95 protein-coding genes and 1 tRNA gene (1 of these 96 cut by a window edge) are annotated in these 113,368 nt (G+C 73.0%); 46 read left to right on the plus strand and 50 right to left on the minus strand.

What is annotated here, in order from left to right; all coding sequences use genetic code 11:
- Positions 1-117 precede the first annotated feature (117 nt).
- Positions 118-3,513, minus strand: a complete 3,396-nt coding sequence (locus ACZ7LE_RS27390; RefSeq protein WP_470406370.1) for a galactose-binding domain-containing protein — start codon at positions 3,511-3,513, stop codon at positions 118-120.
- Positions 3,514-3,693: 180 nt separating this feature from the next.
- Here ACZ7LE_RS27390 and ACZ7LE_RS27395 point away from each other — a divergent pair, with 180 nt between their 5' ends.
- On the plus strand, positions 3,694-4,977 hold the full coding sequence (locus ACZ7LE_RS27395) for a kynureninase (protein ID WP_470406371.1): 1,284 nt from the start codon (positions 3,694-3,696) through the stop codon (positions 4,975-4,977).
- Between the two features lie 30 nt (positions 4,978-5,007).
- Here ACZ7LE_RS27395 and ACZ7LE_RS27400 read toward each other — a convergent pair whose 3' ends face one another.
- From ACZ7LE_RS27400 to ACZ7LE_RS27460, 13 genes are all read right to left on the minus strand, one after another.
- On the minus strand, positions 5,008-5,853 hold the full coding sequence (locus ACZ7LE_RS27400) for a nucleotidyl transferase AbiEii/AbiGii toxin family protein (RefSeq protein ID WP_470406372.1): 846 nt from the start codon (positions 5,851-5,853) through the stop codon (positions 5,008-5,010).
- Between the two features lie 8 nt (positions 5,854-5,861).
- The gene (locus ACZ7LE_RS27405) at positions 5,862-6,422 is read right to left on the minus strand and encodes a type IV toxin-antitoxin system AbiEi family antitoxin domain-containing protein (protein WP_470406373.1); all 561 of its coding nucleotides are present in this window, start codon (positions 6,420-6,422) and stop codon (positions 5,862-5,864) included.
- Between the two features lie 83 nt (positions 6,423-6,505).
- Positions 6,506-8,143, minus strand: coding sequence for an AMP-binding protein (locus tag ACZ7LE_RS27410; protein ID WP_470406374.1), 1,638 nt, complete (start codon positions 8,141-8,143; stop codon positions 6,506-6,508).
- A gap of 202 nt (positions 8,144-8,345) precedes the next feature.
- The gene (locus ACZ7LE_RS27415; RefSeq protein ID WP_470406375.1) at positions 8,346-9,149 is read right to left on the minus strand and encodes a serine hydrolase; all 804 of its coding nucleotides are present in this window, start codon (positions 9,147-9,149) and stop codon (positions 8,346-8,348) included.
- A gap of 22 nt (positions 9,150-9,171) precedes the next feature.
- The gene (locus ACZ7LE_RS27420; protein ID WP_470406376.1) at positions 9,172-9,885 is read right to left on the minus strand and encodes a type 1 glutamine amidotransferase; all 714 of its coding nucleotides are present in this window, start codon (positions 9,883-9,885) and stop codon (positions 9,172-9,174) included.
- Entirely contained in the window at positions 9,882-11,138 is a 1,257-nt protein-coding gene (locus ACZ7LE_RS27425; RefSeq protein WP_470406377.1) for an ABC transporter ATP-binding protein, read from the minus strand. The genes ACZ7LE_RS27420 and ACZ7LE_RS27425 overlap by 4 nt, the downstream gene beginning before the upstream one ends.
- A complete protein-coding gene (locus ACZ7LE_RS27430) occupies positions 11,131-12,216 on the minus strand; it encodes an ABC transporter ATP-binding protein (protein ID WP_470406378.1) in 1,086 nt (361 codons plus the stop codon). Before ACZ7LE_RS27430 ends, ACZ7LE_RS27425 begins: the two co-directional genes overlap by 8 nt.
- Entirely contained in the window at positions 12,213-13,145 is a 933-nt protein-coding gene (locus ACZ7LE_RS27435) for an ABC transporter permease (protein ID WP_470406379.1), read from the minus strand. Before ACZ7LE_RS27435 ends, ACZ7LE_RS27430 begins: the two co-directional genes overlap by 4 nt.
- Positions 13,138-14,142: an ABC transporter permease gene (locus tag ACZ7LE_RS27440; protein ID WP_470406380.1), complete on the minus strand. Its 1,005-nt coding sequence runs from the start codon at positions 14,140-14,142 to the stop codon at positions 13,138-13,140. Before ACZ7LE_RS27440 ends, ACZ7LE_RS27435 begins: the two co-directional genes overlap by 8 nt.
- A 119-nt stretch (positions 14,143-14,261) precedes the next feature.
- Complete coding sequence (locus tag ACZ7LE_RS27445) at positions 14,262-15,899, minus strand: peptide ABC transporter substrate-binding protein (RefSeq protein ID WP_470406381.1); 1,638 nt, start codon at positions 15,897-15,899, stop codon at positions 14,262-14,264.
- Between the two features lie 174 nt (positions 15,900-16,073).
- Positions 16,074-20,279 carry an endo-1,4-beta-xylanase gene (locus tag ACZ7LE_RS27450; RefSeq protein ID WP_470406382.1) on the minus strand — a complete coding sequence of 1,402 codons (4,206 nt, stop codon included), beginning with the start codon at positions 20,277-20,279 and terminating at the stop codon, positions 16,074-16,076.
- A gap of 322 nt (positions 20,280-20,601) precedes the next feature.
- Positions 20,602-21,279, minus strand: coding sequence for an ABC transporter ATP-binding protein (locus ACZ7LE_RS27455; protein WP_470406383.1), 678 nt, complete (start codon positions 21,277-21,279; stop codon positions 20,602-20,604).
- 31 nt (positions 21,280-21,310) lie between these two features.
- The gene (locus ACZ7LE_RS27460) at positions 21,311-22,840 is read right to left on the minus strand and encodes an ABC transporter permease (RefSeq protein WP_470406384.1); all 1,530 of its coding nucleotides are present in this window, start codon (positions 22,838-22,840) and stop codon (positions 21,311-21,313) included.
- 289 nt (positions 22,841-23,129) lie between these two features.
- On the opposite strand from ACZ7LE_RS27460, the gene eno reads away from it, so the two are divergent.
- The 6 genes from eno (at position 23,130) to ACZ7LE_RS27490 (ending at position 29,170) form a co-directional block, all read left to right on the plus strand.
- Positions 23,130-24,410 (plus strand): phosphopyruvate hydratase, encoded by a 1,281-nt coding sequence (eno, locus tag ACZ7LE_RS27465; protein ID WP_470406385.1) that lies wholly within the window; start codon positions 23,130-23,132, stop codon positions 24,408-24,410.
- 248 nt (positions 24,411-24,658) lie between these two features.
- A complete protein-coding gene (locus ACZ7LE_RS27470) occupies positions 24,659-25,639 on the plus strand; it encodes an FtsB family cell division protein (RefSeq protein WP_470406386.1) in 981 nt (326 codons plus the stop codon).
- A gap of 75 nt (positions 25,640-25,714) precedes the next feature.
- The gene (locus ACZ7LE_RS27475) at positions 25,715-26,215 is read left to right on the plus strand and encodes a DUF501 domain-containing protein (protein WP_377234733.1); all 501 of its coding nucleotides are present in this window, start codon (positions 25,715-25,717) and stop codon (positions 26,213-26,215) included.
- A 90-nt stretch (positions 26,216-26,305) separates the two neighbouring features.
- Positions 26,306-27,256 (plus strand): Ppx/GppA phosphatase family protein, encoded by a 951-nt coding sequence (locus ACZ7LE_RS27480; protein ID WP_470406387.1) that lies wholly within the window; start codon positions 26,306-26,308, stop codon positions 27,254-27,256.
- A 168-nt stretch (positions 27,257-27,424) separates the two neighbouring features.
- Entirely contained in the window at positions 27,425-28,879 is a 1,455-nt protein-coding gene (locus tag ACZ7LE_RS27485) for an NAD(P)/FAD-dependent oxidoreductase (RefSeq protein ID WP_470406388.1), read from the plus strand.
- A 217-nt stretch (positions 28,880-29,096) separates the two neighbouring features.
- Positions 29,097-29,170, plus strand: a tRNA-Leu gene (locus ACZ7LE_RS27490).
- A 91-nt stretch (positions 29,171-29,261) separates the two neighbouring features.
- On the opposite strand, the gene ACZ7LE_RS27495 is transcribed toward ACZ7LE_RS27490, so the two are convergent.
- A complete protein-coding gene (locus tag ACZ7LE_RS27495) occupies positions 29,262-31,511 on the minus strand; it encodes an ATP-binding cassette domain-containing protein (RefSeq protein ID WP_470406389.1) in 2,250 nt (749 codons plus the stop codon).
- Positions 31,512-31,636: 125 nt separating this feature from the next.
- On the opposite strand from ACZ7LE_RS27495, the gene ACZ7LE_RS27500 reads away from it, so the two are divergent.
- Complete coding sequence (locus ACZ7LE_RS27500; RefSeq protein ID WP_470406390.1) at positions 31,637-32,161, plus strand: helix-turn-helix domain-containing protein; 525 nt, start codon at positions 31,637-31,639, stop codon at positions 32,159-32,161.
- Between the two features lie 39 nt (positions 32,162-32,200).
- Here the strand turns inward: ACZ7LE_RS27500 and ACZ7LE_RS27505 are convergent, their stop codons facing one another.
- From ACZ7LE_RS27505 to ACZ7LE_RS27520, 4 genes are all read right to left on the minus strand, one after another.
- Positions 32,201-32,803: a ClpP family protease gene (locus ACZ7LE_RS27505; RefSeq protein WP_470406391.1), complete on the minus strand. Its 603-nt coding sequence runs from the start codon at positions 32,801-32,803 to the stop codon at positions 32,201-32,203.
- 92 nt (positions 32,804-32,895) lie between these two features.
- Positions 32,896-33,618 (minus strand): ArsR/SmtB family transcription factor, encoded by a 723-nt coding sequence (locus tag ACZ7LE_RS27510; protein ID WP_470406392.1) that lies wholly within the window; start codon positions 33,616-33,618, stop codon positions 32,896-32,898.
- Between the two features lie 30 nt (positions 33,619-33,648).
- Positions 33,649-33,861, minus strand: coding sequence for a hypothetical protein (locus ACZ7LE_RS27515; RefSeq protein ID WP_470406393.1), 213 nt, complete (start codon positions 33,859-33,861; stop codon positions 33,649-33,651).
- 121 nt (positions 33,862-33,982) lie between these two features.
- On the minus strand, positions 33,983-34,474 hold the full coding sequence (locus ACZ7LE_RS27520; RefSeq protein WP_470406394.1) for a MarR family winged helix-turn-helix transcriptional regulator: 492 nt from the start codon (positions 34,472-34,474) through the stop codon (positions 33,983-33,985).
- 56 nt (positions 34,475-34,530) lie between these two features.
- On the opposite strand from ACZ7LE_RS27520, the gene ACZ7LE_RS27525 reads away from it, so the two are divergent.
- Together ACZ7LE_RS27525 and ACZ7LE_RS27530 are read left to right on the plus strand one after the other, a co-directional pair.
- Positions 34,531-35,766, plus strand: coding sequence for an MFS transporter (locus tag ACZ7LE_RS27525; protein ID WP_470406395.1), 1,236 nt, complete (start codon positions 34,531-34,533; stop codon positions 35,764-35,766).
- 177 nt (positions 35,767-35,943) lie between these two features.
- Positions 35,944-39,765, plus strand: coding sequence for an efflux RND transporter permease subunit (locus ACZ7LE_RS27530; RefSeq protein WP_470406396.1), 3,822 nt, complete (start codon positions 35,944-35,946; stop codon positions 39,763-39,765).
- Between the two features lie 161 nt (positions 39,766-39,926).
- On the opposite strand, the gene ACZ7LE_RS27535 is transcribed toward ACZ7LE_RS27530, so the two are convergent.
- The gene (locus tag ACZ7LE_RS27535; protein ID WP_470406397.1) at positions 39,927-40,814 is read right to left on the minus strand and encodes an ABC transporter permease; all 888 of its coding nucleotides are present in this window, start codon (positions 40,812-40,814) and stop codon (positions 39,927-39,929) included.
- A complete protein-coding gene (locus ACZ7LE_RS27540) occupies positions 40,811-41,764 on the minus strand; it encodes an ABC transporter ATP-binding protein (protein WP_470406398.1) in 954 nt (317 codons plus the stop codon). The genes ACZ7LE_RS27535 and ACZ7LE_RS27540 overlap by 4 nt, the downstream gene beginning before the upstream one ends.
- A gap of 177 nt (positions 41,765-41,941) precedes the next feature.
- On the opposite strand from ACZ7LE_RS27540, the gene ACZ7LE_RS27545 reads away from it, so the two are divergent.
- Positions 41,942-42,823 carry a Bax inhibitor-1/YccA family protein gene (locus ACZ7LE_RS27545; protein WP_377234723.1) on the plus strand — a complete coding sequence of 294 codons (882 nt, stop codon included), beginning with the start codon at positions 41,942-41,944 and terminating at the stop codon, positions 42,821-42,823.
- A gap of 75 nt (positions 42,824-42,898) precedes the next feature.
- Here the strand turns inward: ACZ7LE_RS27545 and ACZ7LE_RS27550 are convergent, their stop codons facing one another.
- The 4 genes from ACZ7LE_RS27550 to ACZ7LE_RS27565 form a co-directional block, all read right to left on the minus strand.
- Entirely contained in the window at positions 42,899-43,708 is an 810-nt protein-coding gene (locus ACZ7LE_RS27550; protein WP_470406399.1) for a hypothetical protein, read from the minus strand.
- Complete coding sequence (locus ACZ7LE_RS27555; RefSeq protein ID WP_470406400.1) at positions 43,705-44,352, minus strand: TetR/AcrR family transcriptional regulator; 648 nt, start codon at positions 44,350-44,352, stop codon at positions 43,705-43,707. Before ACZ7LE_RS27555 ends, ACZ7LE_RS27550 begins: the two co-directional genes overlap by 4 nt.
- Entirely contained in the window at positions 44,345-45,247 is a 903-nt protein-coding gene (locus ACZ7LE_RS27560) for an alpha/beta fold hydrolase (RefSeq protein WP_470406401.1), read from the minus strand. The genes ACZ7LE_RS27555 and ACZ7LE_RS27560 overlap by 8 nt, the downstream gene beginning before the upstream one ends.
- A 128-nt stretch (positions 45,248-45,375) precedes the next feature.
- Entirely contained in the window at positions 45,376-47,403 is a 2,028-nt protein-coding gene (locus ACZ7LE_RS27565; protein ID WP_470406402.1) for a glycoside hydrolase family 15 protein, read from the minus strand.
- Between the two features lie 180 nt (positions 47,404-47,583).
- On the opposite strand from ACZ7LE_RS27565, the gene ACZ7LE_RS27570 reads away from it, so the two are divergent.
- Positions 47,584-48,006, plus strand: coding sequence for a YciI family protein (locus tag ACZ7LE_RS27570; protein WP_470406403.1), 423 nt, complete (start codon positions 47,584-47,586; stop codon positions 48,004-48,006).
- A gap of 38 nt (positions 48,007-48,044) precedes the next feature.
- The gene (locus ACZ7LE_RS27575; protein WP_470406404.1) at positions 48,045-49,343 is read left to right on the plus strand and encodes an RNA polymerase sigma factor; all 1,299 of its coding nucleotides are present in this window, start codon (positions 48,045-48,047) and stop codon (positions 49,341-49,343) included.
- An 88-nt stretch (positions 49,344-49,431) separates the two neighbouring features.
- Here the strand turns inward: ACZ7LE_RS27575 and ACZ7LE_RS27580 are convergent, their stop codons facing one another.
- Entirely contained in the window at positions 49,432-50,214 is a 783-nt protein-coding gene (locus tag ACZ7LE_RS27580) for a hydroxypyruvate isomerase family protein (RefSeq protein ID WP_470406405.1), read from the minus strand.
- Between the two features lie 129 nt (positions 50,215-50,343).
- Between ACZ7LE_RS27580 and ACZ7LE_RS27585 the strand changes: the two genes are divergently transcribed.
- The 7 genes from ACZ7LE_RS27585 to ACZ7LE_RS27615 are packed head-to-tail and all read left to right on the plus strand — an operon-like array spanning position 50,344 to position 59,620.
- Positions 50,344-51,228, plus strand: coding sequence for an NAD(P)-dependent oxidoreductase (locus tag ACZ7LE_RS27585; protein ID WP_470406406.1), 885 nt, complete (start codon positions 50,344-50,346; stop codon positions 51,226-51,228).
- Positions 51,225-53,336 carry an alpha-amylase family protein gene (locus ACZ7LE_RS27590; protein ID WP_470406407.1) on the plus strand — a complete coding sequence of 704 codons (2,112 nt, stop codon included), beginning with the start codon at positions 51,225-51,227 and terminating at the stop codon, positions 53,334-53,336. The genes ACZ7LE_RS27585 and ACZ7LE_RS27590 overlap by 4 nt, the downstream gene beginning before the upstream one ends.
- Positions 53,329-54,297 carry a D-2-hydroxyacid dehydrogenase gene (locus ACZ7LE_RS27595; RefSeq protein WP_470406408.1) on the plus strand — a complete coding sequence of 323 codons (969 nt, stop codon included), beginning with the start codon at positions 53,329-53,331 and terminating at the stop codon, positions 54,295-54,297. Before ACZ7LE_RS27590 ends, ACZ7LE_RS27595 begins: the two co-directional genes overlap by 8 nt.
- A gap of 55 nt (positions 54,298-54,352) precedes the next feature.
- Complete coding sequence (locus tag ACZ7LE_RS27600) at positions 54,353-55,642, plus strand: ABC transporter substrate-binding protein (RefSeq protein ID WP_470406409.1); 1,290 nt, start codon at positions 54,353-54,355, stop codon at positions 55,640-55,642.
- Entirely contained in the window at positions 55,642-56,637 is a 996-nt protein-coding gene (locus tag ACZ7LE_RS27605; protein WP_470406460.1) for a carbohydrate ABC transporter permease, read from the plus strand. The genes ACZ7LE_RS27600 and ACZ7LE_RS27605 overlap by 1 nt, the downstream gene beginning before the upstream one ends.
- Entirely contained in the window at positions 56,637-57,482 is an 846-nt protein-coding gene (locus tag ACZ7LE_RS27610) for a carbohydrate ABC transporter permease (RefSeq protein ID WP_470406410.1), read from the plus strand. The genes ACZ7LE_RS27605 and ACZ7LE_RS27610 overlap by 1 nt, the downstream gene beginning before the upstream one ends.
- Positions 57,479-59,620 carry an alpha-amylase family protein gene (locus ACZ7LE_RS27615; RefSeq protein ID WP_470406411.1) on the plus strand — a complete coding sequence of 714 codons (2,142 nt, stop codon included), beginning with the start codon at positions 57,479-57,481 and terminating at the stop codon, positions 59,618-59,620. The genes ACZ7LE_RS27610 and ACZ7LE_RS27615 overlap by 4 nt, the downstream gene beginning before the upstream one ends.
- Positions 59,621-59,707: 87 nt before the next feature.
- Here the strand turns inward: ACZ7LE_RS27615 and ACZ7LE_RS27620 are convergent, their stop codons facing one another.
- Positions 59,708-60,721, minus strand: coding sequence for a LacI family DNA-binding transcriptional regulator (locus tag ACZ7LE_RS27620; protein ID WP_470406412.1), 1,014 nt, complete (start codon positions 60,719-60,721; stop codon positions 59,708-59,710).
- Positions 60,722-60,832: 111 nt separating this feature from the next.
- On the minus strand, positions 60,833-61,801 hold the full coding sequence (locus ACZ7LE_RS27625; RefSeq protein WP_470406413.1) for a DMT family transporter: 969 nt from the start codon (positions 61,799-61,801) through the stop codon (positions 60,833-60,835).
- A gap of 82 nt (positions 61,802-61,883) precedes the next feature.
- On the opposite strand from ACZ7LE_RS27625, the gene ACZ7LE_RS27630 reads away from it, so the two are divergent.
- Positions 61,884-62,795 carry a LysR family transcriptional regulator gene (locus ACZ7LE_RS27630; RefSeq protein ID WP_400544172.1) on the plus strand — a complete coding sequence of 304 codons (912 nt, stop codon included), beginning with the start codon at positions 61,884-61,886 and terminating at the stop codon, positions 62,793-62,795.
- 58 nt (positions 62,796-62,853) lie between these two features.
- Positions 62,854-63,255 carry an FKBP-type peptidyl-prolyl cis-trans isomerase gene (locus ACZ7LE_RS27635; RefSeq protein WP_182619247.1) on the plus strand — a complete coding sequence of 134 codons (402 nt, stop codon included), beginning with the start codon at positions 62,854-62,856 and terminating at the stop codon, positions 63,253-63,255.
- A 95-nt stretch (positions 63,256-63,350) separates the two neighbouring features.
- Here the strand turns inward: ACZ7LE_RS27635 and ACZ7LE_RS27640 are convergent, their stop codons facing one another.
- The 3 genes from ACZ7LE_RS27640 to ACZ7LE_RS27650 all read right to left on the minus strand — a co-directional run bounded on the left by ACZ7LE_RS27640 (position 63,351) and on the right by ACZ7LE_RS27650 (position 67,241).
- Complete coding sequence (locus ACZ7LE_RS27640; RefSeq protein WP_470406414.1) at positions 63,351-65,345, minus strand: adenylyl cyclase; 1,995 nt, start codon at positions 65,343-65,345, stop codon at positions 63,351-63,353.
- An 85-nt stretch (positions 65,346-65,430) separates the two neighbouring features.
- Positions 65,431-66,843, minus strand: coding sequence for a class I SAM-dependent methyltransferase (locus ACZ7LE_RS27645; protein ID WP_470406415.1), 1,413 nt, complete (start codon positions 66,841-66,843; stop codon positions 65,431-65,433).
- Positions 66,840-67,241 (minus strand): DUF5997 family protein, encoded by a 402-nt coding sequence (locus ACZ7LE_RS27650; protein WP_285105820.1) that lies wholly within the window; start codon positions 67,239-67,241, stop codon positions 66,840-66,842. The genes ACZ7LE_RS27645 and ACZ7LE_RS27650 overlap by 4 nt, the downstream gene beginning before the upstream one ends.
- 87 nt (positions 67,242-67,328) lie before the next feature.
- Between ACZ7LE_RS27650 and ACZ7LE_RS27655 the strand changes: the two genes are divergently transcribed.
- Both ACZ7LE_RS27655 and ACZ7LE_RS27660 read left to right on the plus strand, forming a co-directional pair.
- Positions 67,329-68,273: a LysR family substrate-binding domain-containing protein gene (locus ACZ7LE_RS27655; RefSeq protein ID WP_470406416.1), complete on the plus strand. Its 945-nt coding sequence runs from the start codon at positions 67,329-67,331 to the stop codon at positions 68,271-68,273.
- Positions 68,274-68,407: 134 nt separating this feature from the next.
- Complete coding sequence (locus ACZ7LE_RS27660; protein WP_470406417.1) at positions 68,408-69,076, plus strand: hypothetical protein; 669 nt, start codon at positions 68,408-68,410, stop codon at positions 69,074-69,076.
- An 89-nt stretch (positions 69,077-69,165) separates the two neighbouring features.
- Here the strand turns inward: ACZ7LE_RS27660 and ACZ7LE_RS27665 are convergent, their stop codons facing one another.
- From ACZ7LE_RS27665 to msrA, 4 genes are all read right to left on the minus strand, one after another.
- Positions 69,166-71,334: an alpha-galactosidase gene (locus tag ACZ7LE_RS27665; protein WP_470406418.1), complete on the minus strand. Its 2,169-nt coding sequence runs from the start codon at positions 71,332-71,334 to the stop codon at positions 69,166-69,168.
- A 92-nt stretch (positions 71,335-71,426) separates the two neighbouring features.
- Complete coding sequence (locus ACZ7LE_RS27670) at positions 71,427-73,982, minus strand: glycoside hydrolase family 2 protein (protein WP_470406419.1); 2,556 nt, start codon at positions 73,980-73,982, stop codon at positions 71,427-71,429.
- 120 nt (positions 73,983-74,102) lie between these two features.
- Positions 74,103-74,705: a pentapeptide repeat-containing protein gene (locus ACZ7LE_RS27675; RefSeq protein ID WP_470406420.1), complete on the minus strand. Its 603-nt coding sequence runs from the start codon at positions 74,703-74,705 to the stop codon at positions 74,103-74,105.
- Positions 74,706-74,794: 89 nt separating this feature from the next.
- Positions 74,795-75,481 carry a peptide-methionine (S)-S-oxide reductase MsrA gene (msrA, locus tag ACZ7LE_RS27680; protein WP_470406421.1) on the minus strand — a complete coding sequence of 229 codons (687 nt, stop codon included), beginning with the start codon at positions 75,479-75,481 and terminating at the stop codon, positions 74,795-74,797.
- A gap of 145 nt (positions 75,482-75,626) precedes the next feature.
- On the opposite strand from msrA, the gene ACZ7LE_RS27685 reads away from it, so the two are divergent.
- Positions 75,627-76,400: a metallophosphoesterase family protein gene (locus tag ACZ7LE_RS27685; RefSeq protein WP_470406422.1), complete on the plus strand. Its 774-nt coding sequence runs from the start codon at positions 75,627-75,629 to the stop codon at positions 76,398-76,400.
- Here the strand turns inward: ACZ7LE_RS27685 and ACZ7LE_RS27690 are convergent.
- Positions 76,391-76,954: a hypothetical protein gene (locus ACZ7LE_RS27690; protein WP_470406423.1), complete on the minus strand. Its 564-nt coding sequence runs from the start codon at positions 76,952-76,954 to the stop codon at positions 76,391-76,393. The two genes, ACZ7LE_RS27685 and ACZ7LE_RS27690, sit on opposite strands and share 10 nt — an antisense overlap.
- Positions 76,955-77,067: 113 nt before the next feature.
- Here ACZ7LE_RS27690 and ACZ7LE_RS27695 point away from each other — a divergent pair, with 113 nt between their 5' ends.
- Together ACZ7LE_RS27695 and ACZ7LE_RS27700 are read left to right on the plus strand one after the other, a co-directional pair.
- Positions 77,068-77,667: a YdeI/OmpD-associated family protein gene (locus ACZ7LE_RS27695; protein WP_470406424.1), complete on the plus strand. Its 600-nt coding sequence runs from the start codon at positions 77,068-77,070 to the stop codon at positions 77,665-77,667.
- Between the two features lie 132 nt (positions 77,668-77,799).
- The gene (locus tag ACZ7LE_RS27700; protein WP_470406425.1) at positions 77,800-78,252 is read left to right on the plus strand and encodes a helix-turn-helix domain-containing protein; all 453 of its coding nucleotides are present in this window, start codon (positions 77,800-77,802) and stop codon (positions 78,250-78,252) included.
- 28 nt (positions 78,253-78,280) lie between these two features.
- Here ACZ7LE_RS27700 and ACZ7LE_RS27705 read toward each other — a convergent pair whose 3' ends face one another.
- From ACZ7LE_RS27705 to ACZ7LE_RS27715, 3 genes are all read right to left on the minus strand, one after another.
- The gene (locus ACZ7LE_RS27705; protein WP_470406426.1) at positions 78,281-78,829 is read right to left on the minus strand and encodes a TlpA family protein disulfide reductase; all 549 of its coding nucleotides are present in this window, start codon (positions 78,827-78,829) and stop codon (positions 78,281-78,283) included.
- Positions 78,826-79,305, minus strand: coding sequence for a hypothetical protein (locus ACZ7LE_RS27710; protein WP_470406427.1), 480 nt, complete (start codon positions 79,303-79,305; stop codon positions 78,826-78,828). The genes ACZ7LE_RS27705 and ACZ7LE_RS27710 overlap by 4 nt, the downstream gene beginning before the upstream one ends.
- An 89-nt stretch (positions 79,306-79,394) precedes the next feature.
- The gene (locus tag ACZ7LE_RS27715; protein ID WP_470406428.1) at positions 79,395-81,764 is read right to left on the minus strand and encodes a M6 family metalloprotease domain-containing protein; all 2,370 of its coding nucleotides are present in this window, start codon (positions 81,762-81,764) and stop codon (positions 79,395-79,397) included.
- 224 nt (positions 81,765-81,988) lie between these two features.
- Here ACZ7LE_RS27715 and ACZ7LE_RS27720 point away from each other — a divergent pair, with 224 nt between their 5' ends.
- The 5 genes from ACZ7LE_RS27720 (at position 81,989) to ACZ7LE_RS27740 (ending at position 86,742) form a co-directional block, all read left to right on the plus strand.
- Positions 81,989-83,245, plus strand: a complete 1,257-nt coding sequence (locus ACZ7LE_RS27720; RefSeq protein WP_470406429.1) for an AI-2E family transporter — start codon at positions 81,989-81,991, stop codon at positions 83,243-83,245.
- Between the two features lie 29 nt (positions 83,246-83,274).
- On the plus strand, positions 83,275-84,534 hold the full coding sequence (gene ilvA / locus ACZ7LE_RS27725) for a threonine ammonia-lyase (protein WP_470406430.1): 1,260 nt from the start codon (positions 83,275-83,277) through the stop codon (positions 84,532-84,534).
- 117 nt (positions 84,535-84,651) lie between these two features.
- The gene (locus ACZ7LE_RS27730) at positions 84,652-84,996 is read left to right on the plus strand and encodes a YciI family protein (RefSeq protein WP_470406431.1); all 345 of its coding nucleotides are present in this window, start codon (positions 84,652-84,654) and stop codon (positions 84,994-84,996) included.
- Between the two features lie 10 nt (positions 84,997-85,006).
- Entirely contained in the window at positions 85,007-85,351 is a 345-nt protein-coding gene (locus ACZ7LE_RS27735; protein ID WP_470406432.1) for a YciI family protein, read from the plus strand.
- The gene (locus ACZ7LE_RS27740) at positions 85,348-86,742 is read left to right on the plus strand and encodes an RNA polymerase sigma factor (protein ID WP_470406433.1); all 1,395 of its coding nucleotides are present in this window, start codon (positions 85,348-85,350) and stop codon (positions 86,740-86,742) included. Before ACZ7LE_RS27735 ends, ACZ7LE_RS27740 begins: the two co-directional genes overlap by 4 nt.
- A gap of 21 nt (positions 86,743-86,763) precedes the next feature.
- On the opposite strand, the gene greA is transcribed toward ACZ7LE_RS27740, so the two are convergent.
- Together greA and ACZ7LE_RS27750 are read right to left on the minus strand one after the other, a co-directional pair.
- Complete coding sequence (gene greA / locus ACZ7LE_RS27745) at positions 86,764-87,246, minus strand: transcription elongation factor GreA (RefSeq protein ID WP_108495916.1); 483 nt, start codon at positions 87,244-87,246, stop codon at positions 86,764-86,766.
- A 205-nt stretch (positions 87,247-87,451) separates the two neighbouring features.
- A complete protein-coding gene (locus ACZ7LE_RS27750; RefSeq protein ID WP_470406434.1) occupies positions 87,452-87,961 on the minus strand; it encodes a DUF4307 domain-containing protein in 510 nt (169 codons plus the stop codon).
- A 171-nt stretch (positions 87,962-88,132) separates the two neighbouring features.
- On the opposite strand from ACZ7LE_RS27750, the gene mca reads away from it, so the two are divergent.
- From mca to ACZ7LE_RS27770, 4 genes are all read left to right on the plus strand, one after another.
- Positions 88,133-89,020 (plus strand): mycothiol conjugate amidase Mca, encoded by an 888-nt coding sequence (gene mca, locus ACZ7LE_RS27755; RefSeq protein WP_470406461.1) that lies wholly within the window; start codon positions 88,133-88,135, stop codon positions 89,018-89,020.
- Positions 89,017-89,415 carry a hypothetical protein gene (locus ACZ7LE_RS27760; protein WP_470406435.1) on the plus strand — a complete coding sequence of 133 codons (399 nt, stop codon included), beginning with the start codon at positions 89,017-89,019 and terminating at the stop codon, positions 89,413-89,415. Before mca ends, ACZ7LE_RS27760 begins: the two co-directional genes overlap by 4 nt.
- The gene (locus ACZ7LE_RS27765) at positions 89,408-90,238 is read left to right on the plus strand and encodes a carbon-nitrogen hydrolase family protein (RefSeq protein WP_470406436.1); all 831 of its coding nucleotides are present in this window, start codon (positions 89,408-89,410) and stop codon (positions 90,236-90,238) included. Before ACZ7LE_RS27760 ends, ACZ7LE_RS27765 begins: the two co-directional genes overlap by 8 nt.
- Before the next feature lie 85 nt (positions 90,239-90,323).
- Positions 90,324-91,454: a nucleoside hydrolase gene (locus ACZ7LE_RS27770; protein WP_470406437.1), complete on the plus strand. Its 1,131-nt coding sequence runs from the start codon at positions 90,324-90,326 to the stop codon at positions 91,452-91,454.
- Here the strand turns inward: ACZ7LE_RS27770 and trhA are convergent.
- Positions 91,430-92,188: a PAQR family membrane homeostasis protein TrhA gene (gene trhA / locus ACZ7LE_RS27775; RefSeq protein WP_470406438.1), complete on the minus strand. Its 759-nt coding sequence runs from the start codon at positions 92,186-92,188 to the stop codon at positions 91,430-91,432. The genes ACZ7LE_RS27770 and trhA overlap by 25 nt on opposite strands.
- 296 nt (positions 92,189-92,484) lie before the next feature.
- Here trhA and ACZ7LE_RS27780 point away from each other — a divergent pair, with 296 nt between their 5' ends.
- Both ACZ7LE_RS27780 and ACZ7LE_RS27785 read left to right on the plus strand, forming a co-directional pair.
- Positions 92,485-93,246 (plus strand): isoprenyl transferase, encoded by a 762-nt coding sequence (locus ACZ7LE_RS27780; protein ID WP_275006590.1) that lies wholly within the window; start codon positions 92,485-92,487, stop codon positions 93,244-93,246.
- Between the two features lie 137 nt (positions 93,247-93,383).
- A complete protein-coding gene (locus ACZ7LE_RS27785; protein WP_377234691.1) occupies positions 93,384-93,851 on the plus strand; it encodes a MarR family winged helix-turn-helix transcriptional regulator in 468 nt (155 codons plus the stop codon).
- A gap of 55 nt (positions 93,852-93,906) precedes the next feature.
- On the opposite strand, the gene ACZ7LE_RS27790 is transcribed toward ACZ7LE_RS27785, so the two are convergent.
- Positions 93,907-94,806 (minus strand): LysR substrate-binding domain-containing protein, encoded by a 900-nt coding sequence (locus ACZ7LE_RS27790; RefSeq protein WP_470406439.1) that lies wholly within the window; start codon positions 94,804-94,806, stop codon positions 93,907-93,909.
- A gap of 86 nt (positions 94,807-94,892) precedes the next feature.
- On the opposite strand from ACZ7LE_RS27790, the gene ald reads away from it, so the two are divergent.
- Complete coding sequence (ald, locus tag ACZ7LE_RS27795) at positions 94,893-96,011, plus strand: alanine dehydrogenase (RefSeq protein ID WP_470406440.1); 1,119 nt, start codon at positions 94,893-94,895, stop codon at positions 96,009-96,011.
- Positions 96,012-96,037: 26 nt separating this feature from the next.
- Entirely contained in the window at positions 96,038-97,186 is a 1,149-nt protein-coding gene (locus ACZ7LE_RS27800) for a glycerate kinase (protein WP_470406441.1), read from the plus strand.
- Between the two features lie 208 nt (positions 97,187-97,394).
- Here the strand turns inward: ACZ7LE_RS27800 and ACZ7LE_RS27805 are convergent, their stop codons facing one another.
- Positions 97,395-98,693, minus strand: coding sequence for an MFS transporter (locus tag ACZ7LE_RS27805; RefSeq protein ID WP_470406442.1), 1,299 nt, complete (start codon positions 98,691-98,693; stop codon positions 97,395-97,397).
- Positions 98,694-98,765: 72 nt separating this feature from the next.
- Here ACZ7LE_RS27805 and ACZ7LE_RS27810 point away from each other — a divergent pair, with 72 nt between their 5' ends.
- The 3 genes from ACZ7LE_RS27810 to hemQ all read left to right on the plus strand — a co-directional run bounded on the left by ACZ7LE_RS27810 (position 98,766) and on the right by hemQ (position 101,728).
- The gene (locus tag ACZ7LE_RS27810) at positions 98,766-99,644 is read left to right on the plus strand and encodes a LysR family transcriptional regulator (protein ID WP_470406443.1); all 879 of its coding nucleotides are present in this window, start codon (positions 98,766-98,768) and stop codon (positions 99,642-99,644) included.
- A gap of 136 nt (positions 99,645-99,780) precedes the next feature.
- A complete protein-coding gene (locus ACZ7LE_RS27815; protein ID WP_470406444.1) occupies positions 99,781-100,935 on the plus strand; it encodes a ferrochelatase in 1,155 nt (384 codons plus the stop codon).
- A 43-nt stretch (positions 100,936-100,978) separates the two neighbouring features.
- Positions 100,979-101,728, plus strand: a complete 750-nt coding sequence (hemQ, locus tag ACZ7LE_RS27820; RefSeq protein WP_397398415.1) for a hydrogen peroxide-dependent heme synthase — start codon at positions 100,979-100,981, stop codon at positions 101,726-101,728.
- A gap of 172 nt (positions 101,729-101,900) precedes the next feature.
- Here the strand turns inward: hemQ and ACZ7LE_RS27825 are convergent, their stop codons facing one another.
- The 3 genes from ACZ7LE_RS27825 to ACZ7LE_RS27835 form a co-directional block, all read right to left on the minus strand.
- Positions 101,901-102,914 (minus strand): class I SAM-dependent methyltransferase, encoded by a 1,014-nt coding sequence (locus ACZ7LE_RS27825; protein WP_470406445.1) that lies wholly within the window; start codon positions 102,912-102,914, stop codon positions 101,901-101,903.
- 84 nt (positions 102,915-102,998) lie between these two features.
- Entirely contained in the window at positions 102,999-104,306 is a 1,308-nt protein-coding gene (locus ACZ7LE_RS27830; RefSeq protein WP_470406446.1) for a Glu/Leu/Phe/Val family dehydrogenase, read from the minus strand.
- A gap of 275 nt (positions 104,307-104,581) precedes the next feature.
- Positions 104,582-105,346, minus strand: coding sequence for a TetR/AcrR family transcriptional regulator (locus ACZ7LE_RS27835; protein WP_470406447.1), 765 nt, complete (start codon positions 105,344-105,346; stop codon positions 104,582-104,584).
- A gap of 90 nt (positions 105,347-105,436) precedes the next feature.
- On the opposite strand from ACZ7LE_RS27835, the gene ACZ7LE_RS27840 reads away from it, so the two are divergent.
- Both ACZ7LE_RS27840 and ACZ7LE_RS27845 read left to right on the plus strand, forming a co-directional pair.
- A complete protein-coding gene (locus ACZ7LE_RS27840) occupies positions 105,437-106,420 on the plus strand; it encodes an ATP-binding cassette domain-containing protein (RefSeq protein ID WP_470406448.1) in 984 nt (327 codons plus the stop codon).
- On the plus strand, positions 106,417-107,208 hold the full coding sequence (locus tag ACZ7LE_RS27845) for an ABC transporter permease (protein ID WP_470406449.1): 792 nt from the start codon (positions 106,417-106,419) through the stop codon (positions 107,206-107,208). Before ACZ7LE_RS27840 ends, ACZ7LE_RS27845 begins: the two co-directional genes overlap by 4 nt.
- Here the strand turns inward: ACZ7LE_RS27845 and ACZ7LE_RS27850 are convergent.
- On the minus strand, positions 107,187-107,969 hold the full coding sequence (locus ACZ7LE_RS27850) for an AraC family transcriptional regulator (RefSeq protein ID WP_470406450.1): 783 nt from the start codon (positions 107,967-107,969) through the stop codon (positions 107,187-107,189). The two genes, ACZ7LE_RS27845 and ACZ7LE_RS27850, sit on opposite strands and share 22 nt — an antisense overlap.
- A gap of 109 nt (positions 107,970-108,078) precedes the next feature.
- On the opposite strand from ACZ7LE_RS27850, the gene ACZ7LE_RS27855 reads away from it, so the two are divergent.
- Entirely contained in the window at positions 108,079-111,663 is a 3,585-nt protein-coding gene (locus tag ACZ7LE_RS27855) for a bifunctional proline dehydrogenase/L-glutamate gamma-semialdehyde dehydrogenase (protein WP_470406451.1), read from the plus strand.
- A 75-nt stretch (positions 111,664-111,738) separates the two neighbouring features.
- On the opposite strand, the gene ACZ7LE_RS27860 is transcribed toward ACZ7LE_RS27855, so the two are convergent.
- Both ACZ7LE_RS27860 and ACZ7LE_RS27865 read right to left on the minus strand, forming a co-directional pair.
- Positions 111,739-112,731 carry a LacI family DNA-binding transcriptional regulator gene (locus ACZ7LE_RS27860; protein ID WP_470406452.1) on the minus strand — a complete coding sequence of 331 codons (993 nt, stop codon included), beginning with the start codon at positions 112,729-112,731 and terminating at the stop codon, positions 111,739-111,741.
- 29 nt (positions 112,732-112,760) lie between these two features.
- Positions 112,761-113,368: the end of a GH1 family beta-glucosidase gene (locus tag ACZ7LE_RS27865; protein WP_470406462.1), read on the minus strand. It continues 991 nt past the right edge of the window; the window shows 608 of its 1,599 coding nt (coding positions 992-1,599); its start codon lies off the right edge, out of view; its stop codon occupies positions 112,761-112,763.

Genomic DNA, 113,368 nt, shown 5'->3' on the forward strand with positions numbered 1-113,368 from the left:
CGTCCGACCTGATCGCCTGGCTCCGGGCCTCCACCCGGCTCTGAGCTCTGCCGCCCACCGCCGGTCGAGCTTGTCGAGACCCCATCGCTGGTCGACCAGCGGCTACCGCCTCCTACCTCAGTTGCGGTTGATCGTGAACGTCGACGTCGGGTTCTCGATGTCGCGGAAGTTGTTCCCGAACGTCAGCCCGTTGAACGTCGCCGACCCGACCGCCGGACCCTGGCCCGCCTCCGGAAGCGGGTTGGCCCAGATGCCGTAGCCCGACTTGGCGTCGTACGCGTCACCGCTGCGCTGGGCGCCGGTGATCGACACGTCGGCGAACACCGTGTCCTGCACGGGGTTGACCGGCTGCCCGCCGACGTACTGGGTCTGGAACATGATCCCCGAGTACGTCGGGTCCACGATGTCGAGGTCGTTCACCCGGATCGCGGTGAACGTCTTCGACGCCGAGAACAGCCACACCGCCGGGAACACCTGCGCGCCCCAGAAGTGCCCGCCGGAGCGCACCACGGAGATGCCCTCGAAGGTGGTCGGCGCGGGGCCGAACCCCTCCATCGGGTACCCGAAGTCCAGCGAGCTGATCGTCACGCCCGAGTAGACGAGGGTGTCGGCGATGTAGATGTTGCGGAACGTGTTGTCCTGCCCGCCGTAGACGGCCAGGCCCGCGGCTCGCCAGGTGTTCGTCGACGTCAGGTTCTCGAACACGTTGCCCCGCTGGCCACTGCCGCCGGCGTCGGTCGCCGCGAACAGGGCGAACGAGTCGTCGCCGGTTCCGCGCGCCTGGTTGTTGTGCACGTGGTTGTTCGCGCTGCCGTTGGTCATGTTCAGCGCGTCGGCGAACGTGTTCCGGATCCGCGAGTCCTTGATCTCCGAGTCGTCCATGTTGGCCGCCCAGAACATGCAGATCATGTGCTCGACCCAGATGTTGTCGATCGTCATGTCGCGCACGTTGGCGAAGTCGAAGACCTTGCCCGGCCCGTCGATCCGCGACGTGTAGTTGCCGAAGTAGGCGAAGTCGCGGAACGTCGAGCCGTTCGCCGTCCCCTCGGCGCGGAAGCCGATGTCCGTGTTCTCCTGTCCGGCCGGCGCGTGGAACCGGGTGAACCAGGGCCCGGCGCCCACGATGTCGACGGCCTTGCCGTAGACCTGGAACTTGCTGGCGGTCTGGTAGTCGCCCGCGGGCAGGTAGACGCCGGCCAGGTTGCCGGTCGTGTCCATCCGGAACCGGTCGAGCGCGTTCTGCACGTCCTGGTGCGTGAACCCGGCGGGCTGCACGTACCGGGCCGGGTCCGGGTTGGCCTGCGCCGTCGCCTGCTCCAGGTCCACGAAGTCGACGGTGTACGGCCCGGGGTTGCTCGCCGTCTTCTGCAGGCGGATCGTCGAGCCGGCCGGGACGGTCCGCCCGAGCAGTGCGTTCGCCTCGTCGTAGATGTGCCGCGGGGCGCCCTGCCCCGGCTGGTTGCCCGGGCTGGCCTCGTTGCCGTACAGCCAGGCGTAGCGGGAGGTCAGGTCGATGTTCTTGACGAACTGCCCGTCCACGTAGACGCCCAGCGAGCCGCTGGTGCCGCCGCCGCCCGCGGCGTCCGGCATGGAGAAGCGCACCACCAGGGAGTTGGCGGTCGCCCGCGTGGTCCACTCGACGTAGGAGCCGGTCTGGCCGAGCGTGACCGCCTTGCGGCCGGACGCCTCGCCGGCCAGGTCGCCGACCACCCGGTTCGGTCCGATCGCGGTGGCCCCGCCGCCGGCGACGCCGTCCTCCGCCTCGTATGTGTCGAACGGCAGGTTCGCGCCGCGGCCGATGAACAGCGACCGCGTCACCTCGTTGTTCGCGCGCTTCGCCGCGACCTCGTTCGCGTCGGGTGCCGCCGTGACGGTGACGTCGAACGAGCCGTCGGCCGCCGTCCAGGTCCCGAGGTTCACGCTCTGGCTGGTGGCGCCCGGCGCGATGGCACCCGACACGGAGCCCGTCAGGGTGCGCACCACCGCGCCGGAACCGTTCCGCAGCACGACGGTGAGGCCGTGCGCGCCGGACGACGCCGCGACGGTGCCGCGGTTCGCGATCGTCGCCGAGAACGTGACGGTCTCGCCCGCCGCCGGCGTGGTCGGCGTCCACGACACGGTCGGGACCAGGTCGGAGCTGGCGATCTCGGTGACCACCAGCGGGTCCGGCCGCGTGTAGCCGTTGTCGGTCTCCGACTGCTCGGCCACGGCACCCGACGCGTCCGCCTCCGCGCCGATCTCGTACGACCCGGCCGTCAACGTGCCGACGTCGGCCGTGACCGCGGCCTGCGCGCCCGCGGCGAGCGCGCCTACCTGGCCGGTCGCCACCTCGTCGTCGTCCACGGTGAACGACACGTCCGTGGCCGTCGAGGCCCGGGTACCGATGTTCTTCACGACGGCGGACAGTTTCACGTCGTCCGACTCCGTGGGCGACGCCGGGGTGGCCGTGACGCCCGTGACCGTGAGGTTCGGGTTGGCCGCCGGCGTGCCGAACGCCTGCAGCTCCGCCACCTGACCGTTGCCCGAGCCCGTGTTCGCCGTGAACCGGAGGCGCACCTCCCGCGCGGTACCCGTGACCGGGACCGTCACCGTGTTGCCCGTCGCGGGGGAGAAGGCGCGCGCGGCCGACGGCGCGAGCGTGCTCCACGCGTCACCCGACCCGGTCCGGCCCTGCACCTCGAAGGTCTGGGTGCGCGGCCCCCACGCCGTGGCCGGCGGCAGCTTCACGACGACGGCGCTCAGCTCGGCCGCGGACTCCAGCGTCACCGCCAGGGTGCTCGGGTACTGCCCGCCCGCACCCTCCCAGTAGGTGCTGGTGTTGCCGTCGGTGGCGTTCGCCGCGACGTACGTCCACTCGGTCGAGGACGCCGCGGCGGGGCGACCCGCCGCGAGATCCGTGCCGCCCGGCTCCTGCGGTTCCTCCGGGTCCGGGGCGTCCCGCGTGCCGCGCACCTCGAGCTCCGAGAGCTGCCCGGCCGGCCAGCCCGTGTTCGCCGTGATCGCGACCCGCACGTAGCGGGCCTCCGTGTTGGGCACGTCGATGGTCACCGTGTTGCCCGACGCCGGGTCGAACCGGCGGGCGGCGCTCGCGGACAGGGTGGTGAACGTGGAGCCGTCGGCGCCGGCCTGGACCGACAGGGTCTGCGTGCGGGCCTCCCAGCCGGCGGGCAGCTTGAGCACGACCTCCTCGACCGTGGCGCCGGAGCCGAGGTCGACCTGGGCCCACTGCGGCAGGCTGTTGTTGGTGGACTCCCAGTACGTGGCCTGGTTGCCGTCGGTGAGGTTGTCGGCGAGGTAGGGCGCGTTGGCGCTGCTGGCCGCGGCGGACGCGCCTGCGGACAGGACGGCGGGCGCGGCGGCGGCCGGCGTCGGGACGAGGACCACCGCGGCGAGGGCCGCGGCGGTGAGTGCTGACAGGAGCCCGGGGGCGAGCCCCTGTCTCGGTGCATGGCGCGTGGCGGAGCGGAACATCAGTGTCCCCGATCTCCCGTCGTCGTCGACGGGCGTCGTCACCAGGATTGACCTTGGGTACTTGCCATGGTTCTGTTCGTAAAAACGCATACTCTTGTCGAGTTCTTGCGTTTGATTGGCACGGACATTACTGATGCCGGGGCTGGGGCGTCAAGGGGTCCGCGGGGTCGGCGGCGCACAGGACGTACGCTCGGGCCGGAACCGATCGACCTGGAGCCCTCCGTGACCGACACCGCACCCTCCGCCGACCTGCCCGCGCTGCCGTCCGCCTCGGCGGCCGCGCCGCCGGCCGTAGTCCTGCCCGGCGCGCTGCGCGAGCGCGCGGCCGCCCTCGACGCCGCCGACCCGCTGGCCGCCTACCGCGACCTCTTCGCCCCGAGCGAGGGCCTGATCGCCTACCTCGACGGCAACTCGCTGGGCCGGCCGCTGACGGCTACCCGCGAGCGGCTGGCGTCGTTCGTGGACGGCCCCTGGGCCGCGCGCCTGATCCGGTCCTGGGACGAGGGCTGGATGGACGCGCCGACGGAGCTCGGTGACACGCTCGGCCGGGTCGCGCTGGGCGCGGCGCCGGGGCAGACCGTCGTCGCGGACTCCACGACCGTGCTGCTCTACAAGCTGGCCCGCGCCGCCGTCGACGCGCGGCCCGGCCGCAGCGTGATCGTCGCCGACACCGAGAACTTCCCCACGGACCGGTTCGTGCTGCAGGGCATCGCGGCCGAGCGCGGCCTCGAGCTCCGCTGGATCACGCCGGACGCGGAGGCGGGGGTGACGCCCGACGAGGTGGCCGCCGCCGTCGGCCCGGACACGGCACTCGTGCTGCTCAGCCACGTCGCCTACAAGTCCGGCTACGTCGCCGACCTGCCCGCGATCACGCGCATCGTGCACGACGCCGGGGCGCTGGTCCTGTGGGACCTGTGCCACTCGGCCGGCTCGGTCCCGCTCGACCTGGACGCCGACGGAGTGGACATCGCCGTCGGCTGCACCTACAAGTACCTGAACGGCGGGCCCGGCTCGCCGGCCTTCGCCTACCTGGCCGCCGGCCTGCAGGGCGAGGTGCGGCAGCCGGTCCAGGGCTGGATGGGGGCCGCCGATCCCTTCGCGATGGGCCCCGAGTACGAGCCCGCCACCGGGATCCGGCAGCTCATCAGCGGCACGCCGCCCGTGATCGGCATGCTGCCGATGCGTGACATGCTCGCCCTCATCGAGGAGGCCGGCATGCCGGCCGTGCGCGAGAAGTCGCTGGCGGTGACCACGTTCGCGATCGAGGTCGCCGACGAGCACCTGCCCGGCGTCCGCGTGGCCTCACCGCGCGACCCGGAGCGCCGGGGCAGCCACGTCATGCTCGACCACCCGGACTTCAAGCGTGTGGTCGCGCAGGCCTGGGAGCGGGGCGTGATCCCGGACTTCCGCCCGCCGCAGGGCCTCCGCGTGGGTCTCAGCCCGCTGAGCACGAGCTTCACGGAGGTCGCGGAGGGCCTCTGGACGATCCGCGCGCTCCTGGGCTGACCGCTCGCGCGTGCGATTAGCCGATCGCGGTCATCTGCCGAACACGGGGTCGAGGACAGCGGCGACCAGAGCCATCTGTTCATCCAGCTTCTCCTTGCTGATCTCCTCCAGCTGTTCCTTGCGCCGCCACGCTGCCCACCTGTCCTGCCCGACGTCGCCGTAGCCGGCCACGAGCGGGCTGATCGGTCCGAGTTCGACGCCTCGGTAGCGGGCGACCGACTCGGCGGCGCGTCGGAGCTCGGCACCGTCGATCGTGTGCCGGGCCGGCAGCTGCACGATGTCGACGTAGTCGCGCCATCGAGTGCTGGTCGTCCCGCGCTCCAGGATCGTCACGCCCTTCTCCGCGATCACGGTCTCCGGGCGGTACCCGACGACTTCGATCGGATCGCCGATCACTCGCGGGATGCGGACGATCTGGGGCGCGGGCACGATCGGGTCGCCGGTCGAGATGTCCCAGGCGACCTTGCCCTGCCACGTGGCGAGCGTGACCGTGGTCCGCATCCGAAGGCCGGGGTACTCGGCGTCGTCCCGGATCTCCTGGATGGAGATCGAGTCGAGGTCGAAGGTGATTCCGTCGCCGGCGTCGACGGCCGCGGCGTCGTGCACCACCCGGGAGATGTGTGCCGGAGTGACCGACGCGCTGATCGCCTCGGCGTCCAGGTCCTTCGTCGGCCGACGTACGTCATACGCCGTCAGCAGGATGCCGCCCTTCAGGACGAACGCCTCGGCGTGCGCCGTCTGCGTGACACGGAAGAGGAACGACTCGAGCGCATGCCGGGTCAGGTATTCGCCGGTCGCCACAGGCTTGCCCGTGCGGGCGGCGTCGCTGCGCGCCCTGGCCTGGATGGCACGGTAGATCTCTGCGCTCCTTGTCATGGCCGCGGTCATGTCAGCGACTCCAGGGCGCGCTCCAGCGGCCCACGGCTCCGCGGCAGCTGCGTCGCGATCGCCATGAGCCGTCCCGGTTTGCCGCCGCGTCGGAGCCACTCGCGCAGGGCGTCGCGTCCTAGCTCGTAGCCGAGGGCGCCGCGGAGGCGGAACACGTCGGCGATGGTGCGCTCCGCGGAGTAGAGGCCGATGCGTAGGCCTGAACCTGGGATCTCGATCTCGTCGCGGTCCAGTCCGAAGGTCGCCCTGTCGAAAAGGTGCCAGGCGATGGCCGAGTCCGTGGCCGGCCGTCGCGAGCCGCGGGGGACGGCCACGTCAAGCAGCGCGGGAATCGCATCGGTCAGGTCGTAGTAGGCGAGCGCGGACGTGAGGCAGACCGTCGCGTCCGGACGCCTGGCTGCCGCCTCGACCCACTCCCACTCGGCGGGTTCGGCGTCCGCCGCGCGATAGATGCCGCGGGCGATGCGATCGAACCGTCCGTCCCGAGCGGCGCGGTAGAGGCTGGCCCGAGACACACCAAGACTTTCGGCCTGCGATGCCCTGGCTGCGTCGGTCATGCTGTACCTCCGGCGTGGAACGAAACGTATACAGATAACGCTATCTGTATACGTTTTGTTTCGCGCGCTGACCGGCTCAGAGGTCAGGGGAGGTCGCGGCGGACGACCTTGCCCGTCGGGTTGCGGGGGAGCTCCGGCAGGAAGTGGACGTCGCGCGGCAGCGAGAAGCGCGGGACCGTGTCCCGGAGGCGGTCGACCAGGGCCTCTGCGGTGAGCGCCGCGCCCTCGCGCAGCACCACGTAGGCGGCGAACCGGTGGCCGAACCGCTCGTCGGGCACGCCGAACACCGCGACGTCCGCGACCTCGGGCAGGGCCGTGATCGCGTCCTCCACGGGGCGGGGGTAGACGTTCTCGCCGCCCGAGACGATCATGTCGTCGGCGCGGCCCACCACGTAGAGCCGGCCCTCGGCGTCGAGGCGGCCACGGTCGCCCGTGGCCATCAGGTCGCCGAACATCGGCTTGCCCGTGCCGTTCGTGTACCCCTCGAACAGCATGCCGTTGCCCACGCAGATCTGGCCGACGTCGCCCTGCGGGACGGGCCGGCCGACGTCGTCCAGGATGCCGATGCGGGTGCCGAGCGGGGGCCGCCCCGCCGTCGTCGGTTGCGCGGCCAGGTCCGCCGGTGTGGAGATCGAGGCCCAGGAGGCCTCGGTCGAGCCGTACAAGCCGTAGAGCACGGGGCCGAACTCGTCGAGGAACTGGGTGATCCGGTCGGCGGGCATGGCCGAGCCGGAGTAGGCGACGACACGCAGGGACGACGTGTCGTACCGGGCCTTCACCTCGGCGGGCAGGTCGAGGATGCGCTGCAGCATGACCGGCACCGCGATCAAAGCCGTCACCTGGTGCTCGGCGATCATCCGGAGCGTCTGCTCGGCGTCGAACCGGCGCGGCAGCACCAGCTCGGCGTGCAGCGCCATGCCGAGCTGCAGGGCGGCGAGCCCCCACGTGTGGAAGATCGGCGTGGCGATCATCATCCGGTCGCCGGCGCGCAGCGGGATGACGGACAGCAGCGACGCCGCCTCGCTCAGGCCGTGCGGCTGCGGGCGGCGGGCGCCCTTCGGGGTGCTCGTGGTGCCCGACGTCATGACGACGGTCCGGCCCGGCCGCTCGGGGATCGGCGCGCGCGCCGGGCTGCCGTTCGCGACGAGCTCCGCGAGGCCGGAGGCGCCGTCGTCGGCCCACGTGGTGACGACCGGCAGGCCGGCGGACAGGTCGGGCTCCTGGTCCAGGAACTCCTGGTCGGCGAGGAGCAGGGCGGGCCCCTGTTCGGCGACGACGGCGGAGACCTGCGCGGGGGAGAGCCCGGAGTTGAGCAGCAGCGTGGTCGCGCCGAGCTTGGCCAGCGCCACCATGGTCTCGACGAGGCCGCCGTGGTTGCGGCACAGCACCGCGACGGGCGTGCGCAGGCCGACGCCGAGGCCGCGCAGGGCGTTGGCCAGCCGGTTCGCGCGCTCGTCGAGCTCTCGGAAGGTCACGCTGCGCTGCTCGTCGGCGAACGCCGTCTGGTGCGGGGTGCGGACCGCGCTGGCGCGGTAGCCGCCGGCGATCGACGGGCCCCACGTGACGAGCTGCCAGATCGCGCCGACGTCGCGATGCACGCGCAGGCCCGGGGCGAGGACGCCCGACCTGACGAGGTGGAAGCCCTGGTTGAGCAGGTTCTCCTTGCGGTCGACCTGCGCGAGGCCGCCGGCGCGGACCTCCGCGGCACTGGTGGTCAGCACGTCGCCCCCCTTGGCTCGCCACTATTGCACCCGCATTCAATAGCAACCGGCCGCGCGAGGCAAGCCTCTCCCTGCCGGGGAGGGGCAGGTGCACTCCGCCTTGAGGCCCGGGTTCCTTCGCTTTGAGCCAGCTCAAAGCGAAGAAACCCGGGCCTCAAAGGGTAGTGCGCGGCGGGGGTCCAGGGTCCCGGCCGGGGACCCGTCAGGCCAGCGCGACCGCCAGGGCGCCCAGGGCCTTGAGCGTCTCCTCGGCGGCCTGTTCGTCGTAGCCGCGGGTGCACGCCGCGATCACCAGGGCGTCCGGGCCGGGCTCGCCCACGAAGGCGACGTCGTGCCGGATACCGTCCACCCAGCCGGACTTGGAGCCGAACGGGACGGCGCCCGGCTCGCCCGGGCCGGGGACGGCGGCCGTGAGCTGCCGGTCGGTCTGGCGGCCGAGCAGCTCGCACATCCAGGCGGTCCGCTCCGGGCTCGCGAGCGCGCCCGTGACCACGCCGGACATGAGCAGGCACAGGTCGGCCGCCGTCGTGCGGTGCGAGGCGCCGGCCTTCTCGGCGGCCAGGTCCGAGTACTTGCGGCCGAAGGTCGACCGCGTGGCACCGGCGTCGGCCAGCACCTTGTTCACCGCGGGCAGGCCCACGCGCTCGGCCACCATGTTGGTCGCCTCGTTGGAGGAGACCGTGACCATCCGGTCGATCACGTCGCCGAGCGGCATCGGCGTGCCGTCGGGCGGCAGGCCCTCGTCGACGTCGTCGGGCTCGATCGTGTACTCACCCGCACCGGGCACCTGCGACGTGAAGGTCCGGGTCGCGGTGCAGGTCTCGTCGAGGCGCGCCGTCCCGGCGTCGAGCTCGCGCGCGGCCGCGACCAGCACCGCGAGCTTCACGGTGGAGGCGGCGTAGAAGTCCAGGTCGTCCTGGCGTGCGGCCAGCACCTCGCCCGTGGCCCGGGCGATCCGGTAGGCCACCACCGGCACCCCGTCGCTGTGCGTCCCTGTCGACACCATGTGCGTGCTCGTCCTCTCGTCGTCACTTCGCCGTCGCGTGCACGACGTCGGCCCAGGCGCGCACCAGCGCACCCGACTGGGCCTCGTTCTCCGCCGCGTGGACCAGCGCCGCCTCGGCCAGCGCCGCGCGGTCGATGCCCTGCTCCGAGAGCGCGGCCTCGTCCCAGGTCGCGACCCGTTCCGGCCGTGCCTCGGGATGGAACTGCAGACCCCAGGCGACCTCGCCCACGCGGAACGCCTGGTTGCGGCAGGTCTCGCTCGTCACCAGCAGCGTGGCCGACGGCGGCAGCGTGGTCACCGAGTCCTCGTGGTTCTCGATCATCCACAGCGGGCCGCCCGGCACGCCGGGCAGCTCGCCCAAGACCGGGTCGTCGGCCGCGGCCGGCAGCACCGTGAGCGCGCACATGCCGCGCTCCGTCTCGCCGGACCGCGCCGTCACGCCGCCGCCCGTGACGTGCGCCAGGAGCTGCCCGCCGAGGCACAGCCCGAGCAGCGGCACGCCGTCGGCCAGGGCCTGGAGCGTCAGCGCCCGCTCGCGGGCCAGGAACGGGTGGGCGGCGTCGTCGTCCGGCAGGAAGCCGCCGCCCAGCAGGACCACGCCGCCGAAGCCGTCGAGCGTCCCGGGCAGCTCGGCACCCGGGACGAGGACCGGGTCGAGCCCGGCCTCGGGGAGCCACTGCTCCAGCCGGCCCATGGAGCTGGTCGACGAGTTCAGGACCACCAGGACGCGTGTCATGCGCCGCTCCCGGGTGCGGTCAGCTCGCGCGCGAAGTGACAGGCGGCGACGTGCGCCGCGGCGCCGTCAGCGCCGTCGGCACCGGAGATCTCGGCTCGCGCGCCCGTCGTACCCCGGGCGACCAGCGCGGGCACGTCCGCCTCGCACGCGTGCGGGACCAGCCGCAGGCCGGCGTCCGCCGCGCCCTGCGCGTCCGCCGCGTGCCGCGCCTCCGGCAGCGTCGGCGCGAGCCAGCAGCGCGTGTGGAACGGGCAGCCTGACGGCGGGTCCACCGGGGAGGGCGGGTCGCCCTCCAGCACGATCCCGCCGATGCCGGGGCGCCTTTCGCCGGTCGGGCCGTCGCCGGTCGAGCCTGTCGAGACCCGGGTCTCGACAGGCTCGACCAGCGAGGGCGTGACGAGCCGCACCGAGGGGTCGGGCACCGGCACCGCGGATAGCAGTGCCTGCGTGTACGGGTGCTGCGCGGCGTCGTACACCTCGGCCTCTGGCCCCTGCTCGACGATGCGGCCCAGGTACATGACGGCGACGTCGTGGGCGATGTGCCGCACCACGCCGAGGTCGTGCGCCACGAACAGGTAGGACAGGCCCAGCTCGTCCTGGAGGTCCTCCAGCAGGTTGATCACCTGGCCCTGCACGGACACGTCGAGCGCCGAGACCGGCTCGTCGCAGACCAGGATCTTGGGCCGCAGGGCGAGCGCGCGGGCGATCCCGACACGCTGCCGCTGCCCGCCCGAGAACTGGTGCGGGTACCGGTTCGCGTGGTCCGGGTCCAGGCCGACGAGCTCCAGCAGCTCGCCGACCGCGGCCCGCCGTCCGCCCGCCGGGTCGATGCCGTGGATCGCGAACGGCTCGCCCACGATCTCGCTCACCGACATCCGCGGGTTCAGCGACGTGTACGGGTCCTGGAACACCATCTGCACGTCCCGGCGGAGCTGCTTGCGGCCCGCCCGGGACCGGCCCGTGACGTCCTCGCCGTCCACCAGCACCTGCCCGCTGGTCGGTGTCTCGACGCCGACCAGCACGCGGGCGAGCGTCGACTTGCCCGACCCGGACTCGCCGACCAGGCCCAGGGTGCGCCCCCGGTCCAGGGTGAGCGAGACGCCGTCGACCGCCTTGACCGCGGCCGCCGAACGGCGCAGCAGCCCGGAGCGCACCGGGTAGTGCTTGACGAGGTCGCGCACCTCGAGCACGGACTCGCCGCGCGTGGGCAGCTCGTCGACGAGCCCGGCTCCCGCCGGTCGCGACTCAGTCATCGGAGTCTCCCTTCGGCCCGGGCACCGAGGTGCCGGACGCCGACGTCGTGACGCCGGCCTCGGGGGCCGGCTCCCGTCCGGCCATGATGTCCGACGCGAAGTGGCACGCCGACATCCGGCCGGGCGCCGGGGTCGCCCGCGGCGGCACGTCGGTGCGGCAGACGTCGCGCACCGCGTCGCAGCGCGGGTGGAACGGGCAGCCCGCCGGCATCGCGGCTGGGCTGGGCGGGCGCCCCGGGATCACGGGCAGGCGGCCCGTCCCGGCCGCGGACGGGATCGACCGCAACAGCGCCCGCGTGTACGGGTGCGCGGGCGTCGTGTAGACGGGCACCACGGGCGCCTGCTCGACGGCGCGGCCCGCGTACATCACCGTGACGTCGTCGGCGACTCCCGCGACCACGCCCAGGTCGTGCGTGATCAGCACGAGGCCCATGTGCCGCTCCGCCTGGATCTCGGCGAGCAGCCGCAGCACCTGCGCCTGGACCGTCACGTCGAGGGCGGTGGTGGGCTCGTCCGCGATGAGCACGTCGGGGTCCATGGCCAGCGCCGACGCGATCATCACGCGCTGGCGCATCCCGCCCGAGAACTGGTGCGGGTACTCCTTCACGCGGGCCTTCGCGTTCGGCACCTTGACCAGGTCGAGCAGCTCGACCGCCCGCCTGCGGGCGTCGGCGCGGGAGAGCCCGCGCCGGGCCCGGAGCGCCTCGGTGAGCTGGTAGCCCACGGTGTGCACGGGGTTGAGCGCGGCCAGCGCGTCCTGGAACACCATCGCCACCTGCTCGCCGCAGCGTGCGCGGTGCTCCTTGCGGCTCAGGGCGAGCAGGTCGGTGCCGGCAAGGCGGACGCTGCCGCGCGTGATCCGCGCCGTGTCCGGCAGCAGGCCCATCACGGCCAGCGACGACACGGACTTGCCCGAGCCGGACTCGCCCACGATCGCGAGCGTGCGGCCTGCCTCCACGCGGTAGGACAGCCCGTCGACGGCGCGCACCGCGCCGTCCGGCGTCCGGAACTCGACGGCGAGGTCGGTGACCTCCAGGAGGGGCTGTGCCTGCTGCTCGCCTTCGCTCGCCGCGCTCATGCGGAGAGCCTCGGGTCGAGGGCGTCGCGCAGGGCGTCGCCGAGCACCACCAGGGCGAGGACGGTCGCGACCAGGCAGATCAGGGGCGCGAGCAGGATGTGCGGGGCGCCGCCGAGCACCCACTCCGAGCCCTGCTCGATCTGGATCCCCCAGCTCGTCGCCGGTGGCCGGACGCCGATGCCCAGGAAGGACAGCACGGCCTCCGCGCTGATCACCCCGGCCACGGAGGTCGGCAGCAGCGCGGTGACGGTGCCGATGGCGTTGGGCAGCACGTGCCGGCCCATGATGCGCAGGTCCGACGCGCCCAGCGAGCGCGCGGCGGTCACGTAGTCCAGGTTCTTCGCCTCCAGCGTGCTGGCCCGCACGTAACGGGCGTACGGCATCCAGCCGAACAGGATGAGCACCACCGCGGGCAGCAGGATCACGTTGAACGTGCCGGTGCCGAGGTCGACGCCCTTGAACAGGGACAGCACCAGGAGTGCGGCCAGCAGCAGCGGGATCACCAGGAAGACCTCGACGGCACGGGAGACCAGGTAGTCCACCCAGCCCAGGTAGTACCCCGCGAGCAGGCCCAGGGTCACGCCGATCAGCAGCGAGACGCCGACCACGACGATCGCCAGCAGGAGCGACGGCCGGATGCCGTGCACCAGCGTGGCCAGGACGTCGCAGCCGAGCGCGTCGGTGCCGAGCGGGTGCTCGCCGCCCCAGCCCTGCGGCGTCGTACGGGCCTCCCGGATGGGGCACGTGCGGGGGCTGGTGGTCGTGAACAGCGTGGGGAACGCCGCCATCAGCCCGAAGAACACGAGCACGACGGCCGCGGCGATCGTGTCCGGCCGGCGGCGGAGCCGGCGCCAGGCGTCGGTGAGCGGGCTCGACGACGCGCCGGCAGGGCGCCGCGCGGTCGGTGCGGGTGTTGCGGCGTCACTCATAACGGATCCTCGGGTCGAGCAGGGCATAGGCGATGTCGACGACGATCATCACCACGACGGTCACCGCGGCAAGCAGGGTGACGACGCCGAGCACGAGCCCGACGTCGTCGTTCTGGACGGCCCCCCACAGGACGCCGCCCATCCCGTAGATGTTCATCAGGCCCTCGGTGATCACGGCCCCGCCGAGGGCCTCGGCGAAGGTGAGGCCGACGGCGGTCACCACGGGCACCGAGGAGTTGCGCACCACGTGGTGCACCACGACGCGCCCCTCGGTCAGACCCTTCGACCGCGCCGTGCGTACGTGGTCGCCCTGGTAGGACTCGAGCTGGCTGGCCCGGACGAGGCGGATGAACGCCGCGGACCCGGCCAGGCCCAGCAGGATGCCGGGCACGACGACGGTGGCCCACGGGTGGTCGGCGTCGAAGGACGGCTTGAACCAGTACGGCGGCCAGCTGTTCTCGCCGAACGTGTCCTCGGCCCAGCGGTTCAGGGGCACGGCGACGACGTACCGGTAGACGATCAGCAGCACGAAGACCGGGAAGGCGTCGATCAGCACCGATGTGAGCCGGATCCCGTGGTCCCCGGCCGAGCCGCGCCAGCGGGCGGCGGCCGAGCCGAGCAGCATGCCGAGCGCCAGCCAGGTGACCAGCACGACGCAGAACAGGCGGATGGTGTTCGGCGCCGCCGTGGCGACGATCTCCGAGACCTCACGCCCGCGCAGGTTGGTGCCGAAGTCGCCCTGGGCGTACTGCCCGAGGCGCTCGACGAACGGCCCGAGGCACGGGTTGCCCACCTGGTCGTAGCAGGGGTCGTCGAGGTTGAAGCGCTGCTCGACGGCGGCGACCTGCGCCGGGGTGGCGACCTTGTCGCCGAAGAACGCCTGCGCCGGGTTGCCGTTGAGCTGGATGGCGACCGTCGTGAGCAGGTGCAGCAGGAACATGACGAGCAGCAGGGTGCCGACCGCCTGGACGGCACGGCGAAGGATGTAGCGCCCCATGGGTCTCCTCAGATGTGCGCCGAGTCAGTGCCGCAGTCCGACCACGGCACTGACTCGGGGTAGTTCAGACGCCGAGTCAGCGCGCTGGTCGGACCACGGCGCTGACTCGGCGCACGGGGTTACGCCGTGACCTCGACCTTGCGGAGGATCGGCGCGCCCGAGAACGGGTTGAGGATGACGTTGTCCAGCCGGTCGCTGTAGTAGGTGGCGCTGAAGCTCCAGCGGAACGGGATGGTCGGGAACTCGTCGGCGAGGATGGCCTCGGCCTCCTGGTAGAGCGCGACCGACTCGTCGAGCGACGGCGCGGCCGCGGCCTCGTCCAGCTTGGCCTCGAAGTCCTCGCTGTACCAGCCCCAGTGCCCGGCGCCGGGCTCGCCCGACGCGTAGAAGCTGAGGTAGTTCTCGTTCAGCGGGTAGTCCGGGAACCAGTTGTTCCGGAACATGCCGTCGAAGCCCTGGGCCGAACGGGTCGAGAAGTAGTCGTCGCTCGAGACGATGTTGAGCTCGTACGGGATGCCCAGCACCTCCTCGATGGAGTTGCCGATCGCGGTGAAGTACTCCACCTCGGCGTCGTCGTCACCCAGGCTGATCTGCAGCTTCTCGCCGTCGGGCCAGCCGCCGGCCTTCTCCAGGGCCGCCTTGGCCGCCTCGGGGTCGTAGACGCACCACTCGCACGTGCCGGCCTCGCCGCCGGGCACGCCGCCCGGGACCACCCAGGAGTCGGCGGGCGTGGCCTGACCGCTGCCCAGCGAGGAGATGATGCCCTCGCGGTCGATCGCCATCGAGATCGCCTTGCGGAACTCCTTGTCGTTCCACGGGCCCTCCGTGTAGCCGGAGAAGCCGAGGTACGTGAGCGAGGCGCCGGGCTTCTCGACATAGCGCTCGGAGAGCTCGGGGTCGTTCTTCGCGGACTCGACCTCGGCGGTCGGCGGGAAGGACAGGTCGAGGTCGCCGGCCTTGAAGTCCGCCCACCCGGCCGTCTCGCCCGCCGCGTACTCGGTCCAGTGGATGGCGTCGTAGCTCGGCGTCTCGTCGAGCGTGTAGTCCGCCCACTTCTCGGCGGTGAGCTCCTGGCTCTGCTGCCAGTCGGTCACCTGGAAGGGGCCGTTGCCGATCGGCTCGAGCGCGCACTTCTCGACGTCGTCCAGGCACTCCTGCGCGATCGGGAAGAAGCCGGTGTAGCCGAGCATCGTCGCGAAGCCGGCGAACGGCGAGGCGAGGGTGACCTCGAGGGTCAGGTCGTCGGCGACCTTCAGCCCGGACAGCTCGTCCGCGGCGCCCTCGGCGGTGATGTTGCCGTCGTCGTCGGTCGTGGGCTGCATCTCGTCGTAGCCCTCGATGATGCCGAAGAAGTAGTTGGAGTACAGGCCGTTGTCGCCGTCGGCCGTGTAGTTCCAGGAGCGGGCGAACGCCTCGGCGTCGACGGGCTCGCCGTTCTGGAACGTCAGGTCCGGCTTGATCTTGATGGTCCAGACCGTGTTGTCGTCGTTGGGCTCGATGGACTCGGCCACGTAGTTGTACGGCTCGGTGGTCTCCGGGTCGTACCGGACCAGACCGTCGTAGACCACGTCGAGGACGCTGATGTTGTCGTACGCCCCGGCGTCGCCGGGGAACAGCGTCTCCATGTCCTGGCTGATCCAGGTCTCCAGGGTGACCGGCCCGTCGCCTTCGACGGTGTCGCTCGGGGTACACCCGGCCACGGTCACGGCCACCACGGCCGCCGACGCGGCGAAGGTGGCGAAACGTGCTTGCCTCACTGATTGCCTCCCCAGTTCGTCTCCCCGGTCAACTGGCGGGGAGGTTTGGACCATATCGCCACGGAAGTGGGGCCGCCTGGAAAGTCGTGTTAACCGTCTGTAACGATTCGTCAGGTCTCCTTCCTTGCGAGCGACCAGCGCCCACGCGGAAGGAGACCCGACGAACGGCAGGCGTCAGCAGCCGCCGAGGTCCCGCCACGGACCCCACGGCGTGGCCGAGGGCTCCTGGTTCCGGCTGTACCACTGCGCGGTCCAGCGGTGGCCGTCGTGCACCACCGTCTCGCCGCCGTCGTACACCGCGGTCGGCGTCCAGGCTGGGTACGTGCCGCCGGCGCACGCCTGCGGGGCACCCACCTCGGCCCACGGACCCCACGGCGTGGCGCCCGGGGTCTGGCCGCGCGTCCACCACAGCGCGGTGAACACCGCGCCGTCATGGCTCACCTGGTCACCCGCCGTGTACACGGCGCTCGCGGACCAGGCCGGGGCCGCCGGCGCCTCCGGCTCGACGAGCCGGCCCACGCCCCAGCGCGCGGTGGACTGATAGCCCGTGCCCGTGGGGTCGGCCCAGTTGCGGACGGCGGTCCGTGCGCCGCCGGTCGCGTCGTTGACCTGGAAGTCCAGGCCGTGGAACGTGCCCGGACCGCCGTACGACAGCAGGTCGACCGACGCCTCGACGCGGTAGCCGCCGTCGGTCGTCGTGGCGGCGCTGGACACGCGGGCGCGCTGCGCCGCCTCGTCGCCGGTGCCGAACGACACGGCGCCCAGCGCCGAGACGCGGATCTGCGTGTCGTCGGCCCGGTAGCCGCCGTTCTTCGCGTTGCCGCCGTCCACGTAGATCTCCACGGAGTCCTGGATCCACGGGTCCGAGCCGGAGACGTCGACCACGGGGTCGGCGACGTCCGCCAGGACGTACAGCGTGCCGTCCCGCCACAGGGTGCGGACGGTCGCGACGGCGCCGCCCGAGCCCTCGACCTCCTTGGTGGTGGTCACCGCGGGGCCCGCCGTGTCCCACACGTCGTCCACGTCGCCGTCGACCACCGGGGCCTGCGCGGCCTCGGCGACCTCCAGGTACGACAGCTCCTCGACCAGGGTCAGCGTGCCCACGGCACCCGGCGAGTTCCACGCGGTGGACTCGTCGCCGCTGGTCACGCGGGCGTCGAACGTGGCGGTCGCGCCCTCGGCGAGGGCCGCGGGCAGCTGCACGACGACGTCGTAGCCGCCCTCCCGCTCGCTCACCACCGCGTCGGCGCCGTCGCCCGGACCGGTCACCGTCCCGTCCCGCGTCACCGTGTACTCGGCGTCGTCGAGCACGAGCGTGACGGCGTCCCCGGCGTCGGCCGCCGCGCCCTCCACGTCGTCCACCGTGAGGAACGCCGTCAGGTGGTCGGCCGCCCAGCGGAGCTGGAAGGCGGCCGTGCCGCCGCCCGGGGCCTCGAACGTGTGCCGCGGCAGCCGGTCCCACACCGGGGACGCCGTCGCCGAACCGTCGAGCGGAACGTCCCCGGCGAACACGTTCGCCGTGCGCAGACGAGCCGGCAGCTCGGCCCCGGCCGCGCCGAAGTAGGCGGGCTTGGCCTGGAAGCGATCGTCGAAGAGCAGGGGCGCGCCGCTGTCGACCCGCCACGACCGGCCGTCGGTCAGGCCCCACGCCGTCACGCTGAACAGGTCCTCGGCGTGCGCGCGGAACGCGTCGAACGCGTCGCGGTAGTAGTAGCCCTGGTCGACCAGCCGGGCCTGGGTGACCGGCGTCCCCGTGGTGACGTCCAGCTCCGTGACCGCCTGCGTGACCGGCAGGTCCGCGAACCGCTCGATCGCGCCCTCCAGCGCGCTGACCGGCATCGCGAGCGACACGTGGAACTGGTGCCCCACGCCGTCCACCGGCACGCCGCGCTCCAGCAGCCGGCCCACCAGCGCGCGGTAGCGGTCCTGCTTGCCGCCCTGCTCCGTGTTGTAGTCGTTGATGAACAGGGTCACCGGACGTTCGCGCACCGCGTCCGACGGCGCGGCGGCGTACGTCTCGTTGAACGCCTCGTCCGCGTACTCGAACGCGAGGTCGATGTACTCCTCGCCCAGGATCCGGAACCACTCGCTGCGGCGCAGGCCGTCCGGGTTCTCCGCGCCGTCGGACACGACCTCGTTGACCACGTCGAACGCGACCAGCGGGTTGGTGGCCGAGCCGAAGAGCCCGTAGTCGTCGCTCAGGTTCTCCGCGATGCCGAACACGTGGTCGCGCAGGCGCTCGCGGAGCACCGCACGGCCGGCCTCGTCGGCCGCCAGCGGCTCGCCGGCGTCGTCCTGGAAGAACCAGTCCGGCGTCTGGCTGTGCCACACCAGCACGTGGCCGTAGACCCGCAGGTCGTTCTCCTGCGCGAAGTCCATGAGCGCGGTCGCCTCGGGGTGCCGGCGCAGCGTGCCGTCGGCGTCGTACCAGGCCTCCGGCTTCATGTGGTTCTCGGGCGTGACCTGGCCGAAGTGCCTCCTCAGCAGCTGCGCCGCCGCACCCGACGTCTCGCGGCTGTCGATCGCGACGCCCACCGGGAAGTCCACGGTCTCGTGGAGCCCCGTCAGGTCCTCGATCAGCGGTGGCTCCGGGACGGACACCACGATGTCGTCGATCAGCCAGTCGCTGGTGTTGCCGCCGTTGTACGCCGTCTCGAAGTAGAGGAGCGCGCTGTCGTGGTCCGGCATGGTGAACGTGGCGGTCACCTCGGTCCAGCCGCTGCTGGTCAGGCCCGTGAACTGGGCCAGGGTCGAGAAGTTCTGGGCGCCCTCGACCGTGCTCGCGAGGCTCAGCCAGACGTCGCCCGGCGTCTCCCCCGCAGGGAAGCGCACCCAGGCGGAGACGTCGTAGGTGACGCCCGCGCGCAGCACGCCCGTGACGTCCCGGCCGATGCCGTCGCCGGTGGCGTCACGGTTGGTGAGGGCGGCCGCCCAGGTACCCCCGTGTGCGTCGGCGTCCGTGACCGCGAGCGTGAAGTCGGAGGCGTCGGTGCCGCTGCGCGGCGCCCAGCCGCCGAGGGTGCCGTCCTCGAAGTCGGTGCTCAGCACGGTGCCCGACGTCGGGGGCGTGCCCTCCGGGAACGTGAACGTCCAGCCGTCGGCGAGGCGTTCGGTGACGACCGTCCGCACCGCGGCGAGCGTGCCGGACCGGTCGCCGCCGCCGTCGTGCGCGAGGACCAGCTCACCGGGGACCATGGCGGTGCGCAGGTTGGCGGTGAGGGTCGGGACGTCCTGGGTCTCCCAGTCGGCGATGGTGTTCCGGACGGCGAGCGGCTGCATGCCCAGCTCGACCGCGACACCGGGCGTCACGCCCCAGGAGCCGTTCGGGGCGCGCCAGAAGGGGACCTTCTGGTTCGGGTCGCCCAGCGCGTCGCGGATGATCCCCAGGTTCTCGACCAGGTCGGCGCGCACCTGCTCCTGGGTCCAGGAGCCCATGTCGGCGTACGACGTCGAGTGGTTGCACAGGACGTGGCCCTCGGCGACGATCCGGCGCAGGAGCGCGGCGCCGCCCTCGGCCTGGATGTTCTGCCCGATCACGCAGAAGACGGCCTTGAGGTCGTGCTCCGCGAGGAAGTCCAGCAGGGCGGGCGTGGTGCCGGGGTTCGGGCCGTCGTCGAAGGTCAGGGCGGACACGTCCCCGCTACCCTCGGCGGCGTACACCGGCGTGGGCACGGGGTTGATCGCACCGCCGGGCACGACGTCGTCCGGGGGAACCGTGTCAGAGGTGGTCACCATGATGTCGTCCACGAGGAGCGTGTAGGGGGCGTCCTGGTCGGTGCTGCCGAGGTAGGCCTGCAGCTCGGCCGGGTCGGCGTCCGCGGCGGCCGTGTACGTGCCGGTCACCGTGGTCCAGTCGGTGCCGACCGTGGTGTTCCCGACCCAGGTGTACGCCGGCTTCACGACGAAGCGGACGCCGGTGCTGGTGGGGGCCGGCGGGTCCTCCGGCGAGGCGGGCCCGGCGAGACGGGCGCGCATGCTGAACGTGTAGGTCAGCCCCGGGCGGAAGATTCCGGTGGGGGACTGGAGACCCTCGTAGTCGGCGGCCCGGGTGATCGCGAGCACGCTGCCCGCGCCGTCGGGGTCCGGGACGACGTCGAGGCCCGCGCCGCCGCTGGGGGTCCAGGTGCCGGTGGTGCCGTCCTCGAAGGCGACGGCGGTGACGACGGTGTCGGCCGCGGCGGTGGGTGCTGTCGCGGCCGCGGTCGTGGGCGCTGCGATCAGGGCGCCGGCGGCGACGAGCGCGGCGGCGCCGAGGCCGGCGGCCGAGCGGTGTACCGAGCGGTGTGCCTGCTGGTGTGTCGACTGGTGTGCCGACTGGCGTGTGAAACGATTTCTGCTCGGCGAGCGATCTCGGGCGATGAAACGATTTCGATGAGGCATGCTGCGCTCCCTTGCGCGTGTCTCCGGTGGGGCGGACGCCGGGGCGACGGTGCCGCGGCGAACGTAGGGGCAGCGTAGCCAGCCTGCCCGGACGCCGTCGAGACCCGGCTCGGCAGATCAGCCCGTGCTGGGGTCGGCGTCACGCTCAGCTCGGCAGCGCGCCCAGCTCGGCACCACGCCCACGAGGTCGGCACCTTGCATCGAGGTCGGCAGCCTGCATCGAGGTCGGCACAGGCCTGTGCCGACCTCGATGCAGACTGCCGACTTGCTGAGGGAACTGCCGACCTCGCCGCGGGGACGGCCGATCTCGCAGGGCCGCCCGTCAGACCGCCGTCAGGTCCTTGACCGCGCCCTTGGCGATGCGCAGGCGGCGCGGCGTGCGCTGTGCGACCACCGAGTCGTGCGTGACCAGCACGATCGTCAGCCCCTGGTCCTTCCACAGCCCCACGATGAGGTCCACGATCTCGTCGCGGGTCTCCTCGTCGAGGTTGCCGGTGGGCTCGTCCGCCAGCAGCACCTTCGGGTTCTTCACGAGCGCCCGCGCGATCGCGACGCGCTGCTGCTGCCCGCCCGACAGCTCGCCCGGGAGGTGGTCCCCGCGGTCGCCGAGCCCGACGGACTCGAGCGCCGCCAGCGCCCGCGCCGTCCTGGTCTGCCGCGGGATCTTGGCCGGCACGAGCGCCGTCTCCACGTTCTCCAGCGCGGTGAGCGTGGGGATGAGGTTGAAGTTCTGGAACACGAAGCCGATGGTCTCGGCCCGTGCCGCGGTGAGCTGCGCGTCGCTCATCCCGGCGAGGTCGGTCCCGTCGAGCGTGACGGTGCCGGACGTCGGTCGGTCGAGCCCGCCGAGCATCTGCAGCAGGGTGGACTTGCCGCCGCCGGTGGGTCCCTGGACGGCGACCAGCTCGCCGTCGCCGATGGTGAGGGACACCCCCTTGAGCGCGCGCACGACGCGCTTGCCCTGCTGGTAGGTCTTGGTCAGGTCGTCGATCTGATACATGTCTGCTTCCTTCGTGTCGGGCTCGGGCGGCTCAAGCGAGTGATCGGAGGGCTTCGACCGGACGCAGGCGCGCGGCGCGCTGGCCGCCGACCACGCCCGCGATCAGCCCGCCCAGCACGGCGAGCCCGATGGCGGCCAGCACGATCCACAGGCTGACCGGGGCCTGGAGGGCGACGTCGACGGCGCTGCTCGCGGCGTCGGCCAGGCCGCCGGGACGGGCCCCGCCGAAGCCGCCGGTCGCCCCGGCCTGCCCGCCGGCGTCCTGCATGGCGCCGGCGGGACCGCCGCCGCCACCGCCCGGGCCGCCCATCGTGAAGCCGCCGCCGGAGGTGCCGCCGCTCAGGGTGATGCCGGCCAGGTTCACGGCCCACACGGCCAGCGCGCCGATCGCGAGACCGGCCACACCGCCGATCAGGCCCTGCACCACGGACTCGCCGGCCACCTGGCCCACCACGCGGCCCTTGCTCCAGCCGATCGCCTTGAGGGTGCCCAGCTCGCGGGTCCGGCGGTTCACGCCGGAGACGGTGAACAGGATCGCGAGGCCGAAGGCCGCCGCCAGCACGATGACGCTCAGCCAGGTGCCGAGCGTGCCGATCAGGTTGGACGCCGTCGAGAGGGACCCCGTGACGTTCTCCGCGAGGTCGGACTGGGTGCTCACCGAGGCGTCGGGCAGCTCGGCCTCGATCGCGGTCGCCACGGCGTCCACGTTCTCGGCCGAGTCGACCTGCACGTAGACGTCGGTGACCTGGTCGGCGAGGTCCGCGAGGGTCTGGGCCGTGGCGAGCGGCACGTAGACGTCCGACGCCGTCGCGACGTCGTCGCCCGTCGTGGAGGTGACCGTGCCGACGATCTTCAGCTTCTCGCCGCCGGTGGTGAGGGTGTCACCGACGGCGAGCTCCTGCTGCTCGGCGTACGTGGCGTCCAGGACGGCGACGTTCTCGTCGCCCGCCTCCAGCGTCCGGCCGTCGGCCACCGTGGCGGTGGTCAGGGGCCCGACGGCGGCGGCATCCGGGTCCACGCCCGTGACCGAGAACTGCTCGATCTCGAAGGACGACCCCCCGGCCGTCCCCTCGCCGGTGCCGTCCTCGCCCATCCGCAGGTCGACGGGTCCACCGCCCTCCTGCATCGCCTCGAAGTCCGGCATCTCGCCGGAGAACGAAGTGTTCTGCAGGTCGAGCGTCGCTGCGACGCCGGACACGTGGTCCAGCCCGGAGACGGACTCGAGGGCGGAGGCGTCGAACGACGTCGAGCCCATGGACGTGCTGAGGCGGTCCTGCGCGAGGCTGCGGGTGCCGTCCTCGCCGGCCTCGCCCTCACCTTCGCCGAAGTCGAAGCGGCCGGGGCCGCCGCCCTCGCCCGGGCCTTCGCTCGCCTGCGTGACGGTGATGTCGGTACCCACGCCGTAGACGGACTCGAGCACCTCGGACTGGGCGTTCCGGACGCCGGTCGAGACCGCGTTGACGACGATGACCAGCGCGATCGCGACCGCGAGGCCGATCGCGACCACCACCGTCTGCTTGCGTCGGTTGCGCAGCTCTCTGCGCAGATAGGTGAAGAACATGGGCTCCTGCCTCGGGTCCTGAGGTACGTGCGGGGACGGTGGTGTCCGGGCGGACCGCCGCGCGGGCTGGTGCGCCACGCCGAGGAGGAGGGGCGAGCGGCGTGCGGGTCGCACCGCGGGCGGTCTGCGCCGGACGGTTCGGACGCTAGGAACGCACGCTGTGGCTGTACTGCCGCAAACCTGTGGTGGCGCTGTGAACTGCGGCCCCGTGGACGGTTCCGCGCCCCCTCGCCCGACGTCCTAGGCTGGGGGCCGTAACCTCCGAGCAACATCCTTAGAAGGAGACCCCGTGGCTAGCATCGAAGCCGTTGGAGCACGCGAGATCCTCGACTCGCGCGGCAACCCCACCGTGGAGGTGGAGATCGTCCTCGACGACAACACCTTCGCCCGTGCGGCGGTCCCGTCCGGCGCATCGACCGGCGCGTTCGAGGCCGTCGAGCTGCGCGACGGCGACAAGGGCCGTTACCTGGGCAAGGGCGTCGAGAAGGCCGTCGCGGCCGTCAACGACGAGATCGCCCCCGAGCTGATCGGGTACGACGCCGAAGAGCAGCGCATCATCGACCAGGCCCTCCTGGACCTCGACGGCACGCCGAACAAGGGCAAGCTGGGCGCCAACGCGATCCTGGGCGTCTCGCTCGCCGTCGCGAAGGCCGCCGCCAAGAGCTCGGGCCTGGACCTGTTCCGCTACGTGGGCGGCCCGAACGCGCACGTCCTGCCCGTCCCGATGATGAACATCCTCAACGGCGGGTCCCACGCGGACTCGAACGTGGACATCCAGGAGTTCATGGTCGCCCCGATCGGCGCCCCGACGTTCCGTGAGGCGCTGCGCACCGGCACCGAGGTGTACCACTCCCTCAAGTCCGTGCTGAAGGAGAAGGGCCTGGCCACCGGCCTGGGCGACGAGGGCGGCTTCGCGCCGAACCTCGGCAGCAACCGCGAGGCGCTCGACCTGATCCTCGTCGCCATCGAGCGTGCGGGCCTCAAGCCGGGCACCGACGTGGCGCTCGCGCTCGACGTCGCCTCGACCGAGTTCTTCTCGGACGGCGTGTACGCGTTCGAGGGCGGCAAGAAGACGCCGGACGAGATGATCGCGTACTACGAGCAGCTCGTGGCCGACTACCCGCTGGTCTCGATCGAGGACCCGCTGTCCGAGGACGAGTGGGAGTCCTGGTCCGGCCTCATGGGCAAGGTCGGCGACAAGGTGCAGATCGTGGGCGACGACCTGTTCGTCACCAACCCGGAGCGCCTCGCCAAGGGCATCGAGCTCAAGTCGGCGAACTCGCTGCTGGTCAAGCTCAACCAGATCGGCACGCTCACCGAGACGCTCGACGCCGTGACGCTGGCCCAGCGCAACGGCTTCACCACGATGACCTCGCACCGCTCCGGCGAGACCGAGGACACCACCATCGCGGACCTGTCCGTGGCGACCAACGCCGGCCAGATCAAGACCGGTGCCCCCGCCCGTGGCGAGCGCATCAGCAAGTACAACCAGCTCCTCCGCATCGAGGAGGCGCTCGACGAGGCCGGCACCTACGCCGGCCGGTCGGCGTTCCCGCGCTTCCAGGGCTGATCGCGGCCTGATCCGGGCCTGACGGCGCCGGTCGAGGGGGCCTCAACCGTTCGACCGGCGCCGGTGCGGTGGCACCGCGCCGAGCTGTCAGACACGCGCCGACGTGTCAGACGTACAGATCCCTCGGGTGACCTGTAGGTCTGACACGTCGGCCGGTGTCTGACAGCTTTTGTGCTCCACGGGATCGACACACGGCGCGCCGGAGGTAATGCCGATACAAAGGACCGGCGAATCGGCACAATCGACCCATGCCTTCCTCACGTCGCCCGGCGCGGCCCTCGGGTTCGGCGCGCGGCTCGGGTGCGCGCCCGTCGTCGACCCCGCGCACGGGCTCCGGCACGGGTTCCTCCGGCGCGAAGGGCGCCACGGGGAGCACGGCGAAGGGACGGGCGGCCAAGGGTTCGACGGCGAAGGGCTCGTCGGCCAAGGGCTCGTCCGCGAAGGGCTCGCCCGCGAAGGGTTCGTCCACCGGGGGAGCGAAGGCGGCCAAGCCGCCCGCAGCGAAGGGTTCCACGGCCAAGAAGGCGGGCACGACGGCGGCCAGGTCGGCCGCGAAGCCGGCGTCGGCCCGCACGACGACGGGCTCGTCGGCCGCACGCATGCCCGCCGCGCCGTCGACGTCGGCGGGCCGCCGCACAGCCGCGCCCCGGACGACACCGGGACGGCCGGCCGCGCGCTCGGCCGGGGTCCCCGCCCGCGGTGCGCGGCCGACGTCGGGCAGCGGGGCGAAGCGGCCGGCGCAGCCGCGCCGCCGCAGCACGGCCACCGGCAGCGTCGCGCCGCCCACCCGGCCGGCGCGCGCGGACCGCAGGCGCGGCAGCTACGGGCTCGTGGTGCCCGAGGTGCTCACCGTGCGTGCCATGGTGCTGTCCGTCGTGGTGCTCCTCGCGGTGGTGCTGCTGCTCCCGACGGTGCGCGCCGTCATCACGCAGCAGGCGGAGCTGCGTGAGCTGCGCTCCGAGCTCAGCCAGCAGCAGGACCAGAAGGCCGAGCTCGAGACCGAGCTGGCCCGCTGGGACGACCGGTCGTACGTGATCGAGCAGGCGCGCTCGCGCCTGCGGTTCGTCATGCCCGGGGACAAGGTGTGGCGCCCGCTGGACACGGACTCGGTCGAGCAGGAGGAGCCGGAGCCCGGCGTCGTCGAGCCGTCGCCGGGCGCGTCCGAGGATGCCGACGCCCCCTGGTACACGAACGTGTGGGACTCGGTGCGGATCGCGGACGGCGAGTAGGCGGGGCGGCGTGCGGTGCGCCACGGCGCGCCGGAACCGCACGGCGCCGGTCCCGCGCTGGGAGACAATGGAGCGGTGAACACCGCGACTGAGACCGTGTCCGACGACGACCTGCGGGTCCTGGCCGAGCAGCTCGGCCGCGAGCCGCGCGGCGTCGTGGGGATCGCGGCGCGCTGCGTGTGCGGCCGTCCGACGGTGGCGCGCACCGCGCCTCGCCTGCCCGACGGCACCCCGTTCCCGACCGTCTTCTACCTGACGCACCCTGGTGCGGTCGCCGCCGCCTCGACGCTGGAGGCGAACGGTGTCATGAAGGAGATGACGGCGCGGCTCGAGACCGACGAGGACCTGGCCGCCGCCTACCGGAAGGCGCACGAGCACTACCTGGCGCAGCGCGAGGCCATCGGGCACGTCGACGAGATCGACGGCATCTCCGCGGGTGGCATGCCGACCCGCGTCAAGTGCCTGCACGTCCTGTTCGCGCACGCGCTCGCCGCCGGTCCGGGCGTGAACCCGCTCGGCGACGAGGCGCTGGCGCTGGCCCGGGACACGTGGCGGCCGGACCGCTGCACCTGCTGAGGCCCACGCCGGCCGCCGGCCGGGAGTGAGGTTTCTCGCGAACCGGCACGTCCGGTGCCCAGCGGCAGGTGTGCCTGGGAGAATCCTCGCGTGACTTCCTCTCGCGTGGCCGCGATCGACTGCGGCACCAACTCGATCCGCCTGCTGGTCGCGGACGTCGACGCCGCCGGAAACCTCACGGAGCTCGACCGCCGCATGGAGGTGGTGCGGCTCGGCCAGGGCGTGGACCGCACCGGCGAGCTCGCGCCGGAGGCCCTCGACCGCACCCTCGCGGCGACCCGTGGGTACGCGGCGGCGATCGACGCCGCCGGGGCGGAGCGGGTGCGCTTCGTGGCCACGTCGGCCACCCGGGACGCGCGCAACCGGGACGCCTTCTTCGACGGCGTCCGCGACGCGCTCGGCGTCGACGTCGAGGTGATCAGCGGGCACGAGGAGGCGCAGCTCTCGTTCCGCGGAGCCACCGGCGCCGCCGCGGCGGCGCACGCCGGTCCCTTCCTCGTGGTCGACCTGGGCGGGGGCTCCACGGAGCTGGTGCTCGGCACGAGCGAGGTCGAGGCGAGCGTCTCGATGGACATCGGCTCGGTGCGGATGACGGAACGCCACCTGCACGGCGACCCGCCGTCCGCGGCCGAGGTCGAGGCCGCCCGCGCCGACGTCCGGGCCCACCTGGACGACGCCGCCCGCGTGGTCCCGCTCGGGCGGACGGCCACCCTGGTGGGGCTGGCCGGCTCGATCACGACCGTCACCGCGCACGCCCTGGGCCTGACCGAGTACCGGCGCGAGCGGGTGAACCAGGCGGAGCTGCCGGTCGAGACGGTGCTGGCGTCCTGTGCCGCGCTGCTGGCGGCGCCGCGCGCCGAGCGATCGGCGATGGGCTTCCTGCACCCGGGCCGGGTCGACGTGATCGCGGCGGGTGCGCTCGTGTGGTCCGAGGTGATCCAGCGGGTCGTGGCCGACGTCCGGGCCGCGGGCGGGTCGCTGACCCAGGTGGTCACCAGCGAGCACGACATCCTCGACGGGATCGCGCTCGCGATGGCCTGACCCCTTCCCGACATTCTGCACCGGCGGATTTCCGTCGGCCGGGAACTCCCGTCGCAGGTGGTCCGTTGACCGGGCACGATACGCAGCGAAGCGGCGTGGTGGGCGTCACGCACCCGCCGCTCTTTGCCATGTGAAGAAACACGCTTAGGGCGCGGTACCCTGGGAATCATGCCTCAGAACGACCTGACCTCGGTCAGCCATGCTTCCGACCCGGTGACGCCGCGCCCGCGGAAGGTGCCGCGCATCGTGGTGCTCGGCGGCGGGTCCGTCGGCCTCTACGTGGCGCGCCGCCTGCGAAAGAAGCTGAAGAAGCGGGAAGCGGCCATCGTCGTCGTCGACCCGCGCCCGTACATGACGTACGCACCCTTCCTGCCCGAGGCGGGTGCGGGCTCCATCGACGCCCGCGACGTCGTCGCGCCGCACCGGAAGGCCCTCAAGGGCATCGACGTGCTCCAGGGCAAGGTCACCACGATCGAGCACGGACGCAAGGCCGTGAAGATCCAGCCCGAGGAGGGCGACGAGTACGAGGTGACGTACGACCAGCTGGTCGTCGGCCTCGGCTCGGTCTCGCGCACGCTGCCCATCCCGGGTCTCGCGGAGGCCGCGATCGGGTTCAAGAACGTGGAAGAGGCCATCGCGGTCCGTAACCACGTCATCAACCGCATGGACGTCGCGTCCTCGACGTGGGACGCCGACCTGCGCCGGCGCATGCTCACGTTCACCTTCGTGGGCGGCGGGTTCGCCGGCATCGAGGCGCTGGCCGAGATCGAGGACATGGCGCGCTACGCGACGCGCCAGTACAACACGATCGAGCCGTCCGACCTGCGGTTCGTGATGATCGAGGGTGCCGGGCGCATCCTGCCCGAGGTCACGGAGCCGATGGGCGAGTACGCGCTCGCCGAGCTGAAGAAGCGCGGCATCGAGTTCCACCTCAACACGTTCCTCTCGTCCTGCGTGGACGGGCACGTCGTGACCTCGACCGGCGTCGAGTTCGACACCGAGACCATCGTGTGGACCGCGGGCGTCAAGGCGAACCCGGTCATCAAGGAGGCCTCGGACCTCCCGTTCGACAAGCTGGGCCGTGTCATCGTGCTCCCCACGCTGCAGGTCGCCACGGAGGACGGCGAGATCGTCGACGGCGCCTGGGCCGCGGGCGACTGCGCCGCCGTGCCGGACGTGCTCAACCCCGGCAAGTTCTGCCCGCCGAACGCGCAGCACGCGATCCGCGAGGCCGTGCGCCTGGCCGACAACATCGTGGCGCTCTACAAGGACAAGCCCGCCGTCGAGTACAACCACAAGAACGTCGGTGTGGTCGCGTCGCTGGGTCTCTACAAGGGTGTCGCCGAGCTGTTCGGCTTCATCAAGCTGCGCGGGTTCCTCGCGTGGGTCGCGCACCGCGGCTACCACGTCATGGCGATGCCGACCGGCAACCGCAAGGCGCGCATCCTGGTCGGCTGGATCGGCCAGTTCCTGATGGGCCGCGAGCTCGTCTCGCTCGGTTCGCTCCACGACCCGCGGCAGGAGTTCCGCAACGCGTCGGTGCCGCCGAAGCCCGTGGGCGAGAAGGTCGAGCAGACGGCCGAGTCGTCCGCCGCACGGGCGGAGTCGGGCTCCAAGGCCTGACAGGCCTCGTTCCGCCGGCCGCGTGCGGGGCCTGGCTGACCCGTGGCTGACGTGAGTTCGGTCGGTTGCTTTGAGATCGGTCCATCAATGGACCGATCTCAAAGCAACCGACCGAACTCATTACTGGGCCTGGGCAACTGCTGGGCCTGGGCAGCCGACTGAAGTCAGCCGGTCAAAACTCCCGTGAGGCGATGGCCGCTCGGTAGTCTCTGGGTGCGCCCCCATAGCCCAACTGGCAGAGGCAGCCGGCTTAAACCCGGCCCAGTCCCGGTTCGAACCCGGGTGGGGGCACGATCAGGCTGGGCCGGTGCACCCTGGCCTCCGGCGGTGCCGGACTCAGGGGTGCCGGCCTCCGGCAGTGCAGGACTCAGGGGTGACGGACTCAGGGGGTGCCGGCGAGGAGCTCGGCGAGGTGGCGGCCGGTCAGCGACGCCTCCTGGCGTGCCAGGTCGGCGGGCGTTCCCTCGAAGACGACGCGACCGCCGTCGTGCCCGCCGCCCGGGCCCATGTCGATGACCCAGTCGGCCCGTGCGACGACCGACAGGTTGTGCTCCACGACGATCACGGACCGGCCGGAGTCGACGAGCCGGTCGAGCAGGCCGCCGAGGTTGTCGACGTCCTGCATGTGCAGGCCGGCAGTGGGCTCGTCGAGCACGAACGTCGGGGTGTCGCCGCCCATCTCGATGGCCAGCTTGAGGCGCTGCCGCTCCCCGCCCGACAGGGTGTTGAGGTGCTGACCGAGCGAGATGTAGTCCAGCCCGACGTCGGACAGGCGGGACAGCATCGGGAGCACCGTCTTCTCCGTGAAGAAGTCCAGGGCCTCCTCGACGGACATGGCGAGCGCGTCGGCGATGTTCTTGCCCCGCAGCGTGTAGCCGAGCACCTCGTCGGTGAACCGCTTGCCGCCGCACGCCTCGCACACGCTGGCGACGCCCGCCATGAAGGCGAGGTCCGTGTAGATGAGGCCCACGCCCTTGCACTCCGGGCACGCGCCCGCCGAGTTGGCGCTGAACAGCGCGGGCTTGACCCCGTTCGCGCGGGCATACTGCTTGCGGATGGGTTCGAGGATCCCGGTGTAGGTCGCCGGGTTGGACCGTCGCGACCCGCGGATCACCGTCTGGTCGACGAAGGTGACGCCGTCGCGCGGCAGGCAGCCGTGGATGAGGGAACTCTTGCCGGAGCCGGCCACGCCCGTCACCGCCACCAGGACGCCGAGCGGCACGTCCACCGAGACGTCCTGGAGGTTGTGCAGGTTCGCGTGCTCGATCCGCAGGAAGCCGGTCGGGGTGCGGGGCGTGGGCCTGAGCGTCACCGCCTGGTCCAGGTGCTTGCCGGTCGCGGTCCCTGACGCGCGCAGCCCCGCGATGTCGCCCTGGTAGACCACCGTGCCGCCGTGGGTTCCGGCGCCCGGGCCCATGTCGACGAGGTGGTCGGCCGCCGCCATGACCTCGGGCTTGTGCTCCACCACGAGCACCGTGTTGCCCTTGTCCCGCAGGCGCTGGAGCAGCGCGTTCATCTGCCGCACGTCGTGCGGGTGCAGCCCGATGGTCGGCTCGTCGAACACGTAGGTCAGGTCCGTCAGGGCCGAGCCCATGTGCCGCACCATCTTGGTCCGCTGCGCCTCCCCGCCGGACAGCGACGACGACTCCCGGTCCAGCGACAGGTACCCGAGCCCGATCTGCTCGAACGTCGCGAGCAGGTCGTTGAGCCCGTCGAGGATGGGCTGGACCTGCGGGTCCGCGAGGTCGCGCACCAGCTCGGCCAGGTCCGTGAGCTGCATGGCGGCGGCCTCGCCGATGTGCTTGCCCTTGACCAGCGACGACCGCGCCCGGTCGTTGAGGCGGGTGCCGCCACACTCGGGGCACGACGTGAAGGTGGCGAGCCGGTCGACGGCCGCCCGCAGGGCGCCCTTCATCGACTCGACGTCCTTGACCAGGTAGAGCCGAGTGATCTTCGGGACCAGCGACTCGTACGTCACGTTGATGCCGCCCGAGACGATCTTCCGCTCGTCGCCGTGCATCAGGTCGTGCCACTCGGTGTCGGTGTAGTCCTTCAGCGGCTTGTCGACGTCGAACAGACCGGAGTCCGCGTAGACCTTCCAGTACCAGGTGCCGACCCCGAAGTTGGGGAAGGTGATGGCCCCCTCCTTCAGAGACTTGCTGCGGTCCACCAGCGCTTCCGTGTCGATCGCGGAGACGCGGCCGAGGCCCTCGCAGTTGGCGCACATGCCCTGGGGGTCGTTGAAGGAGAAGAGGTTCGAGCCGCCGACATACGGCTCACCGAGCCGCGACCAGATGACGCGCAGCATCGTGTAGGCGTCGGTGGCCGTGCCGACGGTCGAGCGCGCGTTGGCGCCCATCGGCTCCTGGTCCACGACGATCGCCGCGGACAGGTTCGACAGCGTGTCGACGTCGGGCCGCGGACGTGAGGGCATGAAGCCCTGGAGGAACGCCGAGTACGTCTCGTCGATCAGCCGGCGTGACTCCGCGGCGACGGTGCCGAACACGAGCGAGCTCTTGCCCGACCCGGAGACCCCGGTGAACACCGTGAGCTTGCGCTTGGGGATGTCGATCGAAACGCCCTGCAGGTTGTTCTCGCGGGCTCCGCGCACCTCGATAGATCCGAACACCACTGTCCTCTCCTGGTCGGTGGTCCCATGGTGCCAGGAGCCACTGACACGCACCTGGCCTCGGGGTCCCGCCGTTACGCCAGCAGCAGACGGCGGAACGACCCGGCATGTCAGTGGGGTTGGGTAGCGTGACGGGTACCAACGGCGGGAGTGGGCACATGGCGATGATCTCGACAGTTACTGCGGGCCCCGCTGGGCCCGGTACCACCAGCGACGGAGCAGCGGGCGCGCGGTCCGGCACCCTGGAGCACACGCGCGAACCGCTGCTGCGTGATCTCGTGGGCGGCATCCTGCGCCGCGCGCGGCGGGAGCAGCGCCGCACCCTGGCCGACGTCGCGACGGACGCCCGGGTCTCGACCGCGTACCTGTCCGAGGTGGAACGGGGGCGCAAGGAGGCCTCCTCCGAGGTGCTCGCCGCGGTGTGCGAGGCGCTCGGCATGCGGCTGGTCGACCTCGTCGAGCGCGCGTGGGCCGATCTCGCGATCGCGCTCGCGGCACAGGAGGAGGGGCGACGGGTCCGCGTCCTGTCGTCCGCGGCCCGTCGCTCGGCCGGTTTCTCCTCGTCGCGGCATCCGTTGCAGGCCGCGCAGCCGGCGCCGGCGGGCACCTCCGCCGTCGGTCGGCGCGGGGAGGCCGTGCTGCTGGCGGCGTGACCCGCCGGAGCCCGGGACGGCGCCGGAGTCCGCGGCCCGTCAGAGTCCCGCGCGCCGCTTCCCGCCCGGGCGCACGTCGTGCACCCGGTCCACGACCTTGTCGATCATCCCGTAGGCCAGTGCCTGCTCGGCGGTGAACCAGCGGTCACGTTCGGAGTCCGCCGCGATCGTCTCCACCGTCTGGCCGGTGTGCTCGGCCTGCAGCCGCGTCACGACGTCCTTGACGTGCCGGAGGTTCTCGGCCTGGATCACCACGTCCGTCGTCGTACCACCCGCCCCGCCCGCGGGCTGGTGCATCATGATCCGTGCGTGCGGCAGCGCGTACCGCTTGCCGGCAGTGCCGGCTGCGAGCAGGAACTGCCCCGTGCTGCCCGCGAACCCGACGGCCACGGTGGAGACCGCGTTCGGCAGCAGCTGCATCGTGTCGTGGACGGCGAGGCCCGCGCTCATGGAGCCGCCGGGGGAGTTGATGTAGAGGCTGATGTCGGCGGCCGGGTCCTCCGCCGAGAGCAGCAGGAGCTGCGAGGTCACGCGGTTGGCGACGGCGTCGTCGATCTCGCTGCCGATCAGCACGATCCGCTGGTGCAGCAGCCGCGTGGCGAGGTGGTCGTCGAAGGGCTGGGTCTGGATGGTCTCGGTCATGGCTCCACGATCGTCCGACCCGGGCCGCCCGGACAGCCGTCTCTGCCCGCCGCAGATCTGCTCAGGGCAGAGGCCCGACCCGACCGCGCGGATCAGAGCGGGTTGCCCGCGGGGTCGATCGTCGGGAACGCGTCGAAGTGCACCTCGAACGGCACCATCCCCGGAGCGCCCTCCTGCGAGCTGAGCGGGTCGATGTGCTCGGTCACGAAGCGGTCCCAGGCCTCGACGAGCGCCTTCATCTGCTCCGGTGTGGCCCACTTGTTGGAGGAGAAGAACGTCGTGGTCCCGAGCCACTTCTCCAGGGTCTCCTCGTCCGCGCCCTGCCCCGCACGGACGAAGGCCATCACCCGCTCGTGACGCAGGCGGAGGAACTCCATGTTGACGGCCTCGGCGGTCTGCCGGGCGGCGGGGGAGTCCTTGCCCACGGTCGAGATGCTGAACCCGCCCGGGGTGCGCTCCCACCAGCGTTCACGCGCGGTGCCCTTGCCCTCGACCTCGCGGACGAGACCGTGCTTGGCGAGCTGACGCAGGTGGTAGCTCGTCGACCCGCTGGACTCGCCGACGATCTCGCCGAGCTTGCTGGCGGTGAGCGGGCCGTGGCTCGGCAGCAGGTCGAGGATGCGGATGCGGAGCGGGTGCGAGAGCGCGCGCAGCGCCGCCGGGCCGAGCTCGGCCGGCGGACCGGCGGTCCCGGGCGCCGCAGGGGACTCGGACGCAGGGGAGTCGGCAGCGGGGGAGTCGGTAGCGGGCGACTCCGGGGAAGCACCGCCCCGGTCCGCCTCGTGCCCCGGGGAGTCCTCACGCGCAGTCGCCATAGGCAGGACGTTACCCACTGCGCGCCGGGTTCAGCGCAGCGCGAGCGGGTGGCGCGCCGCCGCGTTGTCGCGGGCACGCTCGGCCTGGGCCCGCTGGCGGGCGATGCGCTCGGCCTCCCTGCGCTGCGCCTCACGGGCGGTGGCGGGAGCCTCGGGACGGCGGACGGGGGCCGCCGCCGCGACCGTGCGCGGTGCGACGAAGTGGTGGACCTGCGGGACGGCGGTGGGGGCGAAGGTGCTCATCGTGGCTGCTCCTGGCTCGGTGTGGATGGCGCGGTGCGGGGTAGCTCGTGCGACCCACCCTACGCATGCCAACACACCTTTGCAAGTGTTTCTTTGCAACCAGTTCTTTGGAAGTGGTGTCTCACTCCTCCGGGTCGCGCCGGAACGTGTCCAGGTCGTGGTTCAGGCGCTCCAGCAGCTCGGCGAGCAGGGACCGCTCGAAGGGGGACCAGTCGGTGAGGATCTGGTCGTACATCGCGCTGCGGCGGGTGCGCTCGCGCTCCAGCTGGGCCCTGCCGGACGCCGTCGCCTCGACCCGGACCGCCCGCCCGTCGAGCGGGTCCTTGCTTCGTCGTGCGAACCCGGCCTTCTCCAGGCTGACCACCTGGCGGGTCACAGTGGAGGCGTCGAGGCCCTGGCGGGCGGCGAGCGCGTTGATGCCGAGCGGGCCCTCGGTGCTCAGGACCTGGAGCAGCAGGTAGCCCGACCGTTCGAGCGCCGGGGTGTGGCCGGCGCGGATCGCGCCTGTGCGTTCCGCCCGGCGCAGCAGCAGCGCGAGCTGCAGCTCGACGCGTGACAGCGGGGCCTCGCCGGGGTGGTCGTCACTGGCGCTCTCTTCCGTCTCCCTCGACATAGGTGTAGCCTACAGGCATATACCTGTGTGATACAGATAAATCCTGAGGAGGCCGCGTGGCCAGCGCGCGCAACGAACCGAACAAGACAGCCATCTATGCCACCGCGCTCACCGCGTTCTTCGCGATCGCCGGCATCGCCGTCGTCGACCCGATCCTGCCCGTCATCGGCGCGGAGATCGGCGCCACCACCTGGGAGATCGAGCTCCTGTTCACCGCGTACATCGCGGTCATGGCCATCGGCATGATCCCCGCCGTGATGGCCACGGGGAAGTTCGGGTACAAGAAGATCCTGGCGACCGGCGTCACCCTCGTCGCCATCGCCGCCGTGCTGGCGGCCCTGAGCGGCAACATCGTGCAGCTCGCGGTGCTCCGCGGCGTGTGGGGCCTCGGCAACGCGATGTTCTTCGCCACCGCCATGGTGCTGCTCGTCGCCCTCGCCAAGGACCGCGAGTGGGTGGTCGGCCTGTTCGAGACCTGCGTGGGTCTCGGCTTCGCCGTCGGGCCGCTCATCGGCGGGCTGCTCGGGCACATCAGCTGGCGGGTGCCGTTCTTCGTCTGCGGCCTGCTCATGGTCGTCGCCCTGCTGGTCTCCGCCACCCGGCTCAAGGACCCGGCCGAGAAGCCCGCACCGCTCAAGCTCGGGCAGGTCTTCGGGCTGTTCCGCAAGCCGGGCTTCCTGGCGCTCGCGGTCGTCACGGCGGCCTACAACTTCGTGTTCTTCGTGGTGCTCGGCTACGTGCCGGTGTTCCTCGGCCTCGACGTCGTGCCGCTCGGCCTGGTGTTCACCGCCTGGGGCATCGGCGTGGCCGTCGGCATTCTCGCGGTGGGCCACAAGCTCGCGCACCGGATCGGGTTCGTGCAGACGCTCGGCGTCGCCATCGTGGGCGTGCTGGTGTGCGTGGCGCTGCTCGCGATCGGCGTCGGCACCGCGGGCTCCATCGTCGTGACCATCGTGGCCGGTGTGTTCATGGGTATCGCCAACGCGAACCTGACCGACCTGTCCCTCGCGCTCGGTGACCCGGACCGCCGCGTCACGACCGGCGCGTTCAACCTCGTCCGCTGGGGCTTCGCGGCCCCGGCCCCGGTCGTGGCCGGCCTGCTCGCCGAGGGCGTCAGCCCGGCGTCGCCGTTCTGGGTGGCCTCGGTGGTGCTGCTCGTCGGCGTGGTCGTCTTCCTGGTGACGGCGCACCTCATGGCCCGGCCGATCGGGGAGCGCGTGCTCTGGCGGCGCTGGAACCGGGCGGCTGAGGTGGCCGAGCACACGCCCGAGGAGGCCATGTCCGAGCTGTGACGTGGAGCCCTGGCCCGTCGTGCGGACGGGCTGGGGCAGGCGGTACCGGACGGAATGCGGGCGGCTGTCAATGTCCCCGACCGCTTGCAGGCGGTGCGGCGTACTGCCCTACTCTGTGACTTCGGTCTGATTTCACCCCGTTGGTCCCGCCGGGTCACGACGGCGGCGTCGCGCCGTATGCCCGATCCTCGCCCGCACCGTGGAGTCCTCGTGTTCCGTCTCGCCCGGCTGTCCCTCGCGAACCGAGCCGTCGTAGCACTGGTGACGATCGCGATAGCGGTGTTCGGGGTGCTGAGCATGACCTCCCTGAAACAGGAGCTCATCCCGTCGCTCCAGCTCCCCACGGGCATCGTGAGCGCGCAGTACCAGGGCTCCTCGCCCGAGGTCGTGGAGGAGCAGGTCACCGACGTGATCGAGGAGGCCGTCGCCTCGATCGACGATGTCGCGTCGGTGCGGTCGACGGCGTCCACCGGCATCTCGCTGACCACGGTCGAGTTCACCTACGGCACCGACATGGAGTCGGCCACCCAGCGCCTCCAGACCGCCGTCGCCGGGGTGCAGCAGGCCCTGCCCGAGGACGTCGAGCCGCAGGTCACGACCGGCTCCGTCGACGACGTGCCCGTGGTCCAGATGGCCGTGTCGGGCGACAAGAGCGCCAACGCGCTCGCCTCCACGGTCGAGGACGTCATGGTGCCGGCGCTCAAGGAGGTCGACGGCGTCCGCTCGGTCGCCGTCACCGGGCAGAGCGAGACCGAGGTCCGCATCGTGCCGGACCAGGACAAGCTCGCCGCGTCCGGCCTCACGACCGAGGACCTGAGCACCGTGCTGCAGGACAACGGTGTGGTGATGCCGGCCGGGGAGATCACCGAGGGCGGCCGTGCGTGGTCGGTCCAGCTCGGCAAGCCGGTCGACATGGTCGACCAGCTCAAACAGCTCCCGGTGCTCCCGGGCGGCACCGCGGCCGGGGGAACGGAGATGGCCGGGGGCGCGACGACGCCGGACGCGGCGGCCGGAGGTCTGCCGGCGGAGCCGGCCGCACCCGTGGAGCTGGGCCAGGTCGCGTCCGTGGAGCTCAAGCCGGTCGAGGCGACGTCCTACTCCCGGCTCGACGGCTCGCCGTCCCTCGGCCTGGCCATCACCAAGACGCCGGAGGCCAACACCGTCGAGGTGTCCCACGCGATCGAGGACGCGCTCGCCGAGCCCGAGGTCGCGGACACGCTGACCGAACGCTCCATCGCGACGGCGGTCGTCTTCGACCAGGCCCCGTTCATCGAGGACTCGATCCACGGCCTGGCCACCGAGGGCGGGCTCGGCCTGCTGTTCGCCGTGCTCGTCATCCTCGTCTTCCTGATGTCGATGCGGTCGACGCTCGTGTCCGCGATCTCGATCCCGTTGTCGCTCGCGGTGACGTTCATCGCGATGGACGCGGGCGGCTACACGCTGAACATCCTGACGCTCGGGGCGCTCACCATCTCGATCGGCCGCGTGGTCGACGACGCGATCGTGGTCATCGAGAACATCAAGCGGCACATGTCGTACGGCGAGGAGCGGGGACCGGCCATCCTCGCGGCGGTGCGCGAGGTCGGCGGGGCGATCGCCGCCTCCACCATCTGCACCGTCGCCGTGTTCCTGCCGATCGCGCTGGTGGGCGGCATGGTGGGCGAGCTGTTCCGGCCGTTCGCGCTGACCGTCTCCATCGCGATGCTGGCCTCGCTCGTCGTGGCCCTGACGATCGTGCCGGTGCTGGCCTACTGGTTCATCCAGCCGTCGAGGAAGGCGCGCCGGGGCGGAGCGGTCGACCGCGAGGCGGCCGAGGAGAAGGAGAGCCGGGGGATCTGGCAGCGCATCTACGTGCCGACCCTGAACGGCGCGCTGCGGCTGCCGGCCCTCACCATCGGCGTGGCCGTGGCGATCCTCGGTGCTACGGCCGCTCTCGTCCCGAACATGGAGACCAGCTTCCTCGGCGACAGCGGTCAGGACACCGTGACCGTCACGCAGCACTACGCGCCCGGCACCTCGCTCAGGGGCCAGGACGAGGCGGCCCAGCAGGTCGAGGCAGCACTGGCCGGCGTGGACGCCGTCGACAGCGTGCAGGCCACGGTCGGCAGCGGCGGCGACATGTCGATGGCCGCGTTCGGCGGGGCGAGCGCGGGCCTCAAGGCCACCTTCGCGATCACCCTCGACGAGGCCGCCGACGGCGAGCAGGCCGCCGCGGACATCCGTGCCGCCGTCGTCGACCTGACCGAGGCACCCGCCACGGAGGTCTCCGTGTCCGCCGGCGACTCCGTGGGCACGTCCTCGATCGACCTCGTCGTCCGGGCCCGCGACGTCGAGACGCTGACAGCGGCCACGAACCAGCTCCAGGAGGCGATGGGCGCCCTGAAGGGCTCCGCCGAGGTGAGCAACGACCTGGCCGCCGCCCAGGAGATCGTCGAGGTGACCGTCGACCGCAAGGCCGCGGCGCAGTTCGGGCTCACCGAGACGCAGGTCTCCGGGATCGCCTCGGCGGCGATGACGGGCGCGCGGGACGTCGGCGAGCTGCAGACCGCCGAGGGGCCGGTGGGCGTCACGGTCTCCGCGGGCGCCGTCCCGACGACGATGGCCGAGATCGGCGAGATCCCCGTCCCGACCGCCGCCGGCGCCGTCCCGCTGAGCGACGTGGCGCAGGTGAAGATCGCCGGCTCGCCGACGTCGATCACGCGGATCGACGGCGAGCGGTCGGCCACCGTCTCCGTGACACCCGCCGGCGACGACCTCGGCGCGGCGACCGACCAGGTCGACGCGGAGATCGCGGCGATCGACCTGCCCGCCGGGGCCACGGTGACGGTGGGCGGCGCGGCCGCCGACCAGGCCGAGGCCTTCAGTGACCTGGGCCTCGCGCTGGTGGCGGCGATCGCCCTCGTGTTCGTGGTCATGGTGGCGACGTTCCGGAGCCTGGCTCAGCCGTTCATCCTGTTGGTGTCCGTGCCGTTCGCCGCGGTGGGCGCCCTGGTCGCGCTGGTGGCGACGAACACCCCGTTGGGGGTGCCGGCCCTGATCGGCACGCTCCTGCTGGTGGGCATCGTGGTGTCGAACGCGATCGTGCTCATCGACCTGATCAACCAGTACCGCGTGCGCGGCATGGGGCTGGACGAGGCCGTGCGCGAGGGCGCTCGCAAGCGGCTGCGGCCGATCGTCATGACGGCCCTGGCCACGGTCTTCGCGCTCACCCCCATGGGGATCGGCGTGACCGGCGGCGGCGCGTTCATCTCGCAGCCGCTCGCGCTGGTCGTGATCGGCGGCCTGGTGTCCTCGACGCTGCTGACGCTGTACGTGGTGCCCGTGATCTACACGCTCTTCGAGCGCCGGGCGGAGCGGCGCCGGGCGGCGGACGAGGCCGCTGGCCGGGTCCGCCGTCCGCTCACGGGTGCGCTGGTCAGCGTGGCGACCGGGGCGCTCCGGGCCGTCGGGCGGCCGGCGGGCGCGCGGCCGATGCCGGGTGGTCCGGGCCAGACGGGTGCGGGGCAGGCCGGCGTGACGGGGCAGGCCGGCGTGACGGGGCAGGGCTGGCCTCCGGCCTGGCCGACGCCGTCCGCTCCGGCCCCGATGCCGGCACCGGCGCAGCACGCGCCGGCTCCGCCGCAGTTCACGCCGCGACGGCGTGTACCGCAGCATCCCGTGCCGCAGGAACGTGCCCCTCAGGAGCCGCGCTACGCACCAGAGCAGCCGGCCTCCCGACAGGAATCGCCGTTCGCGCCCCAGCAGGCAGCTCCCCGGCAGGCATCCCCACAGCCGGCACCGCAGTACATGCCGCAGTTCGCACCGGAGCAACGTACGCCGGACCAACGTGCGCCGGAGCATCGCGTGTCCGGGAACCCGCAGCAGCCGTACGTCCCGCAGCGGCAGCCGGCGTCGTACGCCGAGCTGCCTCAGCGTCGTCAGGAACCTGAACCGCAGCCGGAGCGCCGGCAGCAGACGCCGACCCCGATGTGGCCGCACCCGCTCGACCCGATGGACTGACGCCGCGGCGGCGCGGTAACGGTCCGCGGCGGCACGGCGGGTCGTGCCGGGAAAACAGGTGCTCCCCGAGTCGTGTTGCCAGGAGTAGACACCGTCTACGGAGAGCAACACGACTCGGGGAGCACCAGTTTCCCCGCGGGGACGTTCGCGGGCCGGGGGTGTTACGCGTCCTGCAGCTTCAGCCGCGCCGACGCCCCGATCAGCACGAGCAGCGTGTAGCCGGCGAGCACACCGATGCCGACCCACGGGTCGAGGACGTCGGGGAACGCGCCCGCGTTCGGCGTGATCTGCGCCCCCGCCACGCTCGGCAGCAGCTTGTTCACCACGCCGACCCACTCCAGCTGGGCGGCCGCGAGGGTTGCGATCTGGAAGATCGTGGGGATCACCAGGAAGATCGCCACCACGGTGAAGATCGCGCCCGCCGTGTGTCGCAGCAGGGCACCGAGGCCCAGGGCGAACAGCGCCACGAGCGTCACGTACAGCACCGTGCCCAACAGGGCGCGGATCTGGTCGTTGTCCCCGAAGTCCACGGTCGCGTCGTTGGCGTTCAGCAGCGGATAGGTGACCAGCCAGCTCAGCGCGAGCGACACGACGGTCAGCACCGCGGTCACGAGCACGAGCACCACGGCCTTGCCGAAGAACGCCGGGAGGCGTCCGGGCACCGCCGCGAACGTGGACCGGATCATGCCGGTGGAGTACTCACCGGTGATCATCAGGGCGCCGAGCACCGCGACCACCAAGGCCGCCATCTCGAACCCCGCGGCCACCACGGTGGTCCCGCCGAGCACGCCGCCCATCGCCGCCTGGTCCTCGGGCGAGGCGCCCTCCATCTCGTTCCCGACGAGCTGCACGATGAACGCGAGCAGCAGCGCGAAGCCGACCATCACCACGACGGTCGCCGCGAGCGTCCACCACGTCGAGCGCAGCGTCCACAGCTTGATCCACTCCGAGCGCAGCACGCGCCAGAAGGTGACGTTGTGCACCGGGGTGTGCTCCGTCGCCGGGCCCGACGCCGCTCCGCTCGCCGGAGCGGTGACCGTCGCGCTCATGCCTTGCTCCCCTCGGTGTGGGACGTCGCCGCAGCCACGTGGGCGAGGTCCTCGGACTGGTACTCGACCGCGTCGGCGGTCAGCGACATGTAGGCCTCTTCCAGCGTGGAGGCCACGGGCGTGAGCTCGTGCAGCACGATCCGCGAGCTGGCGGCCAGCTCGCCGACGGCGGACGCCTCGGCTCCGCGGACCTCCAGCAGGCCGGGCTCGACGTCCTCGACCTCGGCGTTCTTGGCCTTCAGCAGGTCGGCGAGCTCCGTGGCCTGCGGCGACCGGACGCGCACGACCTTGCGGGCGGCGCCGTCCACGAACTCCGCGACCGGTGCGTCGGCGAGGATGCGACCCCGGCCGATCACGATCACGTGGTCGGCGGTGAGGGCGACCTCGCTCATGAGGTGGCTGGACAGGAAGACCGTGCGGCCCTCCGACGCCAGGTACTTCGCGATGTTGCGCACCCAGAGCACGCCCTCGGGGTCGAGCCCGTTGACCGGCTCGTCCAGGATGAGGGTGCGGGGGTCGCCGAGCAGGGCCGCCGCGATGCCGAGGCGCTGGCCCATGCCGAGCGAGAAGCCGCCCACGCGCTTGCTCGCGACCGACTGCAGGCCGGTGAGCTCGATGACCTCGTCGACGCGCTTGGTGGCGATGCCGTGCGTCGCGGCCATGGCGAGCAGGTGGTTGCGCGCGGTGCGGCCGGTGTGCACGGCCTTCGCGTCGAGCAGGGCGCCGACCTCCGCCAGCGGACGGCGGTGCGCCGTGTAGGGCTTGCCGTTCACGGTGACCGAACCGGCCGTGGGCCGGTCCAGCCCCACGATCATGCGCATGGTGGTCGACTTGCCGGCGCCGTTCGGGCCGAGGAAGCCCGTCACCTGGCCCGGCTGGACGGTGAACGTGACGTCGTCCACGGCGGTCTTGGCGCCGTACCTCTTCATCAGGCCTCTGGCCTCGATCATCACTTGCCCTTCCAGGAGACTCGTACCTACGAGAGTAGGTAGGGGACATGGCCTGCGCACCCAATACCGGTCCGGATCATCCCGTGGTCGGACCCACTTCATCCGTTGGTATGACCTGGGAACTCCTGGAGTGTCTGCAGCGTTCCCTAGGATGGTCAGACAGACCAGGAGGAGCAGATGAGCAACCCCGTCTTTTCTAGAAGCGACGTCTTCGGTGAGCCCCGTCGCACCGGCGCTGCCGGTGCGCGTCGCGGCGGCACCGCCACCTACCCCAACCAGACTCCCGCATACGGCACTCCGCCGCAGCCTGGCCAGTACGGTCAGTACGGCGCCGCGGGACAGCAGGCGATGGACGCGTCGCAGCTCGACGCGATGTACCAGTCGCCGTCCGCCACCACGGCGGACACCAAGCGGCTGACGTACGACGACGTGATCGTCAAGACCGGTGGGCTGCTCGCCCTCCTGGTCGTGGTCGGCGCGGCGACGTGGACGCTCGCGCCGGGCCTGTGGATCTTCGGCATGATCGCGGGTCTTGTGCTGGGCCTGGTCAACGCGTTCAAGCGCAACCCGAGCCCCGTGCTGATCATCCTGTACACGATCGCGCAAGGCATGTTCCTCGGCGGCATCTCGATGTTCTACGAGGCGCAGACCAACGGGATCGTGCTCCAGGCGGTGCTCGCGACCGTCGCGACCTTCGCCGCCGCGCTCTTCCTGTTCAAGTCGGGCAAGGTGCGGGTCACCCCGAAGTTCACGCGCTGGCTGATCATCGCGATGGTCGGTTACGCGGCGTTCTCGCTGATCAACCTGGTCCTGGTGTGGACCGGTGTGCTCGGCGGCTGGGGCATGCGGGGCGGCACGCTCGGCATCATCATCGGCCTGGTGGCCGTTGGTCTGGCCGCCGCGTCGCTGATCGTCGACTTCGACTCCATCAAGCGTGGTGTCGAGGCGGGCGTGCCCGCCAAGATGGCGTGGTCGGCGGCCTTCGGCCTGCTGGTGACGCTGATCTGGCTGTACCTGGAGTTCCTCCGCCTGCTGGCGATCTTCAACAGCAGCGACTGACGCTCTCCTCGGGCCGCTGACGCGGTCGGTGCAGGCATGACGAAGGCGTGCACCCCGACGGGGTGCACGCCTTCGTCATGCCCGACGGTTCCACACCGCGCCGGCGACCAGCACGCAGCCCACCGCGACCAGGAAACCGTGCGTGATCCGCAGCTCCGGGCTCCCGAAGAACTGGGGGAGCACCAGCACCAGGCCGAGCGCCAGCGGCAGCCCGATCCACCGCGGGTGCGTGCCGGAGCCCTGGGTGCCGGCGCCCCGCGTGCCCGAGCGCCACAGCGCGACGGCGGCGAGCACCCCGGCGGCCGCGAGCAGGATCAGCCCGGCGCCGAACGCCGTCACGGCCCAGGGCTGCATGCGCAGCACCTCGACGTCGGCCAGCAGGCCGAGATCGCCGTCACGGAGCGTCGCCTCGGCGATCGTGCGGATGCCGAAGATCTCGGCCCCGAAGTAGAGCGCGGCGAACCCGGCGCCCGCCCAGGCGGTGATCAGCGCCCAGGTCGCGTTCCGGACGCCCGCGGCACGCCCGGCCGGAGCGCCGGCGACGGCGTCCGCGCCGCCCGCACCGGCGAGCAGCGTCCGCAGGCCGAGCAGCGCCGGCGCGATCAGGCCCAGGCCGAGGATGCCGCACAGGTGCGCCACGACCCAGCGGTCGGAGGCGAACGCGGTGGCCAGGTCGGTGCTCGCGACGGTCTCGTCCGGCCAGGGGCGCAGCAGGGGGAACAGGAGAAAGGCGAGCCCCGCCGCCACGAAGGCGACGGCGGTCCAGCGCGCGGTGGTCGAGCGCGCGGTGGTCGAGCGCGCGGTGGTCGAGCGCGCGGTCGTCGGGCGCGCGGCGGTCCGGCCCGCGTCGGACGAGCGAGTGGTGGTGTTCTGAACGGTGTTCATCGGTGGCTCCCAGCGGTGTCGTGGTCCAGCACGGTGTCGGGTGTGGTGGTCGTGGTGTCCTGGGCGGCGAGTGCGGTGACTCCCGCGACGAGCATGTCGAGCAGCACGGCGAAGCTCTGGTCGACGTCCTCCCGCATCCGGAAGCCGCCCCCGAGCTCCAGCAGGAAGAAGCCGTGGAACCCGGCCCGGACCGCGCGGATGGCGTCGATCAGCCGCTCGTCGGGCAGGCCGAAGCCGTGCAGCACGGCGCCGACGACCTGGACGCTCTCGGCGGCCGCCTCGCGCAGCGCGGCGTCTGCCGGGTCCTCCGGGTCGGGGCCGATCTGGGTGGCCGCGTACCGGCCGGGGTGGCCGTGCGCGTAGGTGCGCCACGAGTTCGCCAGCGCGCGCAGTGCGTCGCTGCCGGCCCGGCCGACGGTCGCGGAGGTCGCGGCGGCCGTGACCTCCCGGACGGCGATCAGCGCCACCTCGCGGCGCAGGTCGGCCAGCGAGCCGACGTGCTTGTAGAGGCTGGGGGCCGCGACGCCGGCCTTCGCGGCGACCTTGGCGAGGGTCAGGTCCGCGAACCCCCGCGCCCCGCCGTCGTCGACCACCTCCAGCGCCAGGCGCACCACGGCGTCGTGCGACAGGCCCGCCCTAGGCATTCCGGCCCCCGTCCGTGGCGCTGCCGGCCCCGTTCGTGCTGTCGGCCCCGTTGTCGGCCGGTCGGCCCGGGAGCCCGGCAAGGAAGTCGAGCACGGCCGGCACGACGACGTCCGGCGCCTGCTGCGCCGGGTAGTGCCCCACCTCGTCGACCAGGACGCCGCGCGCGCCGATCGTCTCCGTGATCCAGGTCAGCTCGGCCGCGGGATCGGAGAAGTCGGGGTCGAGCGCGCCGACCACGGCCAGCGACGGCGCCGTGACCTCGGACAGCCGGGCCTCGACGACCGAGTGGTCGAGCACCAGGGAGAGGTCGCGGAACGAGCGCAGGTGCGCCGGGTCGCGCAGGCTCTGCCGGACCTCCGCGACCTGCTCGGCGTGCCGCGCGGAACGGCGGCCCTTGCTGATCGACGAGTAGTAGGCGGCCCAGAACGCGGCGCCCCAGGGCCGGGCGAGGAGCACCCGGAGGGCGAGCCGCATGGTCCGCTGCATGGCCGGGGAGCCCGGCTGGCGCAGGAGCGGGCTGAGCAGCACGAGCCCGCGCACGAGGTCCGGGCGCTCCGCTGCGGCCCAGGCGGCGGCGGACGACGCCATCGAGTTGCCGAGCAGCACTGCCGGCCCGGCGCCGAGGTGCTCGACGAGCGCGATGAAGTCCGTGCCGGTGGCGGCGTCGCCGTGCGTGCGGAACGTCGTGTCGGAGTCGCCGTGGCCGCGCAGGTCCGCGACGACCACGCGGTAGCCGGCGTCGACGAGCGCGGGGACGAGGTCGTCGTAGGTGGACCGCAGGTCGCCCATGCCGGGCATGGCGACGACGAGCTGGCCCGATCCCGAGTCGGTGTAGGCGAGGTTGCCCTCGGGTCGTGGCAGGTAGGCGAGCTGGTTGCCCTGGCTGGTTGTCATAGCCATAAAGCTACGCCTATTAGCCAACGGGCGCAAGACCCCCCGGAAACACGTTGAGTGCGGGATCTTCGCCCTCGGCCGAGGCCGGCGAGGGCGAAGATCCCGCACTCAGCGGGGGACGCGACGGATCAGTGCGGGCGGGGCACCCCGAAGTAGCCCTTCTCGGCCTCGCCGGTCTCCGCCTTGATCACGTGCATCACGGCGTTGATCAGGGCCAGGTGCGTGAACGCCTGCGGGAAGTTGCCCAGGTGTCGGCCGCTGCCGGGCTCGATCTCCTCCGCGTACAGGTCGAGCGAGGACGCGTAGCCGAGCAACCGCTCGCACAGCGCCCGGGCCCGCTCCACCTCGCCGATCTCGACCAGTGCGGACACCAGCCAGAACGAGCAGATGGTGAAGGAGCCCTCCTCGCCGCGCAGGCCGTCGTCGGTCTCGTCCGTCCGGTACCGCAGCACCAGGCCGTCCTCGGTGAGCTCGTCCGCGATCGCCAGCACGGTCGCCCGCACGCGCTCGTCGTCCGACGGCAGGAACCGCAGCAGCGGCACGAGCAGCAGCGACGCGTCCAGCGCGGGGTCGCCGTACCGCTGCGTGAAGACGCCGCGGTCGTCCACGCCCTTGGTGCAGATGTCGTCGGCGATCTCGTCGGCGATCTTCTGCCACGACTGGGCGTAGTCGGGCTGGTCGTACAGCCGCGCGAGCTTGGCGCCGCGGTCCATCGCCACCCAGCACATGAGCTTGGAGCTGGTGAAGTGCTGCGGCTCGCCGCGCACCTCCCAGATGCCCCGGTCCGGCTCGTGCCAGTGCTTCGCGGCCTCCTCGACCTGCCGCTTGAGGATGGGCCACAGCGACTCGGGGAGCTGGTCGCGCGACTTGGCGTGCAGCCACACGGAGTCCAGCACCGCGCCCCACACGTCGTGCTGGCGCTGGTCGTACGCGGCGTTGCCGATCCGCACGGGCTGGGCGCCCTCGTAGCCGGACAGGTGCGGCAGCTCGAACTCCTCCAGCCGCTCCTCCCCGCCCACGCCGTACATGATCTGGAGCTGCCGGTTGTCCCGGCAGACGTCCTGGATGAACGCGAAGAAGTCGTTGGCCTCCCGCTCCAGGCCCAGGGTGTAGAGGCCCCACAGCGCAAACGTCGAGTCGCGGATCCACGCGTACCGGTAGTCCCAGTTGCGCTCGCCGCCCGGGGTCTCAGGCAGCGACGTCGTCGCCGCGGCGATCAGCGCGCCCGTGGGGGAGTAGGTCAGCCCCTTCAGGGTGAGCGCGGAACGCTGCAGGTAGACGCGCCACGGGTGGTCCGGGAACGTGCCCTGCGTGATCCACCCACGCCAGAACCGCTCGGTGCGCCACATGGCGTCGAGGGCTTCCGCGTAGCTGGTCGGCGGGTCCTGCGAGCCCCAGGACATCGCGACGAAGTGCTCGTCGCCCTGCGACATCCGCGTGCGCGCCGTCGCCCGCTTGCCCTCCAGGCCGAACCGCAGGCTGGACCGCAGGTGCACGTCCGGGGTGGGGTCGCCGATCTTGGCGACGACCGCGGAGTAGCCGCTGTTCTCGTACTCCCAGTCCACCTCGGACCGCGCGTAGTCGGGGCGCGGCTCGCACTCGACCTCGACCTCGACCGTGCCCGACACGCACTTGATGGTGCGCAGCAGGATGTGCTCGGCGTCGTCGTCCGTGGGGGTGCGGCGGTGCGTCCCGGACCGCGACTCCAGGTCGTGCCACGGCCCCATCAGCATCGCGTCGCGCACCACGAGCCAGCCGGTCTCGGTCTGCCACGTGGTCTCGAGGATGAGCGTGCCCGGCAGGTAGCGGCGCGCACTGGGCACGCGCACGCCGTGCGGGCCCACCCGGAAGTGGCCGGCTCCGCGGTCGAGGATCTTGGCGAAGATGCTGGGCGAGTCGGGGCGGGGGATGCACATCCACTCCACGCTGCCCGACGGCGCGATCAGCGCGTTGGCCTCGCAGTCCGAGAGGAACCCGTACTCGCCGATGTGCGGGAACTTGCTGCGCCCGTCCCAGGCCTGCGGGGACGGGGCGTCGCTCGATCTGTGCGTTCTGACCGGTGCCGGGCTGGCGGGCGTCGGCTTCTTGCCGCGCCGGGAGGACGTACCGGCGGCAGGGGCATCGGGCCCCTGCGCTTCAATCGATTCGAGCGTCATGGGTATCAAGGGTTCCGCACGTTCCGCGCGCCTGGCAAGCCGGATCTGTGTGACGCGCGGAACCTGTCCGCATGCTCCACGAAACAGATTCCCGGGTCGTGTCGATCCACCTGTTTCCCGTTCGACCTGTGGATGAGAAGGTCCCACCAGGGACCGGAAAACCACGGAGGAGAAGAAGCCATGGCGAAGTACATGCTGATCATGCGAGCGACCGACGAGACGGTGACCGCCTACCAGAACATGGACTTCCAGAAGATCGTGAACGACATGGGCGCGTTCAACGAGGAGATGATCAAGGCGGGCGTGCTCGTGGCCGGCGAGGGCCTCGAGGATGCCGCCGACTCCGTCGTCGTCGACTACTCCACCGAGACGCCCGTCGTGACCGACGGCCCGTACGGCGAGACCAAGGAGCTGTTCAACGGCTTCTGGATCCTGGAGGTGGCCTCGAAGGAGGAGGCCGTCGAGTGGGCCAAGCGCGCGCCGCTCGCCGGGCCCGGCAGCAAGGCGGAGATCCGCAAGGTCACCGAGCTCGACCAGTTCCCGCAGGACAACGAGCACATCCAGAACGAGCGGGCCTGGCGCGAGTCCACAGGCCAGCTCTGAGCCGGGACCGGCAGGGCAGCGGCAGGAAGGGCGAGGAGATGGACGACGACGCCGCGCGGCGGGCCGTCGAGGCGGTCTGGCGGATCGAGTCCGCGCGCATCGTCGGCGCGCTCACCCGCTACACCCGCGACTTCGAGCTCGCCGAGGACGTGGCCCAGGAGGCGCTCGCCGCGGCGCTCGTCTCCTGGCCGCGCGACGGCACGCCCCGCGACCCCGCGGCGTGGCTCATCGCGACGGCCCGGCGCCGGGCGATCGACGCCTACCGGCGTCGGGCCGGGCGGGACGAGCGGTACGCCGCGCTGGCGCACGGCCTGGCCGAGGGCGAGGTGGCGGTGGGTGGCCCGGCGGCGCCCGGGGCCGGCGCCGGTGCGGGCGACCCGGGCGCCGAGCCGGCCCTGCTCGACCCCGGGCGGATCGACGACGACGTGCTCGCCCTCATGTTCGTCTCGTGCCACCCGGTGCTGTCCCGGGAGGCGCGGATCGCGCTGACCCTGCGGGTGGTGGGCGGTCTGACCAGCGAGGAGATCGCCCGCGCGTTCCTCGTGCCCGTCGCGACGGTCCAGGCGCGCATCACGCGCGCCAAGAAGACGATCGCGGCGGCGCAGGTCCCGTTCGAGGTGCCTGAGGGCGAGGACCGGGTCGCCCGGCTCTCGTCGGTGCGGAACGTGCTGTACGTGATCTTCACGGAGGGCTCGTCGGCGACGTCGGGCGACGACTGGATCCGGCACGACCTGGCGCGCGAGGCCGTGCGCCTGACCCGGGTGCTCACCCGGCTCGCGCCCGAGCCCGAGACGTTCGGCCTGCTCGCGCTGCTGGAGCTCACCTCCGCCCGGTTCCCGGCCCGGACGGGGCCCTCGGGGGAGCCGATCCTCCTGGAGGACCAGGACCGGCGGCGCTGGGACCGGGCTGCGATCACCCGGGGCCGGGCCGCGCTGCGGGGCGCCGTCGGGCCCGGGGGGATGGGCGCGTACGCGCTCCAGGCAGGGATCGCGGAGTGCCACGCGGTGGCCCCGTCCGTGCCGGAGACCGACTGGGAGCGGATCGTGCTGCTCTACGAGGCGCTGGGCCGCATCGCGCCGTCGCCCGTGGTGGACCTCAACCGGGCCGTGGCGGTGGCCATGGCCCACGGGCCCGACCTGGGGCTGCGCGTCGTGGACGGCCTGGTCGACCAGGGCGTGCTCGCCGGGTCGCACCTCCTGCCCGGCGTGCGCGGCGAGCTGCTGTCCCGGCTCGGCCGCACGGCGGAGGCCCGCGGCGAGTACCTCCGCGCGGCGGAGCTCTGCGGCAACGCCGCAGAACGGACGGTCCTGGAGTCGAAGGCGGCGGCCCTCCCGTAGCCCCGCTTGTTGAGTGCTGGGTATTTGTGGTTCGACAACGTTTCATGACCACAAATAGCCAGCACTCAACCGCGCGGGCGGGGAGGTGTTACGGGAGCCAGGCGAGGGTCTGTTCCGTCGTGGTCGTGGGGCGGTACTCGCAGCCGACCCAGCCTGCGTAGCCCGTCGCGTCCAGGGCGGCGAAGAAGGCCGCGAAGTCGATCGTGCCCGTGCCCGGTTCGCCGCGGCCGGGGGAGTCGGCCACCTGGACGTGCCCGACGGCGTCGATCACTCGCGCGACGTCCGCCACCACGTCCGCGCCGTTGTTGTGCAGGTGGTAGGCGTCGAAGAGGACGGCGACGCCGGTGCCCACCCGGTCGGCCACGGCGAGCGCGTCCTCCAGGGTGCGCACCGGGTAGTCCCCGTGCTCGCCGTCGGTCAGCGGCTCGACCAGCACCGTCGCGCCGACCTCGCCGAGCGTGTCCACCGCCCGGCGCAGGTTGATCGTGGCCGTCTCGTCCTGGACCGCGGACGCGACGCCGGGCAGGCGCTGCCCGTAGAGCGCGTTGACCCGCGCGCAGCCGGTCGCCTCGACGACGGTCCGGACGACCGCGAGGTTCGCCGCCAGCTCCGCGGCGCGGTCGGGATGGGAGACGACGCCGCGCTCGCCGGCGGGCATGTCCCCGGCGAACAGGTTGATCCCGGTGAGCCGCACGTCGGCGGCCTCGAGCGCGCTCACGAAGGCCGCCACCTGGGCGGCTGACGGGTCCGGGTCGGCGAACGGCCACCAGCACTCCACCGCCTCGAACCCGGCGGCACGGGCGCGGGCGAACCGCTCCGGCAGCGGCACCTCGCTGAACAGGAGGGAGACGTTGGCGGCGAACCTGGGCATCGAACTCTCCGATCTCGGGGCATTGACCGTGACAGGTATATCGAAATACCCTTCCTCAGGCCAGGGTTGATCCGCAAGCAGGATCAACCTGATCAATCGTTAGATCATCGAACGAGGGAGTTCGGTCATATGGCAGTCGTGGGCTTTGTCGGGCTGGGCGTCATGGGGCGGCCGATGGCGGCCAACCTCGTCCGCGCCGGGCACGAGGTGCGGGCGTTCAGCCGGGGCGGCCCGGGCCGCGCGACCGCGGCCTCGCTCGGGGTACCGGTCGTGGCGAGCGTGCCGGAGGCGGTCCGGGGCGCCGACGTCGTCATCACGATGCTCCCCGACACCCCGGACGTCCGGGCCGTCGCGCTCGGCCCCGACGGCGTGCTCGAGCACCTCGCGCCGGCCGGCGCCTACATCGACATGAGCACCATCGAACCCGGCGCCGCGCGCGAGATCGCGGAGCGGTTCGCCGGGGCGGGCCACGACACGCTCGACGCGCCCGTCTCCGGCGGCGAGGCCGGGGCGCGCGAGGGCACGCTCTCGATCATGGTCGGCGGGCCGGTCGCCGCGTTCGAGCGGTGGCGCGAGCTCCTCGGGGCCATGGGGACCACCGTCGTGCGGGTCGGCGACGCCGGCGGCGGGCAGGTGGTCAAGGCCGCCAACCAGCTCGTCGTCGCCACGCACCTCCAGGCGCTCGCCGAGGCCGTCGTGTTCCTGGAGGCCCACGACGCCGACGTCGCCACGGCGCTCTCCGTGATCGCCCGCGGGCTCGGCGGCAGCACCGTGCTCGACCGCAAGGCCGACGGCGTGCTGGCCGGGAACTTCGAGCCGGGCTTCCGCGTGGCGCTGCACCACAAGGACCTGGGCATCGTCGAGGACGCCGCGCGGGCCCGCGGGGCGGTGCTCCCCGTGACGGCCGTCGTCGGGCGGCTGGTCCAGTCGCTCGTGCTGCGCGGGGACGGCGGCCTCGACCACTCGGCGCTGGTGGCCCTCGCCCGCGAGCTGAACGGGGCGGTGGACCGATGAGCCTGACCACCCAGCGTCCGGGCACCGGCGAGCAGGTGCGTCCTGGCTGGTGGGACCAGCCGTTCGGGGTGTTCCAGACCAACCTCCGCGAGATCGACGCGGACCTCGACGTCGAGCGCACGCTGGACGCCGTCGAGGAGCACGGCGCGAACGTCTGGCTGCTCAACGTGGGCGGCATCCTCTCCCACTACCCGACCCGGCTCGACTTCCAGACCGCCAACCCGTACCTGACGGGGCGGGCGAGCGGCGACCTCGTCGGGGACGCGCTGGCCGCCGCCCGGCGCCGGGGCGTGCGGCTGCTCGCGCGGATGGACTTCTCGAAGGTCGCGCCCGCGATCGCGGACGCGCACCCGGAGTGGCTCTACGTCTCGCCGTCCGGCGCGCGCCAGGAGTTCGAGGGTCTCGTCAGCGTCTGCCCCAGCGCCGGCTACCAGCAGGAACGCCTCTTCGACGTGCTCGACGAGGTGCTGGGCCGCTACGACGTGGACGGGTTCTTCTTCAACTGGTTCGGCTTCAACGAGGTGGACTACGCCGGCCGCGTGCACGGCGTGTGCCACTGCGCCGCGTGCGTCACGGGCTTCCGGGAGCACACCGGGCTCGACCGGCTGCCCGACCACGCGGGCGACCAGGGCTACCGGCAGTGGCGCGGGTACGCAGCCGCCACGATCGAGGCGCTCACCGCCCGGGTCCGGGCCCACATCGCGGTGCTCCGCCCCGACGCCGGGCTCATCCTCGGCACGGCGGCCGACGTGCTGTTCCACGAGGCGAACAACGCGATCGGGCGCACCCTGTGGCCCTACGCCACCGGCGAGGCGGTCAGTGCCCTGCGGTCGGCGCGCCCCGGCAAGCCCGTGCTGGTCAACGCCGTCGCGTTCTGGGACATGCCGTACCGGCTCGCCGACGAGCAGCCCGAGATGCTCGGCCAGTACCTCGCCCAGGCGATCTCGCGCGGCGCCAACCCGTCGACCTACATCATGGGACCCACCGGGAAGATCGCCTACGGCGGCCTGTCCGCGGCCGCCGAGGTCACGCGGTTCCACCGCGACCACCGGCTCGACTACACCGGGCTCGCGCCTGCGGCCGAGGTGGGGCTGGTCCGGCCCGACCCGCTGGACGACGACGGCCGCTACGGCACCGGCACCGCCGAGCACCGGGGACTGCTGGCCGGCCTGGTCGAACGGCACGTGCCCTTCGACGTCGTGCCCGCCTCGGCGCTGGGGTCCGTCGCCCTGCCCGGGCGCTTCCGGGTGCTCGTGCTGCCCGACCTGCCCTCCCTGTCCGACGACGCCGTCGCCGCCCTCGACCGGTTCGTCCGGGACGGCGGCTCGATCGTGGCCACCGGCCGCAGCGGCATCGGCCCCGACGGATCGGTGGTCGACTGGTTCCCCGCGCTGGCCCAGACCGCCGTCGACACCGACCGCGACCTGCTGAAGTCGAGCTACGTCCAGCTCGACGACGCCTCCTCGGTCGAGGGCGCGCTGCTCGTGCCTCGACACGGCCGCCACCACCGGGTGACCTGGCGGGCGGACGCCGCGGCGCGGTACCGCCTCGTCGAGCACGCCCCGTACGGCCCGCCGGAGAAGGCCTACGGCCATGTGCCGGGCACCGAGCCCGTCTGCGGGGAACGTCGGCACGGCGCCGGCACTGTGGTCCAGCTCCCCTGGGTGGTGGGCACGGCCTACCAGGACACCCGGCTCACCCGGCTGCGCGACGTCGCGGTCGACCTCGTCGTCGAACGGCTCCGCGACCGGCCCGGCGGCCGGCTGCCGGTCGTGGTCGAGGCGCCGGAGCAGATCGAGGTGGTCGTCGGCCACTCGGCGGCGGGGCTCGTGGTGCACCTGCTCAACCACTCCGGCCAGCGTGGCAACGGGTACGGCCCGGCGGTTCCCGTCCACGACGTCGTGCTGCGCGCGACCGGGCTCGCGGGCCGGCCCGCACGCGCGCTCGCGGGCGAGGCCACGGTGGCGGACGACGGCGCCGACCTGCTGGTCCGGGTCGACACGGTGGCCGGGCTCGAGGTGATCGTGATCGCCGACGGCGGTCCGGGCGCCGACGAGGGCCCGGGCACCGACGGCGGCCCGACGAGCGAGGGGGGACCCCGTGCCTGAGGTCGTGGTGGTCCGGGGCGGTCAGGTCGAGCGGGTCGTGGAGCAGGTGCGCGCCGCGCACCCCGACGTCGTCGTCGCCACCGCGGACGACGCCGAGGCGTTGCGCTCCGCGACGGTGGCGACAGGCCGGCTCACCGACGTCGAGGTCGCGGCCATGCCGCACCTGGCCTGGGTGCACTCGTGGGCCGCGGGCGTCGAGTCCGACGTCGGGCCCGCGCTGCGCCGTCGGGCGACCGGACCGGACGACCGACCGGGCGCGCGGGGAGAGGTGACCGTGACGTCGTCCGCGGGCAACGGCGCGATCCCGCTCGCCGAGCAGGCGCTCATGCTCATGCTGATGCTCAGCCGCCAGGCGCTGCACTGGGGCGAGGCCCAGCGGTCGCACCGCTGGGAGCGGTTCACGCACGACGAGCTGCACGGCCGCACCGTGGGCATCTACGGCTACGGCAACGTCGGCCGCGAGCTCGCGGTGCGGGCCCGGGCGTTCGGCATGCGCGTGGTGGGGCTGCGCCGTCGTCCCGCCGGACCCGGCGACCCGGTGGACCGCATGCTGCCCCCGGACGCGGTCGACGAGCTGGCCGCGGTCAGCGACTTCCTGGTCGTGGCGGCTCCGCTCACCGACCAGACCGCCGGGGCAATCGGCCTGCGGACGCTGCGCGCGCTGGGGCCCGAGGGGCACCTCGTGGTGGTCTCGCGCGGCGGGATCGTGCGCGAGGCCGACCTGGTCGCGGCCGTCCGCGACGGCGTGATCGCCGGGGCGGGCCTGGACGCCCACGCCACCGAACCCCTGCCCCCGGACTCACCCCTGTGGGACCTGCCCCGCACGATCGTCACCCCGCACAACGGGGCGACGACGCCCGCCACCGCGGACCGCGGCACGGCGATCTTCCTCGACAACCTGGACCGATGGCTCGCGCGGCGCCCGCTGCGCAACGTCGTCGACGTCGGGCGCCTGCCCTGACACCGCCTGTCCCGGCACACCACTCCGTACAACGACGTACTGAAAGAAGGACACCATGTCAGACCTCACTCGCCGGTCGTTCCTCACGTGGACGGGGATGGGGGCGCTCTCGGTCGCCGCCATGTCCCTCGCCGGCTGCTCGTCGGGCGGCTCCTCCGGAGGCGGCGACTCGGTCCGCTTCGCGTGGTGGGGCGGCTCGGACCGGCAGCGCGCCTACCTGGCGGCGCTCGACGCGTTCACCGCGGACCACCCCGAGATCAAGGTCGCCCCGGAGTTCGGCGACTACGACGCCTACCAGGAGCGCATGACCACGCAGATGGCGGCGCGCGACGTGCCCGACGTCTTCTGGATCCCGTCGCCCGCCGTGCTCACCTACCGCGACGCGGGGCTGTACCGCGACCTCGACGGTATCGAGGGCCTGGACCTCGCCGCGTTCGGCGCGGACCAGGTCGAGACCTTCAAGCTCGGCGGCGAGCTCAACACGCTGCCCAAGTCGATCTTCAGCCCGGTGGTGCGCTGGAACACCACGTTCCAGGAGGAGGACGGGGTCGCGCTGCCCGACCAGCTCAGCTGGGACAGCCTCGCCGAGCTGCTCGTCGACTACGCGAAGAACAACGCCGGCGGCCGCAAGGGCACCACCTACGGCCCGTACCACGACATGCCGTTCGAGTCGTTCCTGCGCCAGCGCGGCGAGGACCTGTGGACCGAGGACGGCACGCTCGGGGCGAGCGTGGACGGCGTCGCCGCCTGGATCGACTGGTGGGAGAAGCTGCGGCTGGCGGGCGCGACGACGAGCGTGAGCGAGCAGGACGGCATCGAGCCGTCCTGGTCCTCGGTGGGCGACAAGGTGCTGCTCACCTTCGCCAACTCCAACCACATCGTCGACGACGCCCAGGCGTTCCCCGACTACACGTTCGACCAGCGCGACGTGCCGGCTGCCGAGGACGCCGCGGCGGGCTACCACTTCACCTACTACAGCCGGTTCGCCATGTACTCGGGCGTGCCGGACGACCGGGTGCCGGCGGCAGCCGCGCTGATGAGCTTCAACCTCAACTCGCCCGAGCTGCTCAGCCTGGTCGGCCTGTCCGCGGGCGCGCCGCCCAACGCGGAGCTGCTCGACGCGTACGAGCCCGATGCCACGCCCGACGAGCAGAAGGTCATCGCCATCACCCGCGAGATCGCCGGGACGGAGCAGCGCCCGCGGTTCGAGGCGCCGGCCGGGTCGGGCAGCTGGCGCGACCTCATGATCCGCGAGCTCGAGGAGGTCACGCTCGGCCAGAAGCGCGTGCCCGACGCCGCAGCGGCCTTCGTCGAGGCCGTCGAGGGCGAGATAGCGGGCGCATGATGACCCTGACCTCGTCGAAGGACACCGGGCGCCGCGATCCGGGGTCGCCTGGCGCGGCCGGCTCGTCCGGCGCCGCCGGGAGCAAGCCGCCTCGCGGCCGGAGAAAGGCGTCAGGCGGCACCCGCGGCCAGGGCCTGGTGGCCCACATCTTCCTGCTGCCGTGGATGATCGGCATGGTCGGTGTCACCGCCGGCCCGCTGGTCGCCTCCCTGGTGCTGGCCTTCACCGACTACGACCTGCTGAGCCCGCCGCAGTTCATCGGGCTCGACAACTTCGTGCGGATGGCGGGCGACGAACGCTTCTGGGCCGCCGTCCGCGTGACGCTCGTCTACGTGCTGGTGTCGGTGCCGCTGCAGCTCGGGTTCGCGCTGTTCCTCGCTGTCGTGCTCGACAAGGGGCTGCGCGGCCTGTCGCTCTACCGCAGCGCCTTCTACCTGCCCTCCCTGCTCGGCGGCAGCGTCGCCATCGCGATCCTGTGGCGGCAGATCTTCGGGGAGAACGGCCTGGTCAACCACGTCCTGGGCTGGTTCGGCATCGAGCTGGGCTCGTGGCTGCAGGACCCGTCGCTCGCGCTGTCCACCCTGGTGGTGCTCAACGTCTGGACCTTCGGCTCGCCGATGGTGATCTTCCTGGCGGGGCTGCGACAGATCCCCGAGGAGCTCTACGAGGCCTCGATGATCGACGGCGCCGGCCGCGTGCGGCGGTTCTGGTCGATCACCATCCCGCTGCTCACGCCGATCATCTTCCTGAACCTGATCCTGCAGATGATCAGCGCCTTCCAGGCCTTCACGCAGGCGCACGTGGTCAGCGGCGGCAGCGGCGGGCCGCTCGACTCGACCCTCTTCTACACCCTGTACATCTACCAGCGCGGCTTCGTGAACTTCGACATGGGGTACGCGTCCGCGATGGCGTGGGTGCTGCTCCTGGTCATCGCCGCCGCGACCGCCGCGAACTTCATCGTGTCGCGGCGCTGGGTCTACTACGGAGACGAATGATGGCTGCCTCTCCCACCACCTCCGTGCCGCGGCAGGTCACCCGGCACGTCGTGCTCGTCGTGTTCGTGCTGCTCATGATCTACCCGCTGCTGTGGATGGTCGTCAGCTCGTTCAAGCCGAGCAACCTGATCCTCTCCCAGACGGGGCTGTTCCCCAGCGAGGTCACGCTGGAGAACTACGCCGACGGCTGGGACGCGCTCGGTTCCCCGTTCAGCCTGTTCCTGGGCAACTCGCTGCTGATCGGCGTCGGCTCCGTGCTCGGCAACCTGTTCTCGTGCTCGCTCACGGCCTACGCCCTGGCCAGGCTCAACTTCCGGATGAGCAAGGTGTACCTCGCGCTCACCCTGATGACGATCATGCTGCCGTTCCACGTGCTGGTGATCCCGCAGTACATCCTGTTCGCGGACCTGGGGTGGATCAACACCTACATCCCGCTGCTGCTGCCCAAGTTCCTGGCCACGGACGCCGTGTTCATCTTCCTCATGGTGCAGTTCATCCGGTCGCTGCCGCGTGAGCTCGACCAGGCCGCGATGATCGACGGCGCCGGACCCTTCCGCATCTTCTGGTCGGTGATCCTGCCGCTGATGCAGCCCGCGCTCATCACCACGACGATCTTCACCTTCATCTGGACGTGGAACGACTACTTCGGCCCGCTGCTGTACCTGACCCGGACCGAGCTGTACACGGTCCCGGTGGCGCTGAAGTCGCTGGTCGACACCGAGACGCAGAGCGGCATCGGCACGATGTTCGCCATGTCGCTGCTGTCCCTGGTGCCGATCGTCCTGTTCTTCGTCTTCGCTCAGCGCTACATCATCAAGGGCATCGCGACGACGGGAATCAAATGACTGCTGCTCGCACCGGACTGGACGGCACCCACCGCTGGACCCAGCTCACCTTCGTGGAGAACGACCCGCTGGACTTCGACCTCGACGAGTGGGCCGACGTCATGGAACGCACCGCGTCCACGGCGGTCTGCATCAGCGCCGGCGGCTACGTCGCGTACTACCCGACCAAGGTGCCGCTGCACCATCGCAGCACCTACCTCGGCGACCGGGACCTGCTCGGCGAGGTGGTCGACCTGGCCCGCTCGCGCGGGATGGCGGTCATGGCCCGGGTGGACCCGCACGCGGTGCACCGCGACGTCGTCGAGCAGCGGCCCGACTGGATCGCGCGGACGGAGGACGGCGAGCTCCTGGAGCACTGGGCGTTGCCCGGCATCTACCTCACCGACGCGTTCGGCGGGTACAGCTGGGAGCTCACGACCGAGGTGCTCCGCGAGATCGCGCGGGACTACGACGTCGACGCGTTGTTCGCCAACCGGTGGCAGGGACACGGGCCCGGGTACACCGCGTCGACGGCGGCGGACTTCCGGGCGGCGATGGGGCACTCGCTGCCGACCTCGGCCGACCCGGCCGACGGCGAGGCCTGGGCGGCGTACCGCGCCTGGCGCCGGACCCGGCTCAGCGAGCTGGTGGCGCACTGGGACCGGGCCGTGCAGGACGTGGCACCGGCCGTGCGGTTCGTGCCCAACCTGGGCTCGTTCACCGCAGCCGACCTGGAGCCGCGGGTCGCGCGGTCGGTGCCGTTCCTGCTGGTGGACCACCAGGCGCGCGGCGACGGCGAGGCTCTCTGGTCGGCGGGCCGCGACGCCAAGCGGGTGCGGGCGCTGCACCCGGGCAAGCCGGTCGGGCTCATCACCTCGGTGGGGCCGGAGTCGCACGACTTCCGGTGGAAGGACTCGGTCAACGCGGCGGTCGAGACCACCGGGTGGATCGTCGACGGGTTCGTGCACGGCGCGTTCCCCTGGTTCACCAAGTTCGCCGCCCGGATCCCCGACCCGCGCTGGATCCCCGCCGTCGAGCGCGCGTTCGGGCTGCACCGCGCGGTGTCCGCCGACCTCGCCGAGTCGCAGCCTGTCGCCGAGGTGCTCGTGTGGGACGCCGACGAGCGCGGCGCCCCCGCCCCGGTGCGCGACGCCGCGTCCGGCGTCTACCAGGCGCTCGTCGAGCTCGGCGTGCCGTTCGAGTACGTGGGCCCGGGGTCCCTGGCGGCGCTGGCGCGGCCCGGCGTCCGGCTCGTCGTCGTGCCCGAGGTGCCGACCGTCGACGAGGACGCGGCGGACGCCCTGCGGGCGTTCGCCGAGGGCGGGGGCGCGCTCCTGCTCACGGGCGGCGGGCCGGACGTCGTCGCCGGACCCGACGATGCAGGGCGCGGCGCGCTGGTCACGGAGCTGCTCGGGGTCGACGTCGTCGAGCGGCGCGGCGGGATCGTGCGCAACAACTACGTGCAGCGCGAGCCTGGTGGCGCGCTGCAGGACGGCTTCGGCGACGCCCAGCGGGTCGTGGGCGGCACCCGGCTGGTGCGGTTCGGCGTGCCGGCCGGCGCCGTCGGGCGGACCGGCGTCGACGTCTCGTGGCGCTTCGTGCCGGACCATCCGGACCTGCCGATGGAGGAGGTCTATCCTCGGTCGGTCGCGACGGATCCGGCGGTCCTCGGTGGTGCGGTCGGCGCGGGCCGGACCGACGTCGTCGGCTTCAACGTCACCGAGCTGTACTGGCAGGCGCTCCAGGCCGACCACCTGACGCTGCTGGACAACCTCGTGCGCCGCGGGCTGGGCGGCGGCCGGGCCGTCGAGGTGCGCGGCCCGGGCGTGCTCGACGTCGCCACGTGGGCGGGCGACCGCTCGTTCACCGTGCTGGCCGCCAACCTCACCGACCCGATGATGATGCGCGGGCAGCGCCGGGCGGTCTCACGGCTTGACGGTGTGCGGGTCGTGGTCGACCTCGACCGGGTCGCGACGCTGGCCGGCTTGTCGGTGCCGAGCGTCACCGCCGGGGGCGGGGCTGGTCCCGGCGCCGGGGTTCAGGTGGAGGTGCTGGTCGGCGAGGACTGGGTACCGGCCAGGACGACGGCATCCGCCCGGCACCTTGAGGTGGCGCTGCCGCCGGTCGAGGAGCTCGCCGCGATCCGGCTGACCTGGTAGCTCCGGAGGGCCACTCCCGAGACCATGCACCTGCTGCCAGGACGCGCGTCGTCCTGGCAGCAGGTGCATGGTCTGCCTAACGTATGGTCAGCGGCGGCTGGGTCCGGTCGAGCCGCGGACGATCAGGGTGGGTCGCTCCAGCGGGACGGGCTCGTCGACCGTCTCGCCCAGCAGCGTCAGCACCTTGGCCGCGGCCGCGCGGCCGCGCTGGAAGGCGAACCGCTGGACCGTGGTGAGCGGCGGGTCCACCCACTCGCCGAGCGTGAGGCCCTCGAAGCCCACGACCGAGATGTCGTCGGGCACCCGGAGGCCTGCCGCCTGGATCGTCCGCATCCCGGCGATCGCCATGGTGTCGGTGCCGTACAGGATCGCCGTCGGCCGGACTGGTCCGGCCAGCAGGGCCGACGTCTCCTCCGCGGCGCGCGCCGGCGAGTACTCGACCGGGACCACGGCGTGCGGCCGCAGGCCGTGGTCCGCCAGGCGCCGGACGAAGGCCTCGCGGCGCAGCTCCGGCAGCACGAAGTGCCGGGGTCCGCTGATGAACGCGACGCGCTCGTGGCCCAGGGACACGAGGTGGTCCACGGTCTCCGCGATGCCTGCGCTCGGCGGGTCGGCGTCGACGAATTCGATGGCGCCGGGGGTCCACGGGGCCCCGACGAGCACCGCGGGGAGGCCGAGCCGGGACATGAGCTCCGGCCGGGTGTCGCCGATCCGGGAGTTGGTCAGGATGATCCCGTCCATCCGCTGGCGCTCGGCGAGCGTGCGGTAGAAGTGGTCCTCGTCGTGCTGCCCGGTGATGAAGACGTTCAGCAGCAGCCCGTACTCCCGTGGGCTCAGCAGCGACTCGATGCCGGAGATGAAGTCCATGTTCCCGGCGCCGACCCCCGGCACCTTGCTGTCGCTGGTCAGCACCAGCCCGATCGCCTGCGACCGTGCGGTGCGCAGGGCGATGGCGGCGGCGTTGGGGCGCCAGTTGAGCTTGCGGGCGGCCTCGCGGATCCGCTCCGACGTGGCCGCCGAGATGCGGCCGTTCCCGTTGAAGACCTTGGAGACGGCCCCCGGCGACACGCCCGCGAGCGCGGCCACGTCACTGATGGTCACACGGCCGCTTCCCCGCGATCCGGGCGTTGTCCTGGGTGCTGTCATGGGGCGCTCATCTCGAGCGCCATCCTACGTGGTCAATCGGTAAACCAACGGGTCTGGCGAAGCCGTTCAGCGGAGCCGCAGCGTCGCCACCAGCACGCCCGTCAGGCACAGCCCGCCGCCGATCAGCGCGACCGGCGTCGGGACCTCGCCGAGCAGCGCCCAGGACATGAGCACCGCGAGCGGCGCGGCGGCGTAGGTCGCGGCGCCGAGGCGGCCCGCCGTCGTCCGGGTGAGGGCGAAGCCCCAGGTGACGAAGGCGATCGCGGTGGGGAAGACGCCCAGGTAGACCACGCTCAGGGTGGCCGGCGCGGGGGCAGCGGCGAGCTCGCGCAGGAGCACCGGCGCGAAGGGCAGGCAGGCGATCGTCCCGGCCAGGCAGCCCAGCCAGGTCATGGTCAGGGAGTCGACCTGCGGCAGCAGCCGCTTCTGCAGGATGGTGCTCCCGGCGTAGACGACGGCGGCGACCAGCCCGAGGAGCACGCTGACGACGTCGGACGCCCCGCTGGAGGTGGCCAGCGCGATGCCGGCCACGCCCGTGAACGCGATGCCGATGCCGACCAGGAGCCGCGCGGGGAAGCCCTCGCCGAGCGAGATCCCGGCGAACACCGCGATGAGGATCGGCGCGAGGCCGACCAGGAGGGAGGCGGTGCCGGCGTCGAGCGTGCGCTCCGCGGCGTTCAGGGCGAGGTTGTAGAGGCCGAACCAGAGCACGCCCCAGACGGCGACCCCCACCAGGGTGCGGCCCCGGGGCAGCCGCAGCTTGCCGGCCAGCCCGGCGATCACCGTGAGCGCGAGGGTGCCCACGAGGATGCGGCCCAGGGCGAGGGCGCCCGGCGAGTAGTCGAAGCCGGCGGACCGGATGCCGATGAACGCCGAACCCCACAGCACCACGGTGACCGCGGCGGCAGCCGGGACCAGGAGGCGGTGCGTGGCCGGCGCTGCGGGGGCGTCCTGGACGGTGGCGGTGCTCATGGCCGCAACACTGCCCGGCGCGAGCGGCGGCGTCTGGCGGCTATCGGCCGTGGTGTTGGTCATGGTGCGATCCTGGCCCGAACCACTGTGAAGCACCAGCGATTGTTCCTACATCTGAATTCAGTCAGGCTGTACAGTGGTGCGCATGCTCGACGTCCACCGCCTCCGCGTCTTCCGCTCCGTCGTCGCCTCGGGATCCATCGGCGCCGCGGCGGCGAACCTCGGCTACACGCCGTCGGCCGTCAGCCAGCACGTCTCCGCGCTCCAGCGCGAGACCGGCCTCAAGCTGCTGGCCCGGCACGGCCGCGGCATCCGCCCCACCGCCGCCGGACGGGCGCTCGCGGCCCAGGCGGACGGCGTGCTCGAACGGCTCGGCGAGGCCGAGTCCATGGTCGCCGACCTGCGCGCCGGCCGTACCGGCTCGCTCTCGATCGCCTACTTCGCGTCCGTGGGCTCGGCCTGGCTGCCCGACGTCGTCCGGGTGATCACCACGGACTTTCCCGGCGTACGCCTGGATCTGGAGCTCGCCGAGCACATCCCGGACAAGACCGAGGACCGGGCCGACCTCCAGGTGGCCGTCGCGCAGACCGGGTTCGACGCCGGCAGCGGCTTCACCGCGCACCACCTGCTCGACGACCCCTACGTCGCCGTGCTGCCGCGCAGCCACCGGCTGGCCGGCCGGGACGAGATCGAGCTCGCCGAGCTGGCGGACGAGTCGTGGGTCGACAACGACTTCGCACGCGGCTGGTGCCGCCGCAACCTCCTGGAGGCGTGCACGGCCGCCGGGTTCAGCCCCACGTTCCACGTCGAGGCACACGACTACCCGACGGCCGTCGCGTTCGTCGAGGCCGGGATCGGCATGACCGTGCTGCCCGAGCTCGGCGCCGTCCAGCTCCCGGCCGGCACCGTGTCCGTGCCCGTGGTGCGGCCCGCCCCGGTGCGCTCGATCTACGCGGTGCTGCAGGACGCCGTCGCGCACACCCCGCCCGCGATCGCCGCGCTGGAGGCGCTGCGCCGGGCCGCCGTCGCTTCGCGGGCAGCGGTGGTGGCCGCATAGGGTGGGCAGGTACCCGACGCCGGGCAATCGGCGTCATCCCGAGCGAGAGGCAATCCTCGTGACCACGCTTCCTACCGCCTCCGGGTCCTTCGGTGACAAGCCGGAGCTGACCTTCCCCGAGGGTGGCGCACCCGCCGGCCTGCAGGTGCAGGTGCTCGCCGAGGGCAACGGTCCGGTCGTCGAGTCCGGGCGCACCATCGTGGTGAACTACCTGGGCCAGACCTGGGGCGGCCACGTCTTCGACAACTCGTACGACCGCGGCACCACGATCGACTTCCCGATCGGCGTCGGCGCCGTCATCGGCGGCTGGGACAAGGGCATGGTCGGCCAGAACGTCGGCTCGCGCCTGCTGCTCTCGATCCCGCCGGAGCACGGCTACGGCGCGCGCGGCGTGCCGCAGGCCGGCATCGGCGGTGGCGACACCCTCGTCTTCGTGGTGGACGTCGTCGACGTCAAGTGACGGCCTGAACCAACCCACCTGAACCGTTGAGTGCGGGGTATGTGCGGGGCTGACGCCTGTCGGACCGCACATACCCCGCACTCAACGGTTTCGGTTTAGGGGTAGCTGACCACCTGGGTCCGCTGCGTGCCCTGCTGGACCGCGCCACCGGTGCCGTTGATGACGTGGTTGATGCCGCCCGAGCCGTTGAGGAAGATGGCGGTCAGCGCCCGGAACGTCACGCCGGGGGCGTCCGGCGCCTGGATGCCGGACTCCAGGCGGATGTCCTGGCCCTGGTTGAAGAACGAGTACGTGCCGGTGCCGATCGCGGAGTGGTTCCGCACGTCGTCGGCGACCCGGTAGGCGGCGTAGCCGAGGCGGTCGCCGTCCATCCACGCGGCCTGGTTCGGCACGTCGTACGGGATCTCGTTCTGGTAGAAGAGCGTCTGACCGTCCTCGCCGTTCCAGATGGTCTGCTCCTCCTGGTAGTGCTCCACGAACAGTCCTGTCGCGGTGACGCGGTCACCGTTGACGACGACGCCGTGGGCACCGGTGTTGACGTCCCAGCCGATGCCGTTGCCGTGGTCACCGCGCCAGGCCCAGATGTGGTCCAGGAGCGTGTCGGGGCTGTTCACCTCGATGGAGGTGACGGCCTTGCCCGCCCAGGGGCCGCCCACGCGGACGAAGACGTCGGTGAGCGTGGTCGGGTCGGCGGCGTCGGAGACGGTGGCGCCCTGCGGGCCGACCTGGATGAGCGTCTCCGACTCGGGGACGTTGGCGTCGGCGGTGATGCCGGCGATCTTGACGCCCGCCACGTCGCCGACCTCGACGACGGCGTTGCCGGCGGTCGGGGTGAGCGAGGCGTAGCCCAGGCCGAGCACGACGGTGTCGGCGCGGTCGATGGCCAGGGGCGCGTCGAGCTCGTACACGCCCGGCGTCAGGATGAGGTTCTTGCCGCCGGCGAGCGCGGCGTTGATCGACGCGACGTCGTCCGTGCCCTCCTTGGCCACATAGAAGTCGGAGATCCCGATCGACCGGCCGGCGTCCGGCCCGGTGGACCAGTCGGTCCCGCTGCTGTTCGTCTTCGCGTTCGGCACGAACACGGACAGCTCGCCGTTGTCGCCCCGGTACAGGAACGGGGCCTCGCGGCTGACGGGCGTGGAGCCGACGGTCGTCGTGGCGCCGACGTTCTCGCCCACCGGCTGGCCGAAGTTGGTGGCCGGCGCGCCCGTCACCCCGGAGAACACCATGTTCCACACGCCGCCGTCCCAGGCGCCCACCTCGGAGTTGCGGGTGAACCACTGCTGCTGGGAGCCGGACACGATGGTGCCGGAGACGCGCGAGTTGGCGAGGTAGCCGCCCGAGGCGAACTCGCCGTAGCGGCCGAAGATCGTCAGGTTGCCCTGGATGTCCATGCGCCGCATGGGCGCCGCCTGCGAGACGGCGAACCGCATCTGGTGCGGCTCGGTCACGCCCGCGGGGTACGGCAGGGCCGCGTCCTCGCCGACCGGGCGCTGGATCGGGTTGATGCCCATGTTGGAGATCGACCGCCAGAAGCGGGTCAGCGAGCCGGGGTCGGCGCAGGCCCAGGGCTCGTTGGGGCAGCCCACCACGGGTTCCACGTGCAGGGCGCCGTTGATGTGGACGTCGTCGGGCTGCGCGCCGAGGCCCGCGATCGACTCGTAGTAGCCCACGTGGGCGTTGACGATGCCGGTGGCCGTGGCCGGGTCGTCCTGGCCGGCGGCGCTCCCGTAGGTGCCGGGCTCGAAGAAGACCTGGTGCCGGTCCTGGCTGAACTCCGCCTCGTCGTTCACCGTGTCGAGGAACGCGTTGATCCGGTCGGCGGTCCAGGTCTCGTCGATGAACGTGACGTTGGGGCCGAAGTCGGGGTCGGCGGCCGCCTTCTTCGGCTTGGGTGTCTTGGGCTTGGCCGGCTTGTGCTTACCGGGCTTGTCCGGCTTCGTCGCGGAGGCCTTTGCCATGGCCCTGCCCTCGTCGGCGGCGGCCGGGGCGGCGGTGGCGGGCAGCGCCGTGACCGCGGCTCCCGCGGCGAGCGATGCTGCGACCGCCGCGACGGCGGCGCCGCGCAGGGTGGTGCGAAGTGTCCTCATCGACAGTTCCTTACGTGCTCGGGGCAGGCCGGCCGGGGCCGGGCGTGCTGCCGTGCGGGTGCGCCCGGGCGAGCGCCCAGCCAGGCTAGCCGCCGGTCACTGACATGTCGGTAAGTAGTTTCCGCACGCTCCGCGTCACGGTGAACCGCCGGTCCTGGGCCACGTGCTCGGTGGGACCGACGGCGCGCTCCAGCGCGCGGCGGTAGTGCAGCCCCGTGTTGAAGACGGTCCACAGCTCGCCGCCGTCGCGCAGCACGCGGCCCGCGGTGGCGAACATCCGGTGCGCCGCGTCGGTGCTCAGCGCGGCACGGTCGTGGAAGGGCGGGTTGAGCAGCACGAGGTCGGCCGAGCCGTCGGGGACCGGGAGCAGGGCCCCGGCGTCGTCCCGCACGATCCCGGCCGCGCGGACGCCGTTCGCGGCGAGCGTCGCCCCGGTCGAGTCGCAGGCGGCCCGGCTCCGGTCCGACGCGAGCACGTGCGCGGTGGGGTACCGGAGGGCGAGGACGGTGGCGAGGATGCCGGTGCCGCACCCGAGGTCGATCGCGACCGGGTGGGCGTCCATGCCGGGGACCGGGGTGTCGACGGGGGCCTCGGACGAGTTGGACGTCGAGGTCACCGGGGCGACCTGGAGGTCTGACAGGTGGGGCCAGCGGTGCGCCTGGGCCAGGAGGAAGCGCGTGCCGTGGTCCAGGGTGGCGCCGGCGAACGCGGCGCCGTGCGCGACGACGGTGAGGCCGGCGGGCTGGTGCGAGCCTGCGCCGTCCCGGGCGCTGTCGTCCGAGGGGCTGCTGGGCGGGACGATCGCGTCCAGGATCTCCCGGTCGGTCAGCCGCGCCGTGACGGGGTAGGTGAGCGGCCCGACGTCGGACCGCGGCCCCCGCGCGACCAGCAGCCGCGACTTCTGCCGGGCGAGCGAGGCGCTGACCTGCGCGAACGACGCGCCGAGCACGTCGTTCATCGCGTGCGTCATGTGCTTGACCCGGCCACCGGCGAGCAGGGTGACGGCGGGGTCGGCGAACCGCGCCACGTGCTCGGCGATCTCGGTCAGCTCCGCGAGCGACGCCGGGAGCTGGAGCAGCACCACGCGGGCGCCGTCGAACAGCCGGGGTTCCAGCCGGTCGTGCACAGTCAGCCCTTGGCCGTCCGGATGGCGCGGGACCGGGCGATCGTCCTCGGACCGCGTCTGCCCGACCTGCGTGCGCGCCTCGCGCAGGGCCTTGAACGCGTGCGAGAAGTTGGCGGAGAGCGCCGCCTCGGCCGTGACCGCGTCCATCTGGGTGCGCACCTGGTGGGCCCCGCTCGCCAGCGCGCCCAGGGTCAGCGCGCCGAACCGGTCTCCGACCACCACGACGTCGTCGGGGAACTCGCGGATGAGCGCGGCGGCCTCGTCGAGCAGGAGCCGGTCGGTCGCGTCGGCCGCGACCGGGCCGTCGGCCCGCGACCCGTCCCCGGGATACGGCTGCAGCCGCGCGAGGACGGCCTCCACCTCGGGGCTCACCGGGCGGAGCGGGCCTTCTTCTCGGCCGCCTTGCGGGCCTCCTCGACGCGCTCCTCCTCGGCCCGCACCTGGGCGGCGGTCTGGCGCTCCTGGGCCAGCCACTCCGGCGGGTTGTCGCGCAGCTCGTCGATCTGCTCGGTGGTCAGCGGGTCGGTGATACCGCCGCGGGCCAGGCCCGCGATCGAGATGCCGAGACGGCCGGCCACGACGGGCCGCGGGTGCGGGCCGTTGCGGCGCAGCTCGGCCAGCCACTCGGGCGGGTTGGTCTCCAGCTCCTCGAGCTCCGCGCGCGAGATCGGGGTGTCCTGGAACTCCTGCGGTGTGGCAGGCAGGTAGACGCCGAGTCGCTTGGCGGCGTTGGACGGCTTGAACCGCTGCGAGGCGAAGGAGGAGCTCATGTTCCCAGGGTATCGGCGTGCGCCCGCCGCGCTCTCCATGGCAGGCGTGATCCTCGCCGCTCCTGTCCGGCCCCGTAGCCTGGGGGCGTGAACCAGCCCGCGCCCGACGTCGGATCCGCCCCTCCCGAGGACGTCTCCGACCAGGCCTTCGACGAGACCCCTGACGCCGGACCCGCCGGCGAGCCCCGCTTCCGTCTCGCCTACGTGCCGGGCGCGACGCCGGGCAAGTGGGCGAGCGTGTGGCACGAGCGGCTGCCCGACGTGCGCCTGGAGCTGGTCCAGGTCGAGGCCGGTGCGGTCGCGGCCGCGCTGGAGACGGGTGACGTGGACGCCGCGATCGGCCGCCTCCCGGTGGACAAGGAGGTGTTCTCCGCGATCCCGCTCTACGAGGAGACCTCGGTGGTCTGCTTCTCCCGGGACCACCTGCTCGCCGCCCTCGCCGACGACGAGACCGTGTCCGCCGGCGACATCGCGCAGGACGCCGTCTGGGTGCCCGGCGACGACGTCCTGTTCACCGGCGGCCGCACCGTGCCGGGCACGGTGCCGGCGGACCCGGACGGCAACCCGCTGGAGCGGGTCCCGACCACCGCCGACGTCGTCGCGACCGTCGCCGCGAACGTCGGGGTGGCCGTGCTGCCCATGTCGCTGGCGCGGCTGCACCGCCGCAAGGACGTGACGTACCGCCCGCTCGCCGACGGGCCGACGGCGCCCGTGGGCCTGGTCTGGCCGATCGAGCGCACCACGGACCTCGTCGAGGAGCTCATCGGGATCGTCCGGGGGCGCACGGTCAACAGCTCGCGCGGCCGGGGCGCGCCGTCTGCCCGCGGCGCCCGAACCGGCGAATCCGGGGGTGAACCGGCTGCTCGGACCGCCCGCGCGGGGGTGAAGAAATCGTCGAAGGACGTGCCCGGGGCCAAGAAGCGGTCTGGTGCGGGGCGCGGCGCGGCTGCTGCCGGGGGCCGTGGGGGTGCGCAGCGCGGCAAAGGCGGCCGGTCGGCGTCCCAAGGAAAGAAAAAGGGCAAAGGCCGGTAGAGCAGAAGAAAAGTCCTTGTAAGGCATTTTACTGAGATAGGCCGATATTGGCGATCTGCGCCATTGTCGCTACGCTCCGGGAATCGTGCCCGACGTCGGACACGTGTCCAGTTCCCGTCCCGAAGGAGCGCGCAGTGCGCAAGATGACTGTCCTGGGAGCATCCGCGCTCCTCGTCGCGGGCCTCCTGGTCCCCTCGGCTGCCGCGTATGCCGCGCCCGTCGCCGGCGCACCCGTCGCCACCACCGGCGACGCCACCTGCCCGAAGGACGGCAAGGTGGACGTCGAGGGCGACCACACCACCCTGGTGGTCACCGCGCCCGAGGGTTACCTCATCACCGGCTACTGCGTGAAGGCCGGCTCGGCCAACCAGGGCCTGGGCCCGGAGGACGTGGTCGTCGACCCGCCCGCGACCGAGGTGACCATCTCGCACTCGTCCGGCAAGGCGATCAGCCACTACACGCTGATCACGGTCAAGGCCGAGCCGACGCCGGAGCCGACGGTCCCGGGCGAGGAGCCGACCGTGCCGGGCGAGGAGCCGACCGACGACACCGGCACCGAGCCGTCGGAGCCCGCCGTCGAGGAGCCCGAGGCAGGGGAGCCCGAGGAGAGCAACGCGCCGGCCGAGGAGTCCGCCCCCGCCGCGGGCGTCGACGCCACGGCTTCTCCCTCCGCCGAGGAGCCCGACGTGCTCGCCGCGACGGGCGCCAGCACCGTCATCGGCTTCACGCTGATCGCGCTCGCCCTCGTCGGCGGTGGCGTGACCCTGATCGTGCTCCGTCGCAAGGGCGTGCTCGGTAGCTGAGCAGTCTGTCCAGGAACAGGGCGGGGCGGGACCGGTACTCCGGTCCCGCCCCGCCCCGCCCTGTTCCTGTGGTGGCGACCCGACCCGTGCTAGTCGGCCGCCGTCACCTGGATGATCAGCGCCTGCATCGGCCACAGCGTGGGGAGCTGCAGCCCGACCTCGGTCAGCACCGAGCCGGGCACGTCCACGGCCTCCTTGCCGAGCCAGCCGGGCGTGATGCCGCCCATCCACCTCGCGGACCCCACCTCGTCGCGTACCCGCACGCTGTAGCGCCGGGCCGGGTCGAGCCCGTCGAACCGCACCCGCTCCGTCAGCGCGTCCTGGAGCGAGGCCACGGTGGCCACCGTCCACACGCCCGCTGACCGGTCGGGGGAGACGAAGCCCGTGACCCGCAGCGCGGGGTCCACGGTGTCACCGTGCACGACCGTGCCGGTGTGCACGAGCGGGCGGAGCTCCTTGTAGAGCGCCGCGTACGCCGTGACCGCGACCAGCTCGTCGTCCGTGCAGGTCAGCAGGTCCCACTCGAACCCGGCGTGGCCCTGGAGCGCGGTGGCCACGCGGTACGAGAGGTCGGTGGTGCGCCCCGACGAGTGCGCCGGCGACGGGCCGACGTGCGCGCCGATCAGCTCGGGCGGGAGCACGAGCGACGTCCACCGCTGGATGTCCTGGCGCTCCACCGGGTCGTTGGAGTCGGAGGCCCACACGCGGTCGGTGAACTCCAGGATCCCCAGGTCGGTGCGCGCGCCGCCCGAGGAGCACGACTCGATCTCCAGCCCGGGGTGGTCCGCCTTGAGCCGCGCGATCAGCGCGTACGCGGCGAGGGTCTGCACGTGGGTGCCCGGCCGCCCGACGCCGTCCGCCCCGACGTGGACGGGCTCCGTGAGGTCGCGGTTGTGGTCCCACTTGATGAAGTCGATGCCCAGCTCCGTCACCAGCGCCGAGATCTGGCCGCGCACGTGCTCCCAGGCCTCGGGGACGGCGAGGTCCAGCACGTACTGCGTGCGGAACGACAGCCCGTCCGGCGACGGGACGGCCGCCGTGTTCGAGAGGATCCACTCCGGGTGGGCACGGGCCAGGTCGGAGTCGAGGTTGACCATCTCGGGCTCGAACCACAGCCCGAACTCCATGCCCAGCTCGTGGACCAGGCCCGCGAGCGGGCCCAGCCCGTCGGGCCACACGTCGTGGTCGACCACCCAGTCGCCCAGCCCGGTGGTGTCGTCGCGCCGGGAGTGGAACCAGCCGTCGTCGAGCACGAAGCGCTCCACGCCCACCGCCGCGGCCCGCCGCGCGAGCCGCTCCAGCTTGGCCGGGGAGTGGTCGAAGTACACGGCCTCCCACGTGTTCAGCACCAGCGGCCGCGGGCTCGTCACGTGCTGCGGCCGCGCCCGCATCCAGGTGTGGAACCGGTCCGCGACGCCGTCCAGGCCCCGCGGCGACCAGGCGAAGTACGCGACCGGCGTGCGGTACACCGTGCCGGGCGCCAGCCGGACCTCGCCCGGCCGCACGAGCTCGCCCGCCCCGAGCAGCGTGGCGTGCTCGGTGAGGTGGTCCACGCGGTGCGTCACGTCGGCGCTCCACCCCAGATGGGTGGCCCACGCCTCGCCGGTGCGGTGGCGCGGGGTGCCCGACGACGCCACCGTCACCCAGGGCGCGTCGTGACCGGACCGGCCCCGGCGGGTCTGCCGGGCCGTGCTGCCGCCCGGCATCGGCGTGGTGACCGGCGACTTCTCCCGGGACCAGCGGCCGGTGAACTGGGTCAGGTGGTCCGCGGCCCGCGGCACGGGCAGCGTGGCCTCCAGCCAGTGCACGTCCACGGGGTCGCGGCCGCCGTTTGCCAGCTCGTGCCACAACAGGACGAGCCCGCCCGCGCCGATCTCCAGGTGCGAGCGCAGCGTCAGCCCCAGGTCCGGGTCGTGTGCCGTGACCAGCAGGTCGGCGGTGTCCCGCTCCACCTCGGTGACGGTCCAGCGCGGGAACAGCGAGATGCCGCCCGCCGCCACGAGCAGGCCGGGGCGGCCCGCCCAGCCGTCCGACTCCTGCGGCAGCAGGGAGGGCCGCCACGCGGCGTCGAGCGTGCCGGGCGCGGTCTGCCGGCTGGTCGCCGAGTCGAGGGCCTGCAGGTCGGCGGGCGACAGGTCGCCCAGGTCGGGGCCCCAGTGGAGCACGAGCGGCAGCCCGCGCTCGGGGTGGGCCACGACCACGGCGACACCGTCGCGGCGCAGCACCGACCAGCTGGATACCTCGTCGTACCTGTGCATCGCTGTCCTCTCGCCCCCTGGACCACACCGTACGCGCGGTCACTGACATGGGATCGGGTTTCGCCCTGCTCGGGCGGGTGATGTGCCGCGGGTCAGTGCACCTGGCGCGGCGCGAGGTCGTTCTCGGTGCGCAGCACCGGCCGGGAGACCAGCGCCGCCGGGTCGAGGTCGCGGCTCGTCGTCACGTGGAACACCGCCGTCGCGCCCGCCGGGAGGTCGACCACCTGCTCGTCCACCTCGGCGTCCGGGTCGAGCCGGTCGGCCAGCACGGACACGCCGAGCGCCAGCGACGACGCCGTCACCTCGACCCGGTAGCCGCCGTCCTGGGCGGTCACCGCGGTCTCCAGTGGCGCGGCGTCGAGGGCCAGGTCCTTGCTCTCGACCCAGCGGTGCAGCCCGCGCTCCGCGCCGAGGGACACGACCAGCACCTCGTGCGCGGCGTCGGTCACGGCGACCAGTTCGCCCGTCAGCGGCACCAGGGTCACCGAGCGTGGCGGCACCACCACCTCGCTGTCCGACGTCGCCAGCACCTCGCCGCCCAGCGTGGTCCGGGCCGCCGCCACCGGGCCGGCCCACGGCTCGTCGGTGTCGTTGACCAGCGCCGCGACCAGCTCGTCGCCGCGCGGCTGCACGGTGACCATGCGGTCGGCGAACGCGTGCCGCAGCGCGTACCAGAGCGGCTTGCGCCGGCCGTCGCCGTCCACGGCCGCCCAGGACGTAACGGGCCAGCAGTCGTTGAGCTGCCACACGATCGCGCCCGCGGTGCGCGGCCACCACGACCGGTAGTGCTCCACGGCGTACCGCACCGCGCGCGCCTGGTTGAGCTGCGTGGCCCAGTGCCAGTCGACGAAGTCGTCGGGGACGTCCAGGTGCGGGGCCAGGCCGCGGTCCAGCTTGCCGTTGCCGTCGATCGCCTTCTGGTGCAGCAGGAAGACCTCGGACTCCTTGAAGCCCTCCGGGACGGCGGTACCGTCCGGCCCGTCAGCGCTGTCAGGAAGGATGGCGCGTCGAAGGGTCGCCCAGGTGGCCGGGCCCTGGAAGCCGAACTCCGACGCGAACCGCGGCACGTCGTCGCGGTAGTGGGTGTAGTCCACGCGGTTCCACACGTCCCACTGGTGGTGCGTGCCGTGGTCCGGGTCGTTGGGGTGCACCTGCTCGGGCGTGGAGCCGGGGGAGTAGGGCGAGCCGTCCGAGTAGGGGCGGGTCGGGTCGACCTCGGCCAGCACCTTCGGGAAGAGCTCGTAGTAGTAGCCGGCGCCCCAGGTCAGGTCGCCCAGCCGCTCCTTCCAGCCCCAGTCCTCGTGACCCCAGATGTTCTCGTTGCCGCCGTTCCAGAGCACCAGCGACGGGTGCGGCGCCAGCCGGGCGGCGTTCTCCCGCAGCTCGGCCTCGAACTCGGACCGGTGGGGCTCCTCCTCGGGGTAGGCGGCGCAGGCCAGCAGGATGTCCTGCCAGACCATGACGCCCTTCTCGTCGCAGACGTCGTAGAAGTCGTCCGACTCGTAGATGCCGCCGCCCCACACCCGCAGCAGGTTGATGTTCGCGCCCAGTGCCTGGTCCACCCGCCGTTCGAGGCGCTCGCGCGTGATGCGCGTCAGCAGGTGGTCGTCGGGGATCCAGTTGGCCCCGCGTGCGAAGATCGGCTTCCCGTTGATCAGGAACGTGAAGCCCGTGCCGTGCTCGTCGCGCTCGCGGTCCACCTCGACGGTGCGGAACGCGACCCGGCCGGACCAGATGTCCAGCGGGTTCGAGCGGTCCTCGCCGTCGCCCTCGTAGACGACCACCTCGATCGGGTGGAGCGGCTGGTCGCCGTACCCGGCGGGCCACCACAGCTCGACGTCGCCGGCCTCGACCCGCACGTCCAGGACGCCGCCGGCCCACCCGGCGGGGACACCCGTGGTGGTCCCGCGGTCCCCGACGGAGACGTCGACCGTCAGCCTCGGGGTGTCGGCCAGGCCGGAGGTCTCGATCTCGACCCGCACGTCGACCAGCCCCGTGCCGTCGTCGGCCACGGTGGCCAGCGGGGTCACCCGGGCCAGCCGGGCCACCCGCCAGCGCTCCACCCGCACGGGCTTCCACAGGCCGGCCGTCTGCAGGTCCGGACCCCAGTCCCAGCCGAACGAGCAGGCCATCTTGCGCACCATGTTGAACGGATGGGTGTTGGCCGAGGGCCGCGCGCCGAGGCGCACCGCCTCGGCCTCGGCGGTCTCGAGCGCGGAGTCGAGGTCGACCACCAGGTTGGCCGGCGTGCCGACGAGCTCGCGCACGTCGTACCGGTAGGAGCGGTGCATGTTCGCGGTACGGCCGAGCTGGGTGCGGCCCTGGCCGACGGCGACCTGCTCCACGTCCGTGTCGACGGCCACGCCCGCGACCGTGTCGACGCCCTCGAGGAGCAGGTCGACGCGCTCGTCGTCCGCGGCGGGCGGCTCGTCCAGCACGGTCGCGTACCGCCAGGTGGCGCGCTGCATCCAGGCCAGCGCCGTCTCGTTGGTGCCGAGGTACGGGTCGGGGATGAGCCCCTGCTCCAGCAGGGCGGTGTGGCTCGTGCCCGGGACGGTCGCCGGTACGGGGACCCCGGCGAGGTCCTCCGGGACGGGGCCGCCCGTCGCGGTCAGGGTCCAGTCGGTCAGGTCGCGGCTGATCTTCATCGATCCTCGTCCTCCCAGAGCGGTGCGCTCAGTGCGTGTGCGAGCGACCCGAGCATAGGGTGCGCGTCGCCGCGGTTCGAACCGATATCACTGGTCGGTTCACCGACGCGCGGACGGTGTTCAGTCCGGCCGGACCACGAGGCCGAGCCGCTCGGCCAGCAGGATCGCCTGGGCCTCGCCGACCACCGCGCCGGTGAGGTTCGCCGCCAGGGGGTTTAGCGTCGACAGGTCGCTGCCCCGCAGGTCGGCATTGGTGAGGTCGGCCTCATGGAGGTCCGCGCCCGACAGGTCGCAGCCGACCAGGACGACGCCGTTCGCCTTGATCCCGGACAGGTCGGCCTCGCGCAGGCGGACGCCGTCGAGCTGGGCGCCGGCCAGCGCCGCGCGGTGCAGGTTGGTGAAGGACCAGTTGCCGCCCTCGACCTTGAGCAGGTCGAACCGGCAGTCGTTGAACTGCGAGCCCACGAGCTTGCAGCGCTCCAGCGTGGTGTCGAAGAAGACGCAGGCGTCGAAGACGCACGAGGTGAACGCGAGCTCGGTCAGGTGGGCGCTGTTGAAGCGCACGCCCTGGAACACGCACGAGTCGAACGTGGCGCCCGTCCCGGTGGCCTCGGTCAGGTCCACGTCGGCGAACAGCGTGGCCATGTGGTCCTCGCCCGACAGGTCGCGGGCGTACCAGTCCTCGCCCCTGACGGTGAGCTCTGTGGCGGGCATCCGGATCATGCGGTCGACCCTACGGGTACCCACTGACAGCGCCCCCGCCGCTGCGGGCGGCGGGGGCGCTGGGTCGGTGCGGTCGAGCCGTCAGACGGTCACGCGGCGTCCGGGAACGGGACGCCCGTGGTCGCGTGGCAGCGGTAGCCGTTCGGGTTCTTCGCGTCGGACAGGTACTGCTGGTGGTAGTCCTCGGCGTAGAAGAACGGACCGGCCTCGGCGGCGGGGGCGATCTCCGTGGTGATCGCGTCGTACCCCTTGGCGCTCAGCACCTCGGCGTAGCGCTTCGCGGTCTCCTGCGCGGCCTCGGCCTGCTCCGGCGTGGTCCAGTAGATGCCCGAGCGGTACTGGGTGCCCACGTCGTTGCCCTGGCGGAAGCCCTGCGTCGGGTCGTGCCGCTCCCAGAAGATCTTGAGCAGCTCGGCCTCGCTGACCTTGGCCGGGTCGTACGCCACGAGCGCGGTCTCCGTGTGGCCGGTCCGCGCGGTGCAGACCTCCTCGTACGTCGGGTTGGGCGTGGTGCCGCCCATGTAGCCGACTGCGGTGCTCACGACACCGGGGACCTGCCAGTAGATCTCCTCGGCGCCCCAGAAACAGCCCATCGCCAGGTAGAGCACGCGCGTGCCCGGCTCCCACGGACCCGTGATCGACGAGCCGAGCACGGTGTGCGGGCGCGGGGCCTGGAGCACCGGTGCCGAGCGGCCGGGCAGGGCGTCCTCGGGGGCCACCATGGTGGTCTTGCTCGAACCGGAGCCGGGGCCGAAGAGCGAGTTCAGAAAGGTCATCGAACACACATCCTTTGGGTCTGATTCGTGCGGTGGCACGTTTGTCCATCACAACACGGCCGGGAGCGGCGGTGTTCCGGCCGAAACCCTTCTGCCGTCGGCAGATCGGGTGGCACCGCGCGCCCGCGCAGGCCATCGTCGGCACATGAGCAGCGAGGTCTCCACGGTAGCGGTCCTGTCGGACGTCCACGGGGTGCTCCCCGTCCTGGAGGCCGTGCTCGCGGAACCTGACGTGGCGGCCGCCGACCGCGTGGTCGTCACCGGCGACCACGCCGCCGGGCCGCAGCCCGTCGAGGTCCTGGACCGCCTCCGAGCCCTGGGCGAGCGGGGCGTGCTGGTCCGCGGGAACGCGGACCGCGAGCTCGTGGCGCTCGCGCGCGGCGGCGCCACCGACATCCCGGACCCGGTCGCGCCGTGGGCCGCCTCCCGGCTGCGGCCCGACGACGTCGCGCTGCTCGCCGGCCTGCCGCACCCCGTCGAGCTGACGGTGCGCGGCTTCGGCCGCGTCGTGTTCTGCCACGGCACCCCGCGCGACGACGAGGAGGTGGTGCTCGTCGACTCCTCGCTGGAGCGCTGGGCCGACGTGCTCGGGGGCCTCGACGCCGACGTGACCACGGTGGTCATGGGGCACACCCACATGCCGTTCGTCCGGCTCGTCGACCGGCGCCTGTGCGTCAACCCCGGCAGCGTCGGTATGCCGTACGGCCGCGCCGGCGGCTCGTGGGCCCTCCTGCGCGACGGCCAGGTCGAGCTGCGGCACACCCCGGTCGACGTCGAGGCGGCCGTCGCGGCGGTCGCCGCCGGGAGCGCCTACCCGGCGGCGGAGGAGTGGGCGCGGCAGTACGTGACGTCGGCCAACAGCGACGTCGACGCGCTGCGGGCATTCGGCCCGCGGGACGGGCGGGCGGCTCAGCGCTGACCCGCGAAGCGCTCCACGGCCCCGGTGACGCGGGCGAGGATCTCGTGCGACACGCGCCAGTCGCCCACCTCCAGCGAGTGGTCCGCGCCGTCGACCTCCAGCACATCCGTACCCGGGGCGGTCGCGACGCCGCCGTCCCACAGCGGGTCCGCCGTGCCGCCCACCAGCAGCGCCGGCGCCGTCCCGGCGGCGAGCGCCGCCCGGACCGGTTCGGACGCGTGGCCCGTGAGCACCGGCGTCAGCCAGACCCCTGGGAGGCCGAGGTCCGCCGCGACCGGCAGGGCGAACGAGCCGAGCGACTTGGCGACCACGAGATGCCGGCCGCCGTCGGCCACCGGAGCGGTGCGGAGCGCTTCCCCGTAGGCCCGGCGGGCATCCGCCCAGTCCGGGGAGAGCTCGTCCCAGGCGAACGTGCGGACGGTCCAGCCGGCCGCGCGCAACGCCTTGGCGGAGTACCAGAGCAGCGGGCCCTGCGTGGTGTACCCGCTGCCGGGGAGGACCGTCGCGACCCGCGCGGGATCGCCCGCGGCCGTGCTGATCTGCCAGGTGGTCATGCCGCCACCGTAGACTCCGCGGCCCGCCGGCGTCAGCGCCGTCGGCGGTGGCCGTGTCGCCGCCGGTGCGGGTGTCGGTGGCGATGTCAGTGGTCCGGCGTAGCGTCCTGCCCATGGCCGACACCGACACCGAGGTCCTGTTCACCGACGTCGCCGCGTGGCGCGCCTGGCTCGACGAGAACGAGGAGACGTCGGACGGCGTCTGGCTGATCCTCGCGCGCAAGGGCAAGGACGCCCCCACCACCCTGACCTACGACGCCGCGCTCGACGAGGCGCTGTGCAGCGGCTGGATCGACGCGCAGGGCCGCAGCCGGGACGACACGACGTCGTTGCAGCGGTTCTGCCCGCGCCGGTCGCGCAGCCGCTGGTCCGCGCGGAACGTGCGCATCGTGGCCCGGCTGACCACCGAGGGGCGCATGCGCCCCCGCGGCCAGCAGGAGGTCGACAGAGCCAAGGCCGACGGCCGCTGGGACGTCGCCTACGAGGGCAGCAAGAACATCGAGGTGCCGCCCGACCTCGCCGAGGCGCTCGCGGCCAGCCCGCGGGCGGCGGCGATGTTCGCGATCCTCACCGCCCAGAACCGGTTCGCGATCCTCCTGCGCATCACCGGGGTCAAGAAGCCGGAGACCCGGGAGCGGAACATCGCCAAGTTCGTGGGCATGCTGGAGCGGGGCGAGACGGTCTACCCGCAGAAGCGGAAGCTGGAGGACTGACCGCGGCCGCGATCTGCCCGGGAGCTGCCCTGAAAGCGACCTTGAGATCCGCTGAGCGGAATCACTAGGGTCTCTGGCAGCGGCGGTACCTGGCGACGCCGGTTCCTGGCCGCGCGGAGACCGAGGAGGGCCGTGGACAGCGAGGTCGTACTCCGGCTCGAGTCGGGGGATGTGCTGGTCACCTTCGTTCCCACCGTTCCCGGGGCGCCGCCCGGCAGTGCCCGTCCCGCTCCTCCCGCCGTCCGGAGCGCGACGGCGGCCGACGCGCTCGACGTCGTGGCCGCGCGGCTGGCCGCCGACGGCGCCAGCGTGCACCCGGGCCTGGAGGCGCTGCTCGGCCTGCCGGAGGCGGCGCTCCTGCTGCGCACGCTGGAGACGTACCTGGAGCTCGCGGGCAGCGCGCGGGCGACGGCGGAGGCGCTGCACCTGCACCGCACCTCGCTGTACTACCGGCTCCAGCGGGTCGAGCTGCTCGCCGGCGCCGACCTCAAGGACGGCGGCGAGCGGCTCGCCCTGCACCTGGCGCTCAGGGTCGCCCGGGCGGCGGGACGGCTCCCGGACCAGGCGGCCGCGCCGGGCGTGTGACGGGTCCGGCGGTCAGCGCACCGGCACGTCAGCGCACCGCCAGCTCCGCGACGGTGGTGCTGAGCTCGCGGCCCGTGACTCCCTCGGGCCAGCCCCGCAGCAGGCCGCCGTCCTTGCCGACCAGGGCCACGAGCGGCGCCTCGGCGACCGCGTACCTGAGCCACGCGTCGCCGGTCGGGTCCACCGCCACGGGATAGGTGATGTCGTTCTCCTCGACGTAGGCGGCGACGTCGTCGGGGTCCGAGAGGTTCGCGACGCCGAGGAACAGCACCTGGTCCTCGTACTCCTCGACCACGTCGTTGATCGGCCCCTGCTGCCCCGCGCACCGGGTGCACCAGGTCTCGAAGAACACCAGCACGACGGGGCGTTCGGCCCACTGCTCGGCCAGGTCCAGGGTGGTGCCGTCGGTCAGCTCCAGGGTGAGCGGGGGCGCCGGAGGCGCGTCGTCGGGCACGGACCGGAACTCGACGCCCGCGGGGACCGGTCCCGGCAGCTGCCCCCGCGGCGTCCCGGCGCAGCCGGCGAGGACGCCGGTCACCAGGCCGACCGCGAGCAGCGCCGTGAGGGCGCGCCTCACCGCAGCACCGCCTCTGGCGCGTCGTCGAGGGCGGGGTTGGGCACCACGGGCACGGGGCCGTGGCCGTCGATCGTCAGCTCGGCACCCGCCAGGTCGACCGAGGCCGGGACCTCGATCGACATGACGCACACGGTGGGCTGCCGGGCGGCGCCGAGGTCGATCGAGAAGGCCTTCTCGGCCCGGCCCTCGGGCAGCGCACCGGCGGCGAGCACATCGCCGTCGGCCACCAGCTCGTACGGCGCCTCCGGGTGCGCGTACCGGAAGGCACGGGCACCCGAGCAGGGGTCGGCGGGCTCACGGATGTTCGCGTCGGGCACCACGAGTCGCACGGCCTGCGTCTCCCCGGCGCCCGCGGCACCGCCGGAGCACCCGGCCACCACCCCGAGCAGGCAGACGCCGAGCCCGGCGGCGACCAGACGTCCCCGCCGCGCCCGGGCCCCCCACCCGGTGGCTCCTGCGAGTTCGGTCTGTTGCACCGAGATCGGTCCAGCGATGGACCGATCTCGGTGCAACGGACCGAAGTGGCCACGCCCGCCCCGCCAGTGGCCACGCCCGCCCAGCGAGCTCACCCCGCGGCCCGCAGGTCGCCCGCCGCCGCGGCGAGGGCCGCGGCGGCGAGGTTGCGCTGCCCGACGTCGGCCAGCCCGGCGGCGTCCTGTGCGAACCGGGCCAGCGCCGCGTCGGCCGCGCCGCCGTGCGCGTGGGCCGCGACGCGGAGCAGCGCCGTCAGCCGCTGGGCCTCGGCGCGGGTGAGCACGCCGCGCTCCCGGTAGTCGTCCACCAGGTCGGACAGGGAGTGCAGGGTGGGCGCCTGCGCGCGCAGCGGCACGCGCACCGTCCGCGACACGGACGGGTCGGACTCGCTGGTCACGGTGAGCGTCAGGGTCGCGGACCGCGCCGCGCCGTCGGCCGCCGTCGCCCAGGCCGCCACGGGCAGCGTGCCGCCCGCCTCGACCGCCGTCACCTCGTACGGCAGCGCCACGTCCCAGCCGCGGCCCCGCACGGACGCCGAGACCCGGTACACGTCGGAGTCGTGCACGCCCTCGCCCGCCTCGCCCGTGTTCCGCAGCGGCACGTTCACCAGGGTCGTGCCCGCGCCCACAGGGTGCTGCTCCGCCCGGCCGAGCCGCGCCCCGCGCTCGAACGCGCCCGAGGCCTGCCGGTTGCGCACGGCGACGTCGTAGGTGAGCGTGCCGGAGGCGTCGCGGGCGGCGTCCAGCACGTACACGTGCAGGTCGTTCGGCTCGTCCACGTACTCGAAGGAGCTGCCCGAGCCGGTTCCCGCGTGGAACGTCGCGTCGTCGAGCTGGCGGGGGTCGCCACGCACCACGGGGACGGGCGTGCCGTCGGGCCGGTAGTAGTCGATGCGGCCGATGTCCGCGGGGTTGGCGTCGACGACCCACTCGCGCGGGGTGCTCCGGGGCTGGTTCTGGGCCAGCAGGACGCCGTGGCCGGCGGTGAACGAGTCGTTGCCGACGCGGTCCACGACCTCCATCGTGTAGTCGGTCCAAGCCGTGCCGTCCGGGCACCAGAAGTCGGTGTCCTCCGGCACGTCCGCGGCGCACTGGCCGGCGGTGTACCCGCCGTCGAGCGCGACCTCCAGGCCCACCTTGCCGGCGCCGCCCTGCGAGGCCGGCACCGCGGAGCGGGCCTGCAGCGTCGCGACTGCGACGCCCTGCTCCGCGAGACCCGACCGGGTCAGGAGCACCTGGTCCTCCTCGGTGAGGACGCCGAGGTCCTGCTTGAAGTGGAGCATGTGGTGCGGTCCGAGGGCGGAGCCGCCCGCGTTCGGGATCTGCCACCGGTTGTGGGTGCCGCCCGGGCCGTTGAAGGAGCCGCGGCTCATCATCTCCCAGTAGCCGGTGTAGGCGCGGGTGTTGTCGGCGAACGGGTTGTTGTAGTTGTCGGGCAGGCTGCGCAGGTGGCTGAACTCGTGCGCGAACACGCCGAGGCCGGAGCTCTCGGCCTGCGTGGAGGTGCCGCCGCTCGCGTTGGGCCAGTGGTTGGCCGCCGACTGCCAGGACGTCCACTCCACGTACCGGGTGTGCGCCCAGTTCGGCATCGGGTCGCCGTTCTGGTTCAGGGGGGCCTCGCCGTCCGGGCCGCGCGGCGGGCCCAGCGCGTCCGGCACGTCCTCGGGCGACTCGAACATCATCTGTCCGAACTCCTCCCACGTGGAGGTCTCGTCGTGCCCCGCCGTGACCCAGAAGGCGTTGTCGAAGCCGCAGAGCTGCTCCGCGCAGCCGCCCAGGTCCTCGTGCCAGGCCGCGAATCCGGCCTGCCGGATGTTCTTCCCGCACTCGTCGCCCTGCGGGCAGAACTCCTCGACGGGCGCGTTGAACGACGGGTCGTAGCCGTACTCGTGCAGCTTGCCGGGCAGCTCGTACGGACCGAACACCTCGACGTCGACGCCGATCCGGCCGTGGCTGTCCTCCATCCAGTACCCGTGCAGGGTCTGGCCGCCGTTGTACTCGTTCGGGGTGGCGTAGTAGTCGTAGAACCACTGGTTGACGTCGCCGGGCGCCACCGGCTGGAAACCGCTCGCGGGGTTGCCGAACGGGTGCGACTGCGGATCCTGCGTGATGAGGAACGGCTGGTCCTCGAACTCCAGCAGGATCACCGCCGTGCGGTACTGTACGTCGCTGCCCGACGAGGTCTCCGCAGAGTCCCACTCCGCCGGCCGCACCGGGGTGTAGTCCTCCCAGGTCATCTCGGCCTGGTCGGTCCAGTCCTGCGGGTCGGGCGCCGCGATCGGGCTGCCCGACGCCGGACCGGTCGCCTCCGCGGTCGACGTCGCCCCCGCCAGCGGCAGGGTGAGCGGGACGGCGAGCGCGGCGGCGGCCGCGACGGCCGTGGTGCGCCGGGCGGCCCTGCTGCGGGTCCCGCCGCCGGTCGCGCTGGTCGGTGCCGGTCGTGTGCCTCGTCGGAGCCTCATGCGGGTCGCCCTCCCGATCGTCCGTGGCACGACCCGGACCGGGCCGTGCCGCGAGGCTACGAGCGCGTGCGCGCGGCGTCATCGGTCAGGTGTCGAGCGTTGCTCCGACATCTGTCGGATCCGTGTGCGCCCGGTGCACCTTCCGTGCGGCGCGTGAACGCGCCTGCGGGGTGTCGGTGTGCTCCCCTAGGGTGTTGTCCGTGCCGCAGACCGAGGAGACAAGCGTGACGTCGAGCCAGACCACCGCGCCGCCCCCCACCGACGAGTCGGGCGCCGTCCCGCCGGCCATCCGGGCCGCTGCCTCGTGGTCGTGGCGCATGCTGCTGATCGGCGCGTTCGTCGCGGCGGTCCTGTGGCTGCTCGCGCTGCTCAAGACGATCGTGGTCCCGGTGGCGGTCGCGCTGCTGCTGACGATCATGCTGACGCCGGTGCGGCGCGTGCTCAACGAGCGGCTGCGGGTCCCGCGCGGGCTGTCCGCGGGGCTCTCCCTGATCGGCCTCGTCCTGGTGGTCGCCGGCCTGATCACGCTGGCGGGGCAGTCGATCGCCAACGGCTTCGCCGACCTGCGCACGCAGGCCATCAGCGGCTTCAACGAGCTGTGGTCGCAGCTCTCGGCCACGTTCGGGCTCGAGAACGAGCTGGACAGCTACAGCCAGGACATCCTCGACCAGCTCGAGGCGCAGCAGGGCGCGATCGTGAGCGGCGCCCTGGGTGCCGCGGCGACCGCGGGCAGCGTGCTGGTGGGCGCCCTGATCGCGCTGTTCTGCACCTTCTTCTTCCTGTACGACCCGCGCGGCATCTGGGGCTGGATCGTCGGGCTGCTGCCGCGGTCCGCCCGCGAGCGGGTCAACCAGGCCGGGCGCCGCGGCGCCGTCACGCTCGCCGCCTACACCCGGACGCAGATCCTGGTCGCGGCGGTCGACGCCGTCGGCATCGGCATCGGCGCGGTGTTCTTCGTCCCCTCGCTCGCGCTGCCGATCGCCATCCTGGTGTTCGTCGGTTCGTTCGTGCCCGTGGTCGGTGCCATCGTGACCGGAGCCATCGCCGTCGTCGTCGTGCTCGTCTCCAACGGCTGGGTCGCGGCGCTCATCATGCTCGGCGTGGTGCTGCTGGTGCAGCAGATCGAGTCGCACGCGCTCCAGCCGTTCCTCATGGGCCAGGCCGTCTCGCTGCACCCGGTCGCGGTGATCCTCGCGGTGGCCGCCGGGTCGTTGGCGGCCGGCATCGTCGGCGCCCTGTTCGCCGTGCCGCTCGCCGCCCTGCTGAACACCGTGATCCTGTACCTCAACGGGCACGACAAGTTCCCGGAGCTCGGCGACGAGGACGCCCTACCGATTCGATGGCGTGCCGCCGACGCCCCGCCCATCCCGCCCATCCCGCTCCGGCTGCGCCGCAGCCCCGGCGTGGTGGCCGAGAACGCCGTCGAGGACGTCTCGACCGACGCGGAACCGGCCGCGCCGGAGGGTGATCCGAAGCGCTGAACGTGCATCTGGCGGCGCAGTCGGGCAACATGCGCGCTGTGCCACTGGATCCGTTCGACCTGGAGTCCTACGGCGGCCACCTCACGGTGTCCGCCGACGACGCCCGGGCTGCCGCCGAGCTTCTCGACGGCGTCATCACCCGTACCCCCGTGACCGAGAGCCGTGCGCTCTCCACGATCGCCGGGACGAAGGTGCTGCTCAAGTGCGAGAACTTGCAGCGCGCCGGCTCGTTCAAGGTGCGCGGCGCCTACGTGCGGCTCGCGCGCCTGTCGCCCGAGGAGCGTGAGCGCGGCGTCGTCGCGGCCTCCGCCGGCAACCACGCGCAGGGTGTCGCGCTCGCCGCGAGCATGCTCGGTATCGACACCGTCGTCTACATGCCCGTGGACGCGGCCCTGCCCAAGGTCGCCGCGACCCGCGGGTACGGGGCCGAGGTGCGGATGGTGGGCACCTCCGTGGACGAGGCCCTCGCCGCCGCGCGCGTCGAGGCGGCCCGCTCCGGGCGCGTGCTCATCCACCCGTTCGACCACGTCGACGTCGTGGCCGGCCAGGGCACCGTCGCCCTGGAGATCCTGGAGCAGGTGCCCGACGTCGCCACCGTCGTCGTACCGCTGGGCGGCGGCGGGCTGGTGGCCGGGATCGCGGCCGTGCTGGCCGAGGCCGCGCCGCACGTCAAGGTCGTGGGCGTGCAGGCGGCGTCGGCCGCGGCCTATCCCGGCTCGCTGAAGGCGGGCAAGCCGATGGCCGGCACGCTCGGCGCCACCATGGCCGACGGCATCGCGGTGGGCCTGCCGGGCGACGTGCCGTTCGGGATCGTGCAGAAGGAGGGCGTCGAGGTCCGGACCGTCACCGAGGACCAGCTCTCGCGCGCCCTGCTCGCGGTGCTGGAGCGCTCCAAGCTGATGGTCGAGCCGGCCGGCGCGGCCGGGGTCGCCGGGATCATGGCCGCCGGGCCAGGCGTGTTCCAGGGGCCGGTCGTCGCGGTGCTGTCCGGCGGCAACATCGACCCGCTCGTGCTGCTCCGCGTGGTGCAGCACGGCCTGGTCGCCGCGGGGCGGTACCTGAAGCTGCAGGTGCGGCTGATGGACAAGCCCGGGGCGCTCGCGAAGCTGGTGGAGACCATCGCCGCGGCAGGGGCCAACATCGTGGCCGTCGACCACACGCGCACCGACGTCTCGCTCTCGGTGTCCGAGGTGTCGGTCAACCTACAGCTCGAGACCAAGGGCGAGGAGCACCGGGCAGCCGTCGTGGAGCGGCTGGAGTCCGAGGGATACGAGGTCGCCGCGTTCTGACCCGAGCCTGATCGGGTCCGGGTGTCGTGCGGGCGTGCTCCCGTTCGTCGTCAGGGTGACGCGGCCGACCGGCCGCGCCACCATGTGACCGGGGACCGCCCCGGAAGGGAGCACGCCATGCGTTACCTCATGCTCGTCCTGTCCACCCCGGACGCCCCCGCCGCGCCGGAGAACGTGCCCGCGATCGAGGACTGGGTGCGGGACACCTACGACACCGGCCGCGCCGTGCTCGGCGACCGGCTGCGCCCGCCGGCGGACGCCGTGGGCGTGCAGGTCCGCGCCGGAGAGGTGGTCGTCACCGACGGCCCGTTCTCCGAGACCAAGGAGGTCATCGCAGGCTTCGACGTGCTCGACGCCCCCGACCTCGACGAGGCCATCCGGATCGCCGTCGCCCACCCGATGGCGCACACGGGCGCGATCGAGCTGCGCCCCTTCTGGCCGCTCGAGCTGGACCAGGCCTGAGGGATCACCCGTGCGCTACCTGATGCTCACGATCGAGCCCGACGTCCCTGACCGCGGCCCCACGCCCGACCTCGACCGCTGGGTGGCCGACCACGACGCGTCGGGCACCCGCGTGACCGGCTCGCGCCTCCGGCCCGCCGCCGACACGCGGCGGGTCGCCGTGCGGGACGGCCGGTCCATCGTGACCGACGGCCCCTTCACGGAGTCGAAAGAGATCATCGGCGGCTTCGACATCATCGAGGCGCCCGACCTGGACGCGGCGCTCGCGATCGCGGCGTCGTACCCCGGGGCGCGGGACGGCCTTGTCGAAGTCCATCCCTACTGGCCGGTCGACGACGAGCCGTCCGGGGCATGAGCACCGCCGACGCGTCCGTGGGCGACGCCGTGTCCGCCGCCTTCCGGGACGAGTGGGCCCGCGTGCTCGCCGCCGTCGCGCGCAGCACGGGCGACCTCGACCTCGCGGAAGACTGCGCGCAGGAGGCGTTCGCGGTCGCGCTGCGGACGTGGGAGCGCGACGGCGTCCCCGACCGCCCGGGCGCCTGGCTCACCACCACGGCCCGCAACCGTGCGCTGGACCGGTTGCGGCGCCGCAAGGTGGAGGGGGAGAAGACAGCTACCGCGGCCCGGCTCGCCTACCGGGCCGGCGGGGTGCCCGGGGCCGACGACGGCGCGGCCGAGCTCGACCCGGTGGGCGACGCGGCAGTGAGCACGCTCGACGGCGCGGCGTGGGACGCCGTCGGGCCGGAGGAGCCCGACGGCGACCTGCTGCGCCTGGTCTTCACCTGCTGCCACCCGGCCCTGCCGCTGGAGGGCCGCGTGGCGCTCACGCTGCGCTCCCTCACCGGTATGACGACGGCGCAGGTGGCGCGGGCCTTCCTCGTGCCGGAGGCCACGATGGCCCAGCGCCTGACCCGCACCAAGCGCAAGATCCGCGCCGCGGGCATCGCGTTCCGGGTGCCGCCGCCCGAGCTGCTGCACGAGCGCGTCTCCGCGGTGCTCGCGGTGCTGTACGTGCTGTTCACCGAGGGTTACGACGCGTGGGCCGAACCCGCGGACGACGTCGCGGGGGCCGCCGCGCGCCGGGCGCTGGCCGACGACGCCGTGCGCGTGGCCCGGCTCGTCGCCCGGCTGCTGCCCGACGAGCCGGAAGCGTCGGGGCTGCTCGCCCTGCTCCTGCTGCAGTACTCCCGGCGTGACGCCCGCCTGGACCCGGACGGCGTGCCCGTGCTGCTGGAGGAGCAGGACCGCTCGCTCTGGCGGCAGGACGAGATCGCCGAGGGCCTGGACGTGCTCGACGCAGCCCTCGCGAGACGTCGGGCGGGCCCGTTCCAGGTGCAGGCGGCGATCGCGGCGCTGCACGTGCGGGCGCCGTCGGCCGAGGAGACGGACTGGGCCGAGATCACGGCCCTCTACGACGTCCTGCTCGGCATGACGCGCTCGCCCGTGGTGGCGCTCAACCGTGCGGTCGCGGTGGGGATGCTGCGCGGGCCCGAGGAGGGCCTGGCCGAGCTGGACGCCGTGACGTCCGCGCCCGAGCTTGCGGCCTACCACCTGCTCCCGGCGATGCGGGCCGACCTCCTGCGCCGGGCGGGGCGGCCGGACGAGGCCGCCGCGGAGTACCGCCGGGCCCTGGACCAGGTGGACCGGGAGGGCGACCGCAAGCTTCTGAGCCGGCGGCTCGCGGAGCTGTCAGACGCCGACGGACCTGTCCGTCGCACAGGTCACCGGAGTGATCCGTACGTCTGACAGGTCCGTCAGGTCGGTGCGTCAGCCCTGGAAGGGCTTGGCCCCCGTGATCTCCACCGGGATGTCGTTCCCGTTGGGTGCGTGGTAGCTCGTCTTCGCGCCGATCGACTTGCCGTCGATGGCGGCGCCCAGGGGCGACGTCGGCGAGTAGACGTCGAGGTCCGTGGACCCGGCCATCTCGCGCGACCCGAAGAGGAAGTTCATCTCGTCGCCGGCGACGATAGCGGTCACGACCATGCCCGGCTCGACCTTGCCGTCGTCCGCCGGCGTGCCGACGTGGACGTTACGAAGCTTTTCGGTGAGCTCGAGGATGCGTGCCTCGTTTTTCGCCTGCTCCTCGCGTGCGGCGTGATATCCGCCGTTCTCCTTGAGGTCGCCCTCGTCACGGGCAGCGGCGATGCGCTCGGTGATCTCCGACCGGTACGGGCCGGAGAGATGCTCCAGCTCAGCCTTGAGCTTGTCGTGCGCCTCCTGGGTGAGCCAGGTGACAGAAGCGTCGGCCACGGGGGCTCTCCTTTCGTCGTTGCTCGTTCGAGCCACAGTTTTGGCAGCGCGCAGATCCCGGCCGACGGAGCGGAACGGGCACGCGCGTCAGCCGGTCAACACAGCGTGTGAAACGACGAGAATACCAATTGCCGGGAAAGACGTGCCAAGACATTCCCCGGTTCCGCTGTGAGCGGACGGTGTATCTATTTCCGAGGGCGAACTCTCAGCGCAGGTCACAGTGGTCGACGAGGCCCGTCGTGGCGAGCTCCGTCGTGGCGATCGTCACCACGTGGCGGGTGGTGCGCGCCTCCTCCGGACCCACCTCGACGTCGACCGCGCCGACCTCGGCGAAGTTCCGCGCGAGGGCGGTCACGGTGCACACGGCCTCGGTCCCGGGCGGCATGCTGACGTCGAACGTCACCTCGACCTCCTCGGCGCTCGCCACGGAGAACCCGACGTCGACGAAGCTGACGGGGTCGCGCCGGGTGTCGACGATCGTGAACCACGCGGCGATCGCGACGCCCGCGGCCAGCGCCAGGGCCACGGCGATGCGCGCACCGACCGACAGCCTGGGCCGCGGGCGGACGCCGTCGGCCTCGTCCCACGGGTCGTCGTGCCCGGCCCGCGCGGCGGGCTGCCGGGTGCCGGTCCGCCCGCGGCCGTAGCGCGCGGCGAGGTCCGGCGCCGGCTCGTTCGCGTCACCGGTGGGGACGGCTGGGTCGTGGTCGCTCATCACAGCTCGCTCGGATCGGGGGTGTCGGTGGTTCGTAGCAAGATTGTCCGTGGACCATCATGGTCCATGAGAGTGATTGTCTCTCAGACCTTCGGACTCTCAGACCCAGACCCAGTCCCTGCCCCACAGGAGGACCCAGTGTCCGTACCCGAGCGCGAGCCGCTCCGTCTGATGGCGGTGCACGCGCACCCTGACGACGAGTCGAGCAAGGGGGCCGCGACGACGGCCCGCTATGCCGCAGAGGGGGTGGAGGTCCTCGTCGTGACGTGCACCGGGGGCGAACGGGGCGATGTCCTGAACCCGTCGTTCGAGGTCCCTGAGGGGCACGAGTTCGAGTCGATCGAGGGCCGCCGGGCCGTGCGTCGCCTGGAGATGGCCCGGGCCGCCGAGGCGCTGGGCGTCCGTCAGCAGTGGCTGGGCTTCGTGGACTCCGGCCTGCCGGAGGGCGACCCGCTGCCCCCGCTGCCCGAGGGCTGCTTCGGGCTGGTCCCGCTCCAGGAGGCGGCGGAGCCGCTGGTGCGGGCGGTGCGCGAGTTCCGGCCCCACGTCATCACCACGTACGACCCGTCCGGCGGTTACCCCCACCCCGACCACATCAAGTGCCACGAGGTGTCGTTCGAGGCGTTCGCCGCAGCCGGCGACCCGGACCGCTACCCCGGCACGGGCGAGCCGTGGGAGCCGCTCAAGCTGTACTACAACCACGGGTTCTCGATGAAGCGCATCCGCGCGGTGCACGAGGCCATCGAGGGCGCCGGGCTGGAGTCGCCGTTCGGCGAGTGGGTCGAGTCGCGCGACGCGCGCGAGATCCCCGAGCGCACCGTGACCACGCTGGTGCCGGTGGCCGACTTCTTCCCGAACCGCGACGCCGCGCTGACGGCGCACGCCTCGCAGATCGACCCCACCGGGTTCTTCTTCGCGGTGCCGCGCGACCTCGAGGTCGACGTCTGGCCCTGGGACGAGTACGAGCTGGCCGAGTCGCGCGTGCCGTTGCCGGAGCGCGCCCCCGGCGAGTACGAGGCAGACCTGTTCGAGGGCGTCCGGTCGGAGGTCCACGCATGAGCCCCCTGTTCGCCGGCGCGCTCGCGCTCGCGACCGAACCGTCGCCCAACCCCACCGAGGGGCAGCTCCGCCCGGGGCTGGAGTCGTGGCAGGTCTCCCCGGGCCTGGTCGGCTTCCTCGTGACGTTCGCGCTGGCCCTCGCGTGCGTGCTGCTGTTCCTGAACATGAGCAAGCACCTGCGCCGGGCCGGGCACAACGCCCGCCAGCAGGGGCTGCCGATCGAGCAGCCCGAGGGCATCGGCTTCCGGCGCACGGACGGCGAGCCGGACTTCTCCGGCAGCGAGCCCGGCACCCAGCCGGGCGCGTCGCCCGACGCCGCGAACAACACCGCCGGGTCTGCCGAGAGCCCTGCCGACGGGCCGGCCACCGGCGAGCGCGGCGGTCCGGGTGCCTGACCAGGCCACCGCAGCGCCCGGCGCCGTCCGCGTGACCGTCGCCCAGGTGGCGGTCTCGGACGATCACGCGGCCAACCGCCAGACGGTGGCCGACGCGTTCCAGGTCGCCGACCGGGTCGGGTCCGACCTGCTGGTGCTCCCGGAGTACGCGTCGGCCTACGACCCCCGCGGGGTCGGGCCGGAGCACGCCGAGCCGCTCGACGGCCCGTTCGTCACGCTCCTGCGAGACCGGGCGCGCAAGCACGGGGTCGCCGTGATCGCCGGCGTCACCCTGCCGGGCTCGGACGGCGTCCGCGCGGCGAACGCCCTGGTCGTGGTCGACGGCGCGGGCGAGCTCGCCGGGGTCTACCGCAAGGTGCACCTGTACGACGCGTTCGGGTACCAGGAGTCGGAGCTGCTCGAACCGGGCCCCGCGGACGCCGAGCCGGTCACGCTGCGCCTGGGCGGGCTCACGTTCGGCGTGCTGACCTGCTACGACCTGCGGTTCCCCGAGTCGGCGCGCCGCGTGGTCGACGCCGGGGCGGACGTCCTGGTGTACCCGGCGGCCTGGGTCGCCGGCCCGCTCAAGGCGGACCACTGGCGCACGCTGCTGACCGCGCGGGCCATCGAGAACACCGCGGTGGTCATCGGCGTCGGCATGACGGGCAAGGGTGTCACCGGCCGCACGCTGCTCGCGGGCCCGGACGGCGTCGTCGGGCTGGAGATGGGCGAGGAGCAGGCCTACCGCACCGTCGACCTGGATCCCGCGCCGCTCGCCGCCGTGCGCAGGACCAACCCGTCGCTGGCGAACCGCCGGTACACGGTCGTCCCCACCGGCGCCTGAGCGCTTTCGGACAGCGCCGAATGTCGTGGGCAGGCGCCGGCCGCGCGAGCACCATGGCTCCATCCGTCGTCGGAGGGAGAGCGTCATGGTGGTCGCCCGGAGATTCTCGTCGAGCGTTCGTGCACTCGCATCGGCGGCGCTCGCCCTGGGCGTGGCCGGTGGCGCGGTGACGCCGGCCACCGCCGTCGAGCGGCCCGGCGGGACCGACGCCGGCGGGCCCGCCCGGCCCGTACCCGTCGTCTACGACTCCGACCTGGACTTCGACGACGCCGCGACCCTGCTGTACCTGTGCCAGGCCGACAAGCGCGGGCTGATCGACCTGCGCGCCGTCACGGTCGTGAACAACGGCGTGGGCACGCCGGGGCGCTCGCTGACGCACGCGCGCACCATCCTGGCCGACTGCGGCCTGCCCGACGTGCCGGTCGCGGACGGGTCGCCGGAGTGGGTCAACGAGCCGCCGCCGGAGGCGCGCGTGCTGTTCGAGCAGGTCCTGTCGGGCGCCCTCGGCGACGCGGACGTCCCGGACGTGCCGGGTCCGACGTCGGCGGCCGATCTCATCGCGGCCACGGTGCGCGCGTCGCGGACGCCGGTGACGGTGCTGGCCACGGGGCCGCTCAGCAACGTATCGGCGGCGCTGGACCGGCTGGGCCCGCGCACGCTGCGCGACCGCCTGGGCCGCGTCGTCGTCATGGGCGGCGCCTTCGACGTCGGCGGCAACCTGTTCGGCTCGACCACCGCCGGGTTCGACAACACCCAGGAGGTCAACATGTGGATCGACCCGCCCGCGGCCGACCACGTGTTCGCCACCGTGCCGCGCGCCCGCGTGAGCGTCGTCGGGCTGGACGCCACGAACCACGTGCCGATCACGCCTGCCTTCGTGGACCGCCTGGGGGCCGGGGCGGTGACCTACGAGGCCCGGACGGTGCACGCCATCGTGACGCAGCCGGGCATGCCCGAGCTGATCGGGCAGGGCGTCATGTTCTGGTGGGACGCCCTGGCCGCCGTCTCGCTCGTCACCGGCGAGGGCGTGAGCTACCGGGTGCGCCCGGTCGACGTCGTGCTGGAAGGGCCGTCGTCGGGCCGCACGGTGAGCGTTCCGGGCGGGACACCCCAGCACGTGGGCACGACGGCCGACGGCGCCCTCTTCGAGGAGCTGTTCCGCGAGGGCCTGAACGGCACCGCGGCCGACGATCAGATGGCGAGGTTGGCCAGGTAGATCGCGACCACGTGGCAGGCGAACCCGAGCACGGTGCACACGTGGAAGATCTCGTGGAAGCCGAACCAGGCGGGGCTCGGGTCGGGCTTCTTGGTGCCGTACACGACGGCGCCGGCCGTGTAGAAGACACCGCCCGCGACGATGAGCCAGACGACGGCCGGTCCGCCGGTGGCCCAGAACTGGCCCATGTAGGCGACGGCCACCCAGCCGAGGGCGAGGTAGACCGGCACGTAGACCCAGCGGGGCGCGTTCAGCCAGAAGATCCGGGCGAGCAGCCCGAGCAGCGCGCCGCTCCACACCAGCGCCAGCAGCACGGTGCCCTGGCCCGGGGGCAGGAGCAGCACCGCGAGCGGGGTGTAGGTCCCGGCGATGATCAGAAAGATGTTGGTGTGGTCGAGCCGGCGCAGCACTGCCTCGGTCCGGGGGGACCAGTTGCCACGGTGGTAGACGGCGGAGACGCCGAACAGCAGGCAGGCGCTCAGGCCGAAGACCGACGCGGAGATCTTGCCCGCCGGGGTCGGCGCGAGCGCGATCAGCACGACGCTGGCCGCGAGGGCCAGCGGGAAGGTGCCGGCGTGGATCCAGCCGCGCAGGCGGGGCTTGACCTTCTTCTCGACCTTCTCGACGGTCGAGGACACCGAGGTGGAGATGTCCTGCAGCGTCTCCGACACCTTGCTCGTGACCTCGTCCAGGCGGCCGGCCGGGCGGTCGGGCCCGTCTGCTTGGGCAACCACGTGGTCTCCTCACCGTCGGCGACCGGTGCCCTCCTGGTGCCGGGACACTACCTACGGTCGCGTAACTTACTCTAGCGTAGGTTAGGTGGCCGCAGGCCGGACAGGGGCCTTGTGAAGATCCTGCGCCGGGTTGGCGGGAGTCGCCCGCCCAGTGCCCTCGAAGGACCCGGGGCGGCAGGAACATGCGTGTTCGAGGGGTACCTTTGTCCACGTCCTGCCGGGTACGAAGCCCAGCGTCAGAGCTGCCGTCCGGACCGCGCACCGCGGGTCCGACGGCCCGATCCCCTGAGGTATCCGTGCGCCTGCCCAGCCCGCTGTACCGCCTCTACGAGCGACGCCTGGCGTCCGCCCTGCACGGCGCCACGCTGCCCCGGCACATCGGTGTGATGCTCGACGGCAACCGCCGCTGGGCGCGCTCGTTCGGCGAGACGGCGGCCACGGGCCACCGCCGCGGCGCCGACAAGATCACCGAGTTCCTCGGCTGGGCCGAGTCGCTGGGCATCGAGGTCGTCACGCTGTGGATGCTCTCCACCGACAACCTGAGCCGGTCGGCGGACGAGCTGAGCAACCTGCTGGACATCATCGAGGACGCCGTCTCCGACCTCGCGGAGTCCGGCCGCTGGCGTCTGCGCGTCATCGGCCGCCTCGACCTGCTCCCCGCGCGGCTGGCCGCCGCCCTGCGCGCCGCCGCCGACCGCACCGCCGGGGTCAAGGGCCTCCAGGTCAACGTCGCCATCGGGTACGGCGGCCGCACCGAGATCGCCGACGCCGTCCGCTCCTACCTCACCGAGCGCGCGAAGGACGGGGCCACGCTGGCGGACCTCGCCGAGTCGATCGACGTGGAGCACATCGCCGAGCACCTGTACACCAAGGGGCAGCCCGACCCGGAGCTGGTCATCCGCACCTCCGGGGAGCAGCGCATCGGCGGGTTCCTCATGTGGCAGAGCCAGCACACCGAGTTCTACTTCTGCGAGGCGTACTGGCCCGCGTTCCGCCGTGTCGACTTCTTGCGCGCGCTGCGCGACTTCTCCCTCCGGGAACGCCGCCTCGGGCGGTGACCGGAGCCGTCCCGGACGCGGCCCGGAACCCTGCGCCCGCTGGAAATTCGCATGGTGAAATTCGCCACCACGTGCCCAGGTAGGTGACTGAAAGTTCAGTCAGGTAGCGTGCCGAAGATGACAAGGTGGGCGCACTGATGACCGAGCGACGGGTGCCCTCGGCGCGGGAGGCCGCCGAGGCGTGGGAGTCGTTGTTTCGCGCTCAGGTGACGGTGATGCGCCGGCTCCTGGCGGACGACATCTGGGGCGACCTGAGCATGCGTGAGTACGACGTGCTGTTCACGCTCGCGCTCGCGCCCGGCGAGACGCTCCGGCTGCGGGAGCTCAACGAGAACATCCTGATGGCGCAGTCCTCGCTGTCGCGCATGGTGGAGCGGCTTGAGAAGCGGGGTCTGGTGCGCCGGCACCCCTCGCCCGACGACGGCCGGGGCGTGCTGGTGAGCCTCACACCGGAGGGTTCGGAGACCCAGAAGGAGCTCGGGCGCCGGCACGTGCGGTCCATCGCCCACTACGTGGGGCCCGCGCTCGACGCGGAGGACCTGGACCACCTGCGCCAGCTCGCCGACGCGCTGCGCGGGGCGCAGGCGGACATCGACGACTTCTGACGGGGCCGGGCCGGTGGGCCCGCCCGCTGGTCGGGGCCGCTGATCAGGCCCATGATCAGGCGCTTCGCGCCTGGCCGCGGAGCGCCTCCACGACGATGCGCACCGCGGCGCGGTCCAGCGTCGTGCGGCGCGCCACCAGGTGGATGTCGCGCCGAGGCGGGTCGACGAGGTCGAGCGTGCGCACGGCGTAGCGGTCGTGCACCGCGAGCAGCGGCAGCAGGGTGATCGACAGGCCCGCCTCGACGTGGCTCAGCAGGGTGCCGTGGCTCTCGAACCTGGCCACGGCCCGCGGCGTGAAGCCGGCGCGCCGGCACAGGCGTTCGGCGAGGTCGGCCAGGTGCGCCCCGGGGTGTTCGAACGCCCACGGCTCGCCCGCCAGGGTGGTCAGGTCCACGCGCCCCGAACGCTCGCCGGTCACGGTGTCGCGTGCCGTCACGAGCACCACGCGGTCGCCCGTCAGCGGCAGGCGCGCGAGGTCGGCGTCGGGCGGCACGGGCGCGTCCGGGAAGTCCGCGCAGATGGCGACGTCCACCTCGCCGCGCTGCAACGCACCCCGGCTGACCTGGGGTTCCGCCTCGGTGAGCTGGACCGAGATGCGCGGGTACTCCTCGGCGAGGGCCGCGACGGCGGGCACGACGATGCCGTGGAACGCGCTGGTGAACGCCGACAGCCGCACCACCCCGGTGGGCTCCGAGTGCAGGTCCGCGATGTCGGCCTCGGCGGCCGCGATGCGGTCGAGGATCTGCGCGGCGTGGCCCGCGAGCGTGACGCCCGCGGGCGTGAGCCGGATGCGCCGTCCGACTCGCTCGAAGAGCTGGGTCCTGGCCTCCGTCTCCAGCGTGGAGAGCTGCTGGGAGACGCTGGAGGGGCTCAGGTGCGTCGCGTCGGCGACGGCGCGCACCGTCCCGAGCAGGTGCAGCTGGTGCAGGAGGCGCAGGCGCCAGGGGTTGAGCATGGGCACATCCTTGTGCAGGTTCGCCGAACATTCTATTCGGGAACGTGGTCTGGACCCGCACACCGCGAGGTGCTTACCGTCACCCTATGAACATCGGCGTTCCCACGGAGATCAAGAACAACGAGAGCCGGGTCGCGCTCACGCCCGCCGGTGCTCACGAGCTGGTCCGCCGTGGGCACGACGTGCTGGTGCAGGCCGGCGCCGGGCAGGGCTCGGGCTTCGACGACGACGCCTACCGGCTCGCCGGCGCGCGCACCGTCCCCGCGGCCGAGGAGGTCTGGGCCGAGGCCGACCTGCTCGTCAAGGTCAAGGAGCCGATCGAGCCCGAGTACGCGCTCATGCGCCCGGACCAGACCCTGTTCACCTACCTCCACCTCGCGGCGTCCGCGTCCTGCACCGACGCGCTCCTCGCCGCGGGCACCACGGCCATCGCCTACGAGACCGTGCAGCTGGCCGACCGCTCGCTCCCGCTGCTGAGCCCCATGAGCGAGGTCGCCGGACGCCTGTCCGCGCAGGTGGGCGCCTACCACCTGATGCGGCCGCACGGTGGCACGGGGGTGCTCATGGGCGGCGTGCCCGGCACGCCCCGGGCCAAGGTCGTGGTGATCGGCGGCGGCGTCGCCGGGGAGCACGCGGCCGCGAACGCGCTCGGCATGGGTGCCGACGTCACCGTGCTGGACGTGTCGCTGCCCGCGCTGCGCCGCATCGAGGCGCGGTTCGGCGGGGCCGTCGGCACCCGGGTGTCGACGACGTACGAGGTGGCCGACCAGGTCGCCGGCGCGGACCTGGTGATCGGGTCGGTCCTGATCCCCGGCGCCGCCGCGCCCAAGATCGTCACCGACGCCATGGTCAAGGTGATGAAGCCGGGCGCCGTGCTCGTGGACATCGCGATCGACCAGGGCGGCTGCTTCGAGCACTCGCACCCCACCACGCACGACGCCCCGACCTTCGCCGTGCACGACACCCTCTACTACTGCGTCGCGAACATGCCCGGTGCGGTGCCCGCGACGTCGACCCGCGCGCTGACCAACGCGACGCTGCCGTACGTGGTGGCCCTCGCGGACCGGGGCTGGCGCGACGCGCTGCGGGCCGACGAGGCCCTGGCCCGCGGGCTGAGCACCCACGCCGGGCACATCACCAACGCCGGGGTGGCCGAGGCGTTCGGCGCCGAGGCGGTCCCGGTGGCCGAGATCCTGGCGGCGTGACGGCCGCGACGGCCTACGATCGGCGCGTGGAGCCGCTGCACATCGTCGTCTGCCCGGACTCGTTCAAGGGCAGCCTGTCTGCGTCCGAGGTCGCGTCCGCGATCGCCGACGGTGTCCTGGACGCCGCGCCCGGCGTCGTCGTCACACGCCTGCCCATGGCCGACGGCGGTGAGGGCACCCTCGACGCGCTCCTCGCCGTCTGGGGCGGTGCCGCTCACGTGACGGAGACGGTCGACGCGATCGGGCGGCCGACGTCGGCCAGATGGGCGGTCTCGCCCGACGGGCGCACCGCCGTGGTCGAGCTCGCCGAGGCCAGCGGCCTGCCCGGCGTCTCCGACGTGCCGCTCCAGCCGCTGCACGCGAGCACGCGCGGAACCGGCGACCTGGCGTGCGCGGCGCTCGACGCGGGCGTCGCCGAGGTGCTGGTCTGTCTGGGCGGCTCCGCCTCCACGGACGGCGGCGCGGGCATCCTGACCGGCCTCGGCGTCCGGCTCCTCGACGCCGAGGGCGACCAGGTGCCCGACGGCGGCGAAGGGCTGGCCTCCGTCGCCTCCCTCGACCTGTCCGGGCTGCACCCGCGGGCGCGCGACGTGCGCTGGCGGCTCGCCGTCGACGTCACCAACCCGCTGGTCGGCGAGCACGGCGCCGCCCGCGTGTTCGGCCCGCAGAAGGGCGCCCGGGACGGCGAGACGGAGTTCCTCGACGCCGCCCTCGCGCACTGGGCCGACGTGCTGGAGCGCGAGACGAGGGCCGCCGTCGCCGACCTGCCCGGCACCGGCGCCGCCGGCGGCGTGCCCGCCGGGCTGATCGCGGTGCTCGGCGCCGAGACCACCCCCGGCGCGGAGCTGGTCGCCGAGGCGGTCGGCCTGCCCGCCGCGCTCGCGGACGCCGCCCTGGTGATCACGGGGGAGGGGTCCTTCGACTCGCAGTCGGTGAACGGCAAGGTGGCCGACGGCGTGGCACGCCTCGCCGCGGCGTCGCCCACCAGCCCGCCGGTCGTGGTGCTGGCCGGGCAGGTGCTGCTCCCGGAGGCGCAGGCGCGGGCCGCCGGGATCGCCGCCGCGTTCTCGATCGCGCCCGGCCCGGTGGGGCTGGACGACCTGATCGCCCGCACCGCGCCCCGCCTGCGCGACCTCGCCGCGGCCGTCACGAGCCTGGTGCGCGCGAGCCGCTAGGGGCGGTGGGTCTCCGCGGTCGGCCGCAGGGGTCGGCAGTCTGCCGCGCTGCCCGCTGCTCACGGCGTGGGGTCGGCAGTTTGCCGCGCAAAGTCGGCAGTCTGCATCGAGGTCGGCACAGGCCTGTGCCGACCTCGATGCAGACTGCCGACCTCCCAACAGGCTGCCGACCTCGACACACACTGCCGACGGCGTGCACACTGCCGCCTCAGGTCAGCAGGTCGCTCGCCTGCGCCGGCGAGGGCACGCGGGCCGGCGACCGCCGGGCGCGCAGCCAGAGCACCGCCGCGACCGAGGCGAGCACCTGGAACGCGCCGGTCACCACGAGCACCGGCCCGGCCCCGAACGCGCCGATCAGCGCGCCGCCCGCGAGCAGCCCGGCCGAGGCGCCGCCGGCGTGCAGCACGGTCTCCGCGGTGAACGCCGTGCGGCGCGCGGCGCCCGTGGTGCTGTCCACGATGAGGGCGTTGAGCGCGGCGATGCCGAACGGCATGGCCAGGCCGCCCACCGCCGACACCACACCCACGGCGAGCAGGTCGGGCGCGGCAGCGGGCAGCGCCAGGTACGCCAGGCCGAACACCACCCACGACGTCACGATCGCCGGGATGCGCGGCACCCGGTGAACCACGAGCGGCACGACGAACGAGACGCCGACGGTCGCGGCGCCGTACCCCGCCATCCCGGCGGCGATGAGCTCGCCCGGCCGGTCGAGCTCCACGCCGAGCAGGGCCAGGCCCAGCGCGAACGCGAACCAGGTGACGCCCCCGACGCCCGCCAGGGCCAGGCCGACGGTCAGCTCCGGGTTGCCGCGCAGCACGGTACGCAGGGGAGGGACGGGCTCCTCCCGCTGGTCGACCCGTACCCGCTGGTCGCCCCGTTCCCGCTGGTCGAGCTTGTCGAGACCCGGTTCGGTCTCGACAAGCTCGACCCGCGAGGCCGCCGGCACGGTGAGCATCGCGACGGCGGCCAGCGCCACGGCGGCCGCCTCCCACCACAGCAGCGGCTCGGCGCCCCAGGCGACCAGCAGCCAGGCCCCGAGCGCGGGCGCGAAGATCATGGAGACGCGGTGTGCCAGGTCCTGCCAGGCCAGTGCCTTGGCGCCCGCGCCGGGCTTGTTGCCGGGCAGCTCGGCCAGGTCCGCGGTCAGCGCCCGCTGCGCGGGCGAGAGCAGGGCCGACGTCGCGCCCGTGACCAGGCCGGTCGCGCACAGCACCACCGCGCCGACGCCCACGGTCGCGGCGGCGACCGGCACCAGGGCGAGCCCGAGCACCTGGACCGCGAGCAGCAGGGCCAGCGCGCGTCCCGAGACCAGGTGCGCGCGCAGGGGCCGGCCCCACCACCCGGAGGTGAGCAGCGGCAGGCCGGCGAACCCGCCGACCAGGCCGGTGGTCCAGGCGTCGCCGGTCTGGTCGAGCGCGACCAGTGGCAGCGCGACGGCGGTGATGCGCTGGCCGGTCCAGGTGACGAACGTGGTGGCGGTCAGCGTGACGAGGTGTGGGTTGCGCACGCTGCCATCCTGCGGCCGTGACGAGTCGGCCGGTAGACGGCTGCCGGACATGGCGGGCCATAGGCTGGCCCTATGACCTCATATCCCACGGTCGAGGACCTGCGGCTGGTCGACGCCGTCGCTCGGCACGGGTCGCTCGGCGCCGCGGCCCGCGAGCTGCTGGTGAGCCAGCCGTCGGCGAGCCAGCGGCTGGCCGCGCTGGAGCGGCGCGTGGGGACGAGCCTGTTCGACCGCGACACCACCGGCGCCCGCCCGACGGCGGCGGGCCGGGAGTTCTGCGAGCAGGCCGCGCACGTCCTGGACCACCTGGGCACGATCGTCGAGCGCGCGCTGGCGGCGGCGCAGTCGCGCACCGTCTCGGTGGGCGCGTTCCCGAGCATCGCGGGCACGCTGTTCGCCGCGCTCGACGTGCTGCTCGACGACGTCGTGGTGCAGCCGGAGGTGGACCACGGCCCGCGGCTGCTGGAGTGGGTCGAGCGGGGCACCCTCGACGCCGCGTTCACCGGCATCGCCAAGCAGGTCCCGATCGCGCGCGGGCTGGTGGTCACGGAGGTGGGGCGGCACGACCTGGTCACGCTGCTGCCCGCCGGCGCTCCCGCGCCGGGACCGGGCCGGCGTCCGTACGAGGGGCAGACCGTCGTGTACTGCCCGCTCGACCTGACGGGCGACGTCCTGCACCGGCGGCTCACGGAGCTGGGCGCGCACGCGCGGCCCGGGGCGACGGCGGAGGCCGCGGTCCGGACGGCGCGGGAGCGGCGGTGCGCCGCCGTCGTGCCCGACATGGTGGCCCGCTGGTACGCCGCCCCGGGCGACCGCACGGTGCCGGCGCCCTTCCGCGGGCGCGTCACGCTCTCCATGGTGACGCGGAGCCCTGTGCCACCGGCTCTTCTGGGCGCCCTGCCGGGGCTGCGCGAACGGCTGCGGGAGGGGAACGCGCACGCCCGCGCCTAGTGTCAGACGTACAGGTCACCCGGGTGACCCGTGCGTCTGACAGCGGGGTGGTTCTGACAGGGCGTCGGTTCGATGTCACGTCCCGTTCGCGCCTCTTCGGTCGGTCCCGTGTGCCCGACGGTGGAAGGATGTGCGCATGCCCGCGATTTCCCCCCAGCCTGCGGCGCACGACGCCGCGCCGTATGACGCCCTCCTGCTCTACTCCTTCGGTGGCCCGAACCAGCCCGAGGACGTGGTGCCCTTCCTGCGCAACGTCACGGCGGGCAAGGGCATCCCGGACGAGCGGCTCGAGGAGGTGGGCGAGCACTACTACGGGTTCGGCGGCAAGAGCCCCATCAACGAGCAGAACCTCGCGCTGAAGGCGGCGCTCGAGGCCGAGCTCGCCGCCCGCGGCCTCGACCTTCCGGTCGTGTGGGGCAACCGCAACTGGGCGCCGTACACCAACGACGCCGTCGACGAGCTGGAGAGCCTGGGCGCCAAGCGCACCGTCGCGCTCGTGACCAGCGCCTATGCGTCCTACTCCGGCTGCCGCCAGTACCGCGAGGACCTCGCCGTCACGCTGGACAAGCGCGGGCAGCTCGGCGCCGACGGGTCGACCGGCGTCCAGTTCGACAAGATCCGCCCCTACTTCAACCACCCGGGCTTCGTGCAGGCGAACGTCGACGCCGTCGTCGAGGCGTACGCCACCCTCGCGGCCGACGGCGGGACGCCGGCGGCGGCGAAGCTCGTCTTCGTCACGCACTCGATCCCGGACACCATGGAGGCGGCGTCGCGGATCTCGCACGCCACGTACTCCGAGCAGCACCTGGACCTGGCCGCGGTCGTCGCGGCGCGGGTCGGCGAGCGGCTCGGGCACGAGGTCCCGTGGGACCTGGCCTACTGCTCGCGCTCCGGCCCGCCCAGCCAGCCGTGGCTGGAGCCGGACGTCAACGACCACCTGGAGTCGCTCGCCGCCGACGGCGTCCGCGACGTGGTCCTGTCCCCGATCGGATTCATCTCCGACCACATGGAGGTCGCCTACGACCTCGACACCGAGGCGCTCGCCACGGCGAAGGATCTCGGCATCACCGCTGTGCGAGCCGGTACGGTCGGCGTGCGGGAACCGTTCGTGAGCGGCCTGGTGGACCTGCTGCTGGAGCGGGCCGCGCTGGCTCGCGACGAGCAGGTCACCGAGGCGACCGAGGGTTCGCTCCCGGCCCTCCGCTCGGTCTGCGCGCCGGGCTGCTGCCTGCGCCGGGACGGCGAGGCGAGCGGCGTCCCGGTCCTGTGCAGCACGGACCTGTACTCCTGAGGTCCACGCGGCGCCCGTGACCGCCCATGACAGAGAGGCAGACATGAACGACACGCACGTGCACGGGGACACCGGGCACGAGATCGACACGACCGCGATCAACGAGGGCATCCGCTACACGATGTTCTCGGTCTTCTCGCTGACGGAGACGCTCCCGGCGGACGAGAACGAGCGCAAGGCCGTCGTGGCCGACGCCGAGGCCGCCGTCGGCGGCGCCGTCGACCCGGCCGCCACCTCCGGCGACCTCGTGGTCCGCGGCTGGTACGACGTGGGCGGCCTGCGCTCCGACGCCGACCTCATGCTCTGGACCCACGGCCCGACGATCGAGGCCGTGCAGGGCGCCTACCAGCGCCTGCGCGCCTCCGAGCTGGGCCGCTCCCTGGAGCCGGTGTGGTCGGTCGCCGCCCTGCACCGCCCGGCCGAGTTCAACCGCGGGCACGTTCCCGCGTTCCTCGCCGGCGAGGCACCGCGCGACTACCTGTCCGTGTACCCGTTCGTCCGGTCCTACGACTGGTACCTGCTGCCCGACGAGGAGCGCCGCACCATGTTGCGCGACCACGGCATGGCGGCGGCTCCCTACAAGGACGTCCGGGCCAACACCGTCTCCGCGTTCGCCCTGGGCGACTACGAGTGGATCCTCGCGTTCGAGGCCGACGAGCTGCACCGCATCGTCGACCTCATGCGCGACCTGCGTGCGACCGAGGCCCGCCGGCACGTGCGCGAGGAGGTCCCGTTCTTCACGGGCCCGCGCACCCTGCTGGCGGACTGGGCGGACCGCCAGCCCCTGAGCTGACCCGGCCGGAGCTGACCCGGCCGGAGCTGACCCGGCCGGAGCGGCGGCCCGGCTCCGGTCGGCCCGCCGCTCCAGGTGGCTCACCACCTCACCTTTGAGGCCCGGGTTTCTTCGCTTTCGACAGCCCGAAAGCGAAGAAACCCGGGCCTCGAAGCGCATCCCGGCCAGGGCCTCAGGCGAGCGGGCGGGTTCCGGCCAAGGCCGTGGCGCCCAGGTCGTCGTCCGACAGGACCGTGGGGACCAGGCCGGCCGCCTCCAGCTGCCCGACGGCGGCGCTCACCTGGGCCTCGCCCGTCTCGACGAGCAGGTGGCCGCCCGGGCGCAGCAGCGCCGGGGCGAGGTCGATCACACGGTGCAGGATCACCAGGCCGTCGTCCCCGCCGTCGAGCGCGGCCTGCGGCTCGTGCTCGCGGGCCTCCGGCGGCATCATGCCGATCGCCTCCGTGGGCACGTAGGGCGCGTTCGCGACGAGGACGTCGACGCGGCCCCACACCTCGGCGGGCAGGGGACCGGCGAGGTCGCCCGTGTACGTCCGCGCATCGAGCCGGCCGGGCGGCCGGGCGCCGCCGGTGTCCGGCCGATCGGCGGGCGACGAGCCGTCCTGCCCGGCGGCGTGCCCGCGCAGGTCCGTCCCCGCCGCGCGGGCGGCGAAGGCCTCGGCGGCCAGCGCCTCCAGGTTCTCGTGCGCGCAGGCCACGGCCACGGGGTCGACGTCGGCGGCGTGCAGCTCGACGTCGTGCCCCGCCGCCAGCAGCCGTGCCGTGACGGCCCCGCCGAGCGCGCCGCAGCCGCAGCACAGGTCGACGACCAGGACGGGACGGTCGGCCGCGCCGGGCACAGCCGCACCGGGCACGGCCGCACCGGGTGCGCCGGCGCCGCCGTGGTCGACGGTGTCGGCGACGGCGGCGACGTCGGACAGGGCGCGCGCCCCCGCCTCCCGGACCAGCAGCTCGGACCGCCGCCGGGGGACGAAGACCCCGGGTGCCACGCGCCAGCGGCGCCCGTCGAGCTCGGCCCAGCCCACCAGGTGCTCGAGCGGGAGCCCGTCGACCCGTGCCGCCACGAGGGACTCCAGCCGGACGGGATCGGCGGCGCCGTCCGTCGTCGCGGCATCGAGCAGGATCCGGGCCTCGTCCTCGGCGAACACGCAGCCGGCGGCGCGCAGGCGCGCGACAAGTTCATCCACGGCGTCAGCGTAGGCGAACGTGTCAGACCCCCAGGTCACCGGGGTGACCTGGGGGTCTGACACGTGCGCGGGCCGGAGGGCGGATCAGGGGTAGAGGCCCCGGATCTGGTGCGCCTCCGCGACGCGCTTGACGCCGATCACCAGGGCGGCGTCGCGCAGGGACAGCGCCTCGCGCCGGGCCAGCGCCGACACCTCGGCGTACGCCGTGGTCATGCGGTACTCGAGCTTGTCGGCGATCTCCTGCTCGGTCCACCAGTAGGTCTGGTTGGCCTGGACCCACTCGAAGTACGAGACGACCACACCGCCCGCGTTCGCGAGGACGTCGGGGACCACGGTGACGCCGTTCTTCGCGAGGATCGCGTCGCCGGCCGCCGTCGTCGGGCCGTTGGCGCCCTCGACCACCCAGCGCGCCTTGACGGAGCTCGCGGTGGTCTCGTCGAGCACGCCCTCGATCGCGGCCGGGACCAGCACGTCGACGGGGAGCGCGAGCAGGTCGGTGTTGGTGACCGGGTCGGCGGCGTCGAACCCGACGACCGAGCCGGTGCGCCGCACGTGCTCCATGAGCAGGGGCACGTCGAGGCCGGCGTCGTTCCGGATGCCGCCGTACTGATCGCTCACGGCGACGACGCGCGAGCCGCGTGCCGCAAAGATCTCCGCGGCGTGCGAGCCCACCTTGCCGAAGCCCTGGACGGCGACCGACACGTCGCTCAGGTCGACGCCCGCCTCGGCGAGCGCGGCACCCGTGACGTGCACGATGCCGGCCGACGTCGCGGTGCCGCGGCCCAGCGAGCCGCCGACCGCCAGCGGCTTGCCCGTGACGACCGCGGGGATCGTGTACCCGCGGTTGACCGAGTAGGTGTCCATCACCCAGGCCATCGTCTGGGCGTCGGTGCCCATGTCGGGCGCCATGATGTCGGTGTCGGGGCCGATCATGGGCATGATCTCCGACGTGTACCGCCGGGTCACCCGCTCCAGCTCGGCCTGCGAGTAGCCGCGGGGGTCGATGGCGACGCCGCCCTTGGCGCCGCCGTACGGCAGGTTGACCACCGCACACTTCCAGGTCATCCACATGGCCAGCGCCCGCACCTCGTCGACGTCGACGGAGGGGTGGTAGCGCAGGCCGCCCTTGCCCGGGCCGAGGCTCACGTTGTGCTGCACGCGGAAGCCGTGGAACAGCACGGTCTCGCCCGTGTCCCGCCGCAGCGGCACCGCGACGTGGATCTCGCGGCGCGGCGTGGCCAGCATGCGGTGCAGGCCCTCGTCGTAGCCGAGGATCTCGGCCGCGGTGGCGAGCTGCGCGTGCGCGGTCGCGAGCGCGGAGCCCTCCGCGGGCGCGTCGGACGGGGCGAAGGTGGGCGGTGGGGTGGTGGTGGACGTCGTTGTCGTCGTCACGTGGGTCCTCCGTGGAGAACGGCGCCTCCCGCTTCGTGGGGGCGGGGGCGCGGGTTGCGCGGCGCGGGGTTTGCGCCTCGGTCTCACCGTATCGCTTCGATGGGCGAATGTGCTCGGCTGCGGGGTGTTGGCCGATGATTTTCCGGTGTCGGTGCCATTGCTTGGGAATCAGCGTTCCGTGACCCGCCAAGCGCAGGGAAGAAGGGCGCCCGCGAGGGCGGCCTTGGGCGCGTCACAGGGTACGCCGGTCGGACGTCCGTGCGCTGCCCCGTCGTTCAGCCCGCGGCGGCGCGCCTGTGCTCGATGTGGGCGACGAGGCCGTCGAGGATGCGGGCCAGGCCGAACTCCATCTCCCGCGCGGGGTCCGTCGCGGCCTGGTACGCCTCGCCCGCGGCGGCGCCGACGCGCCCGGCGAGCGGGTACTCGCGGCCCGCCATGACCACGCCGAGCTCGTCGGCGTTCGCGGCCCACCAGTCGGCCTGGGTCATGCCCGACGTGCGCTCCTCGGCGCGGATGCGCTCCTGCGCCTGCGCCACGCTGCTCGCGAAGCCGATGAGCAGGGCGACGGTCTGGTCCATCTCGATGTCGTCGAGGCCTGCCCCCTCGATCGCGGAGAGCTGCCACTCGTAGCGGTCGGACGCGCCCGGCCCCACCCAGGCGCGCAGCCCGGAGACCTCCAGCAGCCAGGGGTGCTGCCGGCAGTCCTCGTAGTGGAAGCGGGCGATCAGCGACATCCGGTCGCGCAGGTCCTCCGGCATCGCGGGCAGCTTCCGGCGGCCCAGCGCCCGGTCCACCATCAGCGCCACGAGCTCCTCCCGGCCGGGCACGTAGGTGTACAGGCTCATCGCGCCGAGCCCGAGCTCGGTGGCGAGCAGGCGCATCGACAGGCCGGGCAGGCCGTCGCGGTCGGCGATCCGGATCGCGGCGTCGACGACGTCGTCCACGCTCAGGCGCTGCTTGCGCCCGCGCCGGGGCGCGGACGACGCGCCGTCGTCGTAGCGCCACAGGAGGCGGAGGACGGGGTCCGGGTGGTCCGACATGGACCCACCGTAACTTTTTCGTACGGCGTACGGAATGGATGCTACGCTGGGCGAGCCGTTAGTCGTACGCTGTACGGAAAAGGAGACGCCATGTCCCTCCCACCCCTGGTCGCCCGCGGACTGCGCAAGCGGTACGGCGACACCCACGCCCTGGACGGGTTCGACCTCGAGATCGAGGCCGGCGCCGTCCACGCCCTGCTCGGCCCCAACGGCGCCGGCAAGAGCACCGCCGTCAACACGTTCGCCACCCTTACCCGCTGCGACGAGGGGGAGGTGCGCGTCGCCGGCCGGGACGTGCGCAAGGAACCCGCCGCGGTCCGCGCGTCCGTCGGGCTGGTGGGCCAGCACGCGGCGCTCGACGAGATCCTGTTCGGCCGCGAGAACCTCGTGATGTTCGGCCGCCTGTACGGCCTGTCCACGTCCTTCGCGCGCGAGCGGGCCGACGAGCTGCTCGGCACCTTCGGCCTGCTGGACGCCGCCGACCGCAAGGTGTCCACCTACTCCGGCGGGATGCGCCGGCGGCTCGACATCGCGGCCGGGCTCATCCGCCGTCCGGCGCTGCTGTTCCTCGACGAGCCGACCACCGGGCTGGACCCCCGGGCCCGCAACGAGGTCTGGCAGACCGTGCGGCAGGTCGTGGACGCCGGCACCACCGTGCTGCTCACCACCCAGTACCTCGACGAGGCGGACCAGCTCGCCGACCGGATCACCGTGATGGACGCCGGCAAGGTGGTCGCCGAGGGCTCGCCGCAGCAGCTCAAGCGGCGCCTCGGCGGCGACCGGGTGCTCGTGACGGCCCCCGCGCACGCCGACCTGGACCGGCTGGCCGCGGCGCTCGGCGGCACCGCCGACGCCGCGCTCCGGCAGGTCACCGTCGAGGCCGGGCCGGACGGCGGAGCGGCGGCGCTGACCGCCGTCGTCCGTGCGCTGGACGCCGCCGGCCTGGAGGTCGACGACATCCTGCTGCGCCGCCCGACCCTCGACGAGGTGTTCCTGCACCTCACGGCCCACGGCGCCGCGCCCACCGACCCCGCCCCGACCGACCCCGCCCCGACCGAAGGAGCCCTGCGATGACCGCCGTCGCCGCCACCCTGCGCCAGAGCTGGGTGATCACCCTGCGCGACCTCAAGCACTGGCAGCGCGAGCCGTGGACGCCCGTCTTCGGGATCGCGTTCTCGGTGATGCTCGTGCTCGTCTTCGGCTACCTGCTGGGCGGCGCGATCGCCCTGCCCGGCGGTGGGGACTACCTCGCGTACCTGATGCCGGGGATCTTCGCGCTCTCCATGATGTTCGGCATCGAGGCCACGATGAGCGCCATCGCCAACGACTCCAAGAAGGGCGTGACCGACCGGTTCCGCTCGCTGCCGATCAGCGGCGCCGCCGTCCCGCTCGGCCGGGCCGGCGCCGACCTGGTGAACTCCGCGGCCGAGCTCGCGGTGCTCATGGTGGGCGGGCTGCTCATCGGCTGGAGCGCGTCCGGCAGCGTGGCCGCCACCGTGCTCGGCGTCGTGCTGCTGCTCTGGCTGCGGTTCGCGATGCTGGTGCTCGGCGTGTTCCTCGGGCTCACGTTCCGCGGCGAGGGAGGCGTGACGGCGGTGCAGGTGCTGGTGTGGCCCCTCGGGTTCCTGTCCAACGTGCTGGTCGCGCCCGAGTCGATGCCCGGGTGGCTGGCGGTCCTGGCGCAGTGGAACCCGATCTCCGCGACGGCGGCCGCCTGCCGTGAGCTGTTCGGCAACCCGAGCGGCATCACCGGGGGAGTCCTGGCCGACCACGCCCTGCTCCTCGCGGTGCTCTGGCCGGCTGTGCTCACCCTGGTCTTCCTGCCGCTGACGGCGCGCGCCTACCGGCGCTTGTCCCGCTGAAGGTTTGAGCTCCTTCGCCGGAACGACGACGGCGTCTCGCCTGTCAGCCGCGCGAACGTGCGCGTGAACGAGGGCTGGTCGTAGAAGCCCGCCGCGGTCGCGACGTCGGCCAGGGGCACCGTGGTCGACGTGAGCAGGTGGGCCGCGCGGTCCACACGCAGCCGGAGCACGAGCTGGCGCGGCGAGAGGCCGAAGACCCGGCGCACCCGCCGGTCCAGGGACGCGGGGGCGCACCCGGCGAGCACGGCGAGGTCCGCCACGGACGGCACCTCGCCGTGCTCCAGCAGGTCCTCGACCTGCCCGCGCAGGCGGGCCATGGCCTGGATCGTCGCGTCGTCGGCGTCGCCCGAGCGCAGGTCCTGCGACACGGACACGAGGCCCACGTAGACGCCGGACTCGTCGTGCAGCGGCAGCTTGGACGTGAGGAACCAGCCGGGCGCCCCGCCGACGTGCCGGATCAGCTCCAGCTCGCCCCGGAGCGGCTTGTCGGTGGTGCGGACCAGCTCGTCCTGGCTCTCGTAGCGCTCGGCCAGCTCGGGGACGAACAGGTCGACGGCGCGCTTGCCGATCACGTCGCGCCGCGACCGCTCGCGCGTGCGCCCCACGAAGACCTGGTTGACCAGCACGTACCGGCCGTCGGCGTCCTTGGCGCAGAACATGACGCCGGACAGCTCGTCCATCAGGGCGACCATGGCGGGGTGCAGTGCGGCCAGCAGGGCCCGCGCCTCGGGCCGAGCGGCGCCGTTCGGCGGGTTGCTCATCGGGTCCCGATCGTACGCGGCGCACGCCGTCACCCCTTGGCCGAAACCTGTGCGGATCGCGAGTGATCCTGCCAATACACGCGAGCGGCACCGGGTGCACCCTGGTGTCATGAAGACCTCTGCCCGGCGCGGGAGCGCCGACACCGCCGACGTCCCGACCGGGGGCGCAGGCGCACCGGACAGCGCGACGCCGCAGGCTCCGACCGAGCCGCCCGCGAAGCCCGCCGCCGACACCCTCGTCGAGGACGCCGTAGCCCTCGCCCGGACCTGGATCGGCACCGCCACGGGAGCCGCCGCCGGGGGTGGCGCCGGAACCGGTACTGCCGCCCCGACCGGCTCGAAGACCGACAAGGCCGTCGCCCGCGCCTCCGCCGCCCTCGGCGCGCTCGTCTCCGACCCCGCGGGCCTGGAGCTCGCCGTCGGGTTCGTCGACGACGTCGCCCGTCCCCAGGACGTCCACGTCGCCGCCAAGGCCCTGGCCCGTCTCGGCAAGAAGGCCGGCAGCGCCACGTTCCTCAGTGCGAGCGACCGCGCGCTGTTCCGCGCCGGCGCGCTGACCGCCCCGGTGCTCCCCGGCATCGTGGTCCCCGCCGCCCGCGCCCGGCTGCGCCAGCTCGTGGGCCACCTCGTGGCCGACGCCGGCAACGGCCTCACCGCGCACCTCGCCCGCACCCGGGCCGAGGGCTACACCCTCAACGTGAACCTCCTGGGCGAGGCCGTGCTCGGCAAGGACGAGGCCGCCGGCCGCCTGGCCCGCACCGTCGCGCTCGTGGAGCGCCCGGACGTCGACTACGTGTCGATCAAGGTCTCCAGCGTCGCCGCGCAGCTCGTCACGTGGGACCTCGACGGCTCCCGGGACCGCGTCGTCGAGCAGCTCCTGCCGCTCTACCGGTCCGCGCGCGACCACGGCGTCTTCCTCAACCTCGACATGGAGGAGTACCGCGACCTCGCCCTGACCACCGCGGTCTTCACCGACATCCTGGGCCGCGACGAGTTCCGCGACCTGGAGGCCGGCATCGTGCTCCAGGCCTACCTCCCGGACGCGCTCGGCGCCCTGGACGGCCTCACCGAGTTCGCCGCGAAGCGCGTCGCGGACGGCGGCGCGCGCATCAAGGTCCGCATCGTCAAGGGCGCGAACCTCGCGATGGAGCACGTCGAGGCTGCCCTGCACGACTGGGCGCAGGCGCCGTACCCGACCAAGCCCGACGTCGACGCCAACTACGTGCGCATGCTCGACCACGCCCTGCGCCCCGAGCGCGCGCGCGCCGTCCGCATCGGCGCGGCGTCGCACAACCTGTTCCACGTCGCGCTCGCGATCCTGCTCGGCCGGGCGCGCGGCGTCTCCGAGGCGCTCGACATCGAGATGCTCCAGGGCATGGCGCCCACCGAGGCCGCCGCCGTCCGCGACGAGGTCGCCAAGGACAGCGGCCGCGTGGTGCTGTACACGCCGGTCGTGCGCGACGAGGACTTCGACGTCGCCATCTCCTACCTGGTGCGCCGCCTGGAGGAGAACGCCACGGAGCAGAACTTCCTGCACGCGGCGTTCGCCCCGGCGCGGGTTGAGCCTGTCGAAACCCAGGTCTCGACAGGCTCGACCAGCGGTGGCTCCGCCATGGACCGGCAGGAGGCCGCGTTCCGCGCCTCCGTCGAGCTGGGCGTGCACTACGGGGCCGACGACGTCGCCCCGCGCCGCCGTCCGCGCCCCGTGCCGGAGCAGATGACCGGGCCGTTCCACAACGCCGCCGACACCGACCCCGCGGTCGCCGAGCACCGCGCCTGGGCCCAGCAGGTCACCAGCACGCGCTCGGGGTACGTGCCGGCGCTCGCCGAGCCGCTGGCGACGTCCGCCCAGGTGGACGACGTCGTGGCGCTCGCCCGCCGCGCGGGCGCGGCCTGGGCCAAGGTGGCCCCGGCGGACCGCGGCCGCGTGCTGCGCTCCGCGGCCCAGCACCTGGAGGCCGCGCGCACCGACCTGGTCGCCGCCATGGTGCACGAGGCCGGCAAGACCGTCGCCGAGGCCGACCCCGAGGTCAGCGAGGCCGTGGACTTCGCCGCCTACTACGCGCAGGCGGCCGAGGCCCTCGACCCGGCGTCGGAGGCCTGGCCGGGCGCCCGGTACACGCCGGACGGCGTCACGCTGGTCACGCCGCCCTGGAACTTCCCCGTCGCCATCCCGATCGGCGGCGTGCTCGCCGGCCTCGCGTCCGGCTCCTCCGTGATCGCCAAGCCGGCGCCGCCCACGCCGCGCTGCCTGGAGATCGCCGTCGAGGCCGTGCACGCGGCGCTCGACGAGGTGGCCCCCGAGATCGGCCTCGACCCGGCCATCGCGCGCGACGTCGCGCAGTTCGTCCGCGTGCCGGACGGCGACCTCGGCCGCCGCCTCGTGACGCACGACGGCGTGTCCCGCGTCATCCTCACGGGCGCGATCGAGACCGCGGAGATGTTCGCGTCCTGGCGCCCCGAGCTCCCGGTGCTGGCGGAGACGTCGGGCAAGAACGCGATCGTCGTGACGCCGTCGGCGGACCTCGACCTGGCCGTCGCCGACGTGGTGCGCTCGGCGTTCGGGCACGCGGGGCAGAAGTGCTCCGCCGCGTCGCTCGTGATCCTCGTCGGCTCGGTGGGCGACCCCCGCACCGTGACGGGCGAGCGGTTCCGCCGCCAGCTCGTCGACGCCGTGTCGTCGCTCGCCGTCGGCCCCGCGACCGACCTGGCCACGGTGATGGGCCCGCTCACCGAGCCCGCGCAGGGCAAGCTGCTGCGCGCGCTGACCACGTTGGAGCAGGGCGAGAGCTGGCTCGTGCGGCCGCGTCGTCTCGACGCGGTGGCGCAGGAAGCCGGCCTCGGCAAGGGCCGGCTGTGGACCCCGGGTGTGCGCGACGGCGTCCGCCCCGGCACGTTCTTCCACCTCACCGAGGCCTTCGGACCCGTGCTGGGCATCATGACCGCCCGCACCCTGGACGAAGCGCTCGACCTGCAGAACGCCGTCTCGTTCGGCCTGACCGGCGGCATCCACTCGCTGGACGACGCCGAGGTGGAGCACTGGCTCGACCGCGTCGAGGTCGGCAACGCGTACGTGAACCGGCACATCACCGGCGCGATCGTGCAGCGCCAGTCGTTCGGCGGCTGGAAGGCCTCCGTGGTGGGCTCCGGCGCCAAGGCGGGCGGCCCCAACTACGTGGCGCAGCTCGGCCGGTGGGCCGACGCGCCCGACGTGCCGTCGCGCACCGAGGACCCGGCGGGCTGGCTCGCCTGGGCCCGGGCCGACGACGCCCGCGCCTGGCTCACCGAGTTCTCGCAGGCGCACGACCCGTCCGGGCTCGGCGTCGAGTCGAACGTGTTCCGCTACCGGCCCGTCCCGGGCATCACGGTGCGCGTCGGCGCGGGCGCGCCGGACGCCGAGGTGCAGCGCGTGCTGGCCGCGGCCGCGCGGGCGGGGGTCGACGCGACCGTCGTCGGGCAGGAGGTCTCGGACGAGGCGTTCGCCGAGTCCGTCGCCGACGGCGTGGTGACCGGCCGGATCCGCGTGGTGGGCGAGGCGCCCGGCCTGCGCGACGCCGCGGCGAGCCGCCTGGGCTCGGTGACGGTGCTGGACGGCCCGGTGCTGGCGAGCGGCCGCCGCGAGCTGCTCACGATGCTGCGCGAGCAGGCGGTCAGCCGCACGATGCACCGCTACGGCCACCAGCGCACGGCCTAGAGCCACCGTTGAGTGCTGGCTATTTGTTGCCCGGGACCCCGGGAAGCAACAAATAGCCAGCACTCAACGAGGAAGTCAGGCGGAGTCGCCCTCGACCAGGCGCGGGGCGAAGATGCGGCGCTCGTCGCGGACCGGGCGGCCCGCGACCAGGTCGACGAGCATGCTCGTGGCGGCGCCGACCATCTGCACCACCGGGTTGTGCACGGTCGTCAGCCGGGGCGACGTCGTCTCGGCGATGCCCAGGTCGTCGAACCCGACCACGGAGACGTCCCCCGGTACGGAGCGGCCGCGCTCGGCGAGCACCCGCAGCGTGGCCTCGGCCATCAGGTCGGACGCCGCGAAGATGCCGTCCAGGTCGGGGTGCCGGTCCAGGAGCCGTGCGGCCGCGACGTGCGCGCCGGCGACGGTGAAGTCGCCCTCGACCAGCGCGTCGTCGGGCAGGCCGGCGTCGCGCAGGGCGTCCCGCCAGCCGGTCATCCGGTCCACGCCGGCGGGCATGTCGAGCGGTCCGGTGATGGTGCCGATGCGCCGGCGGCCCCGGTCGATCATCCGCTGGGTGGCGATGCGTCCGCCCGCGACGTTGTCGACGTCGACGTAGCGCAGGCCGCGCGAGAAGAACGGGTCGGGCTCGAACAGCCGCCCCACGAAGACGGCCGGCAGCGCCGCCGGCCCGAGCTCCGTCTCGAGCTGGTCGCCCTTGTGGTGCGACGCCACGATGACGCCGTCGACATGGCCGCTGCGCAGGTAGCGGCCCACCCGCCCGCGCTGCTCGCCCGGGCGGGCGAGCAGCAGCACGAGCTGGAGGTCCGTCCCGGCCAGCCCCTCGCTGACACCCGCGAGGGTGCCGGAGAGGAACGGGTCGGTGAGGATGCGCTGGTCCGGCTCGGGCACCACGAGGGCGATCGAGTCGGTGCGCCGGGTCACGAGGGACCGGGCGGCTCGGTTCGGTGCGTACCCGAGGCGGGCGACGGCGTCGTCGACCGCCGCCTGCGCCTCGGGGGAGACTCGCAGGCCACCGTTGATGGCGCGCGACGCGGTCGACCGGGACACCCCGGCCGCCTGGGCCACGTCATCGAGGGTGGGTGGGCCTGAGGTCGTCACGCCGTCGGAACCGCCTTGTCTCCGCCGTCGTCGCCGGTCGGGTACGGCACGGGTGCGACATTTCGCTCCGGAACGGCATTGGCCCGCGCGACCTGACCGTACCAGCGGCCGGACGCCTTGACCGTACGCTCCTGCGTCTCGAAGTCCACGCGCACGAGGCCGAAGCGCTTTCCGTAGCCCCACGCCCACTCGTAGTTGTCGAGCAGGGACCAGCCGAAGTAGCCGCGCACGTCGGCGCCCTCGTCGATCGCGTCCTTGACGGCGCGCAGGTGCACGTCGACGAAGTCGAGGCGCTCCTGGTCGTCCACGAACCCGTCCGGGCCCACGACGTCGTCGTAGGCGCTGCCGTTCTCGGTGACGTACAGGGCGATGCCGCGCGGGCCCGTGTAGTCCTGCTGCAGGCGCAGCAGGAGGCGGGTGAGGCCCTCGGGCTGCACCTCCCAGTTCTGGGTGGTCACGGGCAGCCCGCGCGGGTGCGTGTACGCGCCGTCGCCGCCCGGGAACGGGGACGACGACGGACGGGTCACCGGAGCGCCGCCGTCGAGCGGGTGCTCGGCCGGCACCGCCGCCACGGCGTTGCCGTGGTAGTAGTTCACGCCGAGCG

It is taken from the genome of Promicromonospora sp. NPDC110617 (assembly GCF_055598465.1).

What these genes read in the sequence shown, in the direction of transcription:
- ACZ7LE_RS27675 (WP_470406420.1), bottom strand. Translation starts at nt 74,705, where the DNA reads ATGATCCGGATGCCCGCCACAGAGCTCACCGTCAGGGGCGAGGACTGG.
- ACZ7LE_RS27840 (WP_470406448.1), top strand. Translation starts at nt 105,437, where the DNA reads ATGTCCCTCCCACCCCTGGTCGCCCGCGGACTGCGCAAGCGGTACGGC.
- ACZ7LE_RS27470 (WP_470406386.1), top strand. Translation starts at nt 24,659, where the DNA reads ATGCCTTCCTCACGTCGCCCGGCGCGGCCCTCGGGTTCGGCGCGCGGC.
- ACZ7LE_RS27570 (WP_470406403.1), top strand. Translation starts at nt 47,584, where the DNA reads ATGGCGAAGTACATGCTGATCATGCGAGCGACCGACGAGACGGTGACC.
- mca (WP_470406461.1), top strand. Translation starts at nt 88,133, where the DNA reads ATGGCGGTGCACGCGCACCCTGACGACGAGTCGAGCAAGGGGGCCGCG.
- ACZ7LE_RS27400 (WP_470406372.1), bottom strand. Translation starts at nt 5,853, where the DNA reads ATGACAAGGAGCGCAGAGATCTACCGTGCCATCCAGGCCAGGGCGCGC.
- ACZ7LE_RS27815 (WP_470406444.1), top strand. Translation starts at nt 99,781, where the DNA reads ATGCCCGCGATTTCCCCCCAGCCTGCGGCGCACGACGCCGCGCCGTAT.
- ACZ7LE_RS27510 (WP_470406392.1), bottom strand. Translation starts at nt 33,618, where the DNA reads ATGGCGACTGCGCGTGAGGACTCCCCGGGGCACGAGGCGGACCGGGGC.
- ACZ7LE_RS27575 (WP_470406404.1), top strand. Translation starts at nt 48,045, where the DNA reads ATGGACGACGACGCCGCGCGGCGGGCCGTCGAGGCGGTCTGGCGGATC.
- ACZ7LE_RS27640 (WP_470406414.1), bottom strand. Translation starts at nt 65,345, where the DNA reads ATGAGGACACTTCGCACCACCCTGCGCGGCGCCGCCGTCGCGGCGGTC.
- ACZ7LE_RS27760 (WP_470406435.1), top strand. Translation starts at nt 89,017, where the DNA reads ATGAGCCCCCTGTTCGCCGGCGCGCTCGCGCTCGCGACCGAACCGTCG.
- ACZ7LE_RS27715 (WP_470406428.1), bottom strand. Translation starts at nt 81,764, where the DNA reads ATGAGGCTCCGACGAGGCACACGACCGGCACCGACCAGCGCGACCGGC.
- ACZ7LE_RS27605 (WP_470406460.1), top strand. Translation starts at nt 55,642, where the DNA reads ATGACCCTGACCTCGTCGAAGGACACCGGGCGCCGCGATCCGGGGTCG.
- ACZ7LE_RS27520 (WP_470406394.1), bottom strand. Translation starts at nt 34,474, where the DNA reads ATGTCGAGGGAGACGGAAGAGAGCGCCAGTGACGACCACCCCGGCGAG.
- ACZ7LE_RS27600 (WP_470406409.1), top strand. Translation starts at nt 54,353, where the DNA reads ATGTCAGACCTCACTCGCCGGTCGTTCCTCACGTGGACGGGGATGGGG.
- ACZ7LE_RS27415 (WP_470406375.1), bottom strand. Translation starts at nt 9,149, where the DNA reads ATGGTGTCGACAGGGACGCACAGCGACGGGGTGCCGGTGGTGGCCTAC.
- ACZ7LE_RS27535 (WP_470406397.1), bottom strand. Translation starts at nt 40,814, where the DNA reads ATGAGCGCGACGGTCACCGCTCCGGCGAGCGGAGCGGCGTCGGGCCCG.
- ACZ7LE_RS27540 (WP_470406398.1), bottom strand. Translation starts at nt 41,764, where the DNA reads ATGATCGAGGCCAGAGGCCTGATGAAGAGGTACGGCGCCAAGACCGCC.
- ACZ7LE_RS27855 (WP_470406451.1), top strand. Translation starts at nt 108,079, where the DNA reads ATGAAGACCTCTGCCCGGCGCGGGAGCGCCGACACCGCCGACGTCCCG.
- ACZ7LE_RS27405 (WP_470406373.1), bottom strand. Translation starts at nt 6,422, where the DNA reads ATGACCGACGCAGCCAGGGCATCGCAGGCCGAAAGTCTTGGTGTGTCT.
- ACZ7LE_RS27515 (WP_470406393.1), bottom strand. Translation starts at nt 33,861, where the DNA reads ATGAGCACCTTCGCCCCCACCGCCGTCCCGCAGGTCCACCACTTCGTC.
- ACZ7LE_RS27425 (WP_470406377.1), bottom strand. Translation starts at nt 11,138, where the DNA reads ATGACTGAGTCGCGACCGGCGGGAGCCGGGCTCGTCGACGAGCTGCCC.
- ACZ7LE_RS27435 (WP_470406379.1), bottom strand. Translation starts at nt 13,145, where the DNA reads ATGAGTGACGCCGCAACACCCGCACCGACCGCGCGGCGCCCTGCCGGC.
- ACZ7LE_RS27550 (WP_470406399.1), bottom strand. Translation starts at nt 43,708, where the DNA reads ATGAACACCGTTCAGAACACCACCACTCGCTCGTCCGACGCGGGCCGG.
- ACZ7LE_RS27850 (WP_470406450.1), bottom strand. Translation starts at nt 107,969, where the DNA reads ATGAGCAACCCGCCGAACGGCGCCGCTCGGCCCGAGGCGCGGGCCCTG.
- ACZ7LE_RS27440 (WP_470406380.1), bottom strand. Translation starts at nt 14,142, where the DNA reads ATGGGGCGCTACATCCTTCGCCGTGCCGTCCAGGCGGTCGGCACCCTG.
- ACZ7LE_RS27685 (WP_470406422.1), top strand. Translation starts at nt 75,627, where the DNA reads ATGAGCAGCGAGGTCTCCACGGTAGCGGTCCTGTCGGACGTCCACGGG.
- ACZ7LE_RS27770 (WP_470406437.1), top strand. Translation starts at nt 90,324, where the DNA reads ATGGTGGTCGCCCGGAGATTCTCGTCGAGCGTTCGTGCACTCGCATCG.
- ACZ7LE_RS27530 (WP_470406396.1), top strand. Translation starts at nt 35,944, where the DNA reads ATGCCCGATCCTCGCCCGCACCGTGGAGTCCTCGTGTTCCGTCTCGCC.
- ACZ7LE_RS27670 (WP_470406419.1), bottom strand. Translation starts at nt 73,982, where the DNA reads ATGAAGATCAGCCGCGACCTGACCGACTGGACCCTGACCGCGACGGGC.
- ACZ7LE_RS27630 (WP_400544172.1), top strand. Translation starts at nt 61,884, where the DNA reads ATGCTCGACGTCCACCGCCTCCGCGTCTTCCGCTCCGTCGTCGCCTCG.
- ACZ7LE_RS27455 (WP_470406383.1), bottom strand. Translation starts at nt 21,279, where the DNA reads ATGTATCAGATCGACGACCTGACCAAGACCTACCAGCAGGGCAAGCGC.
- msrA (WP_470406421.1), bottom strand. Translation starts at nt 75,481, where the DNA reads ATGACCTTTCTGAACTCGCTCTTCGGCCCCGGCTCCGGTTCGAGCAAG.
- ACZ7LE_RS27555 (WP_470406400.1), bottom strand. Translation starts at nt 44,352, where the DNA reads ATGCCTAGGGCGGGCCTGTCGCACGACGCCGTGGTGCGCCTGGCGCTG.
- ACZ7LE_RS27460 (WP_470406384.1), bottom strand. Translation starts at nt 22,840, where the DNA reads ATGTTCTTCACCTATCTGCGCAGAGAGCTGCGCAACCGACGCAAGCAG.
- ACZ7LE_RS27430 (WP_470406378.1), bottom strand. Translation starts at nt 12,216, where the DNA reads ATGAGCGCGGCGAGCGAAGGCGAGCAGCAGGCACAGCCCCTCCTGGAG.
- ACZ7LE_RS27485 (WP_470406388.1), top strand. Translation starts at nt 27,425, where the DNA reads ATGCCTCAGAACGACCTGACCTCGGTCAGCCATGCTTCCGACCCGGTG.
- ACZ7LE_RS27740 (WP_470406433.1), top strand. Translation starts at nt 85,348, where the DNA reads ATGAGCACCGCCGACGCGTCCGTGGGCGACGCCGTGTCCGCCGCCTTC.
- ACZ7LE_RS27560 (WP_470406401.1), bottom strand. Translation starts at nt 45,247, where the DNA reads ATGACAACCAGCCAGGGCAACCAGCTCGCCTACCTGCCACGACCCGAG.
- ACZ7LE_RS27750 (WP_470406434.1), bottom strand. Translation starts at nt 87,961, where the DNA reads ATGAGCGACCACGACCCAGCCGTCCCCACCGGTGACGCGAACGAGCCG.
- ACZ7LE_RS27695 (WP_470406424.1), top strand. Translation starts at nt 77,068, where the DNA reads ATGGCCGACACCGACACCGAGGTCCTGTTCACCGACGTCGCCGCGTGG.
- ACZ7LE_RS27785 (WP_377234691.1), top strand. Translation starts at nt 93,384, where the DNA reads ATGACCGAGCGACGGGTGCCCTCGGCGCGGGAGGCCGCCGAGGCGTGG.
- ACZ7LE_RS27450 (WP_470406382.1), bottom strand. Translation starts at nt 20,279, where the DNA reads ATGCCTCATCGAAATCGTTTCATCGCCCGAGATCGCTCGCCGAGCAGA.
- ACZ7LE_RS27590 (WP_470406407.1), top strand. Translation starts at nt 51,225, where the DNA reads ATGAGCCTGACCACCCAGCGTCCGGGCACCGGCGAGCAGGTGCGTCCT.
- ACZ7LE_RS27810 (WP_470406443.1), top strand. Translation starts at nt 98,766, where the DNA reads ATGACCTCATATCCCACGGTCGAGGACCTGCGGCTGGTCGACGCCGTC.
- hemQ (WP_397398415.1), top strand. Translation starts at nt 100,979, where the DNA reads ATGAACGACACGCACGTGCACGGGGACACCGGGCACGAGATCGACACG.
- ACZ7LE_RS27650 (WP_285105820.1), bottom strand. Translation starts at nt 67,241, where the DNA reads ATGAGCTCCTCCTTCGCCTCGCAGCGGTTCAAGCCGTCCAACGCCGCC.
- ACZ7LE_RS27565 (WP_470406402.1), bottom strand. Translation starts at nt 47,403, where the DNA reads ATGACGCTCGAATCGATTGAAGCGCAGGGGCCCGATGCCCCTGCCGCC.
- ACZ7LE_RS27845 (WP_470406449.1), top strand. Translation starts at nt 106,417, where the DNA reads ATGACCGCCGTCGCCGCCACCCTGCGCCAGAGCTGGGTGATCACCCTG.
- ACZ7LE_RS27790 (WP_470406439.1), bottom strand. Translation starts at nt 94,806, where the DNA reads ATGCTCAACCCCTGGCGCCTGCGCCTCCTGCACCAGCTGCACCTGCTC.
- ACZ7LE_RS27420 (WP_470406376.1), bottom strand. Translation starts at nt 9,885, where the DNA reads ATGACACGCGTCCTGGTGGTCCTGAACTCGTCGACCAGCTCCATGGGC.
- ACZ7LE_RS27580 (WP_470406405.1), bottom strand. Translation starts at nt 50,214, where the DNA reads ATGCCCAGGTTCGCCGCCAACGTCTCCCTCCTGTTCAGCGAGGTGCCG.
- ACZ7LE_RS27610 (WP_470406410.1), top strand. Translation starts at nt 56,637, where the DNA reads ATGGCTGCCTCTCCCACCACCTCCGTGCCGCGGCAGGTCACCCGGCAC.
- ilvA (WP_470406430.1), top strand. Translation starts at nt 83,275, where the DNA reads ATGCGCGCTGTGCCACTGGATCCGTTCGACCTGGAGTCCTACGGCGGC.
- ACZ7LE_RS27505 (WP_470406391.1), bottom strand. Translation starts at nt 32,803, where the DNA reads ATGACCGAGACCATCCAGACCCAGCCCTTCGACGACCACCTCGCCACG.
- ACZ7LE_RS27615 (WP_470406411.1), top strand. Translation starts at nt 57,479, where the DNA reads ATGACTGCTGCTCGCACCGGACTGGACGGCACCCACCGCTGGACCCAG.
- ACZ7LE_RS27625 (WP_470406413.1), bottom strand. Translation starts at nt 61,801, where the DNA reads ATGACCAACACCACGGCCGATAGCCGCCAGACGCCGCCGCTCGCGCCG.
- ACZ7LE_RS27665 (WP_470406418.1), bottom strand. Translation starts at nt 71,334, where the DNA reads ATGCACAGGTACGACGAGGTATCCAGCTGGTCGGTGCTGCGCCGCGAC.
- ACZ7LE_RS27585 (WP_470406406.1), top strand. Translation starts at nt 50,344, where the DNA reads ATGGCAGTCGTGGGCTTTGTCGGGCTGGGCGTCATGGGGCGGCCGATG.
- ACZ7LE_RS27690 (WP_470406423.1), bottom strand. Translation starts at nt 76,954, where the DNA reads ATGACCACCTGGCAGATCAGCACGGCCGCGGGCGATCCCGCGCGGGTC.
- ACZ7LE_RS27545 (WP_377234723.1), top strand. Translation starts at nt 41,942, where the DNA reads ATGAGCAACCCCGTCTTTTCTAGAAGCGACGTCTTCGGTGAGCCCCGT.
- ald (WP_470406440.1), top strand. Translation starts at nt 94,893, where the DNA reads ATGAACATCGGCGTTCCCACGGAGATCAAGAACAACGAGAGCCGGGTC.
- ACZ7LE_RS27835 (WP_470406447.1), bottom strand. Translation starts at nt 105,346, where the DNA reads ATGTCGGACCACCCGGACCCCGTCCTCCGCCTCCTGTGGCGCTACGAC.
- ACZ7LE_RS27730 (WP_470406431.1), top strand. Translation starts at nt 84,652, where the DNA reads ATGCGTTACCTCATGCTCGTCCTGTCCACCCCGGACGCCCCCGCCGCG.